This window comes from Aeromonas sp. FDAARGOS 1419 (assembly GCF_019047045.1).
In the GTDB taxonomy this organism is placed as follows: domain Bacteria; phylum Pseudomonadota; class Gammaproteobacteria; order Enterobacterales; family Aeromonadaceae; genus Aeromonas; species Aeromonas veronii.
This window is the reverse complement of sequence record NZ_CP077209.1, coordinates 1947797-2063139: the sequence shown is the minus strand read 5'-3', so window position 1 is coordinate 2063139 and position 115343 is coordinate 1947797. Positions and strand designations below refer to the sequence as shown.

Below are 115343 nucleotides of genomic sequence, written 5' to 3'. Positions count from 1 at the left end.
CAGAAGAAAGGGCTCGATATCCGTGAAACTGTAGTGGACATGGACTCTGTACGGTTGGCAAACAGTGACCTCCCATTGGGACAAGAGACTACTTATAAGTCGGATGTCATCGCAGCCAATGTACCGTCGGCACCTGTTCGCCATGAAAGTCGCAGCTCGGCGCTGAGTTACAGCGTGGATCCGGTGTTGAACCAGTCTGTTGGGGGGCCTGAGTCTTTCTACATGTATCAGCTTGGTCTCAACTTCAATGGTGATTGGCGGGTGACCGAGAAGAACTGGCTGGGGGGCACGGTATTTGTGAACCTGGCCGATAACTACGACAAGTTCAATTACAAGAATCCACCGCAGGACGGGGATGCTTTGCCCAGGGTGAGAACCTGGATCCGGGAATATGTCAGCTCCTCCGATGTATTGCTTAACAACCTGCAAGCGGCCCATTTCGAGCAGTTCTCACCTGAGTGGTATGGTCAGGCTTATGCCGGCTATCTGGAGATGATGTACGCCGGTGGTGGTGCCGAACTGCTGTATCGTCCTTTTGGTCGTTCATGGGCGATTGCGGCTGATGTGAACTGGGTCAAGCAACGGGATTGGAACAATACCTTGCGGATGGCCGATTACGATGTGGCAACAGGCCATGTGACCGGTTATTGGCAACTGCCCTATGTTGATGATGTATCTGCCCAGCTCTCTATTGGCCGTTATCTGGCAGGGGATGTCGGGGCAACACTGGATCTGTCCAAACGCTTCTCATCCGGCGTTGTGGCAGGGGTGTTTGCAACGCTGACCGATGTGTCTGCTGATGAGTATGGAGAGGGGAGTTTCACTAAAGGTATCTATGTGACGATTCCCTTCGACTTGATGCTGCTGCGCCCGACAACCAGCAAAGGCTCGATTGGCTGGATGCCATTGACCAGAGATGGGGGCCAGATGCTGGCCAGAAAATACAGTCTTTACAGTTTGAGTAGCAACGCATCATTCCCTGACTAATTAATGCTATAGCTTGAGTAAAGCGCTCTGAATATGGTTGTATGAAACACCATTTTTTCAGAGCGCTTTTTTATGCCTACATTTCCGTCCACCGGGTCATCAGTGCCATCAGCCCATCGGGAAAAGCGAGTGTTTTTTCTCTTTTGGGGCATAAGCATACTTTGGCTGGGACTTGGAATGCATTTTTTCATGCATAACCCGGGTGGGGCAGGTCTCTATCTTCCTTTCAACGCATGGGGATGGATATTTGCTTCTTTGATGATCTGTCTGGGGTTGTGGCATATAACGTCGAAAGGCGAATTGGTGTCGAGCAGGTTCTTGCAAGTTTGGGGGGGCGCGATTGTATTGATGCTGCTACCCATGGCGTGGTCTGACGCCACCTTGCGTGATTACGCACTTCCTCGCCTCGGTGGTCTTGTCGGCGGCGGATTATTTCTCTTCTCGCTCTATCAGTTCCGTCTTGCACAGAAGGCGCGTCAACAGCTATTGACGCTTATGCTGGTCGCGATAGCTATCGAAATGACTTTGGGCCTGGTGCAGTATTACCTGCTAACACCTGGCAATTGGCTTGGCTATGACACCAAAGCAAATCGCCCCTATGGTATTTTTCAGCAACCCAACGTGATGGCCAGTTTTATGGCCACCGGTTTGTCTCTGGCTGCTTGGCTAAATACCCTCAACCAACATCGATGGCTGAAGGCACTTCAGGGGTATGTGATCGTTGGTTCCGTGGTATTGCTGATTGTTCTTCAATCCAGAGTTGGGCAACTGGGTGGAATATTGGCTTTGCTGATGATGCTTCCCTGGTTGAAGAGAAACCACGCTTTGAAGGTGACTCTTTCATGTGTCTTATTGGGCGTGCTGTTCGGACTCGCATCTCTGTATGGTGTGGAAGGGGTCAAGCGGGGTCTTTCTGTCTATCAGTCGGGGGGATATCGTACGATTTATTGGTCGTATGCATTGCACCTGCTGTCACAACATCCTTTTACCGGATGGGGATATGGTTCTTTCGAATCTGTATTCCTGCATAACTATATGGCAGACAAGTTATTGAATCCGGCAATGCCACAGATTGAGTACAACCTTGATCATCCTCATAATGAGTTGCTCTATTGGGCTGTTGAAGGGGGTATCTTGCCTGTCATCGGGCTCTTGGTGATGGGGGCCGCTGTGATATGGCGTGTAGCGGGTCAATCCAGGTCGCATGGATTGGCCTTATTGGCATTAGTCGTACCCATTACACTTCATACCCAGGTCGAATATCCCCTCTATCACTCCATTGCTCACTGGATTTTTTTATTGATGTTGGTCTGGTATATCGATGAAACCTGTGGGGCAGACGCAGCCAGAGGGATAGCCGTATACCGTTACCCCCATAAGTTGTTGTTACGCTTTCTGGCGGTTTCCATCCCCTTGTTTATCGTACCATTCATGTTGACTGCGCTTCATACGGCCTGGGTCGTCACCAAATACGAACGGGGGGGGTATAAGGAGCCAGCATTGTTGCTGGATATTATTAATCCAATGGCTTGGTTGACGCGGGTTGAGTTTGATGTAAATGCGGTACGATTGATGGTGGGTTTACAGACTCAGAATAAGACCGAACTGGAAGCTTACCTGGCATGGGGGCAAGATTTTGTTCGCCATACACCCAGAGCAAATATCTACGCGAACATGGTTGTTGCATTGAATGCGTTGGGGCGCCCTGACGAGGCTCGTAATTTAAGAGCCGAAGCGCTCCGTTGGTATCCAAAAGAACCATTGCTGATTGAGGCAACCTCTAAACCAATGGTCAGTGGTGTGGATACGTTACCTACTGGAGCAGCCAACTAAGGCGTGGAAAATGGGATATGAGGCAATCATAGCGGCTTGGCTCTATCCCGTTATAGCTGTAGGAATGAATCTGTGGTTTCCGTGCAAGAGGTAAGTTGGAGGGGAAATGTATCTTTAGTCGCACGCCTTTTTTATGTTCATTGGGTTGTTTTTAACTTGTTGTTTTTAAGTGGTTTTAATCCCTGGTGCGATTGATTGGGTAATATGACGCATGGTCTTAATCTGCTCATGATGCGAGCAGGCATCGTTCTATTTTTTTATGCAGGTATTGCTCAGGAATCGTTTGACGCACTAGTTGCATTTTCTGAAAAATGTTGATGGCAATTACCCTGAACCTCATATTAATAGTTTCAGATGTGTATGTTCGATTTGGTGGTGATATCAAAAGAGATGTCTAGGCGAGATAGGTTTAATGGGTGAAAGCGTGAGTTTGTTGGCAAGTTTATTTTCATATTCTTTCCAAGTATCCCCTGATAGTAAAAATTGCATGTAGTTATGAATTGTCCATGCTATTCTGAAACAGTTATCCCTGTAACCGACTTTTTTGTGAGGAAATAATGAACGAGTTTCTGAAAGTTCTGCTGAACATTCGCAGTCTGCGTGCGGCTATTCGTGAGCTGCCGTTTGAGCAACTGCTGGAAGCTAAAGAGAAGTTTGACCTGGTTTACCAAGAGCGCGCCGATTCTGTGGAACAGGAGCGTGCTGAACAGGAAGAGCGTCAGCGCAAGCTGAATGAATTCACCGAAATGCTGCAGCAGGCTGGTATTGATCCTCGCGAGCTGTTGGCGACTGCCGCTGCTCCGGCTGCTGCGACTGGCGCAGCCAAGAGCAAGCGTGCTCCGCGTCCGGCTAAATACAAGTACGAAGAAGATGGCCAGGAAAAAACCTGGACCGGTCAAGGCCGTATGCCGAAAGCCATTGCTGCTCAAGTAGCACTGGGTAAAGACCTGAACGATTTCCTGATCTAATTCGTCAGGTTCAGAGATTGAATAATGCCGCCCTTGGGCGGCATTATTTTTTGCCTTTTTACTCGTCGTTATCCAATCTGCCTTCTGCCGCTCTGCTATCTACATCCTCGCTTGTATCCTTTTTACCGTCGTTTTACTTCACTGTTACTTTGCTCAATATCCTTCGCTGTTTGCGATTAATTTTGTCGTGCAGGATTAACTGCGTGATATCGCTATTTGTATGCGTCGTGCAGATATGAGCTTCGGATATGTCGCTCATGATTCACGGGGCGCGGCTCGGCAAGAGCCGAGCTCTCTGCTGATGGAATATCCGGTAACCGTTATCTCCGGTCAGGGTGCGTGAGGTATAGAGATAGCCGCAAGGTATAGCTGGGATCTTCTGGGTCGCCGATGCATGTAATTGGATGGGCTGCCATAACTGCCCCTGATGATGAGCAATGGAGTTCGGCTGTCGTGTGGGCGAGGGCATTCGGTGCGGTCGATGGCGGTGGTATTCCCCACTCTACAGGCAGAGTGGGGAATATTGGGGGGAGGCATTATCGGGGCGCCACGCTATCGCTGCCACCCAGGGCGCGATAGATTTTGGCAGTGGTGGTGAGCTGCTCTTTTTGCTGGGCCAGCAGGCTCTGCTGGGCATCCCACAGCCGGTTCTGCTCATCGAGCCAGGCTTGCACGCCGGTTGCACCCGCCTGGAAGCGGGCCTTGGCCAGCCGTTCGGCCTCCTGAGCATAACTCAGCTGCTCCTGCAGATAATCGAGTCGCTGCTGGCCATAGCGGCGGGCGGCCAGATTGTCCTCCACCTCCACCAGTGCGGTGTAGAGCTGTTTGCGAAACTCGGTTTCAGCAATCTGGTAATCCAGCTCTGAGCTTTCGATGGCAAGCTGGGTGCGGTTGTATTCAAGGAAGGGGAGGGCGAGGCTGGCCCCCAGCGTACCAACCGGATTTTGCAGTACCTGCGCCAATCTATCGGATGCGGTGCTGGCACTGCCGGTCAGGGTCAGGCTGGGGTAGAAGCTGGTGCGGATCTCGTCCCCTTTTGCCAGCGTCTTGCGCAGCCGCAATTCGGCCGCTTTGACATCGGGGCGGCGAGCCAGCACATCGGCCGGAATACCCACCGCAAGTTCAGGAATGGTCTGCTTTGCAAGGGAAGCGGGTGCATACTCCAGCGGCCCGCTGCTGCGGCCCAGCAACAGACGCAGGGCATTGCGAGCCTGCTCCTGCTGCGCTTTAAGTGAGGCCAGCTCAGCCTGCTTGCCTGCCAGTTGCTGGCGTGCCTGTGCCAGATCGAGTCGGGTGATGGCTCCGGCCTTGTATTTGGCCTGGGTCAGCTGCTCGGTGCGGGCCAGGTTGGCCAGCTGTTGCTCGCTCAGGGCAATGGCCGAGGCGAGATAGCCAAGCTGCCAATATTGCTCAAGGCTATTGCCGATAAGCATCAGACGTGTACTGGCCAGATCCTGCTCGCTGGCGGCCGCTTCCCAGCTTGCCTGATCCCGCGCCGATGCCAGCTTGCCCCACAGATCCACTTCATAGCTCAGGCCAAGTGATGGCCCCATACTGCTGGTTGATTTACCGCTCTTCAGATCCTTGTTGCTACTCGCGCCCAGGCTGCCATTGACCGAGGGGGTGAGATTGGTATCGGCCTGATCAGCACCCAGCCGGGCGCTCTTGAGCTTGAGGGCGGCAATGCGCATGTCCGGGTTGGCGGCCAGCACAGCCTCAACCAGCTGGTTGAGCTGCGGGTCGTGAAAGGCTTGCCACCAGGGGCCAGCCTGGGTGGCAAGCTGTTCGCTGTTCGCCTGCTGCCAGACGGGAGCGATGGCGAGATCTTGCCGGTGATAGGTGCTCTGCTGGCTGCAGCCACCAAGGGCGATACAGAGAGCCAGCCAAGATAATTTGTACATGTTATTCCCTCGCCAGTGCGACCACGGGGTCGAGCCTTGCCGCGTTGCGCGCTGGCAGATAACCAAACAGGATCCCGATGAGTGACGAGCAGCCAAAGGCCATCAGGATAGAGAAGAGCGAGAACTGCATCTTGATGCTGTCGACCAGCAGGGAGAAGAGCATGCCGATCCCGAGGGAGAGGCCAACCCCGCAGATCCCGCCGAGCAGACTTACCATCACCGCTTCTATCAGGAATTGCTGCAATATGTCGGACTGACGGGCACCGACCGCCATGCGGATGCCGATCTCGCGGGTTCGCTCCACCACCGACACCAGCATGATGTTCATTACCCCGACGCCGCCGACGATCAGCGAGATCAGCGCGATGGCCGAGACCATCAGGGTCATGGTGGCGGTCGTTTTCTCCACTGACTTGATGATGCTGTCGCTGCTGAAGGTGAAGAAGTCCTTCACGCCGTGGCGTTTGGTCAACAGCTCGATCACCGCCTGCTCCGCCAGTGCCGGCTGTATGCCATCCTTGACCCGGATGGTGAGCTGGCTGAAGTGATGCTGCGAAATCAGGCGGCTCATCACCGCACTGTAGGGGAGCCAGACATTGACCGACTGGCTGGAGGGGCCAAAACCTGTCTCCTGCGAGACAACCCCGATGATGCGCGCCGGCAGTGTGCCGACCATCACCACCTTGCCAACGGGATCATCCTTGCCAAGCAGACTGCCAATGCTCTTCTTGTCCACCACGGCGACGGCGGCACGCTGCTGGATGTCTTGCCATTCGAGCAGGCGTCCGCTCACCAGCGTCATTCCTTTCACCTTGAAGTAGTCGTTGCTCACCCCGGTCACGCTGCCACTGCTGGTCTTGTTGCGGTAACGCAGCTGGCCCGGGCTGGCAATCTCGGGGCTGGCGCCGGCCAGATAGGGTTGCCCCAGCAGGGCATCGAGATCCCCCTTGTTGAGGGTCTGGATACTCGCCATCTTCTCATCACCCCACCCCTTGCCCGGGAATATCTCGATAGTGTTGGTGCCCATCGCATTGATTTGGTCGATCACCTTGGTTCTCGCCCCTTGCCCCAATGCGACCACGCTCACCACGGCGGCGATACCGATGATGATCCCCAGCATGGTGAGGAAGGTGCGCATCCGGTGGGCCAGCATGGCGTGAACAGCCATACGCCCCGCTTCCCGATAGCGATCCCAGTCGTAGCTGGCCCCTTCGCCAGCGGCTGGTGGTACGTTGAGCACCGGTTGATTGCCGACAACCTTGCGTCCGCTATCCTCCTGCACCCGACCATCCTTGAGGGTGATGATCCGGTCGGCGTGGCTGGCTACCTCCATGTCGTGGGTCACCAGAATGATGGTGTGGCCCTGAGCGTGCAGCTCCTTGAGGATCGCCATCACCTCCTTGCCGCTCTGGCTGTCCAGCGCGCCGGTCGGTTCGTCCGCCAGGATCACCTCGCCACCATTGGCCAGTGCCCGGGCAATACTGACCCGTTGCTGCTGGCCGCCGGAGAGTTGTCCCGGCGTATGGTGACTGCGCTCGGCGAGCCCGAGGCGACCGAGCAGCTGACGGGCCCGTGCTTGTCGGTCATGGCGACCGGTACCGGCATAGATCGCCGGGATCTCGACGTTGGCGGCCGCATCGAGATGGGGCAGCAGGTGATAGCGCTGGAAGATAAAGCCGAAGTGGTGGCAGCGCAGGCGAGCGAGTGCCAGCGCATCGAGCGTCGCGGTATCCTCTCCCCGGAACAGATACTGGCCACCGCTGGGGCGATCGAGGCAGCCCAGCAGGTTCATCAGGGTCGATTTGCCGGAGCCGGAGGCGCCAACGATGGCGATCATCTCCCCAGCTTCGATAACCAGATCGAGGGGATGGAGGACGGTCACCTCCTGCTCGCCGCTCTGATAGCGCCGCTCGATCCCTTTTAGCTGGATCAGGGGCTCACTCATAGCATGACCGCCACATCATCCTGAGCGGCAGGTGCGCCGTGATTGAGCTGCACCTGCTCTTTTTCGTCCAGACCGCTCACGACTTCGATCCGGATTTCATCTTTCATGCCGGTCTTGATATGACGGGTTTCGGTCGTCTCATCGTCCCTGATCACGGTGACTTCATACTCGTTGTCTCCCAGCGACTTGCCGAGGGCGGTTTGCGGCACAGTGAGTACCTGCTTGCGTTCGCCGAGCACTATGGTCACCTGGGCCGTCATGGCGACCCGCAGGGTATGGTCGGGGTTGGGCACATCGAACAGGGCGTAGTAGTAGACGGCTGCATTGCTGGTGGTGGTACCGGTTGCAGCCTGATCGTTGATGTTGGTAGGCGCTAACTCCACGGCGCGCAATTTCCCCTGATAGCGGGTGTCCGGATCGCCAATCAGGGTGAAGTAGACCGGCATTCCCGCCTTCACCTTGGTGACATCGGCTTCGGAGATCTGCGCCTTGACCGTCATGGTATCGAGGTCAGCCAGCTTGAGCACGGTTGGTACCGTCTGGCTCGCTGCCAGTGTCTGACCCTGGCGGGTGACAATGGTAATCACGGTGCCATCCATCGGCGCCAGGATCTTGGTGTAGCCGAGCTCGGTTTTGGCCCGCTCCACCTTGATGATGGCGTTGTCGATGTTGGCCTGACTGCTTTGCAGATCAGCCCGGGTTACGGCCAGCTGTGCTTCGGCGCTCTCCAGATCGGCGCGCGAACTCGCCTCCTGCCTGAACATCTGTGACTGGCGCTGCCATGCCAGCTGATACTGCTTGAGTTGAGCTTGTTTGATCTTGAGCTGGGCGCGGTTGCTGGCCAGCTCGGCCTCGGCGGTTTTCAGGTTGTTCTGAGCGATGAGCGGATCAATCTCCGCCAGCAAATCCCCCTTCTTGACCCGATCGCCTGCTTCGACCGCCAGCTTGGTGACCTGGCCGGAAACCTGAGCGCCGACATCAACCTGTTCAACGGCTTGCAGTACGCCGCTGGCCAGCACGGTCTGGGCAATATCTTCCCGGGTAACCGGCGCTTTGAGGATCGCTTTGGGAGGATCGCTTGGCCATACCAGCCAGCCGATCAGTGCCAGCCCGAGCAGAGTGAAGATCGCCCGGGTTCTCAGCTTGGAGCTTATTTTCATTGAACACCTGAATGAAATCAGAACACAAAAGGGTTATAGGGCGACAATCGTGCAGCAAAGCCATGGCAAATGACAGCCGAAAATATGTAAGCAAAGTTATGGTGTTACCTGTCAATTGGGGGGCAAGTCGCGATTCGCGCGGTGGTGAAATAAAAAAGCCCCGCACAGAGGCGGGGCTTTTGCTGAGGCTTGGTGATAGGCGTGCTTAAGCCTTGGCCAGCAACTCCATCACCCAGGGCAGACCCTGCTTCTTGCGGCTGACAAAGCCCGGGTGGTAGCTGGACTCTGCCGGTACTTTGGCGTGGCGGGTAAAGTAGATGCGGCTGGCGGCGGCGGTCAGGTCGGTCACCATCAGGACGAAGAAGTCGAGCCCTTCGGCTTCAACACGGTGTGCCATCTCTTGCTGCAGAGTGTCGATCTGGTCGGCAAGCTGTTGTTCGCTGCCCACTTCAATCTGGCTCATGATGAAGTTCAGGCCTTCGGCTTGGAATGCTTTCTCATCCTGCTGCAGCAACTGCGCAGGAGTGAGACCGCTCAGATCGGTTTTCGCCATCAGCAGCTGTTGACCAAACTCGGCCAGCGATACCTCGGCCAGCGGTGCAAGACGCTCGCAGGCGATCTTGTCCTGCTCGGTGGTGGTTGGCGAGGTGAGACAGAGGGTGTCGCTCATGATGGCACCCAGCATCAGACGAGCCTGGCTACGGGTCACGGTACCTTGTTGGCTCAGCAGATCAAAAGCGATAGTGCAGGTGCAGCCAACGGCACGGATCCAGGCATCCAGCGGAGACTGGGTGATCAGGGATCCGAGGCGGTGGTGATCCACCAGACCCAGTACATTGGCCTGGGAGAGGGTTGCGGGGCCCTGCTCCAGATCACTGAAGTCGACCAGCCACACATCTTTATCGGTCAGATCCTGAGTCAGCAGCTCGGGCTCGGCGACACCAGCCTGCTCCAGAATGAAGCGGGTTTCGGTACGCAGATCGCCGAGGCGCCATGGGGTGGCCTGACGGCCTTGTGCATTGAGCCAGTCAGCGATCACCAGAGCGCTGCAGATACTGTCACTGTCGGGATTCTTGTGGCCAAAAACGTGGATCATAGACAAAGCCTCACAATTGGATACCCATAAAGGGGGCAACACTATGCGAAATCCCCCTCGTCAAGGCAACCCGATCCCGGCAGATGTTGCTGCCTGCTTGGCCAAATCCACCATTTTATTGATCTGGGTCGGTGATCTCACCGCTCTGACAAATGGCCGGGATGTATTTGCCCTGCTGACTCAGGATGCTTTTCCAGAGCCAGAGCCAGAGCCAGAGCCAGAGCCAGAGTCAGCCGGTGGTTATGTTGCCATCAGGCTGGCCTGGGAATTAATGGTGCAGCAGCTCGCGGGCATTGGCCAGGGTAATGTCGGTGATCTGATCCCCTCCCAGCAGGCGAGCCAGTTCGTTGAGCCGGGCGCTCTGATCGAGCGCATCCATCCGGGTTTCGGTGGTCTTGCCGTCGGTATGCTTGCTCACCACCATGTGCTGGTGGCCATTGCCCGCAACCTGCGGCAAGTGAGTGACCACCATCACCTGAGTCGACTCGCCAAGCTGGCGTAGCAGGCGACCCACCACGGCCGCTGTCGGGCCGCTGATCCCCACATCTACCTCATCGAAAATCAGGGTTGGAGTGGAAACCTTGCGAGCGCTGATCACTACGATGGCAAGGCTGATACGCGACAATTCACCGCCCGAAGCCACCTTGCCAAGCGGCTGGATGGGCTGACCCGGGTTGGTGGTGACCATAAATTCGACCCGGTCTATACCCAGCGGAGAGAGGCTGCTCTGGGCATCGGGGCGCACCTCGATGGCAAAGCGACCATCGGGCATCGCCAGTTCGTGCATGCTGCTGGTCACCTTGACGCCCAGCTCCTGGGCGTAACGCTGACGGCTCTGGCTAAGGGCCTCGGCGGCCTGAACAAAAGCCTGACGGGCCTCGGCCAGCTCATCTTCCATCCCCTCTAACCGCTCTTCGTCAGAATTGAGGCGGGCGAGATCGGAGGCCAGCTCCTGATGGTACTGGGCCAGCTCTGCCGGTTTGACATGGTGCTTGCGTGCCAGATTGATCGCCTTGGAGAGGCGGGTTTCCAGCTCGTTGAAACGTTCGGGATCCAGCTCCAGCCGATCGAGGTAGCTGCGCAGTTCGCTGTGGCTCTCCTGCACTCCGATCAGGGCTTCGTTCAGCATCTCCAGTACCGGGGTGAGGCGGCTGTCCATGCTGACCAGCCCCTCGGCGCGATCGACGGCTGATTGCAGCAGCCCTGCGATAGTGGTCTCTTCGTTGTCATAGAGCAGGTCGAGACAAGCCCCACACTCCTGCATCAATTCGGTACCGTTGGCGAGACGCTGGTGCTCCTCTTCTATCTCTTCAAACTCCCCGGGTTGCAGGGCAAATTCGTCCAGCTCCTGCACCTGATACTCGATAAGCTGGCGACGGGCTTCCCGCTGCTGCTGTTCGGCCTTGAGCCGGTTGAGCTCGTTTTGCAGCTGGCGCCACTGCTGATAGTGCTGGCGTACCTCGTCGAGCAGCAGATGGTGGCCTGCGTAGCCGTCGAGCAGGGCGAGCTGGTAATCGGGTTTGAGCAGCATCTGGTGGGCATGCTGACCGTGTACGTTGACCAGCAGTTGGCCCAGATTCTTGAGTTGGGTGAGAGGGACGGGCACGCCGTTGATATAGCTGCGCGAACGCCCTTCGGCAGAGATGACTCGCCGCACGATGCACTCACCTTCGTTCTCCAGCTCGTTGGTGGCGAGCCAGGCACGGGCGGCCGGGTTGTTGTCGAGCAGGAAGCGGGCGCTGACCTCGCTTTTGTCGCTATCGGGGCGCACCATGCTGGCTTCGGCCCGCTCTCCGAGGCAGAGACCTAGGGCGTCGATGGCGATGGATTTACCGGCACCGGTCTCACCTGTGATGCAGGTCATCCCCGGTTGCAGATCGAGTTCGAGAAACTTGACGATGGCGAAGTTGTTGACGGTCAGCTGGGTCAGCATGGTCTCATCCTGTATAGGTCAACATTACTGTGTATGCATCCAGTATATACTGGTCTTATATACAGTAAAGAGGGCTCCGTTATTTTTAACAAAGGAAAGTCTCGCCAGTGCGGTATAGCTATGAGCATGCGGTGCTGACTATTGGCGCGCAGTACTGATATGAGAGTGCAGGGGACGTTGCCACGAAAGAAAAGAGAAGGGCGCCAATTCAGGCGCCCTCTGTGGCAATGCCGTTGTCGGTCAGCGCCGATTAAAACAGCTTGCTGCCCCAGCCGAGCTTGTTGCGCAGCACGTGGAAGTAGCTGTAGTCGAGCGGATGCACCAGATGAAGCTGATGGTGGCTCTTCTTGATGAGGATCTCGTCCCCCGGGTGGACAGCAAGCGTCACCTGGCCGTCACAACTCACCTGCATGGCATCGTCCTGATTGTCTGGCGAGACCAGCAGGCGCACTTCGCTGTCGGCATCGAGCACGATGGGGCGACTGCTGAGGGTATGCGGGAACATGGGCACCAGCGTGATGGCGTTGAGCTTGGGGGTGAGGATGGCGCCACCTGCCGATAGCGAGTAGGCAGTTGAGCCGGTCGGAGTGGCCACTATGATGCCGTCCGAGCGCTGGCTATACATAAAGCTGCCATCGATATAGACCTCGAACTCGATCATGTGGGCGATCTTGCCCGGGTGCAGCACCGCTTCGTTGACCGCCAGATTACTCGACTTGCGCTCGCCATGGCGATAGACCGAGGCTTCCAGCAGGAAGCGGTGCTCGCTTTTGTAGTGGCCGGAGAGCACCTGTTCCAGCGGCAGCAGGTAATCCTGCGGCGAGAGATCGGTCAGAAAGCCGAGGTTGCCCCGGTTGACCCCGATCACCGCCACATCGAAACGCGACAGCACCCGCGCCGCCCCCAGCATGTTGCCGTCACCGCCGACCACGATGGCCAGATCGGCCTGTTGGCCGAGCTGAACCAGATCCATGACGTTTTCATCGAGGATGCTCAGGGTCTGGGCAACCCGGCTCTCCACCAGTACCCGGAAACCGCGTGAGGTCAGGTATTGATGCAGGCCGGTCAGCGTCTGGTTGGCCCCCTCGTGGTGAGGCTTGCCAATCAGGGCGATGGTTTTGAACGGAGAATCCATAGTCTGTCGGGTCTGGGTGAGTATTGGGGGCAGTATACAGCGGTTTGTCACGCTTGTGACGTCCTCCCGCGCGCTTCCCTTGCTGAGGGGGAAGGGCTATCTCCTTGACGCAGCTGATTAAAAGCTGAGCTGGATTGCCAGAGATGCAGCAAGGAAAGTGCCAATAGTCCTGTTTGAGTGACCCGGATTGGCCTTTTTCCCTTGAAAGACAGGGATCCATCCCCATAATAGCGCCAACATAGTCGGTCTGATGTCACTGGTCGCTCAGCCAGACGTCAAGGCCCTCGTAAGTAACCCCGGAATCTGGAGATGTCATGAACCACGAAGAGCAAAAGGTTGAAGCGATGGAGCAAGTGGAAGCCCAGCCAGTCGAGCCGACCGATGTAGACAGTGAAGTGACAGCCGAGCAGGCCCGTATCGCCGAACTGGAAGAGCAGCTGGAGACCGCCATCCAGAAGGCGGCGGAAGAGCGCGAACGTGCCCTGCGTACCGCTGCCGAAATGGAGAATCTGCGTCGTCGTACCGAGCTGGACGTGGAGAAGGCGCACAAGTTCGCGCTGGAGAAGTTCGCTGCCGAGCTGCTGCCGGTACTGGACAACCTGGAGCGCGCCATCGAGCTCGCCGACAAGGATAACGACGCCCTCAAGCCGATGGTGGAAGGTGTCGAGCTGACCCTCAAATCCATGCAGAGCGGTGTGGCCAAGTTCGGTCTGGTTGCGCTGGATCCGACCAACCAGCCGTTTGACCCGAATGCCCATCAGGCGATGAGCATGGTGCCGAGTGCCGATGTGGCGCCGAACACCGTCATTGCCGTGATGCAGAAAGGCTATGAGCTGAACGGTCGCGTGATCCGTCCGGCCATGGTCATGGTATCCAAGGCCGCCGACTGAGTCGGCACTTGATGCCCAGGCCCGCCGCTTGGCGGGCTTTTTGTTTATCTGTCTGGTCTGTCATGGACTGATCACGACAAAAGGTAGGGTTTTTGCGGGGCAGGGCTTGAAGTGGCCGCTTGCGACCCCATATAGGATGCAAGGCCACGGCGGCACAAAAAATTTGATGCCGGGAGCTTGAAAGCCAGATTGGCAGGCCCCACCTAGCCGTTAACGCATTAAGGCGAGTTCCTCGCCAGTTTATTCAAAGTATTTGGAGATTTCTCAAATGGGTAAAATCATCGGTATTGACCTGGGTACTACCAACTCCTGCGTTGCCATTCTGGACGGCGACACTGCTCGCGTGATCGAGAACGCAGAAGGCGATCGTACTACTCCGTCCATCATTGCCTATGCCGATGATGGCGAGATCCTGGTTGGTCAGCCGGCCAAGCGTCAGGCCATCACCAACCCGAAAAACACCCTGTTCGCCATCAAGCGTCTGATCGGCCGTCGTTTTGAAGATGACGAAGTACAGCGTGACCTGAAAATCATGCCGTACGCCATCGCCAAGGCCGACAACGGTGACGCCTGGGTTGAGGTGAAGGGCAAGAAAATGGCACCGCCGCAGATCTCTGCCGAAGTGCTGAAAAAGATGAAAAAGACCGCCGAAGACTACCTGGGCGAGCCGGTAACCGAAGCAGTTATCACTGTTCCGGCCTACTTCAACGACGCCCAGCGTCAGGCTACCAAGGATGCCGGTCGCATCGCCGGTCTGGATGTTAAACGCATCATCAACGAACCGACCGCAGCTGCTTTCGCTTACGGCGTGAACAAGGTCAAGGGCGAGCGCAAGGTTGCCGTATATGACCTGGGTGGCGGTACTTTCGATATCTCCATCATCGAGATCGACGAAGTGGAAGGCGAAACCACCTTCGAAGTACTGGCGACCAACGGTAACACCCACCTGGGTGGTGAAGACTTCGACAACCGCGTCATCAACTATCTGGTAGACGAGTTCAAGCGTGAGCAGGGCATCGACCTGCGTAACGACCAGCTGGCTCTGCAGCGTCTGAAAGATGCCGCCGAGAAAGCCAAGATCGAGCTCTCTTCTGCCCAGCAGACCGACGTCAACCTGCCGTACATCACTGCAGATGCCACCGGTCCGAAGCACATGAACATCAAGGTGACCCGCGCCAAGCTGGAATCTCTGGTGGAAGACATGGTGAAGGACTCTCTGGAGCCGGTTCGTGTCGCCCTGAAAGACTCCGGTCTGGCAGTTGGCGAGATCGACGACGTGATCCTGGTTGGTGGTCAGACCCGTATGCCGCTGGTTCAGAAGACCGTTGCCGAGTTCTTTGGCAAAGAGCCGCGTAAAGACGTCAATCCGGACGAAGCCGTGGCCATGGGTGCTGCCATCCAGGGCGCCGTACTGTCCGGTGACAAGACCGACGTACTGCTGCTGGACGTCACCCCGCTCTCCCTGGGTATCGAAACCATGGGTAGCGTGATGACTGCGCTGATCGAGAAGAACACCACCATTCCGACCAAGAAGTCCCAGGTGTTCTCCACTGCCGAAGACAACCAGTCTGCCGTGACCATTCACGTGCTGCAGGGTGAGCGCAAGCGCGCCAGCGACAACAAGTCTCTGGGCCAGTTCAACCTGGAAGGCATCCGTCCGGCACCGCGTGGTCTGCCGCAGATCGAAGTGACCTTCGACATCGATGCCAACGGTATCCTGCACGTCTCTGCGAAAGACAAAGAGACCAACAAAGAGCAGAAGATCACCATCCAGGCCTCCTCTGGTCTGTCTGATGACGAGATCGAGCGCATGGTACGCGAAGCCGAAGCCAACGCGGCCGAGGACAAGAAGTTTGAAGAGCTGGTACAGGCTCGCAACCAGGCTGATGGTCTGGTCCACTCCGTACGCAAGCAGATCACCGAAGCCGGTGAAGCCCTGCCTGCCGACGACAAGACCAAGATCGAAGCCGCTCTGAGCGAGCTGGAAACGGCCATCAAGGGTGACGACAAGGCTGCTATCGAAGCCAAACAGCAGGCTCTGCTGGAAGCGTCCCAGAAGCTGATGGAAATTGCCCAGCAGCAGGCTCAGGCCCAGGGTGCAGCCGGTGCTGATGCCGGTCAGTCCTCCTCTTCTGCCAAGGCTGACGACGACGTAGTCGACGCCGAGTTCGAAGAAGTGAAAGACGACAAGAAGTAAGCCCTACCCAGATGGGCGAAGTCCGCTTCGCCCATCGGCTTGGTCAATGAATTCACGGGCGTTGGGTAACCAACGCCCGTCTGCGTAACCACAGGATGAGTATGTCGAAGCGCGATTTCTACGAAGTACTGGGTGTGGCGAAAGATGCCGACGATCGCGAGATCAAGAAGGCGTACAAGCGCCTGGCCATGAAGTATCACCCGGATCGTAATCAGGGTGATGCCGCATCCGAAGAGAAGTTCAAAGAGGTCAAGGAAGCCTACGAGGTCCTGACCGATGCCAACTTGCGTGCCCGTTACGACCAGTACGGCCATGCCGGTGTCGACCCGAGCCAGGGTGGCGGTGGCCACGGTGGCTTTGGCGGCGGTGCCGACTTCGCCGACATGTTTGGTGACGTATTCGGTGACATCTTCGGCGGTGGCCGTGGTGGTGCCCGTCGTGGCCCGGCCCGTGGCTCCGACCTGCGTTACACCATGGAGCTGACGCTGGAAGAGGCGGTACGCGGGGTCTCCAAGGAGATCAAGGTGCCGACTCTGGTTCACTGCGAAGTCTGTAACGGCTCCGGTGCCCACACCGGCAGCAGTGCCCAGACCTGCCCGACCTGCCACGGCTCCGGCCAGGTGCAGATGCGTCAGGGCTTCTTCGCGGTGCAGCAGGCATGTCCGCACTGTCACGGCCGCGGCAAGATCATCAAGGATCCGTGCCGCAAGTGCCACGGTGAAGGTCGCTACCAGCGCACCAAGACCCTGTCGGTGAAAATTCCGGCGGGCGTCGATACCGGCGATCGCATCCGTCTCTCCGGTGAAGGAGAAGCGGGGGAAGCAGGGGCTCCGGCAGGGGATCTCTACGTACAGGTGCACGTCAAAGAGCACGAGATCTTCGTGCGTGACGGCAACAACCTCTACTGCGAAGTGCCCATCAGCTTCACCGCAGCCGCCCTCGGTGGCGAGATTGAAGTGCCGACCCTGGATGGCCGCGTCAAGCTCAAGGTCACTCCGGAGACCCAGACCGGCAAGATGTTCCGCATGCGCGGCAAGGGCGTAAAGTCTGTGCGCTCCGGTCAGGTCGGGGATCTGATGTGCAAGGTGGTGATCGAGACCCCGGTCAACCTCACCGAGCAGCAGAAAGAGCTGCTGCGCCAGCTGGACGAATCCTTCAGCGGCGCCGCTGCCAAGACCCACAAGCCGAAATCGGAAGGCTTCTTCGAAGGGGTGAAACGCTTCTTCGACGATCTGACCAGCTGATTTCAGCGACCCGAATAAAAAGAGCCGGCCTTGTGCCGGCTCTTTTTTTGCCCGCCGTTTAGCCAGGATCCACCCTATTGAGTAGATCCTGATGAGGGATCCTCCTCACAACTCCCGCCAATTCCTGCTGTACAAATGTTATCCCGCTCACACTGTTGCTGAAACGGTTTAGTTGCTGTATTGAGTTGGCTAAATTGGTTTAGCTATGCTCTGGCTGTCGATAACAACAGCGCCCGTTCGGGCTACAGATGACAGGTGAGGAAGATGATGATGTTCAAGAGCAAGTTGGCGCTGGCGGTAGCGCTGGGATTGGGGATGAGCAACCCTCTATGGGCGGCGCAGGTGAGTGTTGCAGGTGAGAGTGTCGAGGCCAGACTGGCTGCGCTGGAGGCGCGGGTACAGGCGGCTGAAGCGAGAGCCGAGGCAGCAGAGAGCCGTGCCAGTCAGGCGGAAGTGAAGGCGAGCGCGGCCAGTGAGCAGGCGCAGGCGGCCGACAACCGCAGCCAGAAGGTGAATGAGAAGACCGCCGGTGCCCAGGGCTTCGAGTTTCACGGCTATGCCCGCTCGGGCCTGTTGGTAAACAGCAATGGCAACGGCGGGCGCGGTGGCCCCTACATCACCCCGGCCGGTTCGGTGGGTGGGGCTGTCGGTCGCCTTGGCAACGAGGATGACACCTACATGGAGGCCAACCTGCTGAAAACCCAGACCTTCGAGGATGGCAGCTGGGCCCGCTACAAGCTGATGCTGGCTGACGGGGTGGAGACCAGCAACGACTGGACCGCCAGCGATTCGAGCCTCAATACCCGTCAGGTGTTTGCCGAGATCGGCAATCTGGCGAGCTTCGACGGCCCCTTCAAGAATGCGGTGCTGTGGGCGGGCAAGCGCTTTGATCGGGACAACTTTGACATCCACTGGCTCGATTCCGACGTGGTGTTCCTGGCCGGTACCGGCGGCGGCGTCTACGACGTGCAACTGGCCGATAGCTGGAAGGCCAACTTCTCCCTCTATGGCCGCGATTACGGTGACATCAGCGCCAGCGGTCTCTCCGATATCGAGAGCTACATCCTCACCATGAACAACCGCGTCGGTAACTGGCAGTGGATGGTGAACGGTCTCTCGGCCAAGGGCAATGACGCCCGCATCAATGACAAGGGGACGGGCAGCGAGGCGGCGGACAAGGGGGCACACACCCTGCTGGCCTACCACGGCGAGAGCTTCTTTGGCATCAACCCCGGTTTTGCCAAGGCGGCGGTGCTGTATGGTCATGGGCTGGGGGCCGAGGTCAAGGGGCTGGGCTCTGACAGCGAGCTGTTGCCGGACGCCGATGCGGTGCGGGTCGCCGTGTTTGGCGCTACCGATCTCAACTCGCGCTGGCGTTTTGCCCCGGCCCTGCTGGCCGAGCAGAGTCAGGATCGCTACGTGAAAGGGGATGAGTACCGCTGGCTTACCTTCAATACCCGGGTGGCGCAGGTGCTGAGCCAGAACGTCGAGCTGGTCTACGAGGCGGCCTGGCAGTACATGGATCTCGATCCCAAGGGTTACAAGGGACGCCAGGCGGTGAATGGCAACTTCACCAAGCTCACCTTCGCCCCCACCTTCAAGGCGCAGACCGCCGGCTTCTTCGAACGGCCCGAACTGCGGGTGTTCGCCAGCTGGATGGACTGGTCCTCCGAGCTCGACAACTACGCCAGCGACGATGCCATGGGCCAGAGCAACTTCACCGCCGGTGGCGAGTGGAACTTTGGCGTACAGATGGAAACCTGGTTCTAGTTCGTTATCCCGATCACAAAAATGGCAGTCGGTGCCGAGATCTATTGGTTGGCTAAAACGGTTTAGCTGATAATGCCAGCCAACAGAACAGAGTTCGGGTTTGACCGTGGATCCGATGCAGCAGTGGAGTAGCAAGGTGACGAATCGTGTGTGGGTAATGGGGGATGCGGTGGTGGACTTGATCCCGGAAGGGGCGTTGCACTACCTCAAGTGTCCGGGTGGCGCGCCCGCCAATGTGGCGGTTGGTGTGGCACGGCTGGGTGGCGATGCGGCCTTTATCGGCCGGGTTGGTGCCGATCCGTTCGGCCGCTTTATGGCCGATACCCTGAGCGGGGAGGGGGTGGATATCGGTGAGCTGCGGCTCGATCCAGACCATCGCACCTCTATCGTGTTGGTGGCACTGGATGATGAGGGGGAGCGCAGCTTCACCTTTATGGTGCGCCCCAGTGCCGACCAGTTCCTCACCCCGGATGAGTTGCCCCGCTTCGATGCCGGTCAGTGGCTGCTCACCTGCTCCATCGCGCTCGCCAACGAACCGGTGCGCACCAGCTGCCTGCAGGCCATGGCGGCCATCAAGGCGGCAGGCGGGCGGGTCTGCTTCGACCCCAACCTGCGCCCCGAGGTGTGGGGCAACCCCGCCGAGATGCTGCCGCTGGTGCGTCAGGCAATTGCACAGGCGGATGTGGTCAAGCTCTCCATCGAGGAGCTGCAACTGCTGAGCGGTGAGGATGATCTGGCTGCCGGGCTTGCAACGCTCTCTGGCCCGGCGCTGGTGCTGGTGACCAGAGGGGCGGCCGGGGTGGTGGCTCGCCTTGATGGCGAGTTGCTGGAGTGGGTGGGGCAGAAAGTGACGCCCATCGACACCACGGGGGCGGGGGATGCCTTCGTCGCCGGTCTGCTGGCGGCCCTGGCCGGGTGCTCGTCGCTGCCGACTCCGGCCGAGCTACCCGCCATCCTGGCTCAGGCCCACGGCTGCGGGGCGCTCGCCACCACCGCCAAGGGGGCGATGACGGCGCTGCCGACCCGCTCCGAACTGGATGCTTTTTTGCGATCAGACGCAAGCGGCTGTTGAGCTGCGGCTAGAAGCCCGGCTCGACAGCCCCTACTCTCATGTGACAAGGGCCCGCCAGCGTGGCGGGTCATAAGAGGAAGAATATGAATATCAGTGCGATAGCCAAGGATCTGGTGCCCCTGCTCGGGGGCAAGGAGAATATCGTCAGCGCTGCCCACTGCGCCACCCGGCTGCGGCTGGTGCTGGCCGATGACAGCAAGGTAAACAAGGCCGCCATCGACAAGCTGGAGGGGGTCAAGGGGTGCTTTAGCAACGCGGGCCAAATTCAGGTGATCTTCGGCACCGGTCTGGTCAACAAGGTCTATGCGGAGTTTGTGGCGCTGACCGGTACCGGCACCGCCAGCAAGGCTGAGCTGACCGACATGGCGGCGGCCAAGCTCAATATGGCGCAGAGGCTGGCGCGGACTCTGTCCAACATCTTCGTTCCCATCATTCCGGCCATCGTCGCCTCGGGCCTGCTGATGGGGCTGCTCGGCATGGTGCGCACCTACGGTTGGGTCAATGCCGACAGCGCCCTGTTTGTGATGCTCGACATGTTCAGCTCGGCGGCCTTTATCATACTGCCGATCCTCATCGGCTTTACTGCGGCGCGGGAGTTTGGCGGCAATCCGTACCTCGGGGCGACCCTTGGTGGCATCCTCACCCACCCGGCGCTGACCAACGCCTGGGGCGTGGCCGGTGGCTTCAAGACCATGGATTTCTTCGGGCTCGATGTCGCCATGATCGGCTATCAGGGCACCGTCTTCCCGGTACTGTTGGCTGTCTGGTTTATGTCCCATCTGGAGAAACAGCTGCGCAAGCGCATTCCGGACGCGCTGGATCTGATCCTCACGCCGTTCCTCACCGTCATCATCACCGGTTTCGTGGCACTGCTCTTTATCGGCCCGGCGGGTCGGGTGCTGGGGGATGGCATCTCGTTCGGTCTGAGCGCCCTCTATGAGCAGGCAGGCTGGTTGGCGGGGCTGGTGTTTGGCGGCACTTACTCGCTTATCGTCATCACCGGCATTCATCACAGCTTCCACGCCATCGAGGCGGGGCTGCTGGCCAATCCGCAAATTGGCGTCAACTTCCTACTGCCCATCTGGGCCATGGCCAACGTGGCACAGGGCGGGGCTTGCCTCGCGGTCTACTTCAAGACCCGCGATGTGAAGATCAAGGCCATTACCGTGCCGGCGGCCATGTCCTGCCTGCTGGGCATCACGGAAGCGGCCATCTTTGGGGTGAACCTGCGTTACATCAAACCCTTCCTCGCCGGTCTGTTTGGCGGGGCCTGCGGCGGCGCCTACGTGGTGGCGGCCAAGGTGGGGATGACGGCGGTGGGGCTGACCGGTATTCCCGGCATGGCCATCGTCCAGCCCATGAGCCTTATTCATTACATCATTGGGCTGGTGATCGCCTTTGGCGCCGCCTTCGCCGCTTCTTACCTGCTCAAGTACAAGGTGGAGTGATGAAGGAAAGCGATCTTCTCAACCAGATTGTCCGGTCGCTGCTGGCCGGACAGCTCAAGGCGGCGGCCGATCCCCATCGGCCCCGCTGGCATCTGGCAGCCCCGGTGGGGCTGCTTAACGATCCCAACGGCTTTATCGAGCACGACGGGCGCTACCACCTCTTCTACCAGTGGAATCCGCTGGGCTGCGAGCACCGCAACAAGGGCTGGGGCCATGTCACCTCCACCGATCTGCTGCATTGGCAGCATGAGCCGGTGGCGCTGTTGCCCACCGAAGCCTATGAGAGCCACGGCTGCTATTCGGGCTCTGCGGTGAGCGACGAGCAGGGGCGTCTGACCCTTATCTACACCGGCAATGTCAAATACCCGGATGGCAGCCGCACCGCCTATCAGTGTCTGGCCCGGGCCGACGGTGAGGGTGGTTTTGCCAAGCTGGGGCCTGTGCTGGATCTGCCCGCAGGCTACAGCGGCCACGTGCGCGACCCCAAGGTGTGGCACGACGGCCAGCAGTGGCTGATGGTGCTGGGGGCCCGCACCCTGGATGACAAGGGCGAAGTGCTGCTCTATCGCGGCGACACGCTGGATGCTTGGACGCTGGTGGGCCCCATCGCCGGCAGCGGGCACGGCGGCCTCGGGGAGTTTGGCTATATGTGGGAGTGCCCGGATCTCTTCCCGCTGGGGGAGCGCCATGTGCTGATCAGCTGCCCTCAGGGGATTGCCCCGGCAGGCGAGGATTATCGCAACCTCTACCAGTGCGGCTGGCTGGCTGGCGACTTCGACGGCGAGCGCTTCGAGCACGGGGCTTTCCACGAGCTGGATCGGGGCTTCGAGTTCTATGCGCCGCAAACCACCCTGGACACTCAGGGTCGCCGCCTCCTGTTCGGTTGGCTGGGGTTGCCGGAGGAGAACGAGATGAGCCAACCCACTATCCCCTATGGCTGGATCCATCAGATGAGCTGTCCGCGGGAGCTGTTCTGGCAGGATGAGTGGCTCTGCCAGCGGCCGGTGGCGGAGCTTGCGGCGCTCAAGGGAGAACTGACTAGCTTCGAGGGGACGCTCGGCGAATTTCCGGGGCTGGCCATCGACTCGGCCTGGCTCGATCTGGATCTCTGCGGTGAGGGGAGTCTCTGGTTCGGCGCGGTGGCCGAGCTGTGCTGGCAGCCGGGGCGCATCACCTTGCGGCGCCAGAACTGGCAGAGCGGGGCGTGGGAGACTCGCAGCAGCCCATGGGCTGGCGGGCGGATCACCGTGCTGTGCGATCGCTCCAGTCTGGAGTGCTTCATCGATGAGGGGCGACACAGCCTGTCAGCGCGCTACTTCCCCGGGGAGAAGCCGCAACTTTCATCAGGTAACGGCGATGATGGCTGCAAAATTTGCCTCAATCACTGGCCGCTGTCGGCGTGCCTAGTACAATAGCCCGGTTCTAGTCAGCCGGGAGGCCAGGTGGAGAAGAAGAAACGGATCACGATTGCCCAGATCGCCGAACTGGCGGGGGTGTCCAAGGCGACCGCCAGTCTGGTGCTCAACGGGAAGAGTGCGGAGTACCGGATTGCCGACGATACCCGCAAGCGCATTCAGGCGGTGGCGGAGGAGTGTCACTACCTGCCGAGCTTTCATGCCCGCTCCCTGCGCGAGACCCGCAGCTACACCTGGGGGTTGGTGATCCCCGATCTCACCAACTTCGGTTTTGCCCGCATCGCCCGCGCCCTCGAGGCCCACTGCCGGGAGGCGGGTATCCAGCTGCTGATCGCCTGCTCCGAGGATGATCCCGCCCTCGAGCAGCGGGTGGTGGACAATCTCATCAGCCGTCAGGTGGATGGGCTGATTGTCGCCTCCAGCGGCCACAGCGATGACATCTATGCCCGCATCCACGACCGCCTGCCGGTGGTGCAGCTCGACCGCCACATCGGCGAGTCGCGCCTGCCCATGGTGATCTCCGATGCCTGCAAGGCGACCGCCGAGCTGGTGCGGGACATGGCCAGCGAGTGCGGCGAGGAGATCTACTACTTCGGTGGCCTGCTGGATCTCTCCCCCAGCCGTCACCGGCTGGCGGGCTATGAGCTGGGGCTCCATCGCGCCGGTTTTGAAGCCGATGCAGCCCGGGTGCGTCATCGCGACTATCAGCCGAGCTCCGGTTATCAGCTGATGGCCGAGCTGGTGGCCGAGCTGGGAGCGCCCCCCAGGGGGCTCTTTACCGCCTCCTTTACCCTGCTGGAAGGGGTACTGCGCTACCTCAACGAGGCGGGGTTGATGGAGACAGGCATGCGCCTGTGTACCTTCGACGATCACGACCTGCTCGACTGCATTCCCATGCGCATCGATTCGGTGGCGCAGGATTGTCCGGCGCTGGCCCTCGCCGCTTTCGAGCTGATGCAGCAACTGATTGCGGGCAATCCTCCGGCGCAAACTGCCCAGGTGATCACCCCCAGGGTGCGCTGGCGCAGTCGCCGCTAGCCACTCTTCGCCCATCCCATAGTGAGAAAGCCCCGCCATTGCTGGCGGGGCTTTTTGCTGTGGGCGTATGGTTCGTTCCTCTGACCAACGGCTCAGTCGGTGGTACTGGTGCGCCAGAACACCTGCTTGATATGGGGATGAATGCCGAGTTTCACCATCAGGGCATCCAGCTCGTCGCCATCGATGGAGGTGGCGAGCAGCACCGCAGAGATCTCCAGATCCCCCTCGCCAAACGGCTTGATGTCGAGCTCGCTCAGGGGGTAGTTGGCCTGCTCCAGCATCTCCTCGAGCCAGTGCAGCACCTCTTTTTGATGTTCGCGCTGGGTCAGCGCCGTCACCTTGTAGGTCACTTCGGTGTCGGTATTGTCCACCGGGCGACGGTTGATCTGGTTGACCAGCGGTCGTAGCAGGGTGTTGGCGGCCAGCACGAACAGGGCGCCCAGAATGGCCTCCATGGCCAGCCCGGCGCCACAGGCGGCGCCGACAGCAGCGACACCCCAGAGGGTGGCGGCAGTGTTGATGCCGCGGATATTGCCCGACTCGCGCATGATGACGCCGGCGCCGAGAAAGCCGATGCCGGAGACGATATAGGCCACCACATGGACCACGTTGTAGTTGCCGCCGTGCAGGTCATAGATGCGCTGGGCCAGACTGACGAACAGGGCGGCCCCCACGGCGACCAGCACGTTGGTGCGAAGACCCGCGGTACGTTGGCGGTACTGGCGCTCCAGCCCGACCAGACTGCCGAGCACAAAGGCGAGCAACAGGCTGGCCAGGGTGTCGAGCAGGGAGAGCATGTCGATTTGTTGCCACATCTTCATGGCGTACTCCTTCTGATAAGCGCTGGCTTGGCGCAATCCATGATGAAACGCCGGGAGGCGGATGGATCAGGGGATGATTGCGCGGATGGCCAGCAGAAAAAACAACACAGCGCGCCCGCTCTCGGGGTGCGAGCCGAGCATAGGCGCGAACATAAGTGCGAGCATGAACGGCGTATCGGCTATCCGATCCGCCGCAGAGCAAGCTGTTGCTCACGACAAGGGGGCCAGCGTGGCTGGCCCCTTTCACTGTGGTTAACGCAGGTGTGCGGTCAGTTGAGTTCGGGATCGCAGTCGATGCGCGGGCGCAGTTGCCAGCGCACCGGATGTGCTACTCCGACCTGATGAACGAACTGCACCAGATAGCGTCGCTGGGGCGGGGTGCACTGCAGGTTGAGCACCAGCTCTCGCCCGCCGCCGCGACCCGGCTTCATCGATTGCATCGGTTGCAGCCCGGCCGGTTGCAACGTGTGGTTCACCATATTCAGCACCTGCTCCATATCGGCGCGATCCTCACAGCGGATCTGCAGCCGGTAGTGGTGCTGACGCTGTTTGCCGCCCAGCCAGCGTGGCAGCATGCCACGGCCGAGCCGGCTCAACAGGGGGTGAGCCCGGGTAGCAACAGAACCTGTTGCGACCGTGCGATCCGCAGCCGGTTTGATCGAGATAAAACGCATAGCAGCCTCCTTGTGGGAAGCAGAAACTATGCAGGCATGGCGACCGTGGCGGTTGGCCTCTGGTTGCCAGACGTCAAGTGTAAAAAGGGAGAAGAGGGGAGTGGATTTCCGCTTCTCGCAGGGTTGCGAGCATGCGGCAGAGAAAGACCTGCGGCTAGCTCGCGACCTTGGTACCGACGATGAGGGTCGGTCTACAACTGTCACTTGATGAGTTGCCCACTGATGGTCTCCGCTATTGATAAGAGGCTCGAATGATAGCCGAGGTGGCAGGCAGGGTAAACCCCGCGCCGCCCGCAGCAACATCTTGAAACATAATCGAAAGCCCCGTTTTGCCGCGCAGGGCCGTAAAAAGAGACCCGGCGAGGGCCGGGTCTGCGGGGTCATTCGGTCTTGTCGATGCCGAGGTATTTGAGCATCAGTTTCTCGTAGATGGGCTCGGTATCCCCCACCTGCATCTTGTGCAGGAAGTACTTCTCAAAGGCGATCTTGGCCAGATGGACCCACTTTCCTTTCTTGAACCAGGCGACGTTGCGCGGCGGGATCTGCGGCATGGCGACGAAAGCGGCGCCGGTGTCCCCCATGTCCGCCAGACAGATAGCATTCCACACTGCCTTGGTCACCGGCGGCTGGCCGCTGAGCTCCGCCTTGATGTTGTGGCTCAGGGTGCGCACCATCGCCTCAATCATGTAGCCGGTCTTGGGCACCCCGGTTGGTACCGGCGTCTTGTGCGGCGGGGCAATGGCGATGCAGACCCCGGCGGCGTAAATCTGCGGGAAGGCGGGGTTACGCTGGTGTTCGTCGACGATGACAAAGCCGCGGGGATTGACCAGCCCCTCGATGCTCCGCAGCGGCGCAATGCCGACAAAGGCGGGCAGCATCATGGCGTGTTTGTAGGGCAGAGTGTGGGTGCGCTTGATGTTGCCCTCATCGTCCAGCTCCTCCACCGTCATCTGGCCATCTTGCGCCGCCACGGTGCGGGCATTGCAGATCCACTGCACGTCGCGCATCCGCAATTCGCTTTCCAGCATCCCCTTGGAGTCGCCCACGCCGTTGAGACCCAGATGGCCGATGTAGGGCTCGCTGGTGACAAAAGTCATGGGCACATTCTTTCTCACCTTCTTGTCGCGCAGGTGGCGATCGAGGATGAACGCGTACTCGTAGGCGGGACCGAAGCAGGAGGCGCCCGGCATGGCACCGACAATCACAGGGCCGGGCTCATCGACCAGTGCGCTGACACTGTGGCGGCACTCTTCGGCGTGGGAGAGGGTACAGACGCTGGTGGTGCCACCGGATTCGGGGCCAGCCCCCGTCACCTCGTCAAAGGCGAGGGCCGGGCCGGTGCAGATTGCCAGAAAGTCGTAACGCAGGGTCTGGCCATCGGAGAGGGTGAGCTGCTGCGCCGCCGGTTGCAGCTCGGTCAGGGCGGCATGGATAAAGCGGATCCCCTTTTTCTTCACATGGGGTTCGATGGGGATCGAGGTCTCCTTGCGCTCCCGCCACTGGACGGCAATCCAGGGGTTGGAGGGGGTAAATTCAAAGTCCGGCTTGTCGTTGATGAGGATCACCTCATGCTGCTTGCCCAGTTCGGCCTTGAGTTCGTAGGCGGCAGACATGCCCCCCAGACCCGCGCCGATGACGATTACCGTTGCCATGTTCAGCCTCCTGCGTTTATTACACGCTCATGTGAGCCGGGTCATCCGACCCGTTTATTTAAATCCTATCCGTTTGAGGATCATCGCTGCCGGGCAGAAACCGGTGAATGCGCTCTGGATCAGGTTGACCCCGACAAAGGCACTCAACCAGACAAAGCCCGGATGAACCCAGCTGGTAAGGATCAGCGAGAGCAGCAACATGCAACCCGCGACGATTCTGACTCCGTTATCTACTGTCATGGTCTTTCTCCTTATCTACTTTAGATGTTGCTAATTTAGTGTTGTTTTATACAATAGAGCAAATATCAGCAATCGCTAATTTACTCTTATGAGCCAATTCGACGAGATGAACAGACATGCGACAGCCGCCGCCTCCCTGCTCAAGGCGTTGGCTCATCCCGAACGCCTGATGGTGCTCTGCCAGCTGGTGGAGGGGGAGAAGGGGGTCGGGGAGCTGCTGGCCCATAGCCAACTCGGGCAGTCGGCTTTCTCCCAGCAACTTTCGGTATTGAAGCGCTACGGCTTGATCCGTTCGCGCAAGGTCTCCCAGCAGATCTACTACTCGCTGGTGAGCGAGGCGGCTGCCGATGTGCTGGGGGCGCTGCAAACCCATTTTTGTCACTCGGAAAATAAGGAATCTTGATGATGGAAAGCCAATGGCTGCTCTCTTTGGGCGGTGGCATGCTGGCGGGGCTGTCGGCCCTGATCCTGATGTTGTTCAACGGCCGGGTTGCCGGGATCAGCGGCATTCTGGCCGGTGCGCTGCAACACCGTACGCCGTGGCGGGTGCTATTTCTGCTGGGGCTCGGGGCGGGCGCCTGGTTGGCGCTGACTCTGGGTTGGTCCACCATGCCCGCATTCACCACCTTGCCCGGCTGGCCTGTAGTGCTGCTGGCCGGTCTGCTGGTTGGCATCGGTACCCGTCTTGGCAATGGCTGCACCAGCGGCCACGGCATCTGTGGCATGGGGCGGCTCTCCCTGCGCTCCATCGTCGCCACCCTGACCTTTATGGCGGCTGGCTTTATCACCGTCTTCGTCACTCATCATCTGCTGTAAGGGGCTGATTGCCATGAAGTTGCTGACAAGTTTGTTTGCGGGTGTGTTGTTCGGACTGGGGATGGCCATCTCCGGCATGATGGATCCCGCCCGGGTCACCGGTTTTCTCGATCTGGCCGGGGCCTGGGATCCCAGCCTCGTCTTCGTGATGGGGGGCGCCCTGCTGGTCTTTATGCCGGGTTACTTCCTGCTGGTGAAACCCCGCCGCCAGAGTGTGCTGGGGGAGCCCATCGCCGCCGTACCAGCTCCTCGGCTCGAGCGCAGGCTGATCGGCGGGGCTGCGCTGTTTGGCATCGGCTGGGGATTGGTGGGTATCTGCCCGGGGCCTGCTCTGAGTCTCATTTCCAGCGGGCAGCCCATGATAGTGTTGTTTATAGCGGCCATGGTGGCCGGGATCTTGCTGTTTGACAGAGGGCTGGCCAGGGTGCTGACCAAGGCGCCAGCTCGGGGAGTGGATAAGGTGCGCCAGTCCCATACCGCCTGATCCCGTGAAGTGACAGATTACGCCAGGGAAGGAGAGTAATGATGGAAAAGATCCGGTTGCTGGGGATCACCTTGTTGGTGATGACATCGCAGGCCATGACATCCCCCCGGGTCCTTGCCGCGGACGGGGAGCCAGAGCCCTTGTTGACAGTGGCGCCACAGCCGGTGACCGACTGGCTGACGCTGGATGGCACCGTCAGTGCCATCAATCAGGGGACGGTGGCGGCCCAGACCAGCGGCCGGGTCTCCCGCATGCTGGTGGATGTAAACGATCAGGTGCAAGCGGGGCAGCCGCTGCTGGAGATCAGCGGCAAGGAGCAGTTTGCCGCCGTCACGGGTGCCGAGGCGCGGCTGGCGCGGGCGCAGGCCCAGCAAGTGGAAGCCGAGCGCCAGCTCGCCCGCTTTCAGGCGCTGATTGCCAAGGGGGTGATCACCCGCGCCCAGCTCGATAATGCCCAGGCGACGGATCGCGCCGCCCGCGCTGAGGTGAATGCTGCCGATGCGGCTCTTACTCAGGCCCGCGAGGCCTACGGTTATACCCGCATTCTGGCTCCCTATGCCGGGGTAGTGACCAAGAGGCTGGTAGAGCTGGGGGAGACTGTCGCCCCCGGTACCCCACTGCTCTCCGGCTTCTCTCTCGACACCTTGCGGGTGGAGGTGGAGTTGCCCCAATCCGCCCTGACGCTGGCTCGTGAGCCTGCGGATGTGCAGGTGCTGCTGCCGGATGGCAAGTCTGTTACTCCGGTCAAATTGACCCGCTTCAACTATGCCGACAGCCAGAGCCACGCCTTCAGGTTGCGCCTCGACTTGCCGCCGCAAACCGCCGGGGTATTGCCCGGCATGTGGCTCAAGGTGCAGCTCAAGCAGGGTGAACGTCAGGTGTTGCAGGTGCCGGAACGCGCCCTGCTGCGGCAAGGGGAATTCAACGGCGTCTATCTGCAGCAGCCCGCTGGCTGGGCTCTGACGCCGGTGCGGGTCGGCCACTGCTTGGCGGGGCAGTGCGAGATCCTGGCCGGTCTGCAAGCCGGTGACAAGCTGGCTCCCGATGGCTGGGCGCAGCAGCAGGAGGTGGCCCATGAGTAGCGAGCTGAACGGCAACAAGGAGAGGCTGGGGCCTGCCGGTCGGCTGGCTGCGCTGTTTCAGGGCTCGGCCATCACCCCGCTGCTGGCACTGGTAGGGCTGCTGCTCGGCCTGTTTGCGGTGCTGGTGACCCCCAAGGAGGAGGAGCCACAGATTGATGTCACCTTCGCTGATGTCTACATTCCCTTCCCGGGAGCCAGCCCGGCTGAAGTGGCCTCTCTCGTCACCACCCCTGCCGAGCAGGTGGTCTCCCAGATAAAGGGCATTGATACCCTCTACTCTTTTTCCCAACCCGATGGCGCCCTGCTGGTGGTGGTGTTCAAGGTAGGGGTGAGCCGCGAGCAGGCCATCGTTGATCTCAACAACCAGCTCGACTCCAACCGCGATAGGCTGCCACAGGGGATCGGAGTCGGTCAGCCACTGGTAAAACCCCGGGGGATCGATGATGTCCCCATCGTCAGTCTGACCTTATGGAGCAAAGAGGGGAGCAAGCAACTGGGGGCACCCGAGCTGACCCGGGTCGCCCATGAGCTGGAGACCGAACTCAAGCGCATTCCCGGTACCCGCGATATTTACACGCTGGGCAGCCAGAGTGCCGTGTTGCGGGTGATGCCGGATCCGGCGGCCCTCAGCGCCCACGGCATCAGCTGGGGCGATCTGAGCCAGCGACTGGCGGCCGCCAATCAGGTGGGCAGCGAGCAGGCCGTGGTGCAGGACAACAGTGAGATCAAGGTGCAGGTGGGGCAGTTCCTGCAAAGTGAGCAGGAGGCTAGAGAGCTGGTGGTGGGGCTGCACGACGGCAAGCCGGTCTATCTGGGGGAGGTGGCCAGGGTCTCTCTGGGTCAGGAGACCCCGACCAAACGCAGCTGGATGGGGCTGGGACAGGCCAGTTATCCGGCGGTGACCCTGGCCATCGGCAAGCAGCCGGGCCAGAACGCGGTCGATGTGGCCAAGCGGGTGGAGGCGCGGGTCGAGAGTCTCAAGAATCGGCTTATTCCTGCCGGGGTCGAGGTGACGGTGACCCGGGACTACGGCGTCACCGCCGAGACCAAATCCAACACCCTGATCGGCAAGCTGATTTTTGCCACCACGGCGGTGGTGCTGCTGGTGCTGGTGAGCATGGGCTGGCGTGAGGCGCTGGTGGTGGGGGTGGCTATCGTCATCACCCTGGCACTGACCCTGTTTGCGAGCTGGGCCTGGGGTTTTACCCTCAACCGGGTGTCGCTGTTTGCGTTGATCTTCTCCATCGGCATTCTGGTGGATGACGCCATAGTCGTGGTGGAGAACATCCACCGTCATCGCGGTTTGGGCAAGGGGGCGCTCAAGGATCTTATTCCGGGGGCGGTGGACGAGGTGGGCGGGCCGACCATACTGGCGACCCTGACCGTGATCGCGGCCCTGCTGCCGATGGCCTTTGTCAGTGGCCTGATGGGCCCCTACATGAGCCCCATCCCCATCAATGCCAGTATGGGGATGCTTATCTCCCTGCTGGTGGCCTTTATCTTCTCCCCCTGGCTGGCCAACCACCTGCTCAAGAGCGAGGCACATGTCGTCCACGGTGAGGCCAAGGCCGGACTCTTCCAGCGGCTGATGACCCCTTTCCTGATCGGTGACGGCGCCAAGCGCGCCAGACGCAAGCTCTGGCTGGCCATCCTGCTGCTGGTAGCGGGTGCCGCCGCCATGCCCATGGTGCAGTGGGTGGTGCTCAAGATGCTCCCCTTTGACAACAAGTCGGAATTCCAGCTGGTGCTCGATATGCCGGAGGGGGCGACCCTGGAGCAGACCGAGCGCACCCTGCTGGCGGTCGGGTGGGAGCTGGCAAAAGTGCCGGAGGTGAAGGATTACCAGATCTATGCCGGCACCGCGGCCCCCATCAACTTCAATGGCCTGGTGCGCCACTACTTTATCCGCAGCGGCGCCAACCTGGGGGATATTCAGGTCAATCTGGTGGACAAGCATGAACGGGATCGCAGCAGCCACCAGATTGCCCAGTCGGTGCGGGCCCCCTTGCAGGCTATCGCCAGTGCGGCAGGGGGCAACCTCAAGGTAGTGGAGGTGCCGCCCGGCCCGCCGGTCTGGTCCCCCATCGTTGCCGAAATCTATGGCCCGACTCAGGCCGCCCGTGAAGCGGCCGCTCGCGCCGTACAGGCCCGCTTCGTGGCCACGGCGGATCTGGTGGACGTGGATATCTATCTGACCGACCCCCAGCCCAAGTGGCGGCTGGTGGTGGATCGCAGCAAGGCGGCTTTGCTCGGGGTCGATCTCGGGGATCTGGTGAGCACCCTCCATGGCGGGGTGGGTTATCAGGATGCCAGCTGGCTACAGGGGCACGGCGCCAAGTATCCGGTGCCGATCCGTATCGAACTGGCTCCCGGTGACAAACGGGAGCTGGCGGGCGTGCTGGCCCTCAAGGTGCGCAGCCAGAGCGGGCTGCTCGTCCGGGTATCAGAGCTGGTGAGTCGCCGTGATGAGGTGGCCCCCAGCTATATCATGCACAAGAACATGCAGCCCATGGTGATGGTGGTGGCCGACATGGGCGGCCATACCGACAGCCCGCTCTACGGCATGTTTGCCGCCGGTGCCGACATCGACCTGCCCCAATATTACGTGCAGCAGCCCGACAAGTTGGGGGAGGTGGCGCTGTTGTGGGACGGGGAGTGGAAGATCACCTACGAGACCTTCCGCGACATGGGGATTGCCTACGGGGTGGGGATGATCCTCATCTATCTGCTGGTGGTGGCCCAGTTCCGCTCCTATCTGGTGCCGCTCATCATCATGGCTCCCATTCCGCTCACCATCATAGGGGTGATGCCGGGCCACGCCCTGCTGGGAGCCCAGTTTACCGCCACCTCGATGATAGGGATGATCGCCCTGGCCGGGATCATCGTACGCAATAGCATCCTGCTGGTGGACTTTATCGAGCAGCAGCGCAGCGCCGGAGTGGCGTTCGAGCAGGCGGTGATCGAAGCGGCGCAGGTACGGGCCAAACCCATCATGCTGACGGCACTGGCGGCGATGATCGGAGCCCTGTTTATCCTCGATGATCCCATCTTCAACGGACTGGCCATCAGCCTGATTTTCGGGATCCTGGTCTCCACTTTGCTCACCCTGGTGGTGATACCCTTGCTCTATTATGCCCTGCTCTCCCGACGCTCATGACGGGAGTCACTAGCGAAAGGATGCGCGATGAAGAGAGGTTGGTTGTGGTGGGGAAGTGGCGCTGTGGTAGCGGTGGCTGCTGTGGCATGGTGGTGGCGACCGCAGCCGACGCCGATCAGGCTGGCTGAGGTCGGGCGGGGGGATGTGCTGGTCACTGTGGTCAACACCCGGGCCGGCACCATCAAGTCGTGTCAGCGGGCCGGACTCAGTCTGCCCGGTGGCGGCGTGGTGGAGCAGATCGCCGTCAAGGCCGGGGAGCGGGTAGCCCGGGGAGATCTGCTGCTGACCCTCTGGAGTGACGATATTCACGCCGATCTCGCCCGGGCCCGCGCCCAGCAGGCGCTCGGCAAGACCCAGCGCGAGGAGCGTTGCAGCGAGGCGGCCTACTACGAGCGGGAGGCCAACCGGCTGGGCACCTTGCTGGCCAAAAACCTCACCTCCCGCACCCTCGCCGAGCAGGCCCAGAATCTGGCCGATACCCGCCGCTATGTCTGTCAGGCATCCCGTCAGCAGGAGCGGGTCGACGAGGCGCAGGTCGCCCAGGTGGAGGCTCGCTTGAGCGAGCGCCGCCTGCTGGCGCCGTTTGCCGGAGTGGTGGCGGAGGTCAACAGCAAGCTGGGTGAATACATGACCCCCTCACCGCCCGGAGTGGCCATGCCCCCGGTTATCGATCTTATCGACGATCGCTGTCTCTATGTTTCAGCCCCCATCGATGAGGTGGATGCTGCCCGCCTCAAGGTGGGCCAGTCAGCCCGGGTGCTGCTCGATGCCATGCCCGGGCGCGATTTTGCCGCCACCGTGACCCGCATCGCCCCCTATGTGAAGGAGCTGGAGAAGCAGGCCCGCACCGTGGAGGTGGAGGCGGCGCTCACTGCCCTGCCCACCGATGTCCCCCTGCTTATTGGCTACAGCGCCGACCTTGAAGTCGAGGTGACCCGCGCCACCGATGTGCTGCGGGTAGCGGCCAGCAGCCGGGCTGACGATGGCAGCGTGCTGCGGCTGGAAGGGGATAAGCTGGTGCGGGTGGTACCCCGCTGGGGTGTGGAGAACTGGAACTGGATTGAGGTGGCCGAGGGGCTCGCCGCCGGTGATCGGCTGGCAGCCCAGCCCGGACAGATTGTCGGGGAGGGCCCTTTCAGTGCCGCCACGGAGCAGACGGATGAGTGATCTCATTCGCCTTGATGCCGTCAGCCGTCGTTTCACTCTGGGGGGGAGCGAAGTGGCCGCCCTCGATCGCGTCTCTCTGCGAGTTGCCGAGGGGGAGTATCTGGCGGTGATGGGCCCCTCTGGCTCCGGTAAATCGACCCTGCTCAATGTGCTGGGGCTGCTGGATCGGCCCGATGAGGGGCGTTACTGGCTGGGAGGGGAGGATACCGCCACCCTGTCAGAGCCGGCGCTGGCCCAGCTGCGCGGCCATCGCATCGGTTTCGTGTTCCAGTCGTTTCACCTCATCTCCCGCCTCACCGCCCGTGAAAACGTCGAGCTGCCGCTGATGCTGTGCGGGATCGCCCCCGCCGAGCGCCATCGCCGAAGCCAGCAGTTGCTGGGGGAGCTGGGGTTGGAAAACCGGGCCGGACACCGCCCTGCCGAACTATCCGGCGGTCAGCGTCAGCGGGTAGCCATCGCCCGGGCCATGGCGATGGCGCCGCGGCTGATCCTGGCCGACGAGCCCACCGGCAATCTCGACTCCCGCTCAGGGGAGGAGGTGATTACCCTGCTGGAGGGACTCAACCAGGAGCAGGGTATTACCTTGGTGGTGGTGACCCACGATCCGCGCCTCGGTGAGCGGGCGGGCAGGCGGATCCTGATGAACGATGGCCGCATCAACATTGATAGCGGCGGTGGCTGAATGCGGCGGCCCGATGTGATCCGCTTTGCCGCCGTGGCCCTGCTGCGCCAGCGTTCACGGGCGCTGGTCTTGATCCTGGCGGTGAGTCTGAGCGTCACCTCGGTGCTGCTGCTCACCGCGCTGGGAGAGGGGGCGAGGCGCTATGTGGCCGACCAGTTCAGTTCCCTTGGCAAGGATCTGCTGGTGATGTTCCCGGGCCGCAAGGAGACCACCGGCGGGCTGCCGCCGGTCACCGGCAACAGTCTGCGGCAGATCACTCTCGATGACATGCACTACCTTGGCCAGCATCAGCCGAACGTGCGGCTGGTGCCGCTGGTGATGGGCTTTGCCGAGGCCAAGCAGGGGGCGCGGCTGCGCCAGACCATGCTGCTTGGCAGCAGCAACGGGCTGCGCGATACCCACGGGCTGGAGCTGCTCTCCGGCCGCTGGCTGCCGGGGGATGCCGCAGAGGATCGCCCGGCCGTTCTGCTCGGGGCCAAGGTGGCCCGTGAGCTGTTCGGTCAGGCCGATCCGGTCGGCCTGTGGCTGCGTTTTGACAATCGCCGCTTTCGGGTGGTGGGGGTCTTCACCAGCCAGAGCAGCAATCTGGGGATGGACATGGCCGAAGCCGCGCTGATCCCGGTCGGTAGCGCCATGCGGCTGTTCAACACCGAGGGGCTGTTTCGGCTGCTGATCCAGCCGCTGGCGGGGCAAGCGGTGCCCCCGCTGGTCAAGCGACTGGAGCAGCTGATGCAATCGCGCCACGGGGTGCTCGATGTGACCGTGGTGCGCCGTGACGCCATGCTGGCCACCTTCTCCACCATTCTCGCGACCCTTACCCTGGCCGTTGCCGGTATCGGCGCCATCAGCCTGCTGGTCTCTGGCATCATGATGATGAATCTGGCGCTGATCAGCACCCGCCAGCGCACCGGCGAGATCGGCCTGCTCAAGGCGCTGGGGGCCGACAGTCGCCAGATCCGCCAGCTGTTTTTGTGGGAGGCGCTGCTGCTAAGCGGCAGTGGCGCACTGTTTGGCACTGTGTTGGGTTATGCCCTGGTTGGCCTCGCCGGAGTGATTTGGCCCGGATTTCCGGCGGCGGTCCCTTTGCTCGCTACTTTCTGCACCATACCGGCGGCCCTGCTGACCGGGCTGTTTTTTAGCTGGCTGCCCGCCTCCCGGGCGGCACGGCAAGATCCGGTCAGCAGCCTGCGCAGCGGGCAGTGGAGCGGTGGCTGATGCGCGCCGCTGATCTGCTGTTCTGGCTCTGGCGCGCCTTGCTGGCGGGGCGCAGTCGCAGCCTGCTGTCGGCGCTCGGCATCGCCATCGGGATCGCCTCGGTGACCCTGCTCACCGGCATCGGCGAGGGGCTCAGGCTCTATCTGCTCGACAGCTTCTCCCAATTTGGCACCCGGTTGATTGCCGTAACCCCGGGCAAGACCGAAACCGCAGGCGGCCCGCCCGGCATCCTCTCCAGCAGCCGTCCCCTGCTGCTGGAGGATGCTGATGCTTTGGCCAGATTGCCGGGGATCGAGGCGGCGCTCCCTGTGGTGCAGGGGCAGGGGGAGGTGCGCAGCCGCGGATTGACCCGCAGCACCGCCATTCTGGGCACAGGTCCGGCGGCGCTCTCAGGCTGGCGGCTCACCCTGGTGCAGGGGCGTTTTCTGCCTGCGGATGACAGTGCCATGCCCCGCGCCTATGCGGTGCTGGGTGCCAAGGTGGCAGCTGAGCTGTTCCCCGGTGGCGATGCACCGGGGAACCTGCTGCGCGCCGGTGATCGCCGTTTTCGGGTGGCCGGGGTGCTGGCGCCCAAGGGGCAGTTTCTCGGCTTTGATCTGGACGACATGATCTATCTGCCCGCCGCCCACGCCCAGGCGCTGTTCAACAAGGAGGGGTTGCAGGAGATCGACGTCATCTATCGCGCCGGGCAGACGGAGGCCGACATCTCCGCCCAGATCCGACGGGTGCTGATCGCCCGCCACGGCGCCGAGGATTTTACCCTCACCTCCCAGCAGGACATGCTGGCCAGCCTCGACAAGATCCTCTCCATCATCAAGCTGGCGGTTGGCGGGCTCGGCATTATCTCGCTGCTGATCGGGGCGGTCGGCATCTTCAGCATCATGAGCATCGCCCAGCAGGAGCGGATCCCCGAAGTGGGCTTACTGATGGCGCTGGGCTGTCCGCGGCGGCGCATTCTATTGCTGTTCCTGCTCGAAGCCGTGGTGCTGGCGCTGCTGGGCGGAGCCATGGGACTGGCCCTGCTCGGCGGGCTCAAGCTGCTGCTCACCCTGCTGGCGGCCGGCTTGCCGCTCACCCTCCATCCTCTCTATCTGCTGCTGGCGCTCGGTTGCAGCGCCCTGGTCGGTCTGCTGGCTGGGGTCGCTCCTGCGCTGCGGGCGGTTCGTCTCGATCCCGTGGTAGCCCTGCGGGGTGACTAGGTCGCCCTTTCAGCAAGAGGCGCGTTACGCTCGGGTCTGAGCAGAGGGGGACTAGGCGACCACCTCCGCAACCGACAGGCTGCGCTCTGATCTGAACAGGGGAAAGTAGCGGCGATCGGCCTGACTCATGTGGCCGACCACCAGCTCCTGAATGATGAAGTTGAGCAACTCGTCGTTGCCCAGAGTCCCCGCTTTGGCAGCGTGCAGCAGCTGGCCTGCTTTGTTGAGCAGGCGCTGGTGATCCTGACGGTGGCTGACGAGTTCCTGATAGTCGATCTCCGCCAGCATCTGCTCTTCAAAGGCGAAGTGGTGACGAGCCATTTCGAACAGGCTCTCCAGACTCTCCAGAAACGGGGCCGGATCCTCGTGCTGATCTTTCATCCGCTCCAGCAGCCGGTTGGTCAATACGAAGAGCTGGCGATGCTCGGCATCGATGCGCGGGTGACCGCACTCGTGGCCGGGTTGCCACAGCAGGGCGCCCTGCTCGGGATCAAGGCCTTCGGTATAGAGGCAGACCCGGCCGCGGCCGCGATTCTTCGCCTGATACATGGCCTGATCGGCGTGGTGCATCAGGGTTTTGGCATCCTCGCCGTGCTCCGGATAGAGAGCGATCCCGATACTGCTGGAGATGCGCAGCTCCTGCCCCTCCAGCTGGAACGGATGGCGCAGCTGCTGGTGCAGCGTGTCGGCCACCGCCAGCACTTCGTCGCCACTCTCCGGCAGCAAGATAACGAACTCGTCGCCCCCCAGCCGTGCCACCAGATCCTGTTTGCGCACGCAGTGGCTCATCCGCTCGGCCACCATATTGAGCAGAATATCCCCGGTCTCATGACCGAAGGTGTCGTTGATCGGCTTGAAGTGATCGAGATCGATAAACATCAGCGCCAGCGGACGGGGCGTCTCCTGCTCCATCAGCTCCTTGAGCCGTTGCTGCAGCAAGCGGCGATTGGGCAGCCCGGTGAGGGGATCGTAGAAGGCGAGGCGGCGCATCATCTCCTCCCGCGCTGCCCGCTCGGTGATATCCCGGGTGACCCCGAGGATCGCCTCCGGCTGGGCATTGTGGTTGCCATGGAGGGTGGTGATGGTCTCGGTCGCCACCAGATGGCCATCCTTGTGGCGCAGCTGGGTGCGAATGACCCGGCGGGTCTGGTCATGTTCTCCCCGCTGCCAGGCCTCCAGGGTGGCAGAGATCTCCTCGCGCAGCAGTTGCCTTGAGGCATCCGGCAGCAGCTGTTTGAGGGGCAGGGCAAACAGCTCGGGGGCCTCGTAGCCGCTCAGGGGGGCGATGGCCGGGCTGACATAGCGAAAGCGCAAGCTGGCGGCATCCATGGTCCAGATCACATCGGCACTGTTCTCCGCCACGAAGCGGTAGTGTTGCTCGCTCTGGGCCAGTTCACGGGTCAGCCGCTGGCGATCCCGCGCCTCCTCGCGCAGGCGCAGATAGAGGTGCAAGAAGATGCCGAGTAGGGTCATCAGGGTAAAGGTGATGAGCATGGCCACCGCCACGCTCTTGTCGAGCAGTTGCCGTTGCTGGCGCAGCCGCTCCTGCGCCGGGTCGTAGATAAAGCGGTCGAGGTTGGGCAATACCGTGAGCATGCCCGCCTCCAGATAGGTTTTGGCGATCTGCAGCCAGCGCTCCTGCTGCATGTAGCCAGGTTCGATAAGGTCGGGCTGCATCAGCTCTCTGGTTTCGCGAGCCTCGAACTCCAGCTGTTCACGGCCAGCCCCGGTCGGGTACTGCTCCATGATGAGGTTGATCATCTCTTCGGGGTGGTCCATCGCATAGCGCCACCCCTTGAGGCTGGCCTGCTGGAAGGCGTAGACCCGATCCTGTCGGGTGATCAGCTCCCGCTCGGAGGTAAACAGGTTGTCGCCGTAGAAGTCGAAGTCGATGGTGCGCGGACTGAAGACCCGATAGGGGATGCCTCTTTGCTGCAGATAGAAGGGTTCGGTAGTGCTGTAGGCGCTGATGGCATCCACCTTGCCCGCCAGCAGTGCCTCTATCCCCTGTTTGTAGGGAAGGGTGACCCAGTCGCGGCTGCGGGTATGGTGGGAAAGGTAGGTCAGCAGCTCGTTGGAGCCCGGCTCCAGCATCAGTCGCTTGTTGGCCAGATCGGCCGGGTTACGAATATCTGGCCTATCCAGCGTGAGCAGAACCAGCGGCGAGTGCTGCAGCAGGGCGGCGAGCACCACCACCGGACGACCGGCAGCCCGATCCAGCAGCAGATCACTGCCGCTGATGCCAAACTGGGCCTTTCCCGAGATCACCTCGCTGACCACATCGGTGCGGGAGTCCGCTTCGCGCAGGGTGACATGCAGACCGGCCTCCCGATAAAATCCTTTGGCGATAGCCGCGTAGTAACCGGCAAACTGGAACTGGTGTTGCCACGGCAACTGGACGATGACCTGCTCGCCGGCTCGCACTGGGGGAGAGGTCAGGGTCGCGATGACCATACCGACCAGCATTGGCAGAAACCAGCTGAGGGGCTGGCGGGGGGCTGCGTTCTCCGTCATACAACGTTTCTCTCGGGAGCGGTGTCTAGGCTAGATTCAAGCAATTTTGTGTCACCTGCAAGGGGAGAAAAGGCGTTTGCAATGGGGTATAGGGGGATTGGAAAGTCATTTTTGTGTCGTTCATCACACGGGATGGATACATGCCGTTTTTTTGCAAGTTATGTGACCAATAAGAGAGTCATATGGCCTATCGAAGTGGTCGCATTCTAGCCACTTTTTCCCGTCTTTATTGTTATCATTGTGGCTAAACTGCATTTTTTCCGTGGTTGCACGTCAAGTTGTGTCGTTATATCAATAGATACTTTTATGGGGCTGTCAGGTGTGACGCAAATGTATCGCGGCTGCTGCGCACCGGTTAATGTGCAACGGCTCAGTGATGGTACCCCGTCAGTGTTATCATGCTGCCCCCAGTTCCGGATAAGGTCTTTTTATGTCCCGCTTGCGTCTGCTTGTCTCCGACTCTCACGATCCCCTGTTCAATCTGGCCGTTGAGGAGTGCATCTTCCGCCAGATGGACCCCGGTCAGCGGGTGCTGTTCCTCTGGCGCAACGCCAATACCGTGGTGATCGGTCGTGCCCAGAATCCGTGGAAGGAGTGCAACACCCGCCGCATGGAAGAAGACGGGGTGACCCTGGCGCGTCGCAGCAGCGGTGGCGGCGCCGTGTTCCACGACCTTGGCAACAGCTGCTTCACCTTCATGGCGGGCAAGCCGGAGTATGACAAGAGTGTCTCCACCGCCATCGTGCTGGACGGGCTCAAACGATTGGGGATCGAGGCCTTTGCCTCCGGTCGCAACGATCTGCTGGTGGCCACCCTGGATGGGGAGCGCAAAGTGTCCGGGTCGGCCTATCGGGAGACCCTGGATCGCGGTTTTCACCACGGCACCCTGCTGCTGGATGCCGATCTCGGCCGCCTTGCCAACTACCTTAACCCCGACCCCAAGAAGCTGGCGGCCAAGGGGATCACCTCGGTGCGCAGCCGGGTAGCCAATCTGTGCGAACTGCTGCCGGGGATCGACCATCGACAGATGAGCGAGGCGCTGCAGGAAGCCTTCTTCCACCATTACGGCGCGCGAGTTGAGCCCGAGCATATCTCCCCCGAGCAGATGCCGGATCTGCCGGGCTTTGCCGAGACCTTCGCCCGCCAGCGCAGCTGGGAGTGGAACTATGGCCATGCCCCGGCCTTCAGCCATCTGCTGGAGGAGCGGTTCAGCTGGGGCGGGGTGGAGTTGCACTTTGATGTGGAGAAAGGGGTCATCACCCGGGCGCAGCTCTTTAGCGATACTCTGGAGCCGGCCCCGTTTGATCGGCTGGCGGCCGAACTGGCGGGTTGCGGCTATCGACCGGACGCTGTTGCCGCGTGCTTGCAGCCCTGGCTGGCGGCCTTCCCACAGCAGCAGAGCGAGCTGGCGGAGTTTGCCGAGTGGCTGTTGACCTCCCTGCGTTGAGGGGGCGCTGCGCGGATGGCAGTCCGGTAGTGAGGGCGCTGTCAGCCAGGATGGGAGCAAGATCACGAAATATAAAGAGGCGCCTCAAAGGCGCCTTTTTGCCAGCCCTTGTTATGGCTGATACATGACAAAAAGTAGGGTAGGCCATTAGATATTGTCACTGTTGGCCCCGCTGGTACAGGGGTATAACGGCCGCACATTTGCTGTACTAATGGTATAAAAATGAGTGACTTAGTTTATCTGCAAGACGAAAGTGTCAATGCCGTCCACCCCGATTTTTCCGCCCGTTTCGCCACCATCAAAGCCAACTTTTTCTCGCGCAATCCCGATCTCTGGCCCGTTTTTCGCGAACCCGGATTTGCCACCCTCAACGAATTTCGGGCCCGTGGCCTGGCCCCCGATGCCCGTTTGAATGCCTGGCCTGATGGCCGTGCCCGCCTGGCCGATCTTTGCGAGACCATGCCGGTGCCCGCCACCATGCGCACCCCGGGCGAGCCGATGGCCGAGCTGTTGTTTGCTGCCGCTTTGTCGAAGGATTGGGAGAACCCCTCCAGCGTCGAGAACGTCATCACCATGTCAGCGGATCCCGCCATTTACGGCGCCCAGCTGGGCATTCTGGCCAACCCCAATCTGGTCTACTCCGAATACGCCGGGGTCGCCGAGGAGCTGGAGAAGAAGGTGGTGCGCCAGATTGCGCTGCTGGCAGGCTATGACCCCGAGCGGGCCACCGGCATCTTCACCCAGGGGGGGACCTTCTGTAACCTCTATGGCTACTTGCTCGGCATTCGCAAAACCTTGCCGGAGGCCAAGCACAAGGGGCTAGGCCACTATCAGGATTACCGCATCATCAACTCCCAGGGTGGTCACTACTCCAACATCACCAACCTCTCCCTGCTCGGGGTCGACATCGAGAACAAGACCATCCGCATTCAGGTCGGCGAGAACAATGACATCGATCTCGACCACCTCGAGCGCACCCTGACCGCCTGTTTTGCCCTGAAACACGTGGTGCCCACCATCATGCTCACCATGGGCACCACCGACACCTTCGGGGTGGATCAGGTGAAACCCGTGTTCGAGCTGCGCAATCGCCTCTGCGAGCAGTTCGAGGTGGCGGTCAAACCTCACATCCACGTCGATGCCGCCATAGGCTGGTCGATGATCTTCTTCCTGGGTTACGACTTTGCCGCCAACCCGCTCGCCATCAACAGCGCCACTCTGGCGGGGATCGAGCGTAACGTGGCGCGCTTTGCCGAGCTGAAATATGCCGACTCTTTCACCGTCGACTTCCAGAAGTGGGGCTATGTGCCCTACACCTCCAGTCTGGTGATGATCAAGGAGCAGGATGACCTCAAGGCGATGGAGAATGACCCGGAGAACTTCTCCTACTTCGAGCGGGACATTCAGGGCCAGACCCACCTGCAATCCACCATCGAGTGCTCCCGCGGCGCGAGTGGTCTGTTCGGTGCCTATGCGGCGCTCAACTACATGGGAGTGGAGGGTTATCGCATCGTGCTGGCCCACTGCCTGCAAAACGCCAACTACTTCCGCTTCCGGTTAAGCCAGCTCGGCAACGTCAAGCTGGTGGCCCAGGAGAACCAGGGGCCCAGTGTCGGCTTCAAGATCTACAACCCAGAGTGGGTACAGGACCCCGAGGCGGAGTTCGCCTTCGAGCTGGCCCGCTCCAGCGATCCCGCCTACAAGGCGCGCCTGCAGCGCAACACCGACTATCACCGCAGCCTGTTCAAGGGGCGCGGCAAGGTGGGGCTCTACACCAACTGGGTGGAGGCGGTGGCCCATTCCGACTATGACGCACGTGGCAAATACTCCTACATCGCAGGGGAGAAGGCGGTCTTTATGAATCCTGCCTGCACCCGCGAGCAGATCGACGCCTTTATCGACCATATTCGCGGTTGATGGATGTTGCCCTGACAGCCGAGCGCAGCCTGTTATGGCAAGAAGCGGTCAGGGTACCTCGCCAACAGATAAACAAAGGGCAAGCCAATTGGCTTGCCCTGCTGTTTTTACAGCACTGTGCGTAATCAGTGGGGAAGGCCGGGTTCAGAGGGTCAGCAACTGCTCGTTTTCGACAATTTCGCACCCGGCGGGCAGTTTCGAGAGGGCGATCATGGCGCGAGCCACCTGACTGGCCTCGATGGCGCGCCAGCGGGCAAACTTGCCAACCAGCAGGGGCCGAAACAGCGGGTAGATGGTCTGAAAGATCTGCTCCGAGCGGCGCGGCGGTTGCCTATCCCCCAGTAGCATGGCTGGCCGCACGATGGCGAGCCGCGGCCAGGATTGGGCCAGCAGGGCCTGCTCCATCTCCCCCTTGGTACGAGGATAGAGAGCCGGGGAAGATGCGTTAGCCCCCATGCTCGAGACCACGATGAGCCGTTGACAACCGTGGCGGCGGGCCAGATCGGCAAAGGCGATCACATAGTCGAGATCGACCCGGCGAAACGCCTCGGCAGAGCCCGCCTCCCTACGGGTGGTGCCGAGGGCACAGAAGGCGATATCCACCGGGCGGGAGAGGGTGACGCTGGCCAGATCATCAAAATTGACCGGCAGCCAGTGGTGCGCCTCCTTGCCCGGCTTGCGACAGAGCAGGGTCAGTTCATGTTCGGCAGGCAGTTGCTGCACCAGTTCGCGACCGATCAGGCCGCTGGCTCCGGCAATCAGGATCCGGCTCATGGGGATTCTCCCTGTGTCATTCGATGGTGTTGATGCCATGGTGGCTGCTCATCAGCATCAGGCAATTTGCGAGCAGCTGCAATGGGGAGGAATGACTCAGTGTTGTCGGGCAGGATGAATTACGCGGGGCTGGATAAAACAAAACCGGCGCGAGGCCGGTTTTGCGGGATATCAGAGCGGGGTATTGAAAGCTGCTGGCAGCGGGAAGTCACCCGTCACTGTGGTCAGCCTGTCGTTGGCGAAGGTGACAGTGAGCTCTTTGCGCTCCTTGTCGCCGTGGCCCGGCTGGAATTCATAGAGGTAGTACCAGGTGTTGGGGTCAAAGCCGTCACGCAACATGGGGGTTCCCAGTACATAGCTGACCTGCTCGCGGGTCATCCCCTGGCGCAGTTTGTCGACCTGTTTTTGTTCCACATAGTTGCCCTGGGGAATATCGATACGATAGACCAGGCTGCAACCGGAGAGGGTGAGGGCGGTCAAAGCCGCGGCAATCAGGTGTTTCATCCGCATATCGAGTTCAGATCATCCATTCAAGTCTTTTTACGCTGGCCGAATCATACCTACTCCCTTGGCGGAAGTAAAAAGCCAAGGCAAAAATAGCCAAAGGGAGTTACCTCCCTTTGGCCTGCACTGCATCATTCACTGTGGCTAGGGATTGGCCTGACGAGCCTAAGCATAGGTGCACCATAACGGCCGTCATTAAACACTTCATGTGATGGTGCGAACTCAAGGTAGTTGTATCCATCCCCGGAGGAACTGTCAGAAATAAACTTGAGCATGGTTAAGGTATTGCTTTGCTCGGCTAGCTTGTTGCAAGCCTGTGTTTGCTCTTCGGTCAGCGCATCAAATCTGGCTTCGCACGCACGCTGTTTGAGAGCTTCAGTGTCTGCGGCCAGCTGAGGGTCTGGAAAGCCCACTGCGCTGTAGGTAGCAGGTTGGCACTGAGGGTTGTAGAGGGTAAACAGCTCCTTGATGTCTGGGGCCCGCCAAGGGTGTGCAGGGGAGCCAAGCCGGTCGTTGGCCTGCATGATGATGGTCATCAATGGGTTGTCGCTCAGGCTTGCTCTGCTGTTGATCACCTCAGGCATGCCCTCGCAGCCAGAGCCATTACCACTGACTTGTTGACCGTAGGGGCAGTAGAGCCACTGCAGACCGGTGGCTATGTCGTTGACCACCTGCAGCTTGCCTTCGGCCGTGTCGATCAGTTCGCTAACGAAACGGGTACCATCGTCCTGATAGCCAGGCAGGCATTCACGGGCCTGGCTTGCTGCCGGCAACAGGACGGCAGCAAGCAATAAGGGGAAGAGAGAGTTGTGCATTTTATTCTCCTGTGACCTTGAAGCCATCGCTCACCAGCATGACGTAGTGGGGTTGATACTGGCGGGCAATGCCGCCGCGTAGATATTTATCCGGGCGAACCTTGTAAGCATCTGGCCCCCCGTCATCTTTGTCCCAGGTGCCGATGGGGCGACTGACCGGCATCACATCCGAGGTCCAGAAGCCGTAGAAGATCCCCTCCAGCTCCTGCCATTTGCCATAGGTGTATTGCAAACCTGAATAGAGCGGGAAGTAGCGGGTGTCGAGGGCAATGGGGTTATCCCGGGTCAGGGTCATGATGCCGTAGAACTCCTGCTGGCTGGGGGCGCGCCAGTTGGAGAGGCCGCATAGCTTGCTCTGGTTGACCTGGCTTATCTGGCGTTTCAGGTTGCAGCGGCTGCGGTCACTGGCCAGAGCACCACTTTGCGGGTCATAGCAGCTGCCGTTGAAGGCGTTGTTGCTCTGGATATCGTCATAGGCAAACAGGCTTTTGTCATCGTGCAGGGAAGATTCGCCATCCTTGTGTTGTACCTTGGTCTCCCACACCAGCCCACTCAGGGCGTCGGCCACGCAGGCAAACGGCATCTGTTTGTAGGAGAGATCCTGGCGTGGCAGCGGTTCTCCCCGGTTGTCCAGCTTGATGTAGCGAGCGCCGAGCACTCCATCCAGATTGCTGTTGACCGCTTGTCCACTCAAGGGATCGCAGCGGCTATCCAGGTCCCGGCCACGCTTGCCATCATCTAGTCCCATGCTGTGGGTGATACGGGTATCGGCCACATGCAACTGCCCGGCTCGGTAGGTCAGTGGGGCACTGATGGTGCCACCCTCGCTCATCACTCTTATCTGGTAGTTCTGATAGTGAGGGAGACCCTTGAGGGTGATGCGAGTCTGCTGGCTGATGTTTTGCTGTTCGGCGTTTTCAATATGTTCAAACGGGGTTTTCCCCCAGCCAATTCGATATTGACTCACCCCCTCCTGGGGTTGCCAGCCGAGGGTGACCCAGTGGCTGCCATCCTGATCACGGCCCTGGCCCAGAATAGCCAGGCCGATCACTTGATCTGACAACACCTCACGCTGACAGACAGGGGATATGGGGCTGTTGGGGTAGGGGGTGAGCCAGCTACCCGCTGTGCTGGTTCCGGGATAGAGAAGAGCATCGCTTTCCGAGTTGCGGATCAGACCGGTCGCCGCCTTGATGATGTGGGAGATGTTCTTGTCTGGATTGGCATTCAACAGGGGGCCCAGCCCGCTATTGTCGGCGATGGTGGTTTCCAGTTTGAACAGGTCCGGTATCTGATTGTTGCGGGACACGGTTGAATATTCATTGGCCATGTTGATCTCCAGCCAGCTCAGCAGTTGCTGGCGAAAATCAGTGCCCTCGATCAGGTTGACAGGTTGCTGCCAGAGCTCCCCCTCGGTCTGCAGGGCAACCATGGCTGCCAGTAGCTCAACCTGATGCCTCGGTAGTGCCTTGAGTTTTTGATCCAGCTCCGCCAGGGTCCAGGCTTGCCAGTCCAGGAAAGAGCCCATGCCGGCACTGAGTGTGGTTTTGAGCAGCAGAGCCCACTGCGCCGTGGTGGTATAGCCCACATTGAGGCGCGGATATTCGTTGGCGCCGAGCATGCCATCGCGATTCTCATCGCGCTTGACCAGCTCGCAGAAAGAGCCGAGCACCGAGCGCAGTTCCACCTCACTCTTGGCATCCTGTACCACCAGGGTCAGGGTGTCTTCCATCAGATCATCACTGGTCTCGCTGCTGCCCGGTTTGCAACTGGCGAAGCTGTTGTTGAGGTCAGCGAGCGTGAGAGTGATGCTGTACTGGTTGCCCTGCTTGATGGGAAGAGACTCTTGCATCCGACCACTCTGGGCCATTACCGCAAGCCGTTGTGGCCGAATGGGGCGTTCGGGTTTGAAATAGTGGGCATTGAGCCCATCGTGGTTGGGTTTGGCACCGATCTCTACCGATACCGATGCTTCGCTCAGACGAGAGGGGAATTGTCCCAGCAAGGTCAGTTTGCGCTGTGGGTAGAAGGTGGTGAGCAGCTGGTAGGTCGCTGTGCGGGTATCCAGTTTCTCCATGGCAGCGAGGGCATCGTTCAGCCGGGCTTCGGCGTCGTCAGGTAATGTTGTGCCTTGGCTGGTGGTCAGTGTCGTCAGGTGTTCAAGCAGGGTGGATGTCGGGTTGGACTGTTGCTGGCTGACCAGTGCAGTTGCCAGTGTACTGAGTTGCTGGACCGGCAGCGGCATATCGCCGTTCAGGGTCAACTGCAGCAAGGCGGTGAGATCTCGGGCAAAACGGTGATTGAGATGAGGGTCACTGAAGAGCTGGCCAGAGACATCCTGTTTTCCCTCCTGCTTTTGCAGCGCCGCCATGATGCTCTGATATGCCAGCGGCGTGGGGGAGAGGTGCAGGCGAGGACTCTCTTTCTCGGTGATGATGCCATCCCCGTTTTGATCCTGTTTGAGCAGTTGTGTCAGCGTAGGCAATTCACTGCTGAGGGATAGCGCGCTGTTCTGACGGTGGCTGGCGACGAGGCGCAGCGCCTTGTCTTGTGGCCATTGGCTCAATTTCAGTTTGAAGCCGAAACTGCCATCAGCCTGAGCGCTCTGGGTGACGCAGACCTTGTCGGCACAGAGCTGAATATCAAATTGTCCACCCTGTTCGTGAGTCAGCGGCAGTGCGCCGGCCAGATCCAGCGAAGTGGGTGGGGCGGGCGGTGTCGTCTCCGTTGTTGGTTGGCCCGATTGGTCTGGTGCAGTTGTTCCCGAGCCGCTACCTGAGCTTCCTCCGCTGCTACTGCTGGTGCTTCCTCCGCTGGCAGTACCTCCCGCAGTGCCCGGGTTGTTGCCACTTCCGCTATCCGGTGTGGTGGGTTGCTGGTTGCTACCGCTTCCTCCGCTGTTGCTTGCGTTATTTCCCGCCTGCTCGGGGCTGCCCAGCTCTGCCTTGCATGCCAGCAATGTGGCGCAGCAAAGGAGCAATAGCAGTAGTTTCGTTGTCCTGAACACGTTCGACTCCGTTATTGTTGTTTAGATTATTAATCTGCCAAGTCCGGCTTTTAGCGCGTAAATGAAACACATTGCAGATGCTTTCGCTGTTAACTCCGTTAAATTGGCAAATTCACTCTGCGAATTATTTCATTTTTTGATAATGATATTGATTCTCGTTTGTGATCTCAATATCATCTTGTCGTTGTTTAATTTCAGGCATAAAAAAACAGGGACAAAAAATGACGATGCGAGTTTGGGATTACCTTCGTGACTACCTGAAGGATGAAAGCGGTGCCACGGCCATTGAGTACGGCATCTTGGCTGCCGGGTTGGCGGCCGGGATCCTGGCCATATTTGGCTCGGACGGGATCTTCATTACGGCGTTGAAAGAGAAGTTCACCGCTATCGTTGCCGGGTTGAATATGGACGCGGCTGGCAAGTGATGGCGTGGGGGCAATGGCTCGCCATACTGATGGCCTGCTGGTGTCTGGTCAGTGATCTGTTCGAACGGCGGATCCCCAATCTGGCGGTGCTGGTACTGGCTCTCTGGGTTGGCTGGTTGTTGCCGTTCAATCCGCTGTCACTGGTGTTGGCCATACTGACCTTGCTGTTGGGGCTGGTTGCCTATCACCGAGGCTGGTGTGGCGCCGGGGACAGTAAGTTGCTGGCGGTCTGCCTCTATGGGGCAGGCGAGCAATGGCCCGAATTATTGCTGATGATGGCGTTCTCCGGTGGCCTGCTCAGCCTGGTGTGTTTGATCCATAGCCGCCTGCGCCCTTCACCCAATCCAACTACTGTGCCTTATGGGGTTGCCATCCTCTGGGCGACAGCTCTGACCACACCTCTATTTATGTAGTCACACCTTATGAAGAAATTCTTTTTGCTTATCGCTGCACTGCTGGTGCTGGCGGCGATGCTGGCTACCTTGTGGCCAGCTGAACCTGCGCCGCAGAGCGGTACGTCCTCACAGGATCCGCCAGCAGAATCGTTGGCGCCGGATCGGGTGGCCCAAGTGTTGGTTGCCACCCATCGGGTGCAGGCCGGTTCTTTCATCCATCCCGAAGATCTGGGCTGGCAAGCCCTTCCCGAAGCCGAAGAGAGGAACCTGCCGGGTCTATTTCTGTTTGGTTTTACCGATACCAAGGTCCTTAAGGGGAGTCTGGTGACCCGCACGCTGGAGGCGGGCCAGATAGTCTCTGCCGATGATTTGGTTCGTCCCGAGCAGAGTCACTATCTCTCCGCCATGATGGCGCCGGGCATGCGAGCGGTGACCCTGGCGTTGGGGAGGGAGGCGGCCAGCCACGGCCTGATCCGGCCCGGTAACCGGGTGGATGTGATCCTCACCAGCAAGCATGCGCGTCAACACAATGCCCAAGGGGCAGAGGTAACCAGCAATCAGTCGGCCGAGATCATTCTGACCGATATCAAGCTGCTAGCCATCGACGCCCAGGTGACCGATATCGCCGCGCTCAACGGCAATCCTGCGGCACAGGATAATTTCGACCAGGTTGCCGTCACCTTCGAGTTGCCCCCTCGGGCGGCAGCACGCTTGTTGCTGGCACATCGCTTGGGAGAGCTGGCTCTGGTGCTGCGTTCGGCACAGAGCGCACCGGCGGGCAGCCCTGCGATGGCGCTGCCGGAGGGGAGTCTGATATGGGCTGAACAGGTCGCTCGCGGCCAGAACCCGAGAGCCATTCCAGGTCATGGGGTCAAGATCAGTTATGGCGACGGCAACGACCGAACCCGCCAACCCTAATCAACACAGAAAGGAAATGATGTTGCGAACATTTGCCATATTGCTCGCCATGCTGCCGCTCTGGGCCGCAGCCGCCGAGAGCCTGACGCTCACTCCCGAGCAATCCACCCTGCTCAATTTTGATGAACCTGTGCTGGATGCCTTTGTGGCCAATTCGGAGTTGGTCAGAGTGCACAGTCCCTCTGATCAGCAGTTGCTGATCTATGGCCGCAAGGTGGGAAACACCGATCTGGTGGTGACTGCCCTCGATGGCCGAACCCTGGGTCACTATCGGGTAACCGTAGCCGCTGATCTCGCACCGCTTGAACAGCTGGCCCGTCAGCATTTCCCCCAGAGTCGACTCACCTTTAGCGAGTCGGGCGGTGCCATCGTAGTGGCAGGAGAGGTGACCAGCCCGCTGCAGGCGCATGAAATCCTCAGCATGGTGGAAGGCTTTGCCAAGGGACTGCAACCGCAATCCGTCGCCCAGAGTACAGTGATGGCCTCTTCGCCTCAGGCGGGTAATCAGGATGAAGGTGCCGCTGTCGCCGGTGGGGGCAGCGGTCAGTACGCCAATGTCATCAACCAGCTGCGACTGGCCGGATCGGATCAAATCAACATATCGGTGCGCATCGTCGAGATGCAGCGTACTACCAGTGAACAGCTTGGGCTGCGCTGGAGCGCGATGGGGGAGTATCTGCAGTTGGGTGTCTCGCCGGGTAACCGTTTCCCTAAGCCGCTGGAGCGAGGCAGCTGGAGCGGCAAGAAAGATGTGGTCTACATCAACGCCATCATCGATGCGCTGGTGGAAAACAGCCTGGTCAATGTATTGGCCGAGCCCAACCTGACGGCCAAATCGGGAGAGGCTGCGACCTTTATGTCCGGCGGTGAGTTCCCCTTTCCGGTTGGCAACGGCGATAACGGTCCCGAGATTGAGTTCAAGAAGTTCGGCATCTCGCTGGAGCTGACGCCGACCCTGCTGGACAACAATCGCATCAGCCTGACGGTCTCCCCGGAAGTATCGACCCTGAGCCGGGAGAACAGCGTCACCATTGCCGGGGTCGTGGTACCGGGTATCGAGACGCGTCGTACCACCACCACCATCGAGCTGGCTGACGGCCAGAGCTTTGCGCTGGCAGGTTTGGTGCGCAGCCATCGCAACCAGAATAACGAAGCACTGCCCTTCCTGGGAGAGATCCCCGGGCTGGCCCCCTTCTTTGGCAGCAACAGCTTCAAAAATCAGGAGAGCGAGCTGGTGATCATCGCCACCGCCCGTCTGGTGCAGCCCACCAGCGATCCCCTTTCCCTGTCGACGCCGCTGGATCACTACCGGGCTCCGAGTCGTTTCGAGCGACTGTTCTTCACCGACATGGGGTCAACCCAATTGCCGGCGGCGCAGACAACCCGCCTGTTCGGCAACTATGGCTACAGCTACTGAGGAGGATGACCATGTTGAAAGAGACGCTGTTGCTGGCCATGACGTTGCCGTTACTGGCTTGTACCACCCCACCTCCGGCTGCCCCTCTCAAGGATCAGTTGCAATTCCGGGTTGCCCCGTCGCAGTTGCAACAGCAGTTGCAATGGCAACTGGCCCCTTTGGCCAATAGGCTGGAGGCGGGCACCATCACGCTGCAGATCAGCGGGCCGCAGCCAGCAAGCCATGCGCCAACGCCGGAGGCGCTGCGCCAGCAGATGGCTCAGTGGCTGGCGCTCGATACCCGGCTCATCTTCACCCCGACCGGGCAAGGTGACTATCAGGTGTTACTCGATGCCACCTTGCAGCCGGATAGCTGCCGTTATGCCAGAGGCGGGGCGTCAGCCCCTGCCAGCGCCTGTCTGGTGCTGCGCAATCAATATCGTGCCCAAAGCCGTGGCGAGCACTGGGCTCGTGGTGCCCGTTATGACGGCAGTGGTAGCGCCCTCGATGCCGGCGCGGTACAGCGCCTCTATCAGGGCAAGGCCAAATCGGCCAAGAAACAGCAGACGACCGGGGAGTAAGTCATGAGTGAACAAGCCAAACGGCTGGTGGCCGTGACGCGTCAGCCAGCCTTGAGTGCCGGGGTCGAGCGGGTGATGGCCGGATTGAGCGATGTGGAGCAACTGCAGCTGACGGGCTCTCTGGCGGAGGCCAGAGCGCACTGTCTGGCTCACGGTGCGCCCGATATCCTGCTGGTGGAGGTGGAAAATCAGCAGACGCTGGCGGCCGATCTGGCGGCGCTTGCCGAATGTTGTCCACCCCAGATGCGGCTGGTGCTGCTGGGGGAGCGGGGAGATGTCGCCCTGTTTCGCTGGTTGATCTCGGTGGGGGTGGATGATTACTACCCGGCGCCGCTGGATCCTGATGCGCTTCGTGCAGGTCTGCTGCGTCTGCTGGGGGTGCCGCTGGTGACCTCCTTGCGTAAAGGGAGAGTGATCTGTGTCGTGGGGGCCGCGGGCGGTGTCGGCACCAGTACCGTCTGCGCCAATCTGGCACTGGAGCTGGCAGAGCAGCATCACCGTCAGGTGGCCCTGCTGGATCTCAATCTTTATCACAGCCGTCACCCCATTTTGCTGGGCAGCGACTATGCCCCGCCCGGCGAGCAGTGGTGGCAGGCGACCGATCGGTTAGATGGCACCTTGCTGGCCCACACCGCTCATCAACTCGGGTCACGGTTGTTCCTTTTCTATGACGAGGGCGCTGAGCTGGTGCTCGGCGCCGAGCAGCTGGTGGCCGCGGTCAATGTGATGGCGGAGCACTACAGCACCCTCATTATCGATGTGCCGGACCTGCGCAGCCATGGGTTACGCGCCTTGCTGCAAGAGGCAGATGTGGTGATCTGGTTGCACGATTTCAGTCTGGGGGCATTGCGACTGCTGGGGAACTTGCCCAAAGGAGGGCAGGCTCAACGTCACCTGCTGGTAGGCAACCATTGCCGCGGCAAGGAGGGGCGAGTGCCCGCCGCAGAGCTGGAGCGGGTCTGTGGTCAACCTCATGCAGCCGTATTGCCTTATGACCACGGCGCCTTTGTGCGAGCCGAGCGGGCCGGTATGGCGCTTATCAAGCAAAAAAGCAAACTGGCCCGAGCAATCAAGTGGCTGGCAGCCGAGCTGGTTGGCACTCAACCAGCGGGACGCCGCCGGGGAGGATTGCGCTGATGTTCGGACAAGCCAGCAATCGGCAGCCGCCGGTACAAGGGGCGCTGCTGACCATGTCTGAGGCCGCGCGCGAGGCGTTTTACGAGCTGGTGGAGCCTTCGGTGGCCGCCACCTTGCCCCGTGATGCATTGCTGGAGCGGGTCGCCAATGCTCTCGATCAGCTCTCGAGCCGCCGCATGCTCCCTTACAACCGTCAGGAGTTGCTCCTGCTGGGGCGGCAACTGGTGGACGAGATGGTGGGGGTCGGGCCGCTGCAACCCCTGCTCGATGATCCCGAGGTGTCGGACATTCTGGTCAATGGTCCGGACAAGGTCTATGTGGAGCGGCACGGCAAGCTGGTGTTATCGGGGGTGCGCTTTCGCGACCGTCAGCATGTGTTCAATGTGGCGCAGCGGATCGTCAATGCGGTGGGACGGCGGGTGGATGAGTCTACCCCCATGGTGGATGCCCGTCTGGCCGATGGCAGCCGGGTTAACGTCATTGCACCGCCAATCGCCCTGTGCGGCACTTCCATCTCCATTCGTAAATTCCCGAGTAGCCGCCTGACGTTGGCTCATCTGGTGGAGAAAGGGGCCTTGTCGGACGCCATGGCCCGCTTTCTCGGTCTGGCTGCTCGCAGTCGTTTCAACGTGTTGATCTCGGGGGGGACGGGGTCGGGCAAGACCACCCTGCTCAACGCCCTGAGCAAGCACATCAACGACGACGAGCGGATCATCACCATTGAAGATGCCGCCGAGCTCTCTCTTGAGCAGCCGCACTGGGTACCGCTGGAGACGCGCAACGAGAGTGCCGAAGGCAAGGGGGAGGTGAGTGTGCGGGCACTGGTGCGCAATGCGCTGCGGATGCGGCCGGACCGGATCATCTTGGGGGAAGTACGCGGCGCCGAGGCGTTCGACATGCTGCAGGCGATGAACACAGGCCATGACGGTTCACTCTGCACCCTGCACGCCAACACACCGGAAGATGCGCTGCTGCGCCTGACCAACATGTTGCAGATGGGGGCTGAGCGCCTCTCCGAGCAGATCATTCAGGCCCAGATCGCCAGCGCGGTGGATCTGGTGGTGCAACTGGAGCGGATGCGCGATGGTCAGCGCCGCATCACTGCCATCAGTGAAATCACGGCGCTGGAGGGAGGCCAGATCAGGATGAAACCGTTGTTTCGTTTCGTGCTGGAGTCCGAGCTGCACGGCAAGTTGCAGGGGCGCTTCATGGCCCATCCGCTCTCGGCCGGGGTACAAGAAAAGGCCCGTCAGGCGGGCCTGCTAGCCGAGTTGCTGGCGTGCATGGATGAAGATGGGGAGGAGGGCGCATGAGTGTGCTGTTATCCGTCTGCCTTGGCTGGGGGGCGGTTTGTCTGCTGCTCTGGCAATGGCAGAGTCGGCGTGAAGCCTGGCTGCAACAGAGCCAGCGTTATGGCGGGCAACCGGAGTCCCGGGAGGCGGCGCGTCCCTTGCCCCAGTGGTATCAGCAGATGGTGACTATGGTGGGTCAGGAACAACTGACTCGCTGGTGCTGGCAGGGGCCGGCAGGCGCCGCACTTGCCTGCATCTTGCTGGTCGCCAATGGCATGCCGCTTTGGCTGGCGTTGTTGCTGGCGGTTGGCGGGGCACTGCTGCTTGGTCTGCTGCTCTATCAACAGCTGCAACAGCGAGCGCTGGAGCAGTTTCGCACCGGCCTGCCCGAGGTGATTGACGGGATGATCCGGGCGCTGCGGGTGGGGGCGCCGCTGGCCGATATTTTCCAGCAAGTGGCACGGCAGCAGCGCGGCTTGATGTCACGGCTGTTTGCCCAGATGCACGACGAGTTGCAGGTGGGGCAACCGGTGGCGCAGGTGATGCGACAGGCTGCAAGCAGGGTCACGGTGGCCGAGTTCCAGTTTCTGACCATAGTGCTCAGCCTGCAGCAAGAGACCGGTGGTCGCCTCTCCGACGTGCTGGCACAACTGGTCGAAACCCTGCGCGCCCGTCAGACCCTGGCGGCCAGCATCCAGACCATCACCGCCGAGAGTCGCAACTCTGCCAAGGTATTGGCCGCTCTGCCTGTCATCATCCTGCTGGTGCTGTTCAGTACCGGGCGGGAGCACTTTACCTATCTGATGACCACGGCCAGCGGCCAGTGGGTGATGGGGTATGTTTCAATCAGCGTGGCGGTGGGGCTCTGGCTTATCCGCCGGCTCACGCGTCTGCAGGGGTAGGTCATGGCTGTTACCCAACTATTCGCATTGGCACTGCTATCGCTTGCGCTTGCCGCAGTGACGGGCTGGTACGGTTACCGGCAACAGCAACAGTGGCAACAACAGTGTCGCCGTTATGCCACTCTTGCCGCGGCAAAGGTGCCGGGGCGTGAGTGGCTGGCGTGGTGCGGCCGCGGTTATCCGGTGGGCAGCCGCGAGCAGGCACGCTTGCAGCAGTTACTGGCACAAGCCGGGATCTTTGCCAGCCAGGGTTTTGACCGGTTACGGGGTGCCAAGCTGCTGGGGGGGCTGGGGTTGGCCATCATGGTGCTGACATGGCGCCTGCTGGTTGCCCCGGCTGATGGATTCACCCTGATGTGGGTACTGATGGCCTATGTGGTAGGGGCCGGTTTGCCGGAGCGCTGGCTGCAGTGGCGGGCCCGCAAGGTCAAGGCGGCTCAGCAGAAGGTGGTGCCTGATGCCATCGACCTGCTGGTGATCAGTGTCGAGGCGGGGCTTGCACTGGATCGGGCGTTGCTGCGAGTGGGTCACTATCTGGAGGCGTTGGAGCCGGGGCTTGCCCGGCAATTCTTGCGTACTCATGCCGAGATCCAGATGCGCGGCGATCAGGCCAGCTGTCTGGCACGGCTTGCCTGGCGGACCGGCTTGCCCGAGCTGGATCGTCTCGCCAACACCTTGCAGATGGCTCAGCAGTACGGGTCGCCATTGGCCGAGACCATGCGCACCATCAGTCAGGAGGCGCGTCAGATGCGGAGACTGGCACTGGAGGAGCAGGCTGGCTCCTTGCCGGGCAAGATCACCCTCATCCAGATGGCGCTCATCATGTTGCCCATGCTGGTGCTGATCATTGCCCCCACCCTCAATTTGTTGATCAACAGCCTGCGTTGAGCAGGTGATGGAATCGGATATGAAATCAAGTAATTACCTCATTTTTATCTCGCTGCTTCTGCTGGCGGGATGCAGCAGCCATGGTGATGCATCGGCGCAGAGTCAGAGCAATGGCATGGCGGTGGCCAAGGCCGCTTTTGATTCTGCCCAGTATGAGAAGGCTGAACGCCTCTATCTGGCGCTCTTGAGCAGTGATGCCTCGCTGGAAGAGGCGCAGCTGATGCTGGCGCGAACCCGTTATCAGCAAGATAAAAAGCAGGCCGCACGCGATGGCCTGCAACAGCTGCTCGACCGCGCTGGCAAGCAGGCACCGGAGGCGGCCAATTATCTGGGCAAGTTCCTGCTCGATGATGGGCGCACGGAGGAGGCCGCAACCGCTTATCGTCAAGGACTCGCCTTGCCGGAGCTGACACCGCTGGCACGGGCCCGGCTCAGCAATGGGCTGGGGGTCGCCAGTCTGCGGCAGGGGGCGTTTGCCAAAGGGCGTGCGATGTTTGAGGCGGCGGTTGCCGCTGCTCCGGATGAGCCTGACTATCGGGGCAATCTGGCATTGGGCTGGCTGATGGAGGGGAACCGGGTCGCAGCTCGTCAGGCCTTCGAGCCGCTGCTGCATTATCAGAGCCTGCCACCCCAGGTGGAGATGAACTCCGCCCTGCTGCTGCTGGCCGAGGGCAATGAACCTCAGGCTCGCCTCATCCTGTCGCGCTTTCTCAGTGCCAGCCAGCTGGAACACGATATCCGGCTGCTCAAGGCGCAACTCAGAGGGCAGTCTGTGTGAATCATCAGCGTGGCGTAGCCAGCATCGAACTGGTGATCATCTTGCCACTGCTGCTGGCGTTGTTGCTGCTGGTGGTGGATGTGCTGCGGATACAGCTGCAATACAGCACCCTGGAGTATGGCCTGCGCGCTGCATTGCGGGAGCTGCAGGCCGAGTCGGCCGCCGGGCGGATCCCCTTGGCTGGCGCTATTCGGGAGCGGTTACTCAAGCAAGGGCACGGTGAATTGGCCGGGGTGGAGGTGACTGTCAGGCATCATGTGTCACTTGCAGCCATGTTGGGACAACAAGAGGGGGGGCTGGCTCCTGGCAGTGACACCCTAGTACCCGCCGATCCCGTGCTGGAGGTGACCGCCAGACTTCGCCCCCGTTTGCTGCTGACCCCGAGCTGGCTGGTGGCCGATCGCCAGCTGGGTTATCAGAGCACCTTGTTGTTGCTGACTGACCGGTTGCCTGCAGGTGGTGCAGGATGAGCAGAACCATCTCTCGACCCGCACAAAACAGAGGGAGCATCAGCATCGAGGCGATGCTGTTTATCCCCGCGCTGTTGGCCCTGCTCAGTTTCGGCAACGAGGCATTGCAACTGCTGCGCCTTGAACAGCGGTTGCACAATGTGGCCTATAACGTGACGCAGATCGTGACCCAGCAAGGGGTCACGCAGGATGCGGCGGCAGTTTCCCAGCTGGCGTTTTATCAAGGATTTGTGCAGCAGCAACTGGCGGCTCTGCATGGTGGGCAAGCGGCGTTGACCATAGAGCAGTACAACAGCGCCAGTGGTGAACTGTTGCCGCTGTTGCAGGGAAGTGGCTGTGCCGGGCAGGGCAATTGGCCGCCGCTGCGGGTTGGCACCTTGATGCGGGTGACCCTCTGCTATCGCCCGGATTTGGAAGGGGGGGGCATATTTAGCCGCCTGTGGGGCGAGCGTGCGTTGACCACCCACTTTATTCAGGAGGTTCACTGATGCCACTATTGTCTGAACAGCGCGGCGGCTTATCTCCGGCATTCGCATTGATGCTGGTCGGGGTATTGGCGCTGACCGGGGTCGCCATCGAGCTGGTGCGCGGTTACAACGGCCAGAGTCTGCTCAGCGCCGCTGCCGATTCAGTCATCTACTCTGCGGCAGATAGCGACACAGCCTTGCAAGATGCTCAGGCGCTGATGCAGGCCAATCTGAGCGGGCGTAACCTGCAGGTGGCTACTCCCCGCCTGAACCAGGGAGAGCAGGGGGCACAGGTGATCTTGCAGGGAAAAGTTCCCGCTCTGATGGATCTCTCGGCGATAGATGAAGGGGAGCAGGGGATGCCGATTGCGGCGGCTGCGCGTGCCAGCAGTGCACGAAGCCGGATCGAAGTCGCGCTGGTGCTGGATATTTCCGATTCCATGTCAGGTGCCCCCATGAAGGCAATCAAGCAGGGCCTTGTCGAGTTTGGCGAGGTGCTGTTTGGTCGCGAGCGGCGCAATCAGGATCGGGTGGTCAGTATCATTCCCGCCACCGGGCTGGTCAATATCGGCGATCATCCCGAGCTGTTTCATCCCGAAAGCATCGAAATTCCCTTCGGGTTGCGGACGCTCGCAGAGGAGCGTGGTTGGCTCAATCTGTTGTCGCGGGAGGTGCCGGGGCGCCAACGCAAGGCATTCTGTGCCAGATTGCCGGAGCATGTGGATGGTATCGACCGAGTGGCGGAAGTGACTCCTGGCTGGATCCGCAAACTGGAGCAGGCCCCGCGGGATGAACTGAGGCCCCATCTTTTTTACAGCACCAAGCCTCCCCCCATTGCCCGTTATGGCGATGGGACGCCCTTGCTGGCCTTTGCGCCCAAAGATAATCCGCTGGACCGCTATCTGGAGAACCGCCGTGACAAGCTCGGCATCTTCGATGATCCGGATTGCGGGGTCAGTCCGATCCAGCCTCATCTTGCGACCCGTGCCGACTATCGTCAGGCGCTTGATACCCTCTATGCCGCATTCAATACCAACACGGCAGAGGGGGTGATGTGGGGTTGGCGGCTGCTTTCACCAGAGTGGCAGGGACGCTGGCGGCAGGGGGCGGCAGCTTTGCCGCGCACATATGGGTTGCAGGATAACCGCAAGATCATGGTGCTGTTTTCCGATGGGGAACACATGGGGTCCGAGGCAGCATTGCGGGATCGCAAGCAGTTGCTGTTATGCCGGGAGATGAAACGCAAGGGGATCCAGATCTACACGGTGGCGTTCGAAGGGGATACCAGTTTCGTGGCCCAGTGTGCCAGTGATCGCTCCCTGGCCTTCAAAGCAACCAAAAGCAATATTCGTACTGTGCTGACCCGGTTGGCGAGCTCCATCAACGATGTCGTGTTGACGAAATAATGCAAAGAGGGGCCTGATCGGCCCCTCGCTATTCAAGGTGTTAACAGGGTCACATCGCCGCGCGGAAGATGGCGACGATCTCTTCGTGGCTCGCCTGTTTCGGGTTGGTGAAGCCGCAGGCATCTTTCAGGGCGTTGCTGGCCAGGGTATCGAAGTCATCGGCCTTGACGCCGAGTTGTTCCAGACCGGCCGGGATCTGCACATCCAGCGCCAGCTGCTTGATGGCGGCAATGGCAGCGGCAGCGCCCTGCTCGTCGCTCATGGCGCTCACGTCTACCCCCATGTAGCGGGCCACATCCTTCAGACGAGCCGCGCTCACCTGGGCGTTGAACGCCTGAACGTGGGGCAGCAGCACGGCGTTGCAGACACCGTGGGGCAGGTCGTAGAAACCGCCCAGCTGGTGGGCCATGGCGTGCACATAGCCCAGGCTTGCGTTGTTGAAGGCCATACCGGCCAGGAACTGGGCATAGGCCATCTGCTCGCGGGCATACAGGTCATCGCCATGGTGAACGGCGGTGCGCAGGTGCTTGGCAATCAGCTCGATGGCCATCACGGCACTGGCATCGGTCACCGGGGTGGCGATGGTGGAGACATAGGCCTCGATGGCGTGGGTCAGGGCATCCATACCGGTGGCGGCGGTGAGACCCGCCGGCTTGGCCAGCATCAGCTCGGGGTCGTTGACCGACATCAGCGGGGTAACGTGCTTGTCGATGATGGCCATTTTCACGTGGCGCGCTTCGTCGGTGATGATGCAGAAGCGGGTCATCTCGGAGGCGGTACCGGCGGTGGTGTTGATGGCGATAAGCGGCAACTGCGGCTTGGCGGAGCGATCCACCCCTTCGTAATCCTTGATGCTGCCACCGTTGGCGGCGACCAGCGCAATGCCCTTGGCGCAGTCGTGAGGCGAGCCGCCACCCAGCGAGATGACGCAATCGCAGCCGTTGGCCTTGATCATCGCCAGACCCGCTTCAACGTTGTTGGTGGTGGGGTTGGGTTTGGTCTCATCGAAAACAGCGCTTTTAATGCCATGTTCAGCCAACAGGGTGGTGAGCTTGGTGACCACGCCGATCTGGTTGAGGATTTTGTCGGTGACGATCAACGCCTTGCGATAGCCGTAACCCTTTATATCGGCGGCAGCCTCTTGCAGACAGCCGGCACCCATCAGGTTGATAGCGGGAATATAGAACTTGAATGTAGCCATGATGGACTTCCTATAGTTAGCCATTAAGTGGTATTTGAGAGCTAGGCTACCATCTAGAAAGGGATACAAAAGCATCTTGTTTACAACTTTACGGGGTCGATCACGAGTCGTTAATTAAGCGTTGAACCAGGCTTGACTTTCCCGCATCCAACTCGATTTGCAGAAAAACGTTTGTCAATTATTTCATTGAGTTAGCAAACGTTTTGCGCAATGTTTGTCACTGTCAATGCGTGGAAGTGTGAGGCGCTTCAAGGAATTGGAAAGCGCTTTCGACCATAGTTGGCGCCTCCCCGAAGAGGGGGGTAAAGGCTTGAAAGTATCATAAAGAATCATCTTAACTTGTGCCCTGACCATGCTGGCAGGGGGCAACCAGGAGTCCAATATGTCTGATGTATTTCACTTGGGTTTGAAGAAAGCGGATCTGCAAGGCGCCACCCTGGCGATCGTCCCCGGTGACCCCGAGCGCGTGAAGCGTATCGCAGAGCTGTTGGATAACCCGGTGCACCTGGCCAGCCATCGTGAATTCACTACCTGGCGCGGCGAGATGGACGGCAAGGCCGTGATTATCTGCTCTACCGGTATTGGTGGTCCGTCCACCTCCATCGCGGTAGAAGAGCTGGCCCAGCTGGGTATCCGCACCTTCCTGCGTATCGGCACCACCGGCGCCATCCAGCCGCACCTGAACGTGGGTGACGTGATCGTGACCACCGGTTCCGTGCGCCTCGACGGTGCCAGCCTCCACTTCGCACCGATGGAGTTCCCGGCTGTTGCCGACTTCGACTGCACCACCGCGCTGGTGAACACCGCCAAAGAGATGGGCTCCAAGCTGCACATCGGTGTGACTGCCTCCTCTGACACCTTCTACCCGGGTCAGGAGCGTTACGACACAGTTTCCGGCCGCGTAGTGAGCCGTTTCCAGGGTTCCATGAAAGAGTGGCAAGCCATGGGCGTGCTGAACTATGAGATGGAGTCCGCAACCCTGCTGACCATGTGCTCCAGCCAGGGCCTGCGTGCCGGTATGGTAGCTGGTGTTATCGTCAACCGTACCCAGCAAGAGATCCCGAACGCCGAGACCATGGCGAAGACCGAATCTGATGCCATCAAGATCGTACTGGGCGCTGCCCGCAAGCTGATCTGATAGCACCACAAAGAGTGGGGGGTGGGGGCCGTTGCGAAAGCGCGGCCCCTATCTTTATCCGCCGTTTGCCGCTTTTCCTCTCCCGTCACCCCTTTCACTGATCCCGTCGCACTCGCGCTGTTTGTCTCTACTGATTGCCTCTAAAACGCAGGCGCACAGCGGATCTGCATCGGCTCGCCGCTCACCGGATGAGCAAAATCCAGCTCGCTGGCATGCAGCATCAGCCGCGGCGCCTGTTTGCAGCCGGGTGGCAGCAGGCCACCATAGAGATCGCAGCCGAGAATGGGGTGGCCCAGCAGCTGGCTGTGAATGCGCAGCTGATGGGTGCGGCCGGTCTCTGGCACCAGTCGTACCCGGGTCAGTGGCACGGTCTGCCCCTGTATCTGCTGCGCCAGCCGCTCAATCACCTGATAGCGGGAGCGGGCGGGTTTGCCGCTGGCGGCGCAGATCTTCATCAGCGGGAAAATGGCCGGATCCTTGGCGATGGGGGCGTCGATAATCCCTTCATCACTGGCCAGATGACCGCACAGCAGGGCGCTGTAGGCCTTGCTCACCGCCCGCTGACTGAACTGCTGGCAGAGCAGGGCATTGATGGCCTTGTTTTTGGCCACTACCATGATGCCTGAGGTGCCAAAATCGAGGCGATGCACCAGGGTGCAGCCGGGGAAATCCTGCACCAGTCGATAGTGCACCGAGTCGAGGTTCTGCGGATTTTTGCCCGAGAGGCTCAGCAGGCCGCTCGGCTTGTTGATGAGCAGCAGATGCTCATCCTCAAACAGGATCTCGATGGTGGCCTTGCAGGGCGGGGCGATAAAGGTGTCGACGATAACGGACATAGGGCACACGGGCAGAAAACGGGGGGCCATCATACCCAAGTGGCGGGTAAGGCGCGAATCGGCGTAGCGGATATGCTCGCCACACCATCCCCTCATTGCGCCCTGCTGCTGGCCAGCTGTGTCAGAGTGAAGATAACTGATTGAAAAAAATCAGGAACCGTTTTGTGACCCCCTCCCGAGTTCAGCCGCCGCGAGCTTGCTAAGGTAGGGCTCCCTTTGATGTTGTAAGGAGTCTCTCCATGGCACTGCCCGTTATTCTCGATTGTGATCCCGGCCACGACGACGCCATCGCCCTCATTCTGGCGCTGGCCAGCCCTGAACTTGACGTGCTGGCGGTCACCACCAGCGCGGGCAACCAGACGCCGGACAAGACCCTCAACAATGCCCTGCGCATCCTCACCTTGCTGGGGCGGGACGATATTCCGGTGGCGGCGGGGGCGCCGAAACCGCTGGCCCGCGAGCTGATTATCGCCGACAACGTCCATGGCGAATCGGGTCTCGATGGCCCCAAACTGCCGGATCCCGCCTTTGCACCGCAGGGGATGACGGGGATCGAGCTGATGGCCAGATCTCTGCGCGAGAGCGCGGAGCCCGTGACTCTGGTGCCGACCGGCCCGCTCACCAATATCGCCCTGCTGCTGGCGGCTCACCCCGAGCTAAAGAGCAAGATTGCCCGCATCGTGCTGATGGGGGGCGCCGCAGGGGCTGGCAACTGGACACCAGCGGCGGAATTCAATATTTATGTGGACCCGGAAGCGGCCGATATGGTCTTCAAGTCGGGCATCCCCATCACCATGTGCGGCCTCGATGTGACCCACGAGGCGCAGGTGATGGACGAGGATATCGAGCGGGTACGCGCCATCACCAATCCGGTGGCCCAGTGTGTGGCCGGTCTGCTCGATTTTTTCATGATCTACCATCGGGACCCCAAGTGGGGATTTGCTGGCGCGCCGTTGCACGACCCCTGTACCATTGCCTGGTTGCTGGCTCCCGAGCTGTTCCATGGGGTTGAGTGCCGGGTCGATATCGAGACCAGCGGGGAGCATACCGTGGGGATGACGGTGGTGGATCGCTACTGTCTGACCGGCAAGCCAGCCAATGCGCTGGTGTTGCTGGGGCTGGATCGGGCAGGCTTTATTGATCTGCTGGTCGAGCGGCTGCGGGCCTTTGGCTGAGCGCCGATTCACTTTTTGCAAGAAGGGGCAGGGAATGTGGAAGACAGGGTTGGCGCTGCTGGCCGGGTTGCAACTGACGGGCTGTGCGACGCCATTCGAGCGGATGTGGCAGGGGCTGGCGACCTGTGATTTTAACGATCTCTACATCGACGGTGAGACGGGACGGCCAGCCAATCTGCAGCTCAACAACTACACCCCCTACAAGGTGAGCGACGGCTTTGCCTGGTACAAGGTGCACGAGGAGCTGCACGGCTTGCCGGTGGTCGGTTTTATCGTGCCGGCCTCCAGCTTCGAAGTGCATGCCCTGTTTGTCGATACCCCCATCGCCAATGCCCGCCGGTTGACCCATAACGCCTACGGCAGCGAGTTTGGCGACGAGCAGAAGCATGACGAGGGCTCAGCCCCTCTGCTTTTGCGCGATCCCAACAACCCCAAGCGCTCCATCATCGACTGCACCCGCGGCGAGTCTGACGGGGAGCTTGAGGATTCGGCCATGCCCGAGTAGGGCGACCTGTTACGCCATCTGCCTGAAAAAAGAGGGGCCAGCCTTGACGGCTGGCCCCTCTTTTTTGTTCCCCTTCGCCCGCCTAAGGGGCTGGCACGGCACGCGTTGGCATTCCTTCTCGAGGCGTTTGTTATGTTCAACTCACAGTAACTTCATAATAACGTTCAACATTAACAGAAACTTTACCCCACTTAGACGATTTAACTCTTAGCTGATGCCTATCAAAAGCAGTTTGATCTTTAAACTCTTCATATACATCGAACCGATACTGGTTTTCTTCGTTTTGCGTGACTTCAAAAATCAGACAACCATCCTCTAATCTCGTCAAACGAATATGATTGTCTAGCTCATTGATAACAGCAGTTAACTCAGCTTGTGGCACAACAATGAAGCCTTTTAGAGTCACCTTGCTCAATTTTCATCCTTTTAAATTTTTGCAGATGTAGCTGATTTGTTTATGTGAAGCGCATAACACTCGGATCAGGGATAGCTCAGCGTCTCTTTGATAAGCTGCAGCTGGGCCTTGATCCACGCCGGATTGATGGGCCCCCAGTCGCTGATACGGTAGTGCCCCTGCAGGTGGCGAGCCCCCTCGGTCTGCTCGAAGGCGCAGCTGATATCGAGTTCGGCTAGCGCGCTCAGGGTATCTTGCGCGGTGCGGCGCGGCATGCCGGTTGCCTCCATGATGGCGGGCACCGTATCCGTGCCCTGGCTGATCAGCCAGGCCACGTAGAGCCGCCGGTAGAAACTGGTGCGGGTCTTGCTCGGCTCCATCAGATCTCATCCTCAAGACGATCGAAGTAGCGCCAGGTTGCGATGGCGGCTTTGCCCATCACCAGTGCCCAGAGGCCGAACCAGAACCAGCGGAAGAAGCTCCAGGTGGAGGCGTCAGGCTCTGTGCTCTCGATCTTGGTGACGTTGGGGAACATGGAGAACATGTTCACGCGCCAGCCGTAGGAGGTGATGATGGCCAGGCGTTTCTCGAACTCCATCGACTTGGCCTTGGCCTGGACGTCGGCGGCGTTGAACTTAAAGTAGAAGGGCCAGCCCCACTCGGTATCTTCATTGCGAAACACCCGGATCTTCTCGCCGGGGCGCTCGGTGTAGATGTAATAGACGTCGGTGGTGGGGCCGTCAGCCGGGTTTTTCTGGCTGATGGGGCCATCCTTGTCGGTGCGCTTCACCTCGACCCCGGTGATGGTAGCGATGGTGTGCTCCGGCAGGTAGTAGTCGAGCCAGGCGGCGGAAATGAGGGCGATGAGCCCCAAGGCGATAAAAGCGGGTTTCTTGAATCTCAGGCTCATGGTGTGCTCACGTGAGGGGGAGTAACGTGCCTCTACCATACCGATATTTGACAGGGCAGCCCAGCCCCTTATGGCGCCACAAGCCAAAAAATGGCGTTTAAAACAGATACAAAGCCATTGATCCATCAACAAGAAAGGCCCTTGCGGGCCTTTTTGTCTGGTTCACTTTGTGCGCTTACAGCTGGAAGTGGGCCAGCTGCTTGCGTTGCTGCTCGGCGAGCTGGGAGAGTTCGTTGCTGGCGCTGGCACTCTGGCTGATGCCGGCGGAGCTCTGGCTCACGATCTCGTGGATGTTGGTGATGTTGCGGTTGATGTCGGCAGTAACGCAGGATTGCTCCTCGGCGGCGGTGGCCACCTGGGCGTTGGCATCGTTGATCTGGCGCACCGCCCCCGTGATACCGCTCAGCAGATCCTGTACCTGCGCGGAGAGGCGCTGGTTGTTCTCGAGGATCTCCAGCGTCTCCTGAACCCCCTGATTGGCGGATTGGGACTGGCTCTGCAGTTGCTCGATGATGGCCTGGATCTCCTTGGTGGAGGCCTGGGTTCGGGCCGCCAGCATCCGCACCTCGTCAGCGACGACGGCAAAACCGCGCCCGGTTTCGCCGGCACGGGCCGCCTCGATGGCCGCATTGAGGGCCAGCAGGTTGGTCTGCTCGGAGATCCCCTGAATCACCTCGATCACCTTGCCGATCTGCTCGGACTGGGTCTTGAGGCGAGCGACGATGGCGGCGGCATCTTCCAGACTGCCTGCCATCCGGCTGTTGGCGGCAATGCTCTCGCCAAACAGGGCGAGCCCCTGCTCAACCCGGCTGTTGGCATCGCGCGCCAGCTCGTCGGCCACGGCGGCGTTGTGGTTGACGTTGTCGGCGGTGCTGGAGAGCTCGGTCACCGCCGAGGCGACCTGCTCAATCTCGCCGCGCTGCTGCTGGGCGTTGGCTTCGGCCTGGGTCATCACCGCGGCCAGCTCGGTGGCGGCGGAGGCGACGTTGTTGCTGATGCCGGTCAGGGTTTCGATGGTGCTGCCAAGCTGCCCCAGAGTCAGGTTGATATCCTTGGCCAGCTGGGCCAGCTCGTTGTCACCCTCGACCCTGGCGCGGACGTTGAAGCGACCCTGCGCGACGGCGTGCATCACGCTCTGCAGCTGGCCGATGGGGCTGACGATGCGGCCGGAGAGCCACCAGCCACACAGCAGTGCCGCCAGCAGGGCGATGGCCGTGAGCAGCAGGGTGCGCAGCAGGGTGGCATGGTAGTGGGCCTGCTCCTGTGCCAGCTCGCTCTGGGTCAGCTGGTTGATGTGGGCCGACATGGTGTCGATCTCTTTGATGAGCTGTTCGCCCAGCTCGCGGAACTGGAGGCGTGCGGCCTCATACGCCGCGGCATCGCCACCCCCCTGATGCTTTTGGGTCAGCAGCGGCAGCATGTTGTTGCGGGTGTGGCCAAGGTAGGCCTGCAGGGCTGCGGCCACCTGACGGTTATCCTGCTCGGCACCCGGGATCACCAGACGAGCGAGGATGGTGGTGATCTCCTGCTCGGCACTGTTGAGGTTGGCGGGCAGGGCGGCAAACTGGGCCGCGTCGTAGAGACCGTAGATGGCGCTGGTGCGCAGCCGGTAGGTGGCGTGGATCAGCCTGGCAATGTCGTCCTTGTTGCGCACCACGCTCTGGGTCGTCTCATCTATGTCACTAATGGCTTCGTCCAGACCCTGTTTGCTGATGGCAATCATTACCATCATCAGCAGACTGGCCAGCAGCAGCGGTATCAGTACCTGAATTCTTATTGATAGATTATTCAATGACATATGAGACATAACCCCGAAAATGAAGGAGGCGCTATCTTACACAGCCGCGACAGGGGGTGTCACAGCCTTTTCTTGCTGAAATATGCTGAAAGCAAAGGTTTTTCCTTGTCTGAAAAGCGCGGGATGGGCAAGATGACAGGCTTGCTCAAATAACATTCCGGCGCCGTTTACCGCTGCCTGATCCTCGTTTGCTACCCTGTTTTGCCATGGAGGTTTGTCGTGTCCAGCTGGATTGATCCGGCCATTCTGGCGCTGTTTATCCCCACCTTCTTCTTTGTCTCCGTCACCCCGGGCATGTGCATGACTCTGGCGATGACGCTGGGGATGAGCCTTGGCGTGCGCCGCACCCTGCACATGATGTGGGGGGAGCTGATCGGCGTCGGGCTGGTGTCGGTGCTCTCGGTGATCGGGGTGGCGGCCATCATGCTCAACTACCCGGCCATCTTCGCCGCCTTCAAATATGTGGGCGGTGCCTATCTCATCTGGCTCGGCATCCAGATGTGGCAGGCCAAGGGGAAGATGGCCATTCCGGCCGATCTCGCGGCCGGGCAGCAGAGCAGCCCCATGGGGCTGGCGCTGCAGGGCTTTGTCACCGCCATTGCCAACCCCAAGGGGTGGGCCTTCATGATCTCCCTGCTGCCTCCTTTTATCTCGGCCAGCCGACCGATGGCGCCGCAGATCACCGCGCTGGTGGCGCTGATTTTGGTCATCGAGTTTTCCTGCCTGCTGCTCTACGCCAGCGGCGGTCGCACCCTGCGCCACTTCCTCGCCAAGAGCGGCAACGTCACCCTGATGAACCGCATCGCCGGTACCCTGATGCTGGGAGTGGGGGTCTGGCTGGCGCTCGGGTAAGAGCCGTCAGTGACCTATGCCACGAAAGAAAAATGCCACCGCAAGGTGGCATTTTTTTATGAAAGCAAAGTGGCTCAGCGGGACTTGAAACGCTCGACCCAGGGGTTGGCGGTGAGGCCATGCAGGATGACGCTCAGGATGATGGTGCAGAGCACGGTGGCGATGATGGGGCGCTGGCCGATAAGGGCTGGTTCGTTTTGCAGCACCATCACCGCAAAGACGATGCTGGCAAGACCCCGCGGCCCGAACCAGCCGATAAAGAGCTTGAGCTCCGGCTTGAGGCCGGTGCCGATGAGGCTCAGCCAGACCGGCACCATCCGCAGCAGGGTGAGGCTGGCGGCGGCATAGAGCCAGAACTGCCAGTGCAGCAGCTCCGGCAAGATGGGCATCAGGGTGGCGCCAAACACCATCCAGATCACCACAGAGAGCAGATCGCCATACCCCTCGCAGCTATCCATATAGGCGTGCTTGTGCTCGCCAAGGCGCCGTCCCATCAGCAATCCACCGACGAAGGCGGCGATAAAACCGCTGCCACCGAGAGTCTGGGCCAGCGCAAAGCAGAGCAGCGCCAGCCCCGGCATGGTGAGCTGGCGCCAGAGCGGCAGTTGCCAGCCGTTGAGATAGGAGACTTTCAGCAGCCGGACGGTGAGGGCGGTCAGCACGAAGGCGACCAAAAGACCGATACCGATCTCCTCCAGCATCAGGGTGATGGCCAGCGCTGCGGTGCCGGTGTGCTCCTCGGTGGGGGCGATAAGAGCCAGCAGCAGGAGCAACACAGGCACGCAGATACCGTCGTTAAGGCCACTCTCCTGATTGAGCCCTTCGCGCAGTGGTGCCGGCACCGCGGGGTTGCTTACCACCGCTTTGCCGAGCGCTGCATCGGTGGGGGCAAGAATGGTGGAGAGGATGGCCATCTCCAGCAGCGGTAGGTCGGGGAAAATCCAGTGGCCAAACAGGGCGCCACAAAGCAGGGTGAGGGGGAGGCCAATCAGCAGCAGCCGGATGGGGAGCTGGCGGTTGGCCAGCAATACCTGCCAGTTGGTGTTGGCGGCATCGTTGAACAGCACGATAACCAGGGTCAGTTCGGCCAGCAGCTTGATGCCAGCGCTGTCGATAGAGAGGGAGAGCAGCTCCAGCCCTCCCGGCCCCAGTAGCCAGCCGGTCAGCAGAAAGAGCAGGGGGCCGTTGACCAGTTTTGACTCGAAGCGCCCCGCGATCAGGCTGTAGATCAGCAAGAAGGCGGCGATCACCGCCAGATTCTGGTAAAGCAGGTGTGCATCCATACAACCTCCTTTCTGCCCCCGCAGGGGGCGGTTTAGTCGGTCAGGCAGTCGGGGTCGAACACATACTCCCCGTCCAGCCAGCGCACTATTTCGTCAACGCAGGATTGGTCGCGAAACGGCAGGTAGCACGCCTTGAGGGCGGCAATCTGCTCTGGGGTGAGCTGGGCCAGCCCCAGATCCTGAAACAGCGGCAGGTCGGCCTCGATCATCGCCGAGATCTGCGGGCCGCAGGTGGCGTTGAGGGAGGCGTGCAGCGCCTTGTCGGGATCATACTGCTTGCCGAGCTTGTAGCTCATCGGCAAGGTGGCGAGCGGCAGGGCGGAGAGTGCCGCCTGCTTCATCGGGTTGACCGCGTGGCCGGAGAGCAGCTCCGCCAGCTCGGCGGGGCGGTTCTCGAAGGCACGCAGATAGAGATAGCTGCTCGCCTTGCTGCCATCGTTGACCGGGTAGTTGTCCCACAGGAAGGGCTTGCGGCCGAGCAGCTCGGTCACCTGCTTGAGGTGTACCGCCGGATACTCGGTCGAGCAGACCTTGGGGCCGGTCCAGAAGATCTCGAAGCGGCGGTCTAGCTGTTCGCCAATCTCCTCCAGATAGCGCGGTGGCATGGCGCCGAACACCTTCTCCAGCACCGGATCGGTCGAGTAGTAGCTGGGACAGAAGATGAGGCGGGTCGCCTTGCTGTGGGCCGCAATGTCGTGGGCGATGGTGAGCTGGTGCCGGGCCAGATCCGGGGTATCCCCCTTCATGTCGTCAAACAGCACCGCCAGAATGTCGGGTTGCAGCACTTCGTCGATGAGGCGCACCTTCTCGAGCAGCGCCGGGCGCTTGCGCTCATAGTCGTGATGCGCCCCCATGGGGCTCAAGCCCACCCCGAAGGCGAGGCCGTTGGCGCGGCACTGGCGCGCCAGTTCGGCGAGATCCGCCAGCTGCTGCTCGGGCCAGGGGAGGGCCCAGTGCTTGCGCAGATAGCCATCCTCTTTCGGGGCGTAGATATAGAAGCCGTAGCCGTGGCGTGGCAGCCACTGGGCGTAGCGGGCACGGGCCTGCCAGCTCCATCCCTTGCCAAAAAAGCCCTCGATCACCCCCAGATTGGCAGAGGGGGGCAGCAGACCGGACTGCAAACTCTGATATGGCATAACTCTTCTCCCTTCTTGCTGGGGGACTTGATACGGGCCGGTCGTCTAGACCGGATCCTCTTCCTGAAAACGAACCCCGATCTTGACGGGAATGCTCTCATCCATTTCGGCCACGGTCCAGATCAGGCCCTGCCACTCGATGTTGTCACCGACTACCAGATTATCGCCAAGCTGGCTGGCAATAAAATCGCCCAGTGTCTGATCCGCCACCTCGCTCACATCCAGCCCGTAGATAGGGGCGAGATCCACCAGTCGCGCCGCGGCATCCAGCTGGAAGTCACCGAAGAAGCGCGGGCCGAGATCCTGCTCCGGCGCCTGGCTAAAGAGCTGGCCAAGGGCGGGCAGATCGCGCTCGTGGCCGATGACGCAGAGGATATCGTCCGCCTGCAGGCAGGTACTGCCCGAGGGGTGGAGCAGCTCGCGGCCGCGAAACAGGGCGCTGACCCGGGTGCCGGCAGGCATGCGCAGATCCCGCAGCGGTGAGCCGATGCACCACTTCTCTTCCCCCAGCTGGTAGACGAAGGTCTCCCACTGGCTGTCGAGATCGATCTCGAGCCCGGAGCGGTTGATGGGGGACGGTGGTGCCGGTACTTCCACCCGCGCCAGTTTTGAGGCCAGCGGCAGCGAGCTGCCCTGCAAAATCAGCGAGACCAGCACCACGAAGAAGGCGACGTTGAAGTAGAGCTGGGCGTTGGGTAGCCCCGCCATCATGGGGAAGACCGCCAGAATGATGGGCACCGCGCCGCGCAGGCCAACCCAGGAGATAAACCAGCGTTCGCGCGGGGCGAAGTTCTTGAACGGCAGCAGCCCGATCCAGACCGAGATGGGGCGGGCAAAGAGGATCATCCACATCGCCAGTGCCAGTGCCGGCAGGGCGATGGGCAGCAGCTTGTGGGGCGAGGCGAGCAGCCCCAGCACCAGAAACATGCCGATCTGGCTGAGCCAGGTCAGGCCGTCCAGCACCGACAAGGTGGTGCTGCGGCTGCGCAGGGAGAGGTTGCCGAGCAAGAGACCTGTGAGATAGATGGCGAGGATGCCGCTGCCACCCACCGCCGTGGTGAGGGCGAAGATGAGCAGGCCGCCGCTGACGGTGAGTAACGGATAGAGACCCGGTGCCAGGCGGGCGGTGTTGATCAGCCGCCACAGCAGCCAGCCACCGGCAAGGCCGATCCCGGCACCCAGGCCGAACTGTTTGATGAGCTGCAGCAGCAGAAACCCAGCGTTGAGATCCTGCTGGCTGCTGGCCAGCACCTCGATCAGGGTGACGGTGAGAAAGACCGCCATGGGGTCGTTGCTGCCCGATTCTATCTCCAGCGTCGCGCTCACCCGCTCGTTGAGGCTGCGCCCGCCGAGCAGGGAGAAGACCGCCGCCGCATCGGTGGAGCCGACGATGGCGCCGATCAGCATCCCCTGCATCAGGTTGAGGTCAAACAGCCAGGCGGCGGCGAGCCCCGTCAGGCCGGTGGTGATGGCCACCCCGACCGTCGCCAGCGACAGGGCTGGCCAGAGCGCTACCCGGAATGAGGAGACCCGGGTGCGCATGCCGCCGTCGAGCAGGATGATGGCCAGCGCCAGGTTGCCCACCAGATAGGCGATGGAGTAGTCGGCAAAGTGGATGCCGCCGGCGCCATCTTCCCCCGCCAGCATACCGACGGCGAGGAAGATGACCAGAATGGGAATACCGAGACGGGAAGAGAGCGCACTTAGCAGGACACTGGCTCCAACCAACAGGGCACCGACAAAAAAGAAACTGTTGATGGTCACTGCATCCAAGGGCGAACTCCTTTCTGACTAACGGCAAAGTAGGCACATTATATGCAGTTAAGACCCCCTTGTGTGGTTTAATCGTGCATTAATTTGCATCTTTTGACATTTTTTCACCACTCGCGCGCCATCTTCTGACCCCGCAGAGTGGGTGAGAGGAGATGTTGGCAGTGATGGTCAGATGGAAACCTGACGCCGGGGGAGTAGAGGCAAGGGGAGGAGATAAACAGCAGACAAAGAGAAGGGAGCACACTGGTGCCCCCCGGATGGCACGACTCAGTCGTCGTCATCGTCCTTCACTTCACGGATCTTGTCCTTGTATTTGGGCAACTGCTTCTCCAGCCGTTTCATGTCTTTGATGGCATTGAGAAACAGCCCGAGCAGAAAGAGCAGTGGCAGCCCTATCCAGAGCCAGAGATTCATGTGCTACTCCTTTCATCGCAGGGCAATTCAGTGGATGGCAAGGTGACGTAACGGGCCAGGATCTTGTCCAGATTGGCCAGAATGGTCGCCTTGCCTTCAATATCAGCCTGTTGCAGGCAAAGTGCCAGCGCCACCGGGTCGAGCTGCTGCTCGCCCGCTTCGGGGGCGAAGCTGATGTGCCACGGCTCGTAGGCGACGCCGCTGTCTGCGCCGACCGGTTTGGCATAGGGCAGGAAGAAACCGAAATCCCCCATATGGTCGGTGAGCCACTCGCTCAAGTCGGCAAACCAGCCCCCGGCTTCATACTCCCAGGGTTCCAGCGCCAGTTTGGTGTCGGCGGGCAGGCAGTCCGGGTCGTAGATGTCGAGATCGGTGCCCCAGTGGTGGCGACTGGTGCCGGGCAGGGCGCTCCAGCGCAAAATGGCGTGTAGCCGCTCTTCATCGCTCAGCTGCAAGGCATCAATGGGCTGGCTGTTGGCATCGAGCAGTGGCCGCTCGCCGCGCCACTTGCCATTCCAGATGGCGAGCTGGCGATCAAAACCGCGCCAGCTGGAGGCCGGTTGCAGGTTGAAACCGGCGTGGGCGGCGGCCACCTGCATGTCGTTGAAGGAGGCTGCCGCCGCCGGGGTCAGGCGGTGGGGGCCGCGCCCCACCACAATAAGGTGGCTCTCATCGAGCCCCATCAGCTGTTCCTGCGTCATGCCAGCAGTCGCTCCAGCACCCCTTGGTACATGTCCGCCAGCAGATCCAGATCGTCTGCCTTCACGCACTCGTTCACCTTGTGGATGGTGGCATTGACCGGGCCGAGCTCGATCACTTCGGCGCCGGTGGGGGCGATAAAGCGCCCGTCGGAGGTGCCGCCGGTGGTGAGCAGGGCCGGTCGCTGACCGTTCACCGCCTCGATGGCCGCCACGGCGGCATCGAGCAGCGCGCCGGTGTCGGTGAGGAACGGCTGGCCGGAGAGGGTCCAGTTCAGCTGATAATCGAGGCCATGTTTATCCAGCAGCGCTTCGACCCGCTCACGGATATCCATGTCGGTCAGTTCGGTACTGAAGCGGAAGTTGAACTGGACCTGCAGCTCGCCCGGAATGACGTTGGAGGCGCCGGTACCGGCCGAGATGTTGGCGATCTGGAAGCTGGTGGGGGGGAAGTAGGCGTTGCCCTCATCCCACACGGTGGCAGCGAGTTCCGCCAGCGCTGGCGCGGCTTTGTGAATGGGGTTGTCAGCCAGATGGGGATAGGCGACATGGCCCTGCACTCCGCGCACCAGCAGATCGCCGGTGATGGAGCCGCGGCGGCCGTTCTTCACCACATCCCCAACCACGGCGGTAGAGGAGGGCTCGCCAACGATGCACCAGCGGATCTTCTCGTTGCGGGCCTCCAGGGTGTCGATCACCCGGGTGGTGCCATTGATAAAGGGCCCCTCTTCATCGGAGGTGATGAGAAAGGCGATGGACCCTGCGTGATCCGGATGCTCGGCCACAAAGCGCTCGACCGCCACCACCATGGAAGCCAGCGAGCCCTTCATGTCGGCGGCGCCGCGCCCGTAGAGCACGCCATCCTTGATGGTCGGCTCGAACGGCGGGGTGTGCCATTTGTCCAGCGGCCCGGCGGGCACCACGTCGGTGTGACCGGCGAAGCAGAACAGTGGCCCCTCGCTGCCACGACGGGCCCAGAGGTTGGTGGTGTCCTCAAACACCATGGGCTCGATGACAAACCCGATCCTGGCGAGGCGCTCCGCCATCAGGGTCTGGCACCCTTCATCGAGGGGGGTAACGGAGGGGCGGCGGATCAGATCCTTGGCCAGTGCGATGACATCCGACATCAGTTGTCCTTAGTTGTCCTTAACGGGAAAAGAGGGATTGGTAGTGATCAGCCTTGAAACCCAGGGTCAGTTCGCCGTCACGGTCGAGCAGCGGGCGCTTGATCATGGCCGGATGTTCCAGCAGCAGGGCGCGCGCCTTGGCGGTGTCGAGCCCCTGTTTGGCCTCATCCGGCAGGGCGCGGAAGGTGGTGCCGCGGCTGTTGAGCAGGGCTTCCCAGCCGAGTTTTGCCAGCCAGCTGTCCAGATCGTCCGGGTTCAGGCCGTCGGCGCGGTGGTCGTGAAAGCGGTATTCGATACCGGCCTCATCCAGCCACTTGCGGGCTTTCTTGATGGTGTCGCAGTTCTTGATGCCATAGAGGGTGATGGCCATGGGGAGTCCTTCTCTTGTGGGCGCTGGCCGTGGCCGTGCCCGAAAATCCGAATCAACAGAGTGCAAGGGCCCGATTCTGGCATTGTGGCAATCCCATGGCAACGCCGATGGTCTGGCTCGCGGGTTTTGCCGGAACTGGTCACACCTGAACGGCGATTTTGAGATCAAGATCAGAAGCAGTGCGGCGGGCGTGCCCGATGGGGTTGGGTATTGCGGGAGAAGATCGACTATTGCAGGAGAAAAATAGAAGGGGGCAAAGGCCTGATAGCCAAAACGCGCCAGCGGGCGCGTTTTGGTCGGTATCATCGAGCACCTCAATCAGTGCAGGGTGGTCCACTCATGGTCAAAGACCCGGGCCCGTTCCCAAGGTGCATCAGGCAGGCTGGAAGAGAGGCCAGTGTATTTGCCCACGTCGTCCACCACGATGGCGGAGAGGATCGGCAGGTTATTTTCGGTGCAGTACATGCGGATGCGTTGCAGCAGGGTGCGCAGTTCATCCTGGCACTGCTCCAGCCCGGCCTGCTTGGCCAGTTTGGAGTAACGAATGGTAGTGCGTTCCTTTGCAGACTCGACGAGGATGTCCCACAGCTTGTAGTCGCAGGTCGAAGCACCTGCGGTGGCTTGGCTTGTCATAACTCTCTCCGGCGCGAAATGGTCGCTATATGTCGAAGCGCATCTTCGCCAGTTCGGCGCCGTCATATGTTGATCCAACGCAAAAAAGAGGGGAGTCGCGTCACACAATTCCCGGATATGGGGTGATAAAGGTTTTCCGGTAGTTGAAATAACGAAAAATTGTTACATGGCCGACATATTATGCTAATGAATCACGGTGACGGCACCTTTATTGATAGGGATCAAAGGCAAACAGTGGTCAGATCACTAGATTTCGCTCTTCGATAAATTTATCAGGAGTGAATATTGGAACTTTTATTCGTCTTGCTCGTTCTGGTCGCCGTGGTCTACGGCATCATCAAGGATTACAACCCGCAGGCGGTGCTGGCGCTGGCGGGCATGGCCATTTTTGCAGTGGCCTACTGGTTGGGGCTGCACCCCATTCTCCCCGCTGACAAGAGCACCGGCTTCGCCCTGTTCGACTTGTTCGAAGTGTTCAAGGGGATCTTCTCCTACCGCGCGGCTGGGCTCGGCCTCACCATCATGGCGGTGGCGGGTTTTGCCACCTACATGTCCCATATCGGGGCCTCTCAGGCGCTGGTGCGGGTGGCGGTCAAACCGGTGGCAGGCATCCAGTCCAGCTACCTGATGCTCTCCATCTGCTATCTGGTGGCGGTATTCGTCTCCCTGTTCGTCACCTCCGCTACCGGCCTTGGCCTGCTGTTGATGGTCACCATGTATCCGGTGATGCGCAATCTCGGCATCAGCCCGGCCTCCGCCTGTGGTGTCATCGCCACCTCCCAGGCGTTTGAAATTGGCCCGACCCAGACCAACGCCATCTTCTCCGCCGGTCAGTCCGGAATGGATCCGACCAGCTATTTCGTTGACTACCAGGTCTGGCTGGTGGCCCCCATGCTGCTGGTGACCATGGTGCTGCACTTCTTCTGGCAGCGTCACTGCGATCGCAAGGATGGCTGGGATCCTGCGCTCCATCGTGGCGATCACGCCGAGCTGGACGAGCAGGGCACCGAGAGCGTGCAGGCCCCCACCTGGTATGCCCTGCTGCCGATCATCCCCTTCGTGCTGATGATGACCTTCTCCAAGCTGCTGGTGAGCGACATCAAGATGAGCGTGGAGGTGGCCATGCTGCTGTCGGTCTTTATCGGCATGCTGTGCGAGCTGCTGCGTAGCCGCTCGGTGCGTACCGCGTTTGCCGGGCTGTCGAGCTTCCTCGATGGCATGGGCAAGGTGTTTGGCCCCGTGGTGGCGCTCATCGTCTGTGCCGAGCTGTTTGCCGAATCTCTCAAGGCCATCGGCGCCATCGATACCCTGCTGCACTCTGCCAGCAATGCCGGTATCGGCAGTGGTCTGATGACGCTGGTGATGGTGGCGCTGATCATGGTAGCGGCGGTCATCATGGGCTCCGGCAACGCGGCGTTCCTCAGCTTCTCGACCCTGGCACCGGCGGTGGCAGCCAAGTTTGGCGTACCTGCGGTAACCATGCTGCTGCCGATGCAGCTGGCTTCCAGTATCGGCCGCACCGTCTCCCCCATCGCTGCGGTACTGATCGCCTGTGCGGGGATTGCCAAGGTATCGCCCTTTACCGTGGTCAAGCGCACCAGCGTGCCGATGGCGGGGGCGCTGGTGACGGCGTTGACCCTCAACTATCTGCTGTTTATGTAGTGATGCGGGTTATGTAGTGGTGTTTGGAATTTACCGGTCGGGCGGGTGGCATGGCTGCCCGCCTTTTTCTCACTGTGTCGCATTGTTGCAATAGACGATCGGCCATCAATGCTGATTGTTGCATGGAGAAGATAATGACAGTTGTAAAGAGCCCGTTTTCCCTCGATAGCTATCTGGCCGATCTGGCCCCGCTCATCAACCTCGATTGCGGTACTCGCACCCCGGCCGGGGTAGCGAAGGTGGCCGACATCATGACCGAGAAATATGAGGCCATCGGCTGGCAGGTGACTCGCCACCAGTTCGCTGCCGAGTGCGGCCCCTGCCTCGAGATCACCAATGCGCCGGGTGCCGATCACTACGACGTGATGCTGTGCGGCCACATGGATACCGTCTTCCCCGAGGGGACGGCGGCCAAGCGCCCGCTGAAAATCGAAGGCAATCAAGCCTTTGGCCCCGGTGTGTCGGACATGAAGAGCGGCCTGCTCTCTATCTGGTATGCCCTCAAAGAGATGGATCCGGCATTGCTTGCCAAGCTCAAGGTGCTGGTCTGCTACAACTGCGACGAAGAGATTGGCTCCCCTTGGTCGAAAGATTGGCTGGTGGAGAAGGCCAAACAGAGCGGCTGCGTGCTGGTGGCCGAGGCGGCTCGTCCCAACGGGGATCTCATCAGCGCCCGCAAGGGCAATGCCAAATATCGCATCACCTTCCACGGCAAGGCGTCCCATGCCGGTTCGGCCCTCACCGAAGGTGTCTCTGCTATCACCGAGCTGGCGCATTGGGTGCTGGCCATCAACGAGCAGGTCAACATGACCACGGGCACCACCATGAACGTCGGCGTGGTACAGGGCGGCACCGGCGTCAACGTGGTGCCGGACTTTGCCGAGGCGATCGTGGATTTGCGCTTCTGGAGCAACGAAGAGGCCGCTGCGGTACACGACCGGCTCACCTTTATGGCTAACAACCCCTTCCTCGCGGGTTGTCGGGTCGAGGTGGATCGCCAGACCTTCAAGCCGGCGATGCGCCCGAGCGGTGACACCGAGGCGTTGATGGCGCTGGTGGAGGCGGCAGCCAAGGAGGAGGGGATCCCCTTCAACTGGCTGGAGGCCGGTGGCGGCTCGGATGCCAACTTCACCGCCGCCGCGGGTGTGCCGTCCCTCGATGGTTTCGGCCCCATGGGGGGCGGTTTCCACTCGGAGGCGGAGTTCCTGCTGCTGGAGAGCATCGAGCCACGCATCCGCCTGCTGCAGCGGGTGCTGGGCAAGCTGGCGAAATAAGCCGGTTTATTTCTTGTTCGGGTCGTCATGGCCCGCTCAAAACTGGCCCGATCAAACCCAAACGGGAGGCTGTTGCCTTCCGTTTTTTTATCTCGATTTTTCGCGTGTCCCTGAACGAGCGTGCCAGATGGCCTGAGGCCGTTATCCCTGTGGCTCGGCCAGATAGGCCAGATGATCCTGCCGCGCCACCTGCCAGCCATCGAGGTGCAGCGGGGCGGCAAAGCCCGGGCCGTCGGTCACCATGGTGTGGTATTCCCCCTGCTCGCCGCAGGCATCGAAGCCCTCGCGCTCGGCCAGTTGCTGCAGATCGCTGAGGGTGGCGGCATCGAGGGTGCGCCCAGTCCACTCGGGGGCCAGTACCCGGGTATCGACGCAGGAGAGGTGGGCGACGATGCCGCGGGCCAGCATATCCGCCAGCAAGGCTTGACGAGATTGTTGCCAGAGCGGGGTATGGACGGTGAGATCCAGCGGCTGGCAGCGTTCGCGGATCCAGTTTGGTGCGCCGCCCACGCTGTCGATATCGCCGGTGACTACGCCATCGAGTTGCCACTCCTCCTTGAGCCGTGCCAGTTCCCGCTCATAACCGAGATCGAACGGCGCTTCTATGGTGACCAGCAGATGGGGCAGCCCGAGGGCTTCCGCCTGACGGCGCACCAGCGGCAAGGGGTGAGCGAGAAATCGGGGCTCTGGCGGCGCAAAGGTGGCCAGTGCCACCACCTGATGGCCCGCTTGACGGGCATGACAGAGGGCCAGCATGGCATCTTTGCCACCGCTCCAGAGCAGGATGACGCGAGACATGGATGAGATTCCGGTGGTGAACGAGGGGGCATGCTACCCAGCGGCGTGGGCAGAGGTAAAGGTATTGTGTCCGGAAATGGCGGCGGGGAAATGGTTGGGGTCACAGAGCGGGAAAAAAGCAGGCCCCCGAAGCGGGGGCCTGTATTGCAATAGCGTGGTAAACGCCGCTGCGATTAGAGCAGGATGCTGGTGAGGATAAAGCCCAGCGAGCAGGAGGTCACCACTCCGATCAGCCCCGGAATGATGAAGCTGTGGTTGATGATGAACTTGCCGATGCGGGTGGTGCCGGAGCGGTCGAAACCGATACAGGCCAGATCGCTCGGGTAGGTTGGCAGCACGAAGTAGCCGTAGCTCGCCGGCAGGAAGGCGATCAGCAGCTTAGGCTCCACACCCAGCGCCAGACCCATGGGGGCGATGGCGGTGAGGGCGGCGGCTTGGCTGTTTACCAGCTTGGAGATGAGGAATAGCACCAGGGCGTAGGTCCAGGGCTGGGCCTGTACCACATGGGCCAGGGTCTCTTTGAGCAGGGGCATGTGAGCCTGGAAGAAGGTCTCACTCATCCATGCCACCCCGAATACGGAGAAGATGGCGACCATGCCTGCCTTGAAGACGGCGCCGTTGGCGATCTCGCCCGGCTTGACCTTGCAGCGCATCAGGATGATGGCACCGGCGATCAGCATCATCATCTGGATCACCAGGTTCATGGAGAGCGGGCCAGTTTTGTCCTTGATGGTGAACACCGGACGCAGACCTTCGTTGGCACCGAGCAATACCACGGCAGCGATGGCGGCGAAGAAGATCCAGGTAGACCAGTAGGCCTCTTTCGGGAACTTGGTATTGAGCAGGGTTTCACCACCGCCGTAGATGAAGGCACGCTGCTCCGGGTCTTTGATCTTGGCCTGGAACTCTTCGTCCTTGTCCAGATCCTTGCCGCGACGCAGGCTCCACAGGGCTGCCACGATGACACCGGTCAGGGAGGAGGGGATGGCGATCATCAGGATGTCGAGCAGGCCGTAAGCCTGACCGATACCGTGACCGGCCGCCAGAATGGAGACCATGGAGACCACGGCAACGGAGACCGGGGAGGCGCAGATGGCCATCTGGGAGGCAACGGAGGCTACGGCCATCGGGCGCTCGGGACGGATGTTCTTCTGCAGCGCGATGTCAGCGATGATGGGGAACATGGTGTAGACCACGTGGCCGGTACCGCACAGGAAGGTGAGGGTCCAGGTGGTCAGCGGCGCCAGGATAGTGATGTATTGCGGGTGACGGCGCAGCAGACGCTCGGCCACTTGCATCATCAGGTTGAGGCCACCGGCAGTCTGCAGGGTAGCGGCACAGCCGATCACCGCCAGAATGGTCAGCATTACCTGAACAGGCGGTTCGCCCGGCACCAGGCCGAAGACGAAGGTCAGCAGGAAGAGACCGATACCACTGATGAGACCGAGTCCCATGCCCCCAAAGCGGGTACCCAGCAGCAAACAGCCGAGTACCACTAAAAATTCCATCAAGATCATTCCGTTACCTCGTGTGATTCAACCCATATTGCCGCGGGTAGCCTGAACCATGAATTGTCATTGTCTGTTTTATTTAGCCCAAAAGGGTTAGTTGCTATTCTGCTCCCCTGAAAAAGTGAAAAAATTGAGTTACTTCAATAACTCGATGAATTTTTGATTAAACCACTTAAAAACCACGTACTAACAAAAACATTATTTTTGTCACCAAGTGGTATCACTCGGGGCCAAGCCATCGGGTGGTCATGGTGGCAGCACAGTGTGGCAACAGGGCTGCAGGGGAGGGGCATAAAAAGTGCTCGATTGCGGCAGAAGAGGGTGAAAAAGCCAGCGCTCAGGCTATTTTTGCCAGCAAGGGCTGACTTCGGGGGGTTGGCTCACTTGGCCGCAGGTGCTTGCTGCAGATAGCGGCGCTGATAATCCTGGCTCAGCTTGGCAATATCCAATCTGGCAATGACCTGTGCCACCCGTTGCTGCAACGCCTGCTGATCGGGACGAAACATGATGTGCAGGCTCTTGTGTTCGAGGATCTTCGGGTGAAATTGCAATCTGGCGCTGATCAGCTTGCGATCATGGTTGATGAGCCAGTGAAAGACATCCCGGTCGATCACCGCCAGATCGAGCCGGTCGCGCTGCAATTTGCGCAGGTTGAGCAGGTCGGAATCGACGGCGGCAGTGTTGAGGCGCTTGCTGGCCATCAGGGCATCGAATTCACGGGTGTTGACGTACCCCTCCACCACGCCGATCCGGTAGGGGGCAAGCTCCGTGAGCTGCTGCCAGGGGATGGGGGGGCCTGAGCGCTGCGCCATACCCAGCACGCTGTCGCCTACGCTGGGGGAGCTGCGCCACAGGGTCGGCAGGGTATCGGAGAGGTACTCGGGAAAATAGCCGCTATAAGGCTGGGTCGGGTCGGCCGCCAGGCGCACCGCCCGCTGCCAGGGATAGAAGTCGAACGTCACCTCCAGTCCCGCCTCGGCAAAGGCGCGCTTGACGATATGACCGGTGAGGCCGCCATCGGGCAGGCTCTGGCTGGTGTAGGGGGGCCACTCCAGGGTGGTCAGACGAACGGGCTCGGCCCACAGTTGAACAGGCATGCAGGACAGCAATAGCGAGAGCAGCAGGCGATATCCCATAGGCGACGAGTTCCTTGTGCCGGTTGATCCTGAGTATCACCCATAACGGTGACAATAAAAAAGCCGACCCGCAGGTCGGCTTTTGCAATGCAGTGGCAATATGCCGCTGATCAGAACTCGGCGGTACGTGGAGTACGCGGGAACGGGATCACGTCGCGGACGTTGCCCATACCGGTCACGTAGACTACCAGACGCTCGAAGCCCAGACCGAAGCCGGAGTGCGGCACGGTACCGAAGCGACGCAGGTCGCGATACCACCAGTAATCTTCCTTGTTCAGGCCCATCTCGGCCAGACGGGCATCTAGCACGTCCAGACGCTCTTCACGCTGGGAACCACCGATGATCTCGCCGATGCCGGGTGCCAGTACGTCCATCGCGGCAACGGTCTTGCCGTCGTCGTTGAGGCGCATGTAGAAGGCTTTGATATCTTTCGGGTAGTTCTTCACCACCACCGGAGACTTGAAGTGCTCCTCGGCCAGATAGCGCTCATGCTCGGAGGAGAGGTCGATACCCCAGGAGACCGGGAACTCGAACTTCTTGCCGCAGTTTTGCAGCACTTCGATGGCGTCGGTGTAGTCGATCTGGGCGAAGTCGGAGGAGACGAAACGCTCCAGACGGCCGATGGCATCCTTGTCTACGTGCTGGGCGAAGAACTCCAGATCGTCACGACGCTCGGTCAGTACGGCGTTGAAGACATACTTAAGCATGGCTTCGGCCAGTGCGGCGTTATCTTCCAGATCGTTGAAGGCCACTTCCGGCTCAACCATCCAGAACTCGGCCAGATGGCGGCTGGTGTTGGAGTTTTCAGCGCGGAAGGTCGGGCCGAAGGTGTAGACCTTGGAGAGGGCGCAGGCATAGGTTTCGGCGTTCAGCTGGCCGGATACGGTCAGGAAAGCCTCTTTGCCGAAGAAATCTTCGTTGTAGTCCACCTTGCCGGCGTCGGTGCGCGGCAGGTTTTCCATGTCCAGAGTGGAGACGCGGAACATCTCGCCGGCACCTTCGGTGTCAGAAGCGGTGATGAGCGGGGTCGCAACCCAGAGGAAGCCCTCTTCGTGGAAGAAGCGGTGGATGGCTTGCGCCAGGCAGTGACGAACGCGGGTCACGGCGCCAACGATGTTGGTACGCGGGCGCAGGTGGGCCTGTTCACGCAGGTATTCGATGCTGTGGCGCTTGGCGGCCATCGGGTAGGTGTCCGGATCTTCGACCCAACCGACTACCTTCACCTCGGTCGCCTGCAGTTCGAAAGCCTGGCCGCTGCCCTGAGAGGCGGCAACCACGCCGGTCACTTCCACGGAGCAGGCAGTGGTCAGACGCAGCACTTCATTCTCGTAATTGGCCAGGGTATTGGGGACAACTGCCTGTACCGGATGGAAACAGGAGCCATCGGAAATGGCCAAAAATGAGATCCCCGCCTTGGAATCACGGCGAGTCCGGATCCACCCTTTGACAGTTTGGGTGGTGCCGACCGGATACTTACCGGCCAGCACATCTACTACGGATGCGTGCGTCATCGAAATATTGTCTCCAGCTTGTTCTTGCAGCGCTATTTGCAACACTAGGGAGTCTGGCCCGGGCACAGATGGCCCACCATGGCAGACTAAGCCGTCAATCTTACCCGCGCGGGTTTGATAAACAAGCAAAAATGTCGGACTCTGGTGGGGTTTTCGGCATGGTTCACTCAACAAGAGTGTCACGGGCGCAGGAGAGGTGGGTGAAAGATCGGCGGCATGGGCCAGATTGGCTGACACGGTTGTTGCAGGGGCTGGTGATGCTCTGCTGGGGCGGCTTTATCGTGCTGCTCTCCCTTTACCACTATGCCCGTCCCGAAATCGCCTACGGTTTTCTGGTCTATGGCGGGATCGAGGTGCGCGATTATTGGGACCCGGCCCTTACCCCTTGGCTGGTCTACGGGCTCTGGAGCTGCTGTGCCCTGACGCTGGCGGTGTTTCTGCTGGAGCGCAAGCGCAGCCGCCGTCAGGATGATTCCCGGCATGTCAATCTGGCCATCCTGCTATTGGTTCTGATCGCCAGTCTGCTTTTCTACTACGTCGGTTAAGCGTTCGTCTTAGCGGGGCTGATCCGGCTCCTGCCTGCTGGCCTTGGTGCGTTTGCCGAGCTGGCGCTCCACACTGTCGAGCATCTGGTTGTAGGCCACCGCCACCCGGCCAATCTCGTCGCCGTCATCCCCCTCCAGCCGGTGGCCGAAGTCGTGCAAGTCGGTGGCCTCTTCCATGGAGCGGGTCAACTGGTTGAGGGGGCGCACGATCCAGGTGCGGATGACCCAGAGGGTCAGCAGCAGTCCCATCCCGAAGATGCCGGTGAGAATGAGCGCCGAGGTGAGAATATTCTGCTCGACCCGGGTAAACAGCGAATCGAGGGAGTAGTCAAAGCGCACGGCCCCTAACACAGTGTTCTCCGGCACCAGATGACAGCTGGTGCAGTCGGTCCCGCGAAAATCCTTCTTGGCCAGCAGCGGTCGGGTGACCACCAGACGGCTGTGCATGCCGTTGTGCACCACCTCCAGACTCCCTTTGCCCGCCAGAGCCAGCTCATCAAACTCATCTTTTACCTGCTCTGTCTCCCGTCCCGGCCCGAACTGTTTGCTCACCGCATCGCCACGCACGATGCGGGCATCCTCCACATGGGCGTGGTCGAGAAACTTGCCGCGCAGGGTATCGCGGGCATCCATCTTGCCAGTCAGCATCAGCATGTTGAGGCCATCGAAATAGGCTTCGGTCTGCTCGCGGCTCTGCTCCTTGATGAGGGTCAGGATGAGATCGCGCTCGCGCACTGCCTGATAGGCTGCGGAGAAGACCAGTACCATGGAGAAGATGAAGAGCAGGAAAAAGTTGATTTTGGCAGCAATGGAGAGGCGCATGAGCAGTCTTTCTTGATGGTAAAACCGCAGCAGTTTACCCCTCTTGGGGCCTCAGGTCTGGTGTTTTGCTCACATTACGGCAAGTGAAACTGCACTGAAGTGGATAAAGTTGCCCTCTTTATATATCAAATGCCGATAGTCAAACGGGCGACTGCGATGGCCGCCCGCTGCATGCATTAAAACTCGCCTTCGGTGATGGCCTGACGGATGGCGCCGGTCAATACCCGCAACTCTTCAGGGGTGATGACGAAGGGGGGCATCAGGTAGACCAGCTTGCCAAAGGGGCGGATCCAGGCGCCCAGTTCGACAAACTTGCGCTGGATGCGCGCTACATCCACCCGCTCTTTCATCTCCACCACCCCGATGGCGCCGAGTACTCGCACATCAGCGACCGTCGGGTGCAGGGTCAGCTCTACCAGTTCGGTACGCAGCTGATGCTCGATGGCGCGCACCCGCTCCTGCCAAGGTGAGGTCAGCAGCAGATCGATGGAGGCGTTGGCCACCGCGCAGGCGAGGGGATTGCCCATAAAAGTGGGGCCGTGCATAAAGACACCCGCCTTGCCGTCACAGATGGTACGGGCGACATGCTCGGTGGTCAGGGTCGCCGAGAGGGTGAGGTAGCCGCCGGTAAGCGCCTTGCCCAGACACATGATGTCGGGGCTGATCCCCGCCCAGTCGCAGGCAAACAGCTGACCGGTACGGCCAAAGCCGGTGGCGATCTCGTCGGCAATCAGCAGCACGCCGAACTCGTCGCACAGGGCGCGCACCCACTGCAGGTAGCGGGGGTGATAGAAGCGCATGCCGCCAGCGCCCTGCACTATGGGCTCAAGCACGATGGCGGCGATCTCTTCGTGATGATCCGCCATGAGCGTCGCCAGCTCCACCACGCACTGCTCGTCCCACTCGGCGTGGAAGCGGCAGCTGGGTGCGTCGACAAAATAGTGCTCCGGCAGGAATCCCTTGTAGAGCTCATGCATGCCGCCATCGGGATCGCAGACGCTCATGGCGCCAAAGGTGTCGCCGTGATAGCCGCTGCGCAGGGCGACGAACTTGGCTCTGGGCGTCCCTTTGGCGTGCCAGTACTGCTGGGCCATCTTGAGCGCCACTTCTACCGCTACCGAGCCGGAATCGGCCAGAAAGACCCGATCCAGCCCCTTCGGAGTGATCTCCACCAGCTTGCGGCAGAGCTCGACCGCCGGAGCGTGGGTGAGGCCGCCAAACATCACGTGGGACATCTTGCCGAGCTGGGCGGTGGCGGAGGCGTCCAACTCCGGCACCTGATACCCGTGCACGCAAGCCCACCAGGAGCTCATGCCATCCACCAGTTCGCGGCCATCGCTGAGGGTGAGGGTCACCCCTTTGGCGCTGGCTACTTCATAGCAGGGCAGGGGGTGAGTGAGGGAGGTATAGGGGTGCCAGATGTGGTGCAGGTCGAATTCTTGATTGGTCATTTGTTGTTCTGTTGTCAATTGGTTTGATCTGGTCGGTGTTGACAGTCTACGCGTGCTCTCTACACTAGCCAACAATTTCAGCCACTTGGCACTGCGTTCAGCCACTTGGCACTGCGCATCACCCTGAGCGCGCGGGCCTGGCGACGGGTTTTGTGGCCGTCCATCCCAAGATGGCGGGCGCAGGATCCCACTAATAACAACCGGAAGCTATGTATGAATGCTCTCACCGCGGGCGGTCACGCCCTTCGTCATGACTGGACCCTCGCCGAGGTTCAGGCCCTGTTTGCCCTGCCGTTCAACGATCTGCTGTTTCAGGCCCAGACCGTCCACCGCGCCCACTTTGACCCGAATGAAGTGCAGGTGAGTACTTTGCTCTCCATCAAGACCGGTGCCTGCCCGGAAGATTGCAAATACTGCCCCCAGAGCGCCCGTTATCACACCGGGCTTGAGGTCGAGCGGCTGATGGAGGTGGAGAAGGTGCTGGAGCGGGCCCGCGAAGCCAAGGCCAACGGCTCGTCACGCTTTTGCATGGGGGCCGCCTGGCGCAACCCCAAAGAAAAAGACATGCCCTACATCATCCGGATGATCGAGGAGGTGCGCGGGCTCGGTATGGAGACCTGCATGACGCTGGGGATGCTCACCGCCGATCAGGCGGCCCGTCTTGGTGCTGCTGGGCTCGATTACTACAACCACAACCTCGACACCTCGCCGGAGTTCTACGGCGAGATCATCTCCACCCGCACCTATCAGGACCGGCTCGATACCCTGGAGCATGTGCGCGGTGCGGGCATGAAGGTCTGCTCCGGCGGTATCGTCGGCATGGGCGAGCAGGCGAAAGATCGGGCGGGCCTCTTGATGGCGCTGGCCAACCTGCCGCGCCACCCCGAAAGTGTGCCCATCAATATGCTGGTCAAGGTGAAGGGGACGCCGCTGGAGGATCAGGAGAACCTCGATCCGTTCGAATTTATCCGCACCATCGCCGTGGCGCGGATCATGATGCCCGCCTCCCATGTGCGGCTCTCAGCCGGGCGGGAGAAGATGAACGAGCAGATGCAGGCGATGTGCTTTATGGCCGGGGCCAACTCCATCTTCTATGGCTGCAAACTGCTGACCACTCCTAACCCGGACGAGAACAGCGACATGCAGCTGTTCAAACGACTCGGTATTCGTCCCGCCCAGCGCGCCCAGAAACCGGATCAGGTTCAAGAAGAGGAGCTGCTGGCCGAGGTGAGCCGCCAGAGCGAGCCCACCGAGATGTTTTATGACGCCACCCGCCCCCGTGCAGGGGCTGCGCGGTCATGAACGGCCCTGCAGTAACGGGCCCTTTTGTGTTGGGCACAGCGCTGGCCGAGCGCGAGCAGGTGGGTCTGCTGCGCAACCGCATCGCGACCGACGGGGCGAGTGGCGGGCGGCTCAGGGTTGCGGGGCGCGACTACCTCAATTTTTCCGCCAACGACTATCTGGGACTGGCAGAACACGGCGCCATCAAGGCCGCCTTCAACGCGGGGATTGAACGCTATGGCGCGGGCTCCGGCGCCTCACCGCTGGTGACCGGGTACAGCCGTGCCCACCAACAGCTTGAGGAGACCCTGGCCGAGTGGCTCGGGGTGGAGGCGGTGCTGCTGTTCAACTGCGGTTTTTCGGCCAATCAGGCGGTGCTCAAAGCGCTGCTCGGCAAGGAACATCTGCTGTGGCAGGACAAACTCAACCACGCCTCTTTGCAGGAGATGGGCAGCCAGCTCCCTTGCAAGATGAAACGTTTTGCCCACAACGATATGGCGGCCCTTGAACGGCAGCTTGAGCCAAATCGCGGGCTGATTGTCTCGGAAGGGGTGTTCAGCATGGACGGGGATCAGGCCCCCTGGGGTGAACTCGCGGCATTGGCAGCCCGGAGCGGCAACTGGCTGATGATCGACGATGCCCATGGTCTTGGTGTGCTGGGCCCTGAGGGGCGCGGCACTCTGGCGGCGCAGGGGGTTCCTCCTGCCAGCGTACACATCCAGATGGGCACTTTTGGCAAGGCGCTCGGGGTTGCCGGTGCCTTTGTCGGCGGCAGCCGCGAGCTGGTGGAGTATCTGGTCAACTTCGCTCGCCACTATGTCTACAGCACCCATATGCCCGCCGCGCAGGCTTGCACGGTCAGCAAGAGTATCGAACTGGTACGCGCCGCCGAGGATGCCCGCGCCCATCTTGGCCAGCTGATCGCTCGCTTCCGGCAAGGGGCAAAGGATCAGGGTTGGCAGCTTGGCGCGAGCGATACCCCGATCCAGCCGCTGCTGGTGGGGGAGAGCAGTGTTGCCCTGCAACTGGCTGAACGGCTGCGGGAGCGCGGCGTCTGGGTGAGCGCCATCCGCCCGCCCACTGTGCCAGTCGGTACGGCCCGGCTGCGCATTACCCTGAGCGCGGCTCACCGCGAGCAGGATGTGGATCGCTTGCTCGATGCCTTGGGGGTCTGCCCTGCAGTTACAACGCTTGGGGAGGCTCACCATGACTGAGCGTTTTCAAACGGTCGACAAGGCGCAGCTTGCTCGCCGTTTCGGCGCCGCCGCTCGTCATTACGATGCCCACGCCCGTTTTCAGCAGGAGGTGGGGCAGGCGCTGCTGGAATGGATGCCGAGCAGGCCGGTTGGCACTGATCTGACGGTGAGCGGGCTGGATTTGGGCTGCGGTACCGGCTTTTTCTTGCCCCAACTGGCGAACCGTTGTCATCAGCTGGTGGGACTGGATCTTGCCCCCGGCATGCTGGCGCAGGCCGCCTTGCGTGACAGCGGTGCTCGCCTGCTCTGCGGCGATGCGGAGCAGCTTCCTTTCGCCGATAACACGTTCGACTGGGTTTTCTCCAGTCTGGCGTTGCAGTGGTGCGAGCGTCCGGCCCAGGCTTTCGGCGAGCTGCTGCGGGTAGTCAAACCGGGCGGCCAGATCTTTTTCTCGACCCTGCTCGATGAGTCGCTCTGGCAGTTGCGAACCGCCTGGCAGCAGCTTGATGGTCGCGCCCATGTCAATCGCTTCCTCAGCCTGCCACAATTGGAGCAGGCGCTGGCGAGCGCCGGGGTAGTTGCTCCCGAGCTGCGTTGTATCACCTGGGATCTCGCCTATCTTGAATTGCCGCAGCTGTTGCGCGATCTCAAGGGGATTGGGGCCAATCAGGTCAACGACAATCAGGGGAGTGCCGCCCCGGCCGGTCTGAGTGGTCGCGCCAGATTGCAGCAGCTGGCTCAGGCGTATGAGGCGTTTCGCCAGCCCGATGGCAGGCTGGTCGCCAGTTATCGGGTGTGCCTCGGCCGTCTCAGCAAGCCTCGCTGAGCGCCGGGAATCGCATTGTGTGCAGGGTAGTCAACGGGCCCTGCCAAGGAGAGAACCGTATGAAATCATTCTTTATCACCGGCACCGATACCGATGTGGGCAAGACGCTGGTGGCGCGTACCCTGCTGCGTGAATTCAGCGCACAGGGAATCAAGTGTGCGGGTTACAAGCCGGTCTCGGCCGGATGTGCCCGCACTCCGGACGGGCTGCGCAACCTCGATGCAGTTCTGTTGCAGGAGGCAGCGAGTCTGCCGCTGCCCTATGAGGTGGTCAATCCGTTCGCCTATGAGCCGCCGATTGCGCCCCACATTGCCGCCAGCGAGGCGCGCCAGCCTATCACCATGCAGGGGTTGAGCGAGGGGCTACGCAAGATTGAACAGGCCGGGGCCGAGCTGGCGGTAGTGGAAGGGGCGGGGGGTTGGTATCTGCCGCTCGATCGCAAGCATCTGCTGTCGGACTGGGTGAAACAGGAGAACATGGCGGTGATCATGGTAGTAGGGGCCAAGCTGGGTTGCCTCAACCATGCGCTGCTCACCTTTGCCGCCATTCGCAATGATCAGCTGCCAGTGGCGGGGTGGGTAATTAATCGGCTCCATGGTTCCATGAGCCATTATCAGGAAAATCTGGACACCCTGAGGGGCTTGCTGCCAGCCCCCTTCCTCGGCGAAATTCCGTTTATAAACAATCCGCTTGAAGCCGATTTGCAGGGGCGTCTTGATATCTCGCCGCTACTTTGACGGCATATTCAGCGAACATTCATCGAATCTCCCTAGAATGTCGACATTAACATGATCAGGTGGGGATCCCGAGTGATCCCCGGTCATGTCCCTTATCTTCACAAGGAGTCTATATGAAGCGAATTATGCTATTCCTGGTGACCAACCTGGCCGTCATGCTGGTGCTGGGGGTGGTACTCAATATCCTGTTCTCGGTTCTGGGGATCAACAAGTCCAGCATTTCCGGGCTGTTGGTGTTCTGTGCCGTGTTCGGTTTTGGGGGTTCCTTTATCTCCTTGCTGATGTCCAAGTGGATGGCCAAGCGCAGCTATGGCGTCCAGGTCATCGAGCAACCCCGTAACGAGACCGAGCACTGGCTGGTGAGCACTGTGGCCCGTCAGGCCCGCGAAGCGGGTATCAAGATGCCGGAAGTGGGGATCTACGACTCTCCCGAGATGAACGCCTTTGCGACCGGCGCTCGCCGCGATGATTCGCTGGTGGCGGTCTCCTCCGGCCTGCTCTACAGCATGAGCCGTGACGAGGCGGAAGCGGTACTGGCCCACGAGGTGAGCCACGTGGCCAATGGCGACATGGTGACCCTGACCCTGATCCAGGGTGTAGTGAACACCTTCGTGATGTTCTTCGCCCGTATCGTGGCTGGCGTGATCAGCAACTTCTTCAGCTCCAACAACGAGGAAGAGAGCAGCAGTACCGGCGGTTTTGCCTACATGATCACCGTGTTCGTGCTGGAGATGCTGTTCGGCATTCTGGCCTCCATCATCGTCATGTGGTTCAGCCGTCAGCGTGAGTTCCGTGCCGATGCCGGTGCCGCCAAGTTGGCTGGTCGCGACAAGATGATTGCCGCCCTTGAGCGCCTCTCCCGCGGTGCCGAGCCGCAGCTGGAAGGCTCCATGATGGCCTTTGGCATCAACGGCAAGCGCTCCATGAGCGAGCTGTTCATGAGCCACCCGCCCATCGAGCAGCGTATCGCCGCCCTGCGTGGTTGATCGATACTGAATGACGGGGGAGCACCCCGAATAAAAAACGGCTGCCTTCGGGCAGCCGTTTTGCTTTTCAGCGTTCTTTAAAGCTTGAAGTGTCCCATCTCCTGGCGCAGTACCCGTGACAGCTGCTTGAGCTTGGCCGCCTCTTGCGACACGTGGCGGGCGGCATCCCCTGACTGTTCGGAGAGAGAGGTGATGTTGCCGACGGTAGAGACCACCTCGTTGGCTGCGGTGGACTGCTCGCGCAGGGTGTGGCTGATCTCCCCCATCAGGCCGGTGAGGTTGGAGGCGTGGCTCTGGATGCTGGCGATCGCCTCGCCGGTCTGATTGGCCAGCGTGACCCCACGGGAGACGTTGTTGACCGTGTTCTCCATGCTGCGAATGGAGGCATCCGCCCCGCTCTGGATCTTGCTGATCATCCCGGTGATCTGCTGGGTTGAGGCCGCCGAGCGACTGGCCAGATTGCGCACCTCGTCGGCCACCACCGCAAAGCCGCGACCCTGTTCACCGGCCCGCGCCGCCTCGATGGCCGCGTTGAGGGCCAGCAGGTTGGTCTGATCGGCGATGCCGCGGATCACCCCGATGATCTCCGAAATCTGCTGGGTATGGCCGTTGAGCTCGGAGATGGTGCTGGCCGCATCCCCCACTGTGGTGGAGATATTCTCGATGCTGCCGAGCGTCTCTTTAATGACCCCTGACCCCTCCTCCAGGGTATTGGCTGAGACCTTGCTCAGCTCGTCGGCATGAGTGGCGTTGTCGGAGAGGTGACTGATGCTCACCACCAGCTCCTCGATGGCGGCGGCCATGGTCTGGGTGCTGGTTTGCTGATCGGTGGCAAACTGGGCTGTCTGCTCGGCGATCTGGGCGATGCTGTCAGCAGAGTGGGACAGCTCCTCGGTGGAGTGGGAGACCTTGGCGATGATCCCCTTGAGGGTGGTCTGCATACCGCCGAGCAGGCCGATCAGGCTCTCTTTCGATCCTGGCGGCACCTTGATGGGGCGCGAGAAGTCCCCTTCCGCCATCATATGGAGATCGGTCTTGAGCTGTTCGACCGAGGTGCCCACCAGATCGAGCAGGGAGCGATAGGTGCGCCAGAGGAAGAACATCAACACCAGACCGAGGGCGATAAAGAGATAGCGCAGCATATCGGTATTGGCGATGGCGCTCTCGACTGCCTCGTGGTTGCGCTGCTCCATCATCACGTAGAAGTCATCGATGGGGGACATGATGCGCCCCTTGTTCTGGTGATAGGCCTTGTCATGCATCATGGCGATGGCTTTTTGCTGGTTGGCAACCGGGTCGCCATCGCTCTGCTGCACCAGTTTGAAGGCGGCGACCTCGGTGTTGACCAGGGCATCCGAGTTGTTTTTGGCCTCGTTCAGTTTGGCGAGTTCGCCGTCGGTGAAACCGGCATCCTTCATCAGGTCGATCAGGCCACGGCGAACATTGCTGTCGGGGCGGGGATTCTGGCCGTTGGCGGCGACAAAGTCCCAGTAGATACGGTTGTAGCCATCCGGCCTCGGCTGCTCGCCGTTGCGAATGGCCAGGATCCGCATGTACTGCTGCTCGTAGGCTGGATCCTTGGTGATGACGTAGGTGCGCCCGAGTCGGGTCAGATCATCGGAGGATTGGCGCAGTTCGTCGGCCAGCAGGTAGGAGACATATTGTTGTCGATAACTCTCTTCCAGTTGTTTACCCGCCCAGCTGTAGGCGAAAAACACCAGTGACAGCAGGATCAGGGTGATGACGGATAGCAGCAGGTTGAGCTGAAAGGCGGGCTTGTTCTGTTCCATGGTATGGGCGTCCTTTCCCTATGGCTGAGTGTCGTATGGAGCATCGCCAAGTCAATGGCTGGCAAGGCTTTTTGCTCTGAGAGTATAGGAAGGGAAACTCACTGATGAAGGCCGTGGGGACAAATTAAGGGAGGAACAGGTGAACAAGTGTGGATAAAGATGACCGGGGTCAATTCCCCGGTCATCTGGGTTGGCGTGAGTTAATGCGGCCCGATCACCCGATCATAGGATTTCAAGGTCGGTGAGCGGCACGGCGCAGCAGGCAAGGATCTTGCCCTCTGCCCGCTCGGCGGCGGTGATGGCGGGGACATCCGGGTGATCCACCTCGCCCGAGATCAGCGTCTGTTTGCAACTGCCGCAGATGCCGGCGCGGCAGCTCCAGGGCAGCTCTACACCTTGCTTGTTGGCCTGATCCAGCACTGTGCCCTGATTGTTGCCGGTAAAGGCTTGGGCGCCGATACGCAGTTGCACCGCCTGATGGGGGCGGGCCACCGAGAGAATGGCACCGCCAAAACTCTCCTGTCTGATCCGTGTGGCCGGTACGCCGAGGGCCGCAACTTTGGCGGCAGCATCGGCCATAAAGCCGTGGGGGCCGCAGATAAAGACCTCTTTTTCGGCCAGCCCTTTAATCAGTTGCAGATGCTCATCATTGAGTCGCCCTTGCAGCCCCTGCCAGTGATTGTCCGGCTGGCTCAGGATAATGGTGAGGGTCATCCCCTGCTGCGCCATGGCGTGCAGTTCGCTGGCGGCGGGAATGTCCGCTTCACTGCGGCACAGGTGCATAAAGTGAACCTCTTCCAGCTCCTCGCGTAGCGCCAGGGTGCGGGCTATCGCCAGCATGGGGGTGACGCCGGAGCCTGCGGAGAGCAACAGGAGGTTGCGCTCGGACCCTAAGTGAAACTCGCCAGCGGGGTTGGCGGCCAGCAGCCGGTCGCCCACCTGCAGTTGCTGGTGCAGCCAGTGGGAGATGCGGCCGCCCTCCACCTTCTTGACGCTGATGCTGTAACGCTCCGGATGATCTGGCGTGGAACTCAGGGTATAGCGCCGCTGGATCCGTTCATTTTTGATATCGAGGCTGATGGGCAGATGCTGGCCCGGCAGGTAGTCGAGCAGAGGCTCGCCATCGGCTGCTTCGAACCAGAAGGTCTCCAGATCCCGCGCCAGCGGTTCACGGGCCACGCAGACCAGCTCCCGCTTCTTCGGTGCGGCGGCGGGATAGACCACCGGACGGGTGCGCTCCAGTACCTCGATCTCGCTGCCTGCCTCAATACATCCCTCGTTCAGCGCCACCAGATTCTGGCCGAAGTAGACCTCGCCATCCTCGCCACGGCGGTAGCGGGTGAGGGTGGCCAGCGGCTCTTTCAGGGCGTTGAAGCGATCGGTGCCCGCTTCCACCGTGGTCATGATGCAGCGGCTGCAGGGCTTGACCACTTTAAATTCCACTTCGCCGATGCGGATACGCACCCAACTGTCCTCCTCGAAGGGCTGGGTATTGCTTGCTACCAGATTGGTGCGGAATTGGCTCATCTGGTGCAGCGCATCGGAGCGCAGATTGAGATCCTCAAGGGAGGCCTGGCTTATCAGCAGCAGCGGATAACCGTCGGCAAAGCTGACCCGGGTGCCGGTCTTCTCGCGAAAACGATCCGAGGTTTCACCCAGCCAGAGCAGCTGCACTAGTTCCCCTGCCACCCGGCTCAGCCACCCATCGGCTTTGGGGTCGGTGTGCAGGGCGGTAAAGCGGTCGCTCCAGACTCCGGTAGCTTGCGGGGCGCGGCTGAAGTCGACCTCTTGCAGGGTGAGCGGTTCAAAGCCCGGATAGCGCAGTTGCAAGCCCCCTTCGATGGGGGTGGCCACGACCTGTTGCAGCTGGGGATGGGTACGGGCGGTGATAAAGGTGCCGTCCGGTTTGACCACCATGTAGCGGCGATCCCCTGCCAGTCCCTCTTCGGTCACCCGGGCGCGAGCCAGCGGCATACCTGCAGTCGATTTGATGGGGTAGAGGTGAATGCTGTCTAGCCTGGGCATCTTCATATCCTTGTGACGCGGCGCGATCGCCTGGAAAAAGGGGAACATAACGGTTCCCCGGCGATCCGGCAATCCTTTCAAGGGGGCGGTCTATAGTTGGGAAAACAGAACAAGAGGGCATCGGGATGAAAATAAGCTGGTTGCTGGCGGGGAGCCTTTTTTGCCACGGGCTCTGGGCGCAGGAGCTGACCCTGACCACGGGAGAGTATCCCCCTTACTGCTCCGAGACGCTGAAATATCAGGGGCTGATCCCTCATGTGGTGAGTGAGGCATTCAAGAGTGAAGGGGTGAGCGTCAAGTTCCAGTTTCTGCCCTGGAAGCGGGCCTTTCGCTTGTCGGAGGAGGGGGTGGTGGATGGCACAGTCCACTGGTATGAGTCGAGCGAGCGGCGCAAAACCCATCTCTACAGCGATCCCATCCTGAGCGAGACCTACGTCTGGTTCTATCTCAAGTCCGATCCGCTGGAATGGCGTGGCTATCAGGATCTGGCGGATCGCAAGTTGGCTGCGGTCAGTGGCTATACCTACAATGCAGATTTTTTTGCAGCCATCGCGCAGGTGCCGCTGCAGGTGCAGTTCGTCACCCGGCTGCGCCAGAGCTTTGATCTGCTGCTCTCCGGCCGCGCCGACCTGACCCTGGAGAACATAGATGTCGGCTACTACTCCCTGCGTCAGTTCTACCCGGCCAGCACGGTCGATCTCTTTGCAACCCATTCAAAACCCGTGATGAAAGTTGAAGGCCACCTGCTGATCAGCCGCAAGCGTGCCAACGCTGACGAGCTGATCAAAACCTTCAATCGGGGGCTCGCCAAACTGAAAGCCAGCGGTCAGCTGGAGAAGATGTTACTTGAGTCACGTTCTGGTCTCTATGAACCATAAAGTGCAACATTTTTTGATCCTGATTCGCTAATCAGTACAAAAAAGCGGCCATTATCGACTCAGTTCCCAGTTTCTAACGCTTTCGCTTCTTCCCCATCCGGCCACCGTCCGCTTCGGCTACACGGTATCAAGCGCCATCGGGTGGGGCCTGTCACACAAAAAGAAGAAAGCAATGTATGAGCAAACAACTGGACATGACCCCATTGCCGGATCTCTCCCTGAAAACGGGAACAGGCCCGGTGCGTACTCGGCTACCCGTCTGGCGGCCAGCCCTGCCACCCTGCAATCACGCCTGCCCGGCCGGAGAAAATATCCAGGCCTGGCTCTCTTTGGCGCAGGCCGGTCGCTTTGAAGCGGCCTGGCAGACCCTGATCGAAGAGAACCCCTTGCCCGCCATTCATGGCCGGGTCTGCTATCACCCCTGCGAGAGCGCCTGCAACCGCGGGCAGGTGGATGAATCCGTCTCTATCCATGCCATCGAACGCTTCCTCGGCGACGAAGCGCTGGCCTGCGGTTGGCAGCCAGCGCCACCTGCCCCTGCCAGCGGCAAGAAGGTGCTGGTGATCGGCGCCGGCCCCTCAGGTCTCTCCTGCGCCTGGCACCTCAACCGGCTTGGCCATCAGGTGGAGATCCGCGAAGCGGGGCCGCTTGCTGGCGGCATGCTGCGTTTTGGCATTCCCGCCTACCGCCTGCCCCGTGATGTGCTGGATCGGGAGGTGGCCCGCATCGTGGCGGCCGGGGTGACCCTCACTCTTAACCACAAGGTGGAGGATGTGCTGCGCGAGCGCGATGAGGGGGGCTTTGATGCCGTCTTTATGGCCATCGGCGCCCATCTGGCCAAGCGGGTCGATATTCCGGCTCGGGAAGCGGGCAAGATCCTCGATGCGGTGAGTTTCCTCGAGCAGGCCAGTCTTGCCGAAGAGCAGGGCTTGCCGCCACCCAAACTGGGACGGCGGGTAGCGATTTATGGGGGTGGCAATACCGCCATGGATGCGGCCCGTACCGCCCGCCGTTTGGGCGTTGAAGAGGCTATGATCATCTACCGCCGAGACCGGGACCATATGCCTGCCCACGCCTTTGAAGCCGACGAGGCCGAGGAGGAGGGTATCAAGATCAACTGGCTGCGCAGCATCCGCCAGCTCGACAACACCAATATCGAGGTGGAGGTGATGGCGCTGGATGCCGAGGGCAAACCGGTGCCCACCGGCAAGTTTGAAACCCTCGAAGCGGACTCCCTTATTCTGGCGCTGGGCCAAGAGGTGGACTTGAGTGTGCTGGAGAGCATCCCAGGCGTGCGGGTCAACAAGGAGGGAGTGGTACAGGTTGGCGAGAACCTGATGACGGATGTGCCGGGTCTCTTTGCAGGCGGTGACATGGTGCCCTCCGAGCGCACCGTCACCATCGCCACCGGTCACGGCAAGAAGGCGGCACGCCATATGGATGCCTGGCTGCGTGGTCGCCACTATCACAAACCGCTCTCCTATCCGCTGGTGGGGCCGGAGCAGTTGCAGCTCTGGTTCCAGACCCATGCGCCGGCCAGCAGTCAGCCGGTCAAACCGCCCTCGGCGCGGGACGACTTTGGTGAGATCATCGGCGGGCTGGATGAGGTGGCCGCCCGTTACGAGGCTGCGCGCTGCTACTCCTGCGGCAACTGCTTCGAGTGTGACGGCTGCTACGGCAGCTGCCCCGAGCAGGCCATCGCCAAGTTGGGGCCGGGCAAAGGCTATCAGGTGGATGCCGAGCGCTGCACCGGCTGCGGTGCCTGTCATGACCAGTGCCCTTGTCACGCCATCGAGCTGCGCCAACCGGAGGAGTCCCAATGAAACATGAACTGATCATGGTTGACGGCAACGAAGCCGCGGCCCGGGTGGCGTACCAGCTGAGCGAAGTGTGTGCCATCTACCCCATCACCCCGAGCTCGACCATGGCCGAACTGGCCGATGCCTGGGCGGCAGAGGGGCAGACCAACCTGTGGGGCAACATCCCCACCGTGGTAGAGATGCAGAGTGAAGGGGGGGCGGCCGGCACGGTACACGGCGCCCTGCAGGCGGGGGCGCTCGCCACCACCTTCACCGCCAGTCAGGGGCTAATGCTGATGCTGCCCAACATGTACAAGATCGCCGGTGAACTGACTTCGGCGGTGTTCCATGTGGCGGCCCGCTCGCTGGCGGCGCAGGGGCTGTCGATTTTTGGCGACCATCAGGATGTGATGGCGGCGCGCAGCACCGGCTTTGCCATGCTCGCTTCCGGCTCGGTACAGGAGGCGCAGGACCTGGCCTTGGTTGCCCATAGCGTCACCCTGCAGTGCCGGGTGCCCTTTATCCACTTCTTCGACGGCTTTCGCACCTCCCACGAGGTGAACAAGATCACCGCCCTGCATCGGGATGAAATTCGCGCCCTTATCGACAACGACTGGGTACGCGCCCACCGTGCGCGGGCGCTTAACCCGGATCATCCGGTGATGCGCGGCACGGCCCAGAACCCGGATACCTACTTCCAGTCCCGCGAGAGCGTCAACCCCTTCTACGAAGCGGTACCGGCGCGGGTGCAACAGTGCATGGACAACCTCGGTGAGCTGACCGGCCGCCACTACAAGCTGGTGGAGTACCACGGCGCGCCCGATGCCACCGACGTCATCGTGCTGATGGGTTCGGGGGCGGCCACCGCCCGCACTACCGTGGATTGGCTCAATCGGCAGGATCGCAAGACCGGGGTGCTGATCATTCGCCTCTATCGCCCCTTCCCGGTACAGGCGTTGCTCGATGCGCTACCGCAGAGCGTGCGGCGCATGGCGGTGCTGGATCGCACCAAGGAGCCGGGCGCCGGTGGCGAGCCGCTGCTGCTGGATGTGCAGAGCGCGCTGATCGATGGCTTGCAGCGCGGCTTTATCAAGCGGCTGCCCTGGCTCAGTGGCGGCCGCTATGGCCTCTCGTCCAAGGAATTCACCCCCGCCATGTGCGCGGCTGTGTTCGAGGAGCTGGCATCCGATGCGCCTCGCCCCCGCTTTACGGTGGGGATCGTCGATGACGTGTCGGGCCTCAGTCTGGCCTGGCACCCCATCGGCGATCTGGAGCCCGCCAGTCGGGTACGGGCGCTCTTCTTCGGCCTCGGCGCTGATGGCACAGTCGGTGCCAACAAGAACAGCATCAAGATCATCGGCGAGCTGGAGGGCTTCCACGCCCAGGGCTACTTCGTCTACGACTCCAAGAAGTCGGGCTCGCGCACCGTCTCCCACCTGCGCTTTGGCCCCGAGCCCATCGATGCCCCCTGGCTTATCGAGCAGGCGAGCTTTATCGGCTGCCACCAGTGGGGCTTTGTCGAGTCGGTCGATCTGCTGGAGCACGCCGCCGAAGGGGCGACCCTGCTGCTTAATGCCCCCTATGAGGCGGACAAGGTGTGGGGTCAGCTGCCCGAGCGGCTGCGCGCCCGCATTCGCGCCCTCGATATCCGCCTCTACTGCATCGACGGCGATCGGGTGGCCGAGCGCAACGGTATGGGCAATCGCATCAACACCATTATGCAGACCTGCTTCTTCGCGCTGGCTGGCATCTTGCCGCGGGACGAGGCGATTGCGCTTATCAAGGAGAGCATCGAGAAGAGCTATGCCCGCAAGGGGCCCGAAGTGGTTGAGCGCAACTTCACGGCGGTGGACGATACCCTGGCACACCTCCATCAGGTGGCCATCCCGGCCGGTGAGGAGCAGATCAGCGACTATCCGCTGCCGCTGGCACCGGGCGGCAGCGAGTTTGTCCAGCGGGTCACAGGCCCGATGCTGGCGGGGCGCGGCGATCTGATCCCCGTCTCCATGCTGCCGGTGGATGGCACTTACCCCACCGCCACCAGCCGCTTCGAGAAGCGGGATATCGCTCGCGAGATCCCGATCTGGCATTCGGATATCTGCATCCAGTGCGGCAACTGCGTTTTTGTCTGCCCCCACGCGGCGCTGCGGGCCAAGTTCTACCATCAGGACTGGCTGGCAACCGCCCCCGAGGCGGCCCAGTCAGTGCCCGTTACCGCCAGGGGTTTCCCCGACAGCCGCTACACATTGCAGCTCTATCCGGAGGATTGCACCGGCTGCGGCCAGTGCGTGCAGGCCTGTCCGGTGCGGGCCGGAGCGGATGAGCGCCATGAAGGCGAGCGCGCCATCGCCATGATGGACAAGGCGCCCCATCTGGCTGGCCAGAAACAGGCGCTGCGCTGGTTCGAGAGCCTGCCCTGGCCTGCCCGCGAGCGGGTGGACTTCTCCACCGTGCGCGGTGCCCAGTTCCTCGAACCTCTGTTCGAGTTCTCCGGTGCCTGCGCCGGCTGTGGCGAGACCCCGTACCTCAAGCTGCTGACCCAGCTGTTTGGTGACCGCATGCTGGTGGCCAACGCCACCGGTTGCTCCTCCATCTACGGCGGCAACCTGCCGACCACCCCCTGGGCCAGGAACGGCGAAGGGAAGGGGCCGGCCTGGTCCAACTCACTGTTCGAGGACAACGCCGAGTTTGGCTTTGGCTTCCGCCTCACCGCCGATCAGCATCACGGTCAGGCGGTGGCGGCCCTCGAAGCGATGAAGGGGGAGCTGGGCGCCGAGCTGGTCGATACCCTGATTAGCGCCCCGCAGCGGCTGGAGTCGGAGATCCGCGCCCAGCGCACCCGGGTGGCGCAAGTGCGCGAGCGGCTGGAAGAGGTGAAATCTGGCAAGGCCCGCGAGCTGCTGTCACTCATCGATCAGCTGGTGCGCCGCTCGGTCTGGATCATTGGCGGCGATGGCTGGGCCTATGACATCGGCTCATCGGGGCTCGATCATGTGCTCGCCTCCGGGCGTGATGTGAACGTGCTGGTGATGGATACCGAGGTCTACTCCAACACCGGCGGCCAGATGTCGAAATCGACGCCGCTCGGTGCCGTCGCCAAGTTCGCGGCGGGAGGCAAGACGCTGGCCAAAAAGGATGTGGCGTTGCAGGCCATCTCCTACGGCAACGTCTATGTTGCCCGCATCGCCTTTGGTGCCAACCCGCAGCAGGCGCTGCAGGCCTTGCGTGAGGCGGAGGCCTATCCGGGCCCGTCGCTTATCATCGCCTACAGCCACTGTATCGCCCACGGTATCGATATGGAGTTTGGCCTGACCCAGCAAAAACGGGCCGTGGCCTCCGGTCACTGGCCGCTGATGCGCTACAACCCGGTACTGCGCAGTGCGGGGCAGAACCCCTTCAGCCTCGACAGCCTGCGCCCCTCCATCCCCCTTGCTGAATATCGGCAGGATGAGACCCGTTATAGGGTGCTGGCCCAGAGCCATCCGGAGGAGGCCGAACGGCTGATGCAGGTGGCGCAAAAAGTGGCGTGGCAGAAGTGGGCCACCTACGAGGAGATGGCTACCCGCGAGGCCAGCCATTTCCATCCGCCGGTGTGATGGTGAAGTGAGTGAAATATAACCAAGCGGGCCAATGGCCCGCTTTTTATACCGGGCGACAATTGGATGTCACTACTCACTATCTGATAGCAACTACAGGCGTAGCCGTGGTGATATCATGAAAACCAAAGTGATGTGTTGATATGTTAGGATAAGCTGGACAGGATATATGACATATTATGTGATATATGAACAGTTTTCGTATATTGAATAGTCCGCTTTGCTTTATTTTGGAGGCAGTTTGAAATTTTTAAGTTACACGATGGTGTTTTTATTAGGAGTAATCATAGATGCTCCTGATTATCAATTTTTAATAAAGGAAGTAAAATGGACTGATGTTATTACTACGTTCACCACCGTTGTGGCGACAATTATCGTATATAGGACTTATTCAAGATGGCTAGACTCAAAGAAAAGAGAAGATGCCTATCAGACGTCAAAGGATTATATATCCTGTTTGGTGGACATATCAGAGTCGCTTTATGAACTAATGTCCCCTTTTGAACAATGTGTCCCACAAGCTGGCTGCATACCAATTAATCGTGAGCAGAGTGATTCATTGCTAGCTGGTAGTAACGAAGCTCGTCATAAACTGATGGCAAAGGCTAATAAGTTGGCAAGGACAAAATCAGAGTTGAGCTTTTGGGGGGTAAGCCTAGTTCCGGAATTCGAAAAAAACCATGAGAGCATATTGAAAGAAGTATCTAATGCTTTTGTTGTCGCGGGGGCACTTCAAAGCCAAGTATATTGGTATTACAACGTTGATAAGAGTAAGCAAGCTAGTATGTTTGACGAGTTCTCCAAGTTAAAAGTCAGAGTGTTAAATACTCAAAAGTTTTTAGATTTGAGATATAGACGAAAATACGCAGGCTTTTTTGTTCACCCAAAATAGAACGGGCTATGTAGAAATAATGTTTTTTGGGTGAAAAATATATTGGGTGGTCGGTATTAGAAAAATGTGTAGATAAGAAGGAACGTTAGACAAGGAATGCCTCCAAAGCACGACACAATATACCGCCACTTTGGCATAATCCTCCCATCTACAGCATCAGGCTTCCTTTTCCTACCAAGGCAGGTAAGCTGCGGGGCAAATAGCGTCAAGCAGGAGAAGGGACCATGACAGAACAACATATCGCCGGGACGATCGGCATTCTGGGGGCGGGGTGGCTGGGGCTGCCGCTGGCGCGGGCCCTGTTGGCGGCAGGCAAGCCGGTGGCGGTGACGGTCAGCAGCGCCGAGAAGGCGGCCCGTCTGCAGGGGGAGGGGATCGATGCCCATCCGCTGACGATTTCTGCCCATATGTCGGATGCGTGGCCCATCCCCTGCGAATCGCTGGTTATCTGCGTACCGCCCAGCAAGACCGATGATTATTCGCAGGCGGTGGCAAAGGCCTGCGCGTTGGCCAAAGCGCACGGCACCCGGCGGGTGCTGTTTGTCAGTGCCACCTCGGTATGGGGCGCAGGGCAGCAGGAGGGGGAAGAACCCAAACCGCGTCATGCCCGTGGCGAGCGGATGCTGGCGGCGGAGCAGGCGGTACTGGCGGCCGGTTTCGAGGCAGTGATGATAGTGCGCCCCTCCGGCCTTTATGGCCCGGATCGCCATCCCGGCCGTTTCCTTGCGGGCAAGACTCTGGATGGCGGCGCCCAGTCGGTCAATCTGGTCCATCTGGACGATGTGGTGGCGGCTTGCATGTTGCTGCTGGAGCGGGGCAAGGATGGGGATGTCTTCAATCTGAGCGCGCCTGTGCATCCGCGCCGCGAGCAGTTCTACCCCTTTGCGGCGCGCCAGCAGGGGTTGCCTGTGCCGGTCTTTATCGAGCCTGCCGGTGAATTTCAGCCCATCGACGGCCAGCTGATTTGCCAGCAGATGGGATTCAACTATCGCTGGCCCGATCCGGCCCACTGGTTTGCCGTGCTCGCCGCCTCGGGCAATTGAGGTTTGCCAAGGGGGTGATCGCCCCCTATCATGCCGCCATCCATGAGAGAGAGGCGGTAATGATGGTAGATACAAAACGTCACCCCGATGGGGAGTTGTTGCTGAGAACCCTGGCAATGCCAGCCGATACCAACCCCAATGGCGACATCTTTGGTGGCTGGATCATGTCCCAGATGGATATAGGTGGGGGCATTATGGCCAAGGAGCTGGCAAAAGGACGTATTTGTACCGTATCCGTCGAAGGCATGACCTTTCACAGTCCGGTCAAGGTGGGCGATGTGGTCTGCTGCTACGGCCGCTGCATGAAGATCGGCCGCAGCTCCATGAAGCTCAAGCTGGAGGTGTGGGTCAAGCCGGTACTGCGGGAAAACGATGCCCAGCGTTACTGCGTGACCGAGGGGATCTTCACCTATGTCGCCATCGACGAGCAGGGCAAATCCCGCCCGGTTCCGGTGAGTGCCTGATTAAATCAGCCGGGCATTGATGATGGATATTTCCTGCTCAAGCCCGGTTTTTTGCCGTATCATGCGTTCCAGCATCTCTTCCGAGCCCACATATTGCAGGGTGTCGAACAGGCAGAGATCGCATTGAGGGTCCCGTCTTATCTGGTAGACGGTGGACAGCTCCACTTGATGACAATTTCCTTGTTGATCATAAAACGTCACGTTGTACCGAAGTTCTTTCGCCATGAGACAAGGTCCTTCTGGTTGGGTGGAACAGGGACTATCAGCTTAGTCGGCGTGGATGACGTTTGTGATGGTCGCAACAAAAAGCAAAGGCGGGCGGTTGTTAGCCAATGAAAAATAGTTATCGCATTCTTGGCACCTCCCTGCTGACCCTGGGGTTGGTAGGCTGTTTTGAGGTGCCGGATCAGAACCATCTGGTCACAGCTCAAGGGATTGTGCCGGGACTCGACTGCCAGCGTCCGCCGCTGGTGGCGTTGGCGACCACGGCGCTGCCCCGTGAATTCGGGGTGACGGTGTGGAATCTCTACAAGGGCCAGCGCAAAAACTGGCGTGAAGGGATGGACAGTTATGCCAAGGGGCAGGATCTGGTGCTGCTGCAAGAGTCGGCCACCCGTCCCGATATGCTCGACTGGCTGCGCGCCGGTGATTTCCAGTGGCAACAGCTGCAAGCCTTCACCCAGGGCGGCGTGTCGTTCGGGGTAATGACGGTGGCCAAGACCCCGCAGGCGTTCGTCTGTGGTGTGCGCTCCCCCGAGCCTTTGCTGCGCATCCCCAAATCCGGGCTGGTGAGCCTCTATCCGCTGCAGGGCGATCCTGACGGCGTGATGGTCATCAATATCCATGCGGTCAACTTCGAACTGGGGATGGCCACCTTCCGCGAGCAGCTCAACGATTTGACTGCCTTGGTGCGCCGCCATCAGGGGCCGGTGATCCTGGCCGGTGATTTCAATACCTGGAGCGACAAGCGCCAGTTCTGGCTGAATAAACTGGTGGACGAGCTGGGGCTGCAAGAGGCCGTGCCGGTGCCTGACCTGCGCCGCACCGCCTTCGGTCGTCCGCTGGATCACCTCTACTACCGCAATCTGGACCTGGTTGAGGTGAGTTCACCGGCGACCGACAGTTCGGATCACAACCCCATCATTGCGCGCTTTGCCGCCCAGTCTGTGACCCCCTGATCGGGAATGATGTGTGCGTGTTGCCCATAAAAAATCCGGCGCCTGATGGCGCCGGATTTTTTATACGCTCTAGCGGTCAACCCGCTCGGGATGACCCGCAGGCATTACTGGTAGAGACCCAGATTCTCTTTGGCGTAGGCTTCGAAATCGGTGCAGCCACCGATGTGCTGCTCGTCCAGGAAGATCTGCGGCACGGTATTGACCGGCTTGCCGGCGCTCTTGGCCAGATCTTCTTTGGTGATGCCTTCTGCATGGATATCCACGTAGCGGAATTTGAAGTCATCGCGCTGTTCGGTCAGCTGCTCGGCGATCTGTACGGCACGGACACAGTAGGGGCAACCCGGGCGACCAAAAATCACTGCAAACATATTTTCTCTCCGTTTTTTAAGCCGTTTATGTATGGCCGTTAATATGAGGCAGGCAACAGCATAGCCCTGCCTCGTGGCGACTTGAAGCCGAAATTATCGATACCCTGATTCGAGCGGGCCTATTGGCTCAGCTCTCATCGGCGATCTGGATAGGTTGCTGCTGATAGATGCTCTCCAGCACCCCCTTCTCGAATACAGTCCAGGGCCACGGTGCCTTGCTGGCACGGTAGCGCTCATGGGTGGCCGGATCTTGGGACAGGCCACGCTGGAACATCACGAATGCCTTGCGCTGGCCGCCTGCCGTGTCGATAAAGCCCACCAGATTGGAGGTGCCGGTGATGGTTCCCGTCTTGGCGTGGACCTTGTTCTTCATCATGGGGGCGGTGACGCTGCGGCGCCACGCCAGGGTGCCATCCACCTGAGAGCTTGGCAGCAGCTTGATCAGGCCAAGTTCGGCATCATTTTTCTGGATGAAGTTCAGCACCGACATCATCTGACGGGCGCTGATGAGATTGTGAGCGGAGAGACCGGAGCCGTCTGCCAGAGTGGCGTTGCCCAGATCGATGCCGTTCTTGGTCAGGATGGCGCGCACCGCCATGGTGCCGCTGCGATAGCTGCCCGGCTTGTTGTAGTAGTGACGGCCCACGGTTTTGAGGAAGGTATCGGCATAGAGGTTGTCCGATTTCTTCAGCATCTTGGCGAGCATCACCGGCAGGGAGACCGAGTAGTGGGTGCCGAGGGTCTCTGCCCCTTCAGGGGCCTTGTGGGTGACCCGCAGCAGGCCATCATGCTTGATACCGGCACGGTTCATCGCCCAGCGGATGTTGTCCCAGCCCCAGGCTTCCACGTCGTGAATGGCGAAACGCAGACCCTGCGGCTCCTTGTTCGGGGTGATGCAGCCCTTGAGCTCGTAGAAGTTGCCCTTGGCCATGTCCACTTCCAGTGCGCAGAACTGGCGCGCCATGTCGCCATAGCTCATCACCTCCACGTTGTCGGCACCGATGCCGATGGGGACGCCGGTGGCCACGTTGCCGACCGCCGGTTTGCCAATCTGGGTGGCAGTGATGGTGCCGTAGGCGCAGTTCTTGTCGATGATGACCGAGGAGACGGGAGCGGCGAAGCAGAGGGTCTGATCCCCCCACGACCAGCCGTTGCCGCGCTCGTAGCCGTTGTAGGCGCCGGTGTTGACGTAGACATTCCCCTTGATGCTGGTGACGCCGAGCTGTTTGAACAGAGCCAGCAGATCCATGCGGGAGAGGGTGGGGTCGCCGACGAAGTTGATCCAGATATCGCCGTTGATGGTGTCACCCTGTTTGGCTCCGGGTTGGGCCTGAATGTCGGTGGCGAAGCGGAAATCGGCACCCAGCTCGAGGCGGGCCGCCAGTGCGGTGAGCACCTTCATGGTGGAGGCGGGGGCGATCATCTGATCCGCGTGGCGGGCGAACTCGACGCCGTTATTGCCCTGCACCATGATGGCGTACTGGCCACCCTGAGGGGGCGTCAGCGGGGCGGCATGAGCCGCCAGAGAAGAAAAGAGAGCACAAAAACCAATCAACAGCCGCTGCATAACATCCTCTAACGTGACGAAGGGCCCGGCAGTGGTGCCGACCCTGATAATTCAACCAGCCGATGCGGGATCGACGGGATAACGCAATTCATGCCATGTATGCCGGTCGCCATCATGCCAGCGAGTTGGCGGTACGATAGCGACCCTCATAATCAAAAATTTTCTCTTTTATCTGCCAGAAGCGACCCGATTTGCGGGCGATGACAAAATCCGGATGACGGAACTGGCTTTCTGCCGCCAGCACGCTCGCCAGGGTGGCAAATTCGGGCTCCAGCCCCGGGGCGGGCCAATGATGACGCACAAAGTGCTGTTGAAACAAGCGCCGTGCGCCCGGGGAGTGAAATCCGAAGTATTCACTGAGGGTCAGCCCATCCTCATCGTGGTAGGTCACCTCCAGCCGCTCCCCCTGTTTGCCGCGCCCTGCGGTGAGGGTTAGCCCCGCACAGCGGATCACCATGCAATCCTTGAGATTGAGCGCCTCTTTGAGCTTGTCGTCAGGGTCCACCAGCAGCTGATCGCAGCTCTGGCAGCGGCGGGCGGCGATGTCATTCTCCGCACCGCAGCCGGGGCAGATCTTGGCGCGAAAGCGGTAGTCGCACTCCTCGCGGTTGCCCTCGTCATCTTCAAACAGCCCCTGACAGCGGCGGCCGTAGTGCTCGATCACCTTGCCATCCTCGTCGGTCTTGCCCCAAAAGGTGTTGGCAAAACCGCAGGCGGGGCAGGGCACCTGTACCGGCTCGGTACCGGCGTGGGGGCGGGGCTCCCCCACTTCGGGGGCGAACAGGTTGAAGTTGTTGCCCGCATAGTCGAGCACCAAACAATCGCTCTTGCCCGGCGAGAGACGCAGGCCCCGCCCGACGATCTGCTGATAGAGGGAGACCGACTCGGTAGGTCTGAGCATCACGATAAGATCGACATGGGGGGCGTCGAAGCCGGTGGTGAGCACCGCCACGTTGACCAGAAACTTGAGCTCGCGCGCCTTGAAGGCGCTGATAAGGGCATCGCGCTCCGGCCCCGGCGTTTCGCCGGTGATAAGGGCTGCCTGCTGGCCTCTGGCGTCAAGCAGACCGTGAATTTCGCGGGCATGTTCGACGGTGGCGGCGAAGATCATCACCCCCTGCCGGTCGGCGGCATACTCCAGCACCTGACTCAGGATATGGGGGGTGACCCGCTGCTGGCGCTTGAGCTCTCCGTTGAGATCTGCCTCGCTGAAGAGGCCGTTCTCCCTCGCCACCAGCTTGCTGAAGTCGTAGTGGACTATGGGGGCATCCACCATGCGCGGCGGCGTCAGGTAGCCGTTTTTGACCATAAAACGCAAGGGCAGCTCGAACACGCAGTCGCCAAACAGCCGTTCGCCGTGGCTCTTGACCATGCCGTGATAGTGGCGCCGGTAGATCCAGCCCAGCCCGAGCCGATAGGGAGTGGCGGTGAGACCGAGGATCTTGAGGGCCGGATTGGCGGCCTTGAGGTGGTCGATCACCTGATGGTACTGGCTGTCATCATCGAGCGAGACCCGATGGCACTCGTCGATGATGAGCAGCGAGAAGGCGCTGTCGAAGGCATCCAGATTGCGGGCGACCGACTGCACCGAGCCGAACACCACCTGGGCGCTCGCCTCCTTGCGATCCAGACCGGCAGCGAAGATATCGGCCTTGAGCCCCCACGCCTCGTACTTGGCATGGTTCTGCTCCACCAGCTCCTTGACGTGGGCCAGCACCAGCACCCGGCCGCGCGCTTTGCGGGCCAGCTCGGCGATCACCAGACTCTTGCCGGCACCGGTGGGCAGCACTACCACGGCGGGATCCGGGTGTTTGCGAAAGTGGCTGATCACGGCGTTGACGGCGTCGGTCTGATAGGGTCTGAGAACGAACATGCAGGCTTGGGTGTGTCGATGTGGGGTGGTGCAGGATGGCGCCATTATAGGGTGCTTGCCGTCACAAAAACAGCGGGCCGGCATGATGCCGGCCCGCAGGGGGCTTGGGTGCTGATCAATGGAACGGGAAGATGTAGTTCATCCAGCTTGCCATGCGCAGCAGTACTTTGCGCATCACAGATACATGGTGGAAGTAGTGGGTATAGATGGCAGCCTGCCCGCTGGAGCCTGCAATTACCTGATACTTGGCCCACTCGGGGTCGGTGATGGAGATAACCACCGGCAGACGACCCGGGCGCACCGCAGTGGTTTGATCCAGCAGACCGGCGTTGGCCTGCACGTTACCGGCGGCAATGGCCGGAACCACGGCGGTTACCTTGCCTTTGAAGATCTTGCCGGGTACGCCATCGATCACCACTTCGGCTTCATCGCCCACCGCCAGTCGCTGCATGCTGTTCTGCCAGAACCAGCCGACGTAGGCGGTGTCATCCTTGTGGATGAAGGTCATCACCGGACGATACATGAAGGGGGTGGCGATCATGCCGGGGCGCAGGGCCAGCTGTACCACATGACCATCGCTCGGGGCATAGACAACGGTTTGGGACTGCTGGTACTTGGCTTCCATCAGCTGGGCTTGCAGATCGTTCAGGGTGGCTTTCTGCTGGTCAATCTGGGCCACGATGTCATCCACGTTGGCCTGGGTGACGTCGAGGTCGCGCTGTTTGCCTACGCCACGACGCATCAGGTCGCTGGCGCGATCCCGATCCAGTCTGGCGGAGCGCAGTCTCGCCTCGATGGACTTGAGGTGCTCGCGGTTGGATTCGACCCGTGCGGTGAGGCTATCCACTTTCAGGCGGAACGGCTCATCATCAAGGCGAAACAGCACATCCCCTTTCTTCACCGGCTGATTGGCCTGCACAGGAACCTCAACGACCCGGCCCTTGACCAGCGGCACTATGGGGGTAGAGACGTAGTAGTTGCGCGCCATCTCGGAGTAGGGGTGGTTGTAGTTCATCAGCATGATCAGGGTGCCGATGAGCAGCACGCCGCCCAGTGCTGCGGTGGGGACGGTCCACTTGTTGAGCGGGATGCGGAAGATTTTGAATATGGCGACACACAGCGCCGTGTAGGTCAGGATCAGTAGCAGGTCCATGGTTTATCCCTGTTGCTCACTCTGTTCGATAGTGTTGATACGGCTCTTCAGATCCGCCAACTCCTGCTTGAGGGCCGCCAGCTCCTCTTCATCTTTTTGCAGCCGCTGGCTAAAGCCCCAGCCGCGATCGGGGCGATAGATGGTTGCCCAGATCCAGAGGAAGGGCCACAGCACATGCAGGGTAAACAGGCTGACCCAACCTGCCACGTGAATGGCATCCTGATGAGGGTGATTCCGATGTTTGGCAATCTCGTAAGGAATATCGTGGATAACGATGACTCCATAAAAAATGACCAGCCCGACAAAGACGAGCAGACCAAGTGCAAAATAATCAAGGGCCATTTATAACCTCCACTGGCATGACGCACAGCTTAATCATTGGTTCCAACAAGCACTAAAGCAATTAAGAATCACACATTTATCGTCAGTTCGCCCGGAATCTTAAAGCTATTCGCTGTATTGAAGCTGAAGCCGTTCAACAGTTACTTTATTAGTCTTTTTGTCATTAAAAAAGGCGCCATCAGGCGCCTTTTTGTGCTGCTTTCGCTGCATTTTTTGCTGTTTTTACCCTTCGCTGGTACTGCTGACCAGCGGCTGGCGGAACTTCATCAGGAAGGCCACGGTAATGGCCGCCGTTGCAGTCAGGCCGATGATGGTGGAGGTCCCCATCTCCAGCCCGAATCCGATGGGGGCGTTGGCCAGATAGGTGATCACCACAGCAGTCATGAACATGGCGGGAATGGTGCAGATCCAGTGCAGCTTGCCCTCTTTGATGAGGTAGGCAGCCGCAGCCCACAGCATGATGACGGCAGTGGTCTGGTTGGCCCAGCCGAAGTAGCGCCAGATCACCCCGAATTCAGCCTTGGAGATGATAAAACCAAGGATAAACATGGGGATGGCAATCAGCAGACGCTTGGCCAGCGGCTTCTGGGTCATATTCAGGAAGTCCGCCACGATCAGGCGTGCACTGCGAAATGCGGTGTCACCGGAGGTGATGGGCAGGATCACCACGCCGAGGATGGCCAGAATGCCGCCGACTGTGCCGAGCAGGCTGGTGGAGACTTCGTGTACCACGGCTGCCGGGCCGCCGTTGGCCATAGTAGCGTTGAGCGCTTCGGTGCTGTCGTAGAAGGAGAGACCCAGGGTGCACCAGATAAGGGCGATGATCCCTTCACCGATCATTGCACCGTAGAAAATGAAGCGGCCGGATTTTTCGTTCTGCATGCAGCGCGCCATCAGCGGTGACTGGGTGGCGTGGAAGCCGGATACCGCACCACAGGCGATGGTGATGAACAGCAGCGGCCACAGCGGCAGTTCGGTCGGGTGCAGGTTGGAGAAGTCCATCCCTGTGTTGTAGAAGCCTTTGCCGGAGGCGATCAGGCCAACGATGAGGCCGACCGACATGAAGACCAGCAGGGCGCCGAAGATGGGGTAGAAGCGGCCGATGATCTTGTCAATGGGGACTATGGTCGCGAGGATGTAGTAGGCAAAGATTGCCACGATCCAGTAGACCAGATCGGTGGAGGTGAGGTTGGCCAAGAGTCCCGCCGGGCTCAGCACGAATACCACGCCCACCAGCATCAGCAGCACCACGGCAAACAGGTTCATGAAGTGCTTGGCGGCTGTGCCCAGATGCTCACCGACCACGGTTGGCACCGAGGCCCCCTTGGCACGCACCGACAGCATGCCGGAGAAGTAGTCATGTACCGCACCGGCGAAGATGCAGCCAAAGACGATCCACAGCATGGCGACCGGGCCGTAGAGGGCACCCAGGATGGGGCCGAAGATGGGGCCGACGCCTGCGATGTTGAGCAGTTGAACCAGATAGACTTTCTTGTCCGACATCGGGACATAGTCCACCCCGTCAGCCATGGTGATGGCGGGGGTTTTCAGCTCGGGTTTCGGGCTGAATATCCGTTCGATGAATTTGCCGTATATGAAGTAGCCGGCCACAAGTAAGCCGACACAGAGGAAGAACCAGATCATTGCTACGCTCCTGCATTGTTATTTTTTAGTGTGCAGAGCGAGTCTAAAACGGTTGCGCCTGACTGGCAGGTGAAACTCCCCGAGCGGCGCTTTGGCGCGCCGAGCGGTCGGCGGTTGTGATCAGGCGCACACTCCGCGGCTCAGTCCAGCCCCAGCAGATCTTTGAGCTCCTTGAGATAGCGACGACTGACCGGCACCCGGGCGCCGCTCGGGGTGACAATCTCTGCCAGCTGGTTATCCAGCAGCCGGATCTCGAAGATGGCGTTGGGGGAGACCAGATACTGGCGGTGGCAGCGCAGCAGCGGGCTCTTTTCTTCCAGCGATTTGAGGGTGAGCTGGGTGTGGAACAGCTCGCCCTGGCAGGCCACATGGACCCCGCCCAGATCGGAGAAAGCATACTCCACCTGCGCGATGGGCAGCAGCCTGACCCGATTGTGCAGATAGCCCGGAATATGTTCGATAGTCGGGGCCAGCCGCTCGATGGGCTGCGGGGAGATATCCTGCTTGAGGCGAGCGAGGGTCTTGGCGAGCCGGGCGGGCTCGACCGGTTTTAGCAGGTAGTCGAAGGCGTTCTCTTCAAAGGCCTGAATGGCATATTCGTCAAAGGCGGTGACAAAGACGATGCGGGGCAGGGGGTCGAGCATGGCGACCAGCTCCATGCCGCTCAGCTTGGGCATCTGGATATCGAGGAACACCACGTCGGGTTTGAGGCGCTGAATAAGCGGCAGCGCCTCGATAGCGTTGGCCGCTTCCCCCACGATCTCGATGGCAGGATCGCTGGCCAGCTGCTGCCTCAGCTCTTCGCGGGCGTAGTGTTCGTCATCGACAATCAGGGTGCGGATCATGGTTGCTCCTTGGGGATGGTGAACGAGACCCGGGTCCACTGCTCAGGCTCGCAGACAATAGTCACACCATAGCGCTCGCCAAAGGCGCTTTTCAGTCGCCGATCGACAATGGTCATGCCCAGACCGTCACCGGCCGGACGCGCTTGCCAGGCGCCAGCATTGTCCTCCACATGGATGGTGACGCTGGCGGGTTGCTCTTCGGTCCAGAGGCGAATGCGCCCCTGCTCCAGCAGGGTCGAGATGCCGTGCTTGATGGCATTCTCGATCAGCGGTTGCAGGGTGAAGCTGGGCAGTCGCAGTGTGGCCAGATGGGGCGGGATCTCGTTTATCACCGTCAGCCGATCGCCAAAGCGGGCCAGCTCGATCTCCAGATAGGATTGGCAGTGCTCCTGCTCCTCCTGCAGAGTCGCAAGGCCGCTCTGGCGTTTGAGGTTCTTGCGAAAGAACAGCGAAAGATGCAGCAGCAGATCCCGCGCCTTGTCCGGATCGCGCCGGGTGATGGCACTGATGGTGTTGAGGGTGTTGAACAGAAAGTGGGGGTTGATCTGGGCCTGGATAAGTTTCAACTCGGACTGCACCAGCAGCCGCTGATGCTGCTCCAGCCGACCGGCCAGCAACTGCTGTGACAGCAGGTTGGCAATCCCTTCCCCCAGGGTGTGGTTGATCTTGAGAAACAGCCGCTTCTTCGGTTCGTAGAGCTTGATGGTGCCGATCACTCCTTTGTCCCCCTGCAGCGGGATCACCAGCACCGAACCCAGCTGGCATGCGGGGGAGAGGCTGCAGCGATAGGGTTGGCTGTTGCCATCGGCAAACAGCACCTTGTTTTGGGCGATGGCCTGCATGGTGATGGCTGATGCGATAGGAGTGCCCGGCAGATGATGATCTTCGCCGGTGCCGATAAAGGCGAGGATCTGCTCGGTGTCCGTGATAGCGACCGCCCCAACGCCGGTCTCCTCCTGAATGATGCGGGCAATCTTGTTGCTCGCCTCCGGGGTAAAGCCCTGACTCATGATCCCCACTGTGCGGTTGGCGATATTGAGCGCCTTGGCGGAGAAGACCCGGGAGAACTTCTCATACATCCGCTGCTGGTCGCGGATCATGCTGATAAAGAGCGCCGCGCCGCAGGAGTTGGCCAGAATCATCGGGGTGGCGATGGTGCGCACCAGCAGCAGGGATTTGTCGAACGGGGTCGCCACCAGCAGGATGATCACCATCTGCATGATCTCGGCATAGAGGGTGGTAAAGAAGGCGATGCGCGGTTCAAACAGGGCATCCGTTCGCCCCGAGCGCATCAGTCGCCAGTGCACTATGCCCCCGAGCAACCCCTCGCAGGTTGTGGAGATAGCGCAGGCGAGATCGGTAAATCCCCCCAGCGTATAACGGTGCAGGCCGCCGGTCAGCCCCACCAGAAAGCCCACCAGCGGTCCCCCCAATAATCCCCCCAAGACGGCGCCGACAGCCCGGGTGTTGGCGATGGCATCGTCGATATCGAGGCCTACATAGGTGCCGAGGATACAAAAGCTGGAAAAGATGATGTATATCAGTATCTTGTGAGGTAGTCTCACGGAATAGTTGGCAAGCGGGCGCAGCAGCGGGCTTTTCGAGAAGAGATAGGCGATCACCAGGCTGACGCTCATCTGTTGCAGCAAGGAGAGGACCAACTGCATAAAAAACGCTCCTCATAAGCCAGCTGAAAAAATAGCCAGCCCGTGAATAAGTGTGATCAGGATCTTGTTCTGTTGGCCCAACTGGGCGCAACGGGCCGTCAGTTTGCCAGAACAAGTGGATAAAACCATATTAAATCAGCATGTTAAATTGATATTTGTGTAAGCGGCAGCGGGTTGATATTGATGGATGGAGCATGAATGTATCCGCTGGATACGCCACACGGAGGTGGCATGCTCCGCCCGGCCCCTTGGCTGGGCGTTTTTTATACATGGTCAGTTGGCAACCTTCTGATGGGGGTTTGAGCAATTATTCCGGTTTGTCCAATGAGTTATCCCCAGCTTCTGGGGATAACTCAGAATGCAAAGTAGTAGCAGAAGCGGCGGGTCAGGTTGAAGAACTGCCGTTGTCCCTCATCGAGCTCTTCCTGTTTGATAAAAGCAGTGATGGTGCGTTCATCTTCCCGCAGATCGATCATGGCGACGGCTTCCGGCCGCTGGGCCTTGATATAGGGCAGGATCTTCGGCTTGAGGGGCATGGTGGGTTCGGTAGAGAGCACCAGTGCGATGCTCTCGTCGGAGAGTTTCACCAGTGAACCCGGTGGATAGACCCCCAGCACCTTGACCAGCAACTTGACCAGATTCTGATCGAACTTCTTCTGGGATAACTTGTAGAGCTGGCTGATGGCCTGACTCGGCGCGGCCGGGTTACCGCTGTTGCGGGGATGGAGCAGCTCGTCGTAGAAGTCGACCAGCCCGATCAACCGCGCCAGCGGCGGGATCTCTCCGCCCTTGATCCCCAGCGGATAACCGCTGCCGTCGAGCCGCTCGTGGTGCAGATGGGCGACCTGACGGATTTTCGGTTCAAAGGCGTTGAGCTGGGTCAGCATCTCCAGCCCGTACTGGGGATGCATATTGAGGAAGTTCTGCTCGGCCTTGTTGAGATCCCCCCGTTTTTGGGTGATCTGGCTCGGGATTTTCAGTTCGCC

Annotated in this window: 101 protein-coding genes (2 of these 101 running past the window's edge); 54 read left to right on the top strand and 47 right to left on the bottom strand. The window is 60.5% G+C overall.

The window, feature by feature from the left end:
* The 3 genes from I6L49_RS09150 to I6L49_RS09140 form a co-directional block, all read left to right on the top strand.
* Positions 1–987, top strand: partial view of a YjbH domain-containing protein gene (locus I6L49_RS09150; protein WP_216951352.1) — the 3' portion only. Its footprint begins 1125 nt before the window's first position; only the last 987 of its 2112 coding nucleotides appear in the window; the start codon falls outside the window, past its left edge; its stop codon occupies positions 985–987.
* A gap of 189 nt (positions 988–1176) precedes the next feature.
* The gene (locus I6L49_RS09145) at positions 1177–2820 is read left to right on the top strand and encodes a PglL family O-oligosaccharyltransferase (RefSeq protein ID WP_216951636.1); all 1644 of its coding nucleotides are present in this window, start codon (positions 1177–1179) and stop codon (positions 2818–2820) included.
* A gap of 557 nt (positions 2821–3377) precedes the next feature.
* Positions 3378–3788, top strand: a complete 411-nt coding sequence (locus I6L49_RS09140) for an H-NS family nucleoid-associated regulatory protein (protein WP_005344269.1) — start codon at positions 3378–3380, stop codon at positions 3786–3788.
* 536 nt (positions 3789–4324) lie between these two features.
* On the opposite strand, the gene I6L49_RS09135 is transcribed toward I6L49_RS09140, so the two are convergent.
* From I6L49_RS09135 to nadK, 6 genes are all read right to left on the bottom strand, one after another.
* A complete protein-coding gene (locus I6L49_RS09135) occupies positions 4325–5689 on the bottom strand; it encodes an efflux transporter outer membrane subunit (RefSeq protein ID WP_139406220.1) in 1365 nt (454 codons plus the stop codon).
* 1 nt (position 5690) lies between these two features.
* Positions 5691–7634, bottom strand: coding sequence for a MacB family efflux pump subunit (locus I6L49_RS09130; protein WP_216951350.1), 1944 nt, complete (start codon positions 7632–7634; stop codon positions 5691–5693).
* Positions 7631–8794 carry a macrolide transporter subunit MacA gene (macA, locus tag I6L49_RS09125; protein ID WP_139406223.1) on the bottom strand — a complete coding sequence of 388 codons (1164 nt, stop codon included), beginning with the start codon at positions 8792–8794 and terminating at the stop codon, positions 7631–7633. The genes I6L49_RS09130 and macA overlap by 4 nt, the downstream gene beginning before the upstream one ends.
* A gap of 205 nt (positions 8795–8999) precedes the next feature.
* Complete coding sequence (locus tag I6L49_RS09120) at positions 9000–9890, bottom strand: manganese-dependent inorganic pyrophosphatase (RefSeq protein ID WP_139396422.1); 891 nt, start codon at positions 9888–9890, stop codon at positions 9000–9002.
* 268 nt (positions 9891–10158) lie between these two features.
* Positions 10159–11823, bottom strand: coding sequence for a DNA repair protein RecN (gene recN / locus I6L49_RS09115; protein ID WP_139406225.1), 1665 nt, complete (start codon positions 11821–11823; stop codon positions 10159–10161).
* 250 nt (positions 11824–12073) lie between these two features.
* Positions 12074–12958, bottom strand: a complete 885-nt coding sequence (gene nadK, locus I6L49_RS09110) for an NAD(+) kinase (RefSeq protein ID WP_041208339.1) — start codon at positions 12956–12958, stop codon at positions 12074–12076.
* Between the two features lie 314 nt (positions 12959–13272).
* Between nadK and grpE the strand changes: the two genes are divergently transcribed.
* The 8 genes from grpE (at position 13273) to I6L49_RS09070 (ending at position 24032) form a co-directional block, all read left to right on the top strand.
* Complete coding sequence (gene grpE / locus I6L49_RS09105; RefSeq protein ID WP_139406227.1) at positions 13273–13848, top strand: nucleotide exchange factor GrpE; 576 nt, start codon at positions 13273–13275, stop codon at positions 13846–13848.
* Between the two features lie 268 nt (positions 13849–14116).
* Positions 14117–16045 (top strand): molecular chaperone DnaK, encoded by a 1929-nt coding sequence (gene dnaK, locus I6L49_RS09100; protein ID WP_216951348.1) that lies wholly within the window; start codon positions 14117–14119, stop codon positions 16043–16045.
* 101 nt (positions 16046–16146) lie between these two features.
* Complete coding sequence (gene dnaJ / locus I6L49_RS09095) at positions 16147–17289, top strand: molecular chaperone DnaJ (protein WP_005338032.1); 1143 nt, start codon at positions 16147–16149, stop codon at positions 17287–17289.
* Between the two features lie 264 nt (positions 17290–17553).
* Positions 17554–19059 carry a carbohydrate porin gene (locus I6L49_RS09090; protein WP_216951346.1) on the top strand — a complete coding sequence of 502 codons (1506 nt, stop codon included), beginning with the start codon at positions 17554–17556 and terminating at the stop codon, positions 19057–19059.
* A 115-nt stretch (positions 19060–19174) separates the two neighbouring features.
* A complete protein-coding gene (locus tag I6L49_RS09085; RefSeq protein WP_216951344.1) occupies positions 19175–20131 on the top strand; it encodes an aminoimidazole riboside kinase in 957 nt (318 codons plus the stop codon).
* Between the two features lie 83 nt (positions 20132–20214).
* A complete protein-coding gene (locus tag I6L49_RS09080; protein WP_100654146.1) occupies positions 20215–21579 on the top strand; it encodes a sucrose-specific PTS transporter subunit IIBC in 1365 nt (454 codons plus the stop codon).
* Positions 21579–22994 carry a sucrose-6-phosphate hydrolase gene (locus I6L49_RS09075; protein WP_216951342.1) on the top strand — a complete coding sequence of 472 codons (1416 nt, stop codon included), beginning with the start codon at positions 21579–21581 and terminating at the stop codon, positions 22992–22994. The genes I6L49_RS09080 and I6L49_RS09075 overlap by 1 nt, the downstream gene beginning before the upstream one ends.
* 27 nt (positions 22995–23021) lie before the next feature.
* Positions 23022–24032, top strand: coding sequence for a LacI family DNA-binding transcriptional regulator (locus I6L49_RS09070; protein WP_100646367.1), 1011 nt, complete (start codon positions 23022–23024; stop codon positions 24030–24032).
* 92 nt (positions 24033–24124) lie between these two features.
* On the opposite strand, the gene I6L49_RS09065 is transcribed toward I6L49_RS09070, so the two are convergent.
* From I6L49_RS09065 to I6L49_RS09050, 4 genes are all read right to left on the bottom strand, one after another.
* Positions 24125–24853, bottom strand: coding sequence for an MgtC/SapB family protein (locus I6L49_RS09065; protein ID WP_216951340.1), 729 nt, complete (start codon positions 24851–24853; stop codon positions 24125–24127).
* 269 nt (positions 24854–25122) lie between these two features.
* Positions 25123–25527, bottom strand: coding sequence for a hypothetical protein (locus I6L49_RS09060; RefSeq protein ID WP_216951338.1), 405 nt, complete (start codon positions 25525–25527; stop codon positions 25123–25125).
* 380 nt (positions 25528–25907) lie between these two features.
* Positions 25908–27179: an NAD(P)/FAD-dependent oxidoreductase gene (locus I6L49_RS09055; RefSeq protein ID WP_216951336.1), complete on the bottom strand. Its 1272-nt coding sequence runs from the start codon at positions 27177–27179 to the stop codon at positions 25908–25910.
* 54 nt (positions 27180–27233) lie between these two features.
* Positions 27234–27419, bottom strand: a complete 186-nt coding sequence (locus tag I6L49_RS09050) for a DUF2892 domain-containing protein (RefSeq protein WP_100654141.1) — start codon at positions 27417–27419, stop codon at positions 27234–27236.
* 88 nt (positions 27420–27507) lie between these two features.
* Here I6L49_RS09050 and I6L49_RS09045 point away from each other — a divergent pair, with 88 nt between their 5' ends.
* Genes I6L49_RS09045 through I6L49_RS09005 form a run of 9 tightly spaced genes read left to right on the top strand, consistent with a single transcriptional unit; the run spans position 27508 to position 37221 of the window.
* Positions 27508–27822 carry a helix-turn-helix transcriptional regulator gene (locus tag I6L49_RS09045; protein ID WP_005338008.1) on the top strand — a complete coding sequence of 105 codons (315 nt, stop codon included), beginning with the start codon at positions 27508–27510 and terminating at the stop codon, positions 27820–27822.
* Complete coding sequence (locus I6L49_RS09040; RefSeq protein ID WP_168176940.1) at positions 27822–28235, top strand: YeeE/YedE family protein; 414 nt, start codon at positions 27822–27824, stop codon at positions 28233–28235. Before I6L49_RS09045 ends, I6L49_RS09040 begins: the two co-directional genes overlap by 1 nt.
* Positions 28236–28248: 13 nt before the next feature.
* Positions 28249–28719, top strand: a complete 471-nt coding sequence (locus I6L49_RS09035) for a YeeE/YedE family protein (protein WP_216951334.1) — start codon at positions 28249–28251, stop codon at positions 28717–28719.
* Between the two features lie 41 nt (positions 28720–28760).
* Positions 28761–29801, top strand: coding sequence for an efflux RND transporter periplasmic adaptor subunit (locus tag I6L49_RS09030; RefSeq protein WP_216951635.1), 1041 nt, complete (start codon positions 28761–28763; stop codon positions 29799–29801).
* Positions 29794–32958, top strand: coding sequence for an efflux RND transporter permease subunit (locus tag I6L49_RS09025; protein WP_216951332.1), 3165 nt, complete (start codon positions 29794–29796; stop codon positions 32956–32958). The genes I6L49_RS09030 and I6L49_RS09025 overlap by 8 nt, the downstream gene beginning before the upstream one ends.
* 27 nt (positions 32959–32985) lie before the next feature.
* Positions 32986–34125 carry an efflux RND transporter periplasmic adaptor subunit gene (locus tag I6L49_RS09020; RefSeq protein WP_216951330.1) on the top strand — a complete coding sequence of 380 codons (1140 nt, stop codon included), beginning with the start codon at positions 32986–32988 and terminating at the stop codon, positions 34123–34125.
* The gene (locus tag I6L49_RS09015; RefSeq protein ID WP_158113186.1) at positions 34118–34807 is read left to right on the top strand and encodes an ABC transporter ATP-binding protein; all 690 of its coding nucleotides are present in this window, start codon (positions 34118–34120) and stop codon (positions 34805–34807) included. The genes I6L49_RS09020 and I6L49_RS09015 overlap by 8 nt, the downstream gene beginning before the upstream one ends.
* Positions 34808–36022 carry an ABC transporter permease gene (locus tag I6L49_RS09010; protein WP_216951328.1) on the top strand — a complete coding sequence of 405 codons (1215 nt, stop codon included), beginning with the start codon at positions 34808–34810 and terminating at the stop codon, positions 36020–36022.
* The gene (locus tag I6L49_RS09005) at positions 36022–37221 is read left to right on the top strand and encodes an ABC transporter permease (RefSeq protein ID WP_128815743.1); all 1200 of its coding nucleotides are present in this window, start codon (positions 36022–36024) and stop codon (positions 37219–37221) included. Before I6L49_RS09010 ends, I6L49_RS09005 begins: the two co-directional genes overlap by 1 nt.
* 51 nt (positions 37222–37272) lie before the next feature.
* Here I6L49_RS09005 and I6L49_RS09000 read toward each other — a convergent pair whose 3' ends face one another.
* Positions 37273–39687, bottom strand: a complete 2415-nt coding sequence (locus tag I6L49_RS09000) for a diguanylate cyclase (protein WP_254127607.1) — start codon at positions 39685–39687, stop codon at positions 37273–37275.
* A gap of 478 nt (positions 39688–40165) precedes the next feature.
* Here I6L49_RS09000 and I6L49_RS08995 point away from each other — a divergent pair, with 478 nt between their 5' ends.
* Positions 40166–41182 (top strand): lipoate--protein ligase A, encoded by a 1017-nt coding sequence (locus tag I6L49_RS08995; RefSeq protein WP_216951324.1) that lies wholly within the window; start codon positions 40166–40168, stop codon positions 41180–41182.
* A gap of 222 nt (positions 41183–41404) precedes the next feature.
* Positions 41405–43099 carry a pyridoxal-dependent decarboxylase gene (locus I6L49_RS08990; protein WP_216951322.1) on the top strand — a complete coding sequence of 565 codons (1695 nt, stop codon included), beginning with the start codon at positions 41405–41407 and terminating at the stop codon, positions 43097–43099.
* Positions 43100–43243: 144 nt separating this feature from the next.
* On the opposite strand, the gene I6L49_RS08985 is transcribed toward I6L49_RS08990, so the two are convergent.
* From I6L49_RS08985 to I6L49_RS08970, 4 genes are all read right to left on the bottom strand, one after another.
* Entirely contained in the window at positions 43244–43873 is a 630-nt protein-coding gene (locus I6L49_RS08985) for an NAD(P)H-binding protein (RefSeq protein WP_216951320.1), read from the bottom strand.
* A 171-nt stretch (positions 43874–44044) separates the two neighbouring features.
* Complete coding sequence (bamE, locus tag I6L49_RS08980; RefSeq protein WP_005337980.1) at positions 44045–44383, bottom strand: outer membrane protein assembly factor BamE; 339 nt, start codon at positions 44381–44383, stop codon at positions 44045–44047.
* Positions 44384–44508: 125 nt separating this feature from the next.
* Entirely contained in the window at positions 44509–45192 is a 684-nt protein-coding gene (locus I6L49_RS08975) for a DUF1566 domain-containing protein (RefSeq protein WP_216951318.1), read from the bottom strand.
* A gap of 1 nt (position 45193) precedes the next feature.
* Complete coding sequence (locus I6L49_RS08970) at positions 45194–48199, bottom strand: DUF1566 domain-containing protein (RefSeq protein WP_216951316.1); 3006 nt, start codon at positions 48197–48199, stop codon at positions 45194–45196.
* Positions 48200–48420: 221 nt separating this feature from the next.
* On the opposite strand from I6L49_RS08970, the gene I6L49_RS08965 reads away from it, so the two are divergent.
* The 13 genes from I6L49_RS08965 to I6L49_RS08905 are packed head-to-tail and all read left to right on the top strand — an operon-like array spanning position 48421 to position 59254.
* Positions 48421–48624 carry a Flp family type IVb pilin gene (locus I6L49_RS08965; RefSeq protein WP_005350403.1) on the top strand — a complete coding sequence of 68 codons (204 nt, stop codon included), beginning with the start codon at positions 48421–48423 and terminating at the stop codon, positions 48622–48624.
* Positions 48624–49037 carry a prepilin peptidase gene (locus I6L49_RS08960; RefSeq protein WP_216951314.1) on the top strand — a complete coding sequence of 138 codons (414 nt, stop codon included), beginning with the start codon at positions 48624–48626 and terminating at the stop codon, positions 49035–49037. The genes I6L49_RS08965 and I6L49_RS08960 overlap by 1 nt, the downstream gene beginning before the upstream one ends.
* A gap of 9 nt (positions 49038–49046) precedes the next feature.
* Entirely contained in the window at positions 49047–49937 is an 891-nt protein-coding gene (gene cpaB / locus I6L49_RS08955; RefSeq protein ID WP_216951312.1) for a Flp pilus assembly protein CpaB, read from the top strand.
* 19 nt (positions 49938–49956) lie between these two features.
* Complete coding sequence (locus I6L49_RS08950) at positions 49957–51354, top strand: type II and III secretion system protein family protein (protein WP_216951633.1); 1398 nt, start codon at positions 49957–49959, stop codon at positions 51352–51354.
* Positions 51355–51365: 11 nt separating this feature from the next.
* Positions 51366–51914, top strand: a complete 549-nt coding sequence (locus I6L49_RS08945) for a pilus assembly protein FlpD (protein WP_216951310.1) — start codon at positions 51366–51368, stop codon at positions 51912–51914.
* 3 nt (positions 51915–51917) lie between these two features.
* Complete coding sequence (locus I6L49_RS08940; RefSeq protein WP_216951309.1) at positions 51918–53051, top strand: P-loop NTPase; 1134 nt, start codon at positions 51918–51920, stop codon at positions 53049–53051.
* On the top strand, positions 53051–54364 hold the full coding sequence (locus I6L49_RS08935) for a CpaF family protein (protein WP_110302834.1): 1314 nt from the start codon (positions 53051–53053) through the stop codon (positions 54362–54364). The genes I6L49_RS08940 and I6L49_RS08935 overlap by 1 nt, the downstream gene beginning before the upstream one ends.
* On the top strand, positions 54361–55245 hold the full coding sequence (locus I6L49_RS08930; RefSeq protein ID WP_216951307.1) for a type II secretion system F family protein: 885 nt from the start codon (positions 54361–54363) through the stop codon (positions 55243–55245). The genes I6L49_RS08935 and I6L49_RS08930 overlap by 4 nt, the downstream gene beginning before the upstream one ends.
* Positions 55246–55248: 3 nt before the next feature.
* Positions 55249–56133: a type II secretion system F family protein gene (locus I6L49_RS08925; RefSeq protein WP_139459863.1), complete on the top strand. Its 885-nt coding sequence runs from the start codon at positions 55249–55251 to the stop codon at positions 56131–56133.
* Between the two features lie 19 nt (positions 56134–56152).
* Positions 56153–56911, top strand: coding sequence for a lipopolysaccharide assembly protein LapB (locus I6L49_RS08920; RefSeq protein WP_216951305.1), 759 nt, complete (start codon positions 56153–56155; stop codon positions 56909–56911).
* Positions 56908–57381, top strand: coding sequence for a TadE/TadG family type IV pilus assembly protein (locus tag I6L49_RS08915; protein WP_216951303.1), 474 nt, complete (start codon positions 56908–56910; stop codon positions 57379–57381). Before I6L49_RS08920 ends, I6L49_RS08915 begins: the two co-directional genes overlap by 4 nt.
* Positions 57378–57869, top strand: coding sequence for a pilus assembly protein FlpK (locus I6L49_RS08910; protein WP_216951301.1), 492 nt, complete (start codon positions 57378–57380; stop codon positions 57867–57869). Before I6L49_RS08915 ends, I6L49_RS08910 begins: the two co-directional genes overlap by 4 nt.
* Positions 57869–59254 (top strand): vWA domain-containing protein, encoded by a 1386-nt coding sequence (locus tag I6L49_RS08905; RefSeq protein ID WP_216951299.1) that lies wholly within the window; start codon positions 57869–57871, stop codon positions 59252–59254. The genes I6L49_RS08910 and I6L49_RS08905 overlap by 1 nt, the downstream gene beginning before the upstream one ends.
* 49 nt (positions 59255–59303) lie before the next feature.
* On the opposite strand, the gene yiaY is transcribed toward I6L49_RS08905, so the two are convergent.
* Entirely contained in the window at positions 59304–60455 is a 1152-nt protein-coding gene (yiaY, locus tag I6L49_RS08900; RefSeq protein ID WP_216951297.1) for an L-threonine dehydrogenase, read from the bottom strand.
* Between the two features lie 382 nt (positions 60456–60837).
* Between yiaY and udp the strand changes: the two genes are divergently transcribed.
* On the top strand, positions 60838–61593 hold the full coding sequence (gene udp, locus I6L49_RS08895) for a uridine phosphorylase (protein ID WP_005337975.1): 756 nt from the start codon (positions 60838–60840) through the stop codon (positions 61591–61593).
* A 140-nt stretch (positions 61594–61733) separates the two neighbouring features.
* On the opposite strand, the gene I6L49_RS08890 is transcribed toward udp, so the two are convergent.
* Complete coding sequence (locus I6L49_RS08890; RefSeq protein WP_216951631.1) at positions 61734–62429, bottom strand: RluA family pseudouridine synthase; 696 nt, start codon at positions 62427–62429, stop codon at positions 61734–61736.
* A 239-nt stretch (positions 62430–62668) separates the two neighbouring features.
* Between I6L49_RS08890 and rihA the strand changes: the two genes are divergently transcribed.
* Complete coding sequence (rihA, locus tag I6L49_RS08885) at positions 62669–63604, top strand: pyrimidine-specific ribonucleoside hydrolase RihA (RefSeq protein ID WP_216951295.1); 936 nt, start codon at positions 62669–62671, stop codon at positions 63602–63604.
* A 34-nt stretch (positions 63605–63638) separates the two neighbouring features.
* Complete coding sequence (locus tag I6L49_RS08880; RefSeq protein WP_064338349.1) at positions 63639–64109, top strand: hypothetical protein; 471 nt, start codon at positions 63639–63641, stop codon at positions 64107–64109.
* A 136-nt stretch (positions 64110–64245) separates the two neighbouring features.
* Here the strand turns inward: I6L49_RS08880 and I6L49_RS08875 are convergent, their stop codons facing one another.
* The 4 genes from I6L49_RS08875 to I6L49_RS08860 all read right to left on the bottom strand — a co-directional run bounded on the left by I6L49_RS08875 (position 64246) and on the right by I6L49_RS08860 (position 67211).
* Positions 64246–64515, bottom strand: a complete 270-nt coding sequence (locus tag I6L49_RS08875) for a putative quinol monooxygenase (RefSeq protein ID WP_227016197.1) — start codon at positions 64513–64515, stop codon at positions 64246–64248.
* Positions 64516–64589: 74 nt separating this feature from the next.
* A complete protein-coding gene (locus tag I6L49_RS08870; protein ID WP_302054413.1) occupies positions 64590–64883 on the bottom strand; it encodes a winged helix-turn-helix domain-containing protein in 294 nt (97 codons plus the stop codon).
* Positions 64883–65413 (bottom strand): DUF1523 family protein, encoded by a 531-nt coding sequence (locus I6L49_RS08865; protein ID WP_005337948.1) that lies wholly within the window; start codon positions 65411–65413, stop codon positions 64883–64885. Before I6L49_RS08865 ends, I6L49_RS08870 begins: the two co-directional genes overlap by 1 nt.
* A 175-nt stretch (positions 65414–65588) precedes the next feature.
* The gene (locus I6L49_RS08860) at positions 65589–67211 is read right to left on the bottom strand and encodes a methyl-accepting chemotaxis protein (RefSeq protein WP_216951293.1); all 1623 of its coding nucleotides are present in this window, start codon (positions 67209–67211) and stop codon (positions 65589–65591) included.
* Positions 67212–67430: 219 nt separating this feature from the next.
* Between I6L49_RS08860 and I6L49_RS08855 the strand changes: the two genes are divergently transcribed.
* Positions 67431–68063: a LysE family translocator gene (locus I6L49_RS08855; protein WP_124243214.1), complete on the top strand. Its 633-nt coding sequence runs from the start codon at positions 67431–67433 to the stop codon at positions 68061–68063.
* A 74-nt stretch (positions 68064–68137) separates the two neighbouring features.
* Here I6L49_RS08855 and I6L49_RS08850 read toward each other — a convergent pair whose 3' ends face one another.
* The 8 genes from I6L49_RS08850 to I6L49_RS08815 form a co-directional block, all read right to left on the bottom strand.
* A complete protein-coding gene (locus I6L49_RS08850; protein ID WP_216951291.1) occupies positions 68138–69346 on the bottom strand; it encodes a sodium:proton antiporter in 1209 nt (402 codons plus the stop codon).
* Between the two features lie 32 nt (positions 69347–69378).
* On the bottom strand, positions 69379–70482 hold the full coding sequence (locus I6L49_RS08845) for a beta-N-acetylglucosaminidase domain-containing protein (protein ID WP_216951289.1): 1104 nt from the start codon (positions 70480–70482) through the stop codon (positions 69379–69381).
* Positions 70483–70527: 45 nt separating this feature from the next.
* A complete protein-coding gene (locus I6L49_RS08840; protein ID WP_216951287.1) occupies positions 70528–72255 on the bottom strand; it encodes a potassium/proton antiporter in 1728 nt (575 codons plus the stop codon).
* 267 nt (positions 72256–72522) lie between these two features.
* A complete protein-coding gene (locus I6L49_RS08835; RefSeq protein WP_104015276.1) occupies positions 72523–72669 on the bottom strand; it encodes a hypothetical protein in 147 nt (48 codons plus the stop codon).
* Positions 72666–73370, bottom strand: coding sequence for a M15 family metallopeptidase (locus I6L49_RS08830; RefSeq protein ID WP_216951285.1), 705 nt, complete (start codon positions 73368–73370; stop codon positions 72666–72668). Before I6L49_RS08830 ends, I6L49_RS08835 begins: the two co-directional genes overlap by 4 nt.
* Positions 73367–74494, bottom strand: a complete 1128-nt coding sequence (dapE, locus tag I6L49_RS08825) for a succinyl-diaminopimelate desuccinylase (protein WP_216951283.1) — start codon at positions 74492–74494, stop codon at positions 73367–73369. Before dapE ends, I6L49_RS08830 begins: the two co-directional genes overlap by 4 nt.
* A gap of 19 nt (positions 74495–74513) precedes the next feature.
* Positions 74514–74864: an ArsC family reductase gene (locus I6L49_RS08820; protein ID WP_216951280.1), complete on the bottom strand. Its 351-nt coding sequence runs from the start codon at positions 74862–74864 to the stop codon at positions 74514–74516.
* Positions 74865–75182: 318 nt separating this feature from the next.
* Positions 75183–75497, bottom strand: a complete 315-nt coding sequence (locus I6L49_RS08815) for a hypothetical protein (protein ID WP_005337929.1) — start codon at positions 75495–75497, stop codon at positions 75183–75185.
* A 285-nt stretch (positions 75498–75782) separates the two neighbouring features.
* Between I6L49_RS08815 and dcuC the strand changes: the two genes are divergently transcribed.
* Together dcuC and I6L49_RS08805 are read left to right on the top strand one after the other, a co-directional pair.
* Positions 75783–77159 carry a C4-dicarboxylate transporter DcuC gene (gene dcuC, locus I6L49_RS08810; protein WP_005359344.1) on the top strand — a complete coding sequence of 459 codons (1377 nt, stop codon included), beginning with the start codon at positions 75783–75785 and terminating at the stop codon, positions 77157–77159.
* A 134-nt stretch (positions 77160–77293) separates the two neighbouring features.
* Positions 77294–78433, top strand: coding sequence for a M20 family metallopeptidase (locus tag I6L49_RS08805; RefSeq protein ID WP_164537202.1), 1140 nt, complete (start codon positions 77294–77296; stop codon positions 78431–78433).
* 141 nt (positions 78434–78574) lie between these two features.
* On the opposite strand, the gene I6L49_RS08800 is transcribed toward I6L49_RS08805, so the two are convergent.
* The 4 genes from I6L49_RS08800 to asnS all read right to left on the bottom strand — a co-directional run bounded on the left by I6L49_RS08800 (position 78575) and on the right by asnS (position 83389).
* The gene (locus I6L49_RS08800; RefSeq protein WP_201951679.1) at positions 78575–79231 is read right to left on the bottom strand and encodes an adenine nucleotide alpha hydrolase; all 657 of its coding nucleotides are present in this window, start codon (positions 79229–79231) and stop codon (positions 78575–78577) included.
* 173 nt (positions 79232–79404) lie between these two features.
* A complete protein-coding gene (locus I6L49_RS08795; protein WP_005337916.1) occupies positions 79405–80748 on the bottom strand; it encodes an anaerobic C4-dicarboxylate transporter in 1344 nt (447 codons plus the stop codon).
* A gap of 374 nt (positions 80749–81122) precedes the next feature.
* A complete protein-coding gene (locus I6L49_RS08790) occupies positions 81123–81878 on the bottom strand; it encodes an ABC transporter substrate-binding protein (protein ID WP_216951279.1) in 756 nt (251 codons plus the stop codon).
* 110 nt (positions 81879–81988) lie between these two features.
* On the bottom strand, positions 81989–83389 hold the full coding sequence (gene asnS / locus I6L49_RS08785; RefSeq protein WP_005337914.1) for an asparagine--tRNA ligase: 1401 nt from the start codon (positions 83387–83389) through the stop codon (positions 81989–81991).
* A gap of 200 nt (positions 83390–83589) precedes the next feature.
* Here asnS and I6L49_RS08780 point away from each other — a divergent pair, with 200 nt between their 5' ends.
* Entirely contained in the window at positions 83590–83934 is a 345-nt protein-coding gene (locus I6L49_RS08780) for a hypothetical protein (RefSeq protein ID WP_201986498.1), read from the top strand.
* A 9-nt stretch (positions 83935–83943) separates the two neighbouring features.
* Here the strand turns inward: I6L49_RS08780 and I6L49_RS08775 are convergent, their stop codons facing one another.
* Both I6L49_RS08775 and bioA read right to left on the bottom strand, forming a co-directional pair.
* Complete coding sequence (locus I6L49_RS08775; RefSeq protein WP_005350472.1) at positions 83944–84756, bottom strand: HAMP domain-containing protein; 813 nt, start codon at positions 84754–84756, stop codon at positions 83944–83946.
* Between the two features lie 176 nt (positions 84757–84932).
* Positions 84933–86207 carry an adenosylmethionine--8-amino-7-oxononanoate transaminase gene (gene bioA, locus I6L49_RS08770; RefSeq protein ID WP_216951277.1) on the bottom strand — a complete coding sequence of 425 codons (1275 nt, stop codon included), beginning with the start codon at positions 86205–86207 and terminating at the stop codon, positions 84933–84935.
* A gap of 213 nt (positions 86208–86420) precedes the next feature.
* Between bioA and bioB the strand changes: the two genes are divergently transcribed.
* The 5 genes from bioB (at position 86421) to htpX (ending at position 91233) form a co-directional block, all read left to right on the top strand.
* The gene (gene bioB / locus I6L49_RS08765; protein WP_216951274.1) at positions 86421–87509 is read left to right on the top strand and encodes a biotin synthase BioB; all 1089 of its coding nucleotides are present in this window, start codon (positions 86421–86423) and stop codon (positions 87507–87509) included.
* A complete protein-coding gene (gene bioF / locus I6L49_RS08760; RefSeq protein WP_216951272.1) occupies positions 87506–88702 on the top strand; it encodes an 8-amino-7-oxononanoate synthase in 1197 nt (398 codons plus the stop codon). The genes bioB and bioF overlap by 4 nt, the downstream gene beginning before the upstream one ends.
* Positions 88695–89510 carry a malonyl-ACP O-methyltransferase BioC gene (gene bioC, locus I6L49_RS08755; RefSeq protein WP_139740718.1) on the top strand — a complete coding sequence of 272 codons (816 nt, stop codon included), beginning with the start codon at positions 88695–88697 and terminating at the stop codon, positions 89508–89510. The genes bioF and bioC overlap by 8 nt, the downstream gene beginning before the upstream one ends.
* A gap of 59 nt (positions 89511–89569) precedes the next feature.
* Entirely contained in the window at positions 89570–90247 is a 678-nt protein-coding gene (bioD, locus tag I6L49_RS08750) for a dethiobiotin synthase (protein WP_005337893.1), read from the top strand.
* Positions 90248–90360: 113 nt separating this feature from the next.
* On the top strand, positions 90361–91233 hold the full coding sequence (gene htpX, locus I6L49_RS08745; RefSeq protein ID WP_005337890.1) for a protease HtpX: 873 nt from the start codon (positions 90361–90363) through the stop codon (positions 91231–91233).
* Between the two features lie 77 nt (positions 91234–91310).
* On the opposite strand, the gene I6L49_RS08740 is transcribed toward htpX, so the two are convergent.
* Both I6L49_RS08740 and I6L49_RS08735 read right to left on the bottom strand, forming a co-directional pair.
* Positions 91311–93023, bottom strand: coding sequence for a methyl-accepting chemotaxis protein (locus tag I6L49_RS08740; protein ID WP_021231121.1), 1713 nt, complete (start codon positions 93021–93023; stop codon positions 91311–91313).
* Positions 93024–93245: 222 nt separating this feature from the next.
* Positions 93246–95096, bottom strand: coding sequence for an MOSC N-terminal beta barrel domain-containing protein (locus tag I6L49_RS08735; RefSeq protein WP_216951270.1), 1851 nt, complete (start codon positions 95094–95096; stop codon positions 93246–93248).
* Between the two features lie 77 nt (positions 95097–95173).
* On the opposite strand from I6L49_RS08735, the gene I6L49_RS08730 reads away from it, so the two are divergent.
* The 6 genes from I6L49_RS08730 (at position 95174) to yciA (ending at position 103720) form a co-directional block, all read left to right on the top strand.
* Positions 95174–95926, top strand: coding sequence for an ABC transporter substrate-binding protein (locus tag I6L49_RS08730; RefSeq protein ID WP_005337880.1), 753 nt, complete (start codon positions 95174–95176; stop codon positions 95924–95926).
* 176 nt (positions 95927–96102) lie between these two features.
* A complete protein-coding gene (locus I6L49_RS08725) occupies positions 96103–97749 on the top strand; it encodes an NAD(P)-binding protein (RefSeq protein WP_216951268.1) in 1647 nt (548 codons plus the stop codon).
* Positions 97746–101321, top strand: a complete 3576-nt coding sequence (nifJ, locus tag I6L49_RS08720) for a pyruvate:ferredoxin (flavodoxin) oxidoreductase (RefSeq protein ID WP_216951266.1) — start codon at positions 97746–97748, stop codon at positions 101319–101321. Before I6L49_RS08725 ends, nifJ begins: the two co-directional genes overlap by 4 nt.
* 241 nt (positions 101322–101562) lie before the next feature.
* Entirely contained in the window at positions 101563–102213 is a 651-nt protein-coding gene (locus I6L49_RS08715) for a hypothetical protein (protein ID WP_216951264.1), read from the top strand.
* A gap of 224 nt (positions 102214–102437) precedes the next feature.
* Positions 102438–103256, top strand: a complete 819-nt coding sequence (locus tag I6L49_RS08710) for an NAD-dependent epimerase/dehydratase family protein (RefSeq protein ID WP_216951262.1) — start codon at positions 102438–102440, stop codon at positions 103254–103256.
* Between the two features lie 59 nt (positions 103257–103315).
* Entirely contained in the window at positions 103316–103720 is a 405-nt protein-coding gene (yciA, locus tag I6L49_RS08705; protein WP_005337875.1) for an acyl-CoA thioester hydrolase YciA, read from the top strand.
* Here the strand turns inward: yciA and I6L49_RS08700 are convergent, their stop codons facing one another.
* On the bottom strand, positions 103721–103945 hold the full coding sequence (locus I6L49_RS08700) for a hypothetical protein (RefSeq protein WP_005344394.1): 225 nt from the start codon (positions 103943–103945) through the stop codon (positions 103721–103723).
* Between the two features lie 107 nt (positions 103946–104052).
* On the opposite strand from I6L49_RS08700, the gene I6L49_RS08695 reads away from it, so the two are divergent.
* Positions 104053–104898, top strand: a complete 846-nt coding sequence (locus I6L49_RS08695; protein ID WP_005337873.1) for an endonuclease/exonuclease/phosphatase family protein — start codon at positions 104053–104055, stop codon at positions 104896–104898.
* A 104-nt stretch (positions 104899–105002) separates the two neighbouring features.
* On the opposite strand, the gene I6L49_RS08690 is transcribed toward I6L49_RS08695, so the two are convergent.
* The 9 genes from I6L49_RS08690 to I6L49_RS08650 form a co-directional block, all read right to left on the bottom strand.
* Positions 105003–105266, bottom strand: coding sequence for a GrxA family glutaredoxin (locus I6L49_RS08690; RefSeq protein ID WP_005359380.1), 264 nt, complete (start codon positions 105264–105266; stop codon positions 105003–105005).
* A gap of 127 nt (positions 105267–105393) precedes the next feature.
* Entirely contained in the window at positions 105394–106833 is a 1440-nt protein-coding gene (gene dacB / locus I6L49_RS08685) for a D-alanyl-D-alanine carboxypeptidase/D-alanyl-D-alanine-endopeptidase (protein WP_005350510.1), read from the bottom strand.
* 112 nt (positions 106834–106945) lie between these two features.
* A complete protein-coding gene (locus I6L49_RS08680; protein WP_216951260.1) occupies positions 106946–108706 on the bottom strand; it encodes a DEAD/DEAH box helicase in 1761 nt (586 codons plus the stop codon).
* A 115-nt stretch (positions 108707–108821) separates the two neighbouring features.
* On the bottom strand, positions 108822–109859 hold the full coding sequence (locus tag I6L49_RS08675) for an HlyD family secretion protein (protein WP_064336863.1): 1038 nt from the start codon (positions 109857–109859) through the stop codon (positions 108822–108824).
* Between the two features lie 3 nt (positions 109860–109862).
* Complete coding sequence (locus I6L49_RS08670) at positions 109863–110201, bottom strand: DUF3302 domain-containing protein (RefSeq protein WP_005337862.1); 339 nt, start codon at positions 110199–110201, stop codon at positions 109863–109865.
* Between the two features lie 222 nt (positions 110202–110423).
* Positions 110424–111845: a carbon starvation protein A gene (locus tag I6L49_RS08665; RefSeq protein ID WP_005337857.1), complete on the bottom strand. Its 1422-nt coding sequence runs from the start codon at positions 111843–111845 to the stop codon at positions 110424–110426.
* Positions 111846–111985: 140 nt separating this feature from the next.
* Positions 111986–112690 (bottom strand): two-component system response regulator BtsR, encoded by a 705-nt coding sequence (gene btsR, locus I6L49_RS08660; RefSeq protein ID WP_216951259.1) that lies wholly within the window; start codon positions 112688–112690, stop codon positions 111986–111988.
* Positions 112687–114357 (bottom strand): sensor histidine kinase, encoded by a 1671-nt coding sequence (locus I6L49_RS08655; protein WP_216951257.1) that lies wholly within the window; start codon positions 114355–114357, stop codon positions 112687–112689. The genes btsR and I6L49_RS08655 overlap by 4 nt, the downstream gene beginning before the upstream one ends.
* 353 nt (positions 114358–114710) lie before the next feature.
* A protein-coding gene (locus I6L49_RS08650) for an HD-GYP domain-containing protein (RefSeq protein ID WP_216951255.1) crosses the window boundary here: on the bottom strand, positions 114711–115343 show its 3' portion. The gene runs 603 nt beyond the window's last position; the window shows 633 of its 1236 coding nt (coding positions 604–1236); the start codon falls outside the window, past its right edge — the gene reads right to left on this strand; the stop codon is at positions 114711–114713.

Coding starts and splice junctions, on each gene's coding strand:
- I6L49_RS09145 (WP_216951636.1), top strand. CDS start 1,177: ATGCATAACCCGGGTGGGGCAGGTCTCTATCTTCCTTTCAACGCATGG.
- I6L49_RS09140 (WP_005344269.1), top strand. CDS start 3,378: ATGAACGAGTTTCTGAAAGTTCTGCTGAACATTCGCAGTCTGCGTGCG.
- I6L49_RS09135 (WP_139406220.1), bottom strand. CDS start 5,689: ATGTACAAATTATCTTGGCTGGCTCTCTGTATCGCCCTTGGTGGCTGC.
- I6L49_RS09130 (WP_216951350.1), bottom strand. CDS start 7,634: ATGAGTGAGCCCCTGATCCAGCTAAAAGGGATCGAGCGGCGCTATCAG.
- macA (WP_139406223.1), bottom strand. CDS start 8,794: ATGAAAATAAGCTCCAAGCTGAGAACCCGGGCGATCTTCACTCTGCTC.
- I6L49_RS09120 (WP_139396422.1), bottom strand. CDS start 9,890: ATGATCCACGTTTTTGGCCACAAGAATCCCGACAGTGACAGTATCTGC.
- recN (WP_139406225.1), bottom strand. CDS start 11,823: ATGCTGACCCAGCTGACCGTCAACAACTTCGCCATCGTCAAGTTTCTC.
- nadK (WP_041208339.1), bottom strand. CDS start 12,958: ATGGATTCTCCGTTCAAAACCATCGCCCTGATTGGCAAGCCTCACCAC.
- grpE (WP_139406227.1), top strand. CDS start 13,273: ATGAACCACGAAGAGCAAAAGGTTGAAGCGATGGAGCAAGTGGAAGCC.
- dnaK (WP_216951348.1), top strand. CDS start 14,117: ATGGGTAAAATCATCGGTATTGACCTGGGTACTACCAACTCCTGCGTT.
- dnaJ (WP_005338032.1), top strand. CDS start 16,147: ATGTCGAAGCGCGATTTCTACGAAGTACTGGGTGTGGCGAAAGATGCC.
- I6L49_RS09090 (WP_216951346.1), top strand. CDS start 17,554: ATGATGATGTTCAAGAGCAAGTTGGCGCTGGCGGTAGCGCTGGGATTG.
- I6L49_RS09085 (WP_216951344.1), top strand. CDS start 19,175: ATGCAGCAGTGGAGTAGCAAGGTGACGAATCGTGTGTGGGTAATGGGG.
- I6L49_RS09080 (WP_100654146.1), top strand. CDS start 20,215: ATGAATATCAGTGCGATAGCCAAGGATCTGGTGCCCCTGCTCGGGGGC.
- I6L49_RS09075 (WP_216951342.1), top strand. CDS start 21,579: ATGAAGGAAAGCGATCTTCTCAACCAGATTGTCCGGTCGCTGCTGGCC.
- I6L49_RS09065 (WP_216951340.1), bottom strand. CDS start 24,853: ATGAAGATGTGGCAACAAATCGACATGCTCTCCCTGCTCGACACCCTG.
- I6L49_RS09060 (WP_216951338.1), bottom strand. CDS start 25,527: ATGCGTTTTATCTCGATCAAACCGGCTGCGGATCGCACGGTCGCAACA.
- I6L49_RS09055 (WP_216951336.1), bottom strand. CDS start 27,179: ATGGCAACGGTAATCGTCATCGGCGCGGGTCTGGGGGGCATGTCTGCC.
- I6L49_RS09050 (WP_100654141.1), bottom strand. CDS start 27,419: ATGACAGTAGATAACGGAGTCAGAATCGTCGCGGGTTGCATGTTGCTG.
- I6L49_RS09045 (WP_005338008.1), top strand. CDS start 27,508: ATGAGCCAATTCGACGAGATGAACAGACATGCGACAGCCGCCGCCTCC.
- I6L49_RS09040 (WP_168176940.1), top strand. CDS start 27,822: ATGATGGAAAGCCAATGGCTGCTCTCTTTGGGCGGTGGCATGCTGGCG.
- I6L49_RS09035 (WP_216951334.1), top strand. CDS start 28,249: ATGAAGTTGCTGACAAGTTTGTTTGCGGGTGTGTTGTTCGGACTGGGG.
- I6L49_RS09030 (WP_216951635.1), top strand. CDS start 28,761: ATGGAAAAGATCCGGTTGCTGGGGATCACCTTGTTGGTGATGACATCG.
- I6L49_RS09025 (WP_216951332.1), top strand. CDS start 29,794: ATGAGTAGCGAGCTGAACGGCAACAAGGAGAGGCTGGGGCCTGCCGGT.
- I6L49_RS09020 (WP_216951330.1), top strand. CDS start 32,986: ATGAAGAGAGGTTGGTTGTGGTGGGGAAGTGGCGCTGTGGTAGCGGTG.
- I6L49_RS09015 (WP_158113186.1), top strand. CDS start 34,118: ATGAGTGATCTCATTCGCCTTGATGCCGTCAGCCGTCGTTTCACTCTG.
- I6L49_RS09010 (WP_216951328.1), top strand. CDS start 34,808: ATGCGGCGGCCCGATGTGATCCGCTTTGCCGCCGTGGCCCTGCTGCGC.
- I6L49_RS09005 (WP_128815743.1), top strand. CDS start 36,022: ATGCGCGCCGCTGATCTGCTGTTCTGGCTCTGGCGCGCCTTGCTGGCG.
- I6L49_RS09000 (WP_254127607.1), bottom strand. CDS start 39,687: ATGCTGGTCGGTATGGTCATCGCGACCCTGACCTCTCCCCCAGTGCGA.
- I6L49_RS08995 (WP_216951324.1), top strand. CDS start 40,166: ATGTCCCGCTTGCGTCTGCTTGTCTCCGACTCTCACGATCCCCTGTTC.
- I6L49_RS08990 (WP_216951322.1), top strand. CDS start 41,405: ATGAGTGACTTAGTTTATCTGCAAGACGAAAGTGTCAATGCCGTCCAC.
- I6L49_RS08985 (WP_216951320.1), bottom strand. CDS start 43,873: ATGAGCCGGATCCTGATTGCCGGAGCCAGCGGCCTGATCGGTCGCGAA.
- bamE (WP_005337980.1), bottom strand. CDS start 44,383: ATGCGGATGAAACACCTGATTGCCGCGGCTTTGACCGCCCTCACCCTC.
- I6L49_RS08975 (WP_216951318.1), bottom strand. CDS start 45,192: ATGCACAACTCTCTCTTCCCCTTATTGCTTGCTGCCGTCCTGTTGCCG.
- I6L49_RS08965 (WP_005350403.1), top strand. CDS start 48,421: ATGACGATGCGAGTTTGGGATTACCTTCGTGACTACCTGAAGGATGAA.
- I6L49_RS08960 (WP_216951314.1), top strand. CDS start 48,624: ATGGCGTGGGGGCAATGGCTCGCCATACTGATGGCCTGCTGGTGTCTG.
- cpaB (WP_216951312.1), top strand. CDS start 49,047: ATGAAGAAATTCTTTTTGCTTATCGCTGCACTGCTGGTGCTGGCGGCG.
- I6L49_RS08950 (WP_216951633.1), top strand. CDS start 49,957: ATGTTGCGAACATTTGCCATATTGCTCGCCATGCTGCCGCTCTGGGCC.
- I6L49_RS08945 (WP_216951310.1), top strand. CDS start 51,366: ATGTTGAAAGAGACGCTGTTGCTGGCCATGACGTTGCCGTTACTGGCT.
- I6L49_RS08940 (WP_216951309.1), top strand. CDS start 51,918: ATGAGTGAACAAGCCAAACGGCTGGTGGCCGTGACGCGTCAGCCAGCC.
- I6L49_RS08935 (WP_110302834.1), top strand. CDS start 53,051: ATGTTCGGACAAGCCAGCAATCGGCAGCCGCCGGTACAAGGGGCGCTG.
- I6L49_RS08930 (WP_216951307.1), top strand. CDS start 54,361: ATGAGTGTGCTGTTATCCGTCTGCCTTGGCTGGGGGGCGGTTTGTCTG.
- I6L49_RS08925 (WP_139459863.1), top strand. CDS start 55,249: ATGGCTGTTACCCAACTATTCGCATTGGCACTGCTATCGCTTGCGCTT.
- I6L49_RS08920 (WP_216951305.1), top strand. CDS start 56,153: ATGAAATCAAGTAATTACCTCATTTTTATCTCGCTGCTTCTGCTGGCG.
- I6L49_RS08910 (WP_216951301.1), top strand. CDS start 57,378: ATGAGCAGAACCATCTCTCGACCCGCACAAAACAGAGGGAGCATCAGC.
- I6L49_RS08905 (WP_216951299.1), top strand. CDS start 57,869: ATGCCACTATTGTCTGAACAGCGCGGCGGCTTATCTCCGGCATTCGCA.
- yiaY (WP_216951297.1), bottom strand. CDS start 60,455: ATGGCTACATTCAAGTTCTATATTCCCGCTATCAACCTGATGGGTGCC.
- udp (WP_005337975.1), top strand. CDS start 60,838: ATGTCTGATGTATTTCACTTGGGTTTGAAGAAAGCGGATCTGCAAGGC.
- I6L49_RS08890 (WP_216951631.1), bottom strand. CDS start 62,429: ATGTCCGTTATCGTCGACACCTTTATCGCCCCGCCCTGCAAGGCCACC.
- rihA (WP_216951295.1), top strand. CDS start 62,669: ATGGCACTGCCCGTTATTCTCGATTGTGATCCCGGCCACGACGACGCC.
- I6L49_RS08880 (WP_064338349.1), top strand. CDS start 63,639: ATGTGGAAGACAGGGTTGGCGCTGCTGGCCGGGTTGCAACTGACGGGC.
- I6L49_RS08870 (WP_302054413.1), bottom strand. CDS start 64,883: ATGGAGCCGAGCAAGACCCGCACCAGTTTCTACCGGCGGCTCTACGTG.
- I6L49_RS08865 (WP_005337948.1), bottom strand. CDS start 65,413: ATGAGCCTGAGATTCAAGAAACCCGCTTTTATCGCCTTGGGGCTCATC.
- I6L49_RS08860 (WP_216951293.1), bottom strand. CDS start 67,211: ATGTCATTGAATAATCTATCAATAAGAATTCAGGTACTGATACCGCTG.
- I6L49_RS08850 (WP_216951291.1), bottom strand. CDS start 69,346: ATGGATGCACACCTGCTTTACCAGAATCTGGCGGTGATCGCCGCCTTC.
- I6L49_RS08845 (WP_216951289.1), bottom strand. CDS start 70,482: ATGCCATATCAGAGTTTGCAGTCCGGTCTGCTGCCCCCCTCTGCCAAT.
- I6L49_RS08835 (WP_104015276.1), bottom strand. CDS start 72,669: ATGAATCTCTGGCTCTGGATAGGGCTGCCACTGCTCTTTCTGCTCGGG.
- I6L49_RS08830 (WP_216951285.1), bottom strand. CDS start 73,370: ATGACGCAGGAACAGCTGATGGGGCTCGATGAGAGCCACCTTATTGTG.
- dapE (WP_216951283.1), bottom strand. CDS start 74,494: ATGTCGGATGTCATCGCACTGGCCAAGGATCTGATCCGCCGCCCCTCC.
- I6L49_RS08820 (WP_216951280.1), bottom strand. CDS start 74,864: ATGGCCATCACCCTCTATGGCATCAAGAACTGCGACACCATCAAGAAA.
- I6L49_RS08815 (WP_005337929.1), bottom strand. CDS start 75,497: ATGACAAGCCAAGCCACCGCAGGTGCTTCGACCTGCGACTACAAGCTG.
- I6L49_RS08805 (WP_164537202.1), top strand. CDS start 77,294: ATGACAGTTGTAAAGAGCCCGTTTTCCCTCGATAGCTATCTGGCCGAT.
- I6L49_RS08800 (WP_201951679.1), bottom strand. CDS start 79,231: ATGTCTCGCGTCATCCTGCTCTGGAGCGGTGGCAAAGATGCCATGCTG.
- I6L49_RS08795 (WP_005337916.1), bottom strand. CDS start 80,748: ATGATCTTGATGGAATTTTTAGTGGTACTCGGCTGTTTGCTGCTGGGT.
- I6L49_RS08790 (WP_216951279.1), bottom strand. CDS start 81,878: ATGGGATATCGCCTGCTGCTCTCGCTATTGCTGTCCTGCATGCCTGTT.
- asnS (WP_005337914.1), bottom strand. CDS start 83,389: ATGACGCACGCATCCGTAGTAGATGTGCTGGCCGGTAAGTATCCGGTC.
- I6L49_RS08775 (WP_005350472.1), bottom strand. CDS start 84,756: ATGCGCCTCTCCATTGCTGCCAAAATCAACTTTTTCCTGCTCTTCATC.
- bioA (WP_216951277.1), bottom strand. CDS start 86,207: ATGACCAATCAAGAATTCGACCTGCACCACATCTGGCACCCCTATACC.
- bioB (WP_216951274.1), top strand. CDS start 86,421: ATGAATGCTCTCACCGCGGGCGGTCACGCCCTTCGTCATGACTGGACC.
- bioF (WP_216951272.1), top strand. CDS start 87,506: ATGAACGGCCCTGCAGTAACGGGCCCTTTTGTGTTGGGCACAGCGCTG.
- bioC (WP_139740718.1), top strand. CDS start 88,695: ATGACTGAGCGTTTTCAAACGGTCGACAAGGCGCAGCTTGCTCGCCGT.
- bioD (WP_005337893.1), top strand. CDS start 89,570: ATGAAATCATTCTTTATCACCGGCACCGATACCGATGTGGGCAAGACG.
- htpX (WP_005337890.1), top strand. CDS start 90,361: ATGAAGCGAATTATGCTATTCCTGGTGACCAACCTGGCCGTCATGCTG.
- I6L49_RS08740 (WP_021231121.1), bottom strand. CDS start 93,023: ATGGAACAGAACAAGCCCGCCTTTCAGCTCAACCTGCTGCTATCCGTC.
- I6L49_RS08735 (WP_216951270.1), bottom strand. CDS start 95,096: ATGTTCCCCTTTTTCCAGGCGATCGCGCCGCGTCACAAGGATATGAAG.
- I6L49_RS08730 (WP_005337880.1), top strand. CDS start 95,174: ATGAAAATAAGCTGGTTGCTGGCGGGGAGCCTTTTTTGCCACGGGCTC.
- I6L49_RS08725 (WP_216951268.1), top strand. CDS start 96,103: ATGAGCAAACAACTGGACATGACCCCATTGCCGGATCTCTCCCTGAAA.
- nifJ (WP_216951266.1), top strand. CDS start 97,746: ATGAAACATGAACTGATCATGGTTGACGGCAACGAAGCCGCGGCCCGG.
- I6L49_RS08710 (WP_216951262.1), top strand. CDS start 102,438: ATGACAGAACAACATATCGCCGGGACGATCGGCATTCTGGGGGCGGGG.
- yciA (WP_005337875.1), top strand. CDS start 103,316: ATGATGGTAGATACAAAACGTCACCCCGATGGGGAGTTGTTGCTGAGA.
- I6L49_RS08700 (WP_005344394.1), bottom strand. CDS start 103,945: ATGGCGAAAGAACTTCGGTACAACGTGACGTTTTATGATCAACAAGGA.
- I6L49_RS08695 (WP_005337873.1), top strand. CDS start 104,053: ATGAAAAATAGTTATCGCATTCTTGGCACCTCCCTGCTGACCCTGGGG.
- I6L49_RS08690 (WP_005359380.1), bottom strand. CDS start 105,266: ATGTTTGCAGTGATTTTTGGTCGCCCGGGTTGCCCCTACTGTGTCCGT.
- dacB (WP_005350510.1), bottom strand. CDS start 106,833: ATGCAGCGGCTGTTGATTGGTTTTTGTGCTCTCTTTTCTTCTCTGGCG.
- I6L49_RS08680 (WP_216951260.1), bottom strand. CDS start 108,706: ATGTTCGTTCTCAGACCCTATCAGACCGACGCCGTCAACGCCGTGATC.
- I6L49_RS08675 (WP_064336863.1), bottom strand. CDS start 109,859: ATGGACCTGCTACTGATCCTGACCTACACGGCGCTGTGTGTCGCCATA.
- I6L49_RS08670 (WP_005337862.1), bottom strand. CDS start 110,201: ATGGCCCTTGATTATTTTGCACTTGGTCTGCTCGTCTTTGTCGGGCTG.
- I6L49_RS08665 (WP_005337857.1), bottom strand. CDS start 111,845: ATGATCTGGTTCTTCCTCTGTGTCGGCTTACTTGTGGCCGGCTACTTC.
- btsR (WP_216951259.1), bottom strand. CDS start 112,690: ATGATCCGCACCCTGATTGTCGATGACGAACACTACGCCCGCGAAGAG.
- I6L49_RS08655 (WP_216951257.1), bottom strand. CDS start 114,357: ATGCAGTTGGTCCTCTCCTTGCTGCAACAGATGAGCGTCAGCCTGGTG.